The 115343-nt window shown below is 40.3% G+C and carries 94 protein-coding genes (1 of these 94 only partly in view); 33 read left to right on the top strand and 61 right to left on the bottom strand.

The window, feature by feature from the left end; all coding sequences use genetic code 11:
* The 6 genes in view from DFQ12_RS01020 to DFQ12_RS00995 are tightly spaced (at most 27 nt apart) and all read left to right on the top strand, a layout consistent with a single transcriptional unit that may run on beyond the window.
* Positions 1 to 398 carry the 3' end of a pyridoxal phosphate-dependent decarboxylase family protein gene (locus tag DFQ12_RS01020; RefSeq protein ID WP_120257173.1) on the top strand. It extends 1135 nt beyond the left edge of the window, so only the last 398 of its 1533 coding nucleotides appear in the window; its start codon lies off the left edge, out of view; the stop codon is at positions 396 to 398.
* On the top strand, positions 379 to 1833 hold the full coding sequence (locus DFQ12_RS01015) for a GNAT family N-acetyltransferase (RefSeq protein WP_120257172.1): 1455 nt from the start codon (positions 379 to 381) through the stop codon (positions 1831 to 1833). The genes DFQ12_RS01020 and DFQ12_RS01015 overlap by 20 nt, the downstream gene beginning before the upstream one ends.
* 27 nt (positions 1834 to 1860) lie before the next feature.
* A complete protein-coding gene (locus DFQ12_RS01010) occupies positions 1861 to 3225 on the top strand; it encodes a lysine N(6)-hydroxylase/L-ornithine N(5)-oxygenase family protein (RefSeq protein ID WP_120257171.1) in 1365 nt (454 codons plus the stop codon).
* Positions 3226 to 3236: 11 nt separating this feature from the next.
* A complete protein-coding gene (locus tag DFQ12_RS01005; protein WP_120257170.1) occupies positions 3237 to 4634 on the top strand; it encodes an MATE family efflux transporter in 1398 nt (465 codons plus the stop codon).
* A 6-nt stretch (positions 4635 to 4640) separates the two neighbouring features.
* The gene (locus DFQ12_RS01000) at positions 4641 to 4880 is read left to right on the top strand and encodes an acyl carrier protein (RefSeq protein WP_120257169.1); all 240 of its coding nucleotides are present in this window, start codon (positions 4641 to 4643) and stop codon (positions 4878 to 4880) included.
* Entirely contained in the window at positions 4867 to 6303 is a 1437-nt protein-coding gene (locus DFQ12_RS00995; RefSeq protein ID WP_208642407.1) for an AMP-binding protein, read from the top strand. Before DFQ12_RS01000 ends, DFQ12_RS00995 begins: the two co-directional genes overlap by 14 nt.
* 85 nt (positions 6304 to 6388) lie before the next feature.
* Here the strand turns inward: DFQ12_RS00995 and DFQ12_RS00990 are convergent, their stop codons facing one another.
* The 3 genes from DFQ12_RS00990 to DFQ12_RS00980 are packed head-to-tail and all read right to left on the bottom strand — an operon-like array spanning position 6389 to position 8952.
* The gene (locus DFQ12_RS00990; RefSeq protein WP_120257168.1) at positions 6389 to 7030 is read right to left on the bottom strand and encodes an NAD(P)H-dependent oxidoreductase; all 642 of its coding nucleotides are present in this window, start codon (positions 7028 to 7030) and stop codon (positions 6389 to 6391) included.
* Positions 7027 to 7992, bottom strand: coding sequence for an alpha/beta hydrolase (locus DFQ12_RS00985; RefSeq protein ID WP_120257167.1), 966 nt, complete (start codon positions 7990 to 7992; stop codon positions 7027 to 7029). Before DFQ12_RS00985 ends, DFQ12_RS00990 begins: the two co-directional genes overlap by 4 nt.
* Before the next feature lie 12 nt (positions 7993 to 8004).
* A complete protein-coding gene (locus DFQ12_RS00980) occupies positions 8005 to 8952 on the bottom strand; it encodes an NADP-dependent oxidoreductase (protein WP_120257166.1) in 948 nt (315 codons plus the stop codon).
* A gap of 88 nt (positions 8953 to 9040) precedes the next feature.
* On the opposite strand from DFQ12_RS00980, the gene DFQ12_RS00975 reads away from it, so the two are divergent.
* Complete coding sequence (locus DFQ12_RS00975; protein WP_208642406.1) at positions 9041 to 9883, top strand: AraC family transcriptional regulator; 843 nt, start codon at positions 9041 to 9043, stop codon at positions 9881 to 9883.
* Between the two features lie 152 nt (positions 9884 to 10035).
* Here DFQ12_RS00975 and DFQ12_RS28020 read toward each other — a convergent pair whose 3' ends face one another.
* The 6 genes from DFQ12_RS28020 to DFQ12_RS00945 all read right to left on the bottom strand — a co-directional run bounded on the left by DFQ12_RS28020 (position 10036) and on the right by DFQ12_RS00945 (position 13956).
* Positions 10036 to 10209, bottom strand: coding sequence for a hypothetical protein (locus tag DFQ12_RS28020; RefSeq protein ID WP_167457162.1), 174 nt, complete (start codon positions 10207 to 10209; stop codon positions 10036 to 10038).
* Positions 10196 to 10513, bottom strand: coding sequence for a hypothetical protein (locus DFQ12_RS00970; RefSeq protein WP_120257165.1), 318 nt, complete (start codon positions 10511 to 10513; stop codon positions 10196 to 10198). Before DFQ12_RS00970 ends, DFQ12_RS28020 begins: the two co-directional genes overlap by 14 nt.
* A gap of 368 nt (positions 10514 to 10881) precedes the next feature.
* Positions 10882 to 11286 (bottom strand): DUF5675 family protein, encoded by a 405-nt coding sequence (locus DFQ12_RS00965; protein ID WP_120257164.1) that lies wholly within the window; start codon positions 11284 to 11286, stop codon positions 10882 to 10884.
* Position 11287: 1 nt separating this feature from the next.
* Positions 11288 to 11932, bottom strand: a complete 645-nt coding sequence (locus tag DFQ12_RS00960) for a DUF6266 family protein (RefSeq protein ID WP_120257163.1) — start codon at positions 11930 to 11932, stop codon at positions 11288 to 11290.
* A gap of 613 nt (positions 11933 to 12545) precedes the next feature.
* On the bottom strand, positions 12546 to 12953 hold the full coding sequence (locus DFQ12_RS00950) for a helix-turn-helix transcriptional regulator (protein ID WP_167457160.1): 408 nt from the start codon (positions 12951 to 12953) through the stop codon (positions 12546 to 12548).
* A 1-nt stretch (position 12954) separates the two neighbouring features.
* Positions 12955 to 13956 carry a hypothetical protein gene (locus DFQ12_RS00945; protein WP_147420305.1) on the bottom strand — a complete coding sequence of 334 codons (1002 nt, stop codon included), beginning with the start codon at positions 13954 to 13956 and terminating at the stop codon, positions 12955 to 12957.
* A gap of 459 nt (positions 13957 to 14415) precedes the next feature.
* Here DFQ12_RS00945 and DFQ12_RS00940 point away from each other — a divergent pair, with 459 nt between their 5' ends.
* The 3 genes from DFQ12_RS00940 (at position 14416) to DFQ12_RS27895 (ending at position 16240) form a co-directional block, all read left to right on the top strand.
* Complete coding sequence (locus tag DFQ12_RS00940) at positions 14416 to 14817, top strand: hypothetical protein (RefSeq protein WP_120257159.1); 402 nt, start codon at positions 14416 to 14418, stop codon at positions 14815 to 14817.
* Positions 14818 to 14867: 50 nt separating this feature from the next.
* The gene (locus DFQ12_RS00935) at positions 14868 to 15878 is read left to right on the top strand and encodes a helix-turn-helix domain-containing protein (protein ID WP_120257158.1); all 1011 of its coding nucleotides are present in this window, start codon (positions 14868 to 14870) and stop codon (positions 15876 to 15878) included.
* 119 nt (positions 15879 to 15997) lie between these two features.
* Positions 15998 to 16240, top strand: coding sequence for a hypothetical protein (locus DFQ12_RS27895; protein WP_147420304.1), 243 nt, complete (start codon positions 15998 to 16000; stop codon positions 16238 to 16240).
* A gap of 405 nt (positions 16241 to 16645) precedes the next feature.
* Here the strand turns inward: DFQ12_RS27895 and DFQ12_RS00925 are convergent, their stop codons facing one another.
* From DFQ12_RS00925 to DFQ12_RS00910, 4 genes are read right to left on the bottom strand one after another with little or no spacing between them, the layout of a single operon-like run.
* Positions 16646 to 17908, bottom strand: coding sequence for a TlpA family protein disulfide reductase (locus DFQ12_RS00925; protein ID WP_120257156.1), 1263 nt, complete (start codon positions 17906 to 17908; stop codon positions 16646 to 16648).
* Between the two features lie 18 nt (positions 17909 to 17926).
* Positions 17927 to 19300 carry a RagB/SusD family nutrient uptake outer membrane protein gene (locus DFQ12_RS00920; protein WP_120257155.1) on the bottom strand — a complete coding sequence of 458 codons (1374 nt, stop codon included), beginning with the start codon at positions 19298 to 19300 and terminating at the stop codon, positions 17927 to 17929.
* A gap of 11 nt (positions 19301 to 19311) precedes the next feature.
* Positions 19312 to 22635 (bottom strand): SusC/RagA family TonB-linked outer membrane protein, encoded by a 3324-nt coding sequence (locus tag DFQ12_RS00915; protein ID WP_120257154.1) that lies wholly within the window; start codon positions 22633 to 22635, stop codon positions 19312 to 19314.
* 16 nt (positions 22636 to 22651) lie between these two features.
* Positions 22652 to 23026: a hypothetical protein gene (locus tag DFQ12_RS00910; RefSeq protein ID WP_120257153.1), complete on the bottom strand. Its 375-nt coding sequence runs from the start codon at positions 23024 to 23026 to the stop codon at positions 22652 to 22654.
* A gap of 1000 nt (positions 23027 to 24026) precedes the next feature.
* On the opposite strand from DFQ12_RS00910, the gene DFQ12_RS00905 reads away from it, so the two are divergent.
* From DFQ12_RS00905 to DFQ12_RS00865, 10 genes are all read left to right on the top strand, one after another.
* Positions 24027 to 24320: a hypothetical protein gene (locus DFQ12_RS00905; protein ID WP_120257152.1), complete on the top strand. Its 294-nt coding sequence runs from the start codon at positions 24027 to 24029 to the stop codon at positions 24318 to 24320.
* A 210-nt stretch (positions 24321 to 24530) separates the two neighbouring features.
* Positions 24531 to 24950 carry a nuclear transport factor 2 family protein gene (locus DFQ12_RS00900; RefSeq protein WP_120257151.1) on the top strand — a complete coding sequence of 140 codons (420 nt, stop codon included), beginning with the start codon at positions 24531 to 24533 and terminating at the stop codon, positions 24948 to 24950.
* A 28-nt stretch (positions 24951 to 24978) separates the two neighbouring features.
* Complete coding sequence (locus DFQ12_RS00895) at positions 24979 to 26172, top strand: PDDEXK nuclease domain-containing protein (protein WP_120257150.1); 1194 nt, start codon at positions 24979 to 24981, stop codon at positions 26170 to 26172.
* Between the two features lie 253 nt (positions 26173 to 26425).
* Positions 26426 to 26764, top strand: coding sequence for an avidin-fold protein (locus tag DFQ12_RS00890; RefSeq protein ID WP_120257149.1), 339 nt, complete (start codon positions 26426 to 26428; stop codon positions 26762 to 26764).
* 27 nt (positions 26765 to 26791) lie between these two features.
* On the top strand, positions 26792 to 26929 hold the full coding sequence (locus DFQ12_RS28010) for a hypothetical protein (protein WP_167457159.1): 138 nt from the start codon (positions 26792 to 26794) through the stop codon (positions 26927 to 26929).
* The gene (locus DFQ12_RS00885; protein WP_120257148.1) at positions 26919 to 27377 is read left to right on the top strand and encodes a hypothetical protein; all 459 of its coding nucleotides are present in this window, start codon (positions 26919 to 26921) and stop codon (positions 27375 to 27377) included. The genes DFQ12_RS28010 and DFQ12_RS00885 overlap by 11 nt, the downstream gene beginning before the upstream one ends.
* Positions 27378 to 27385: 8 nt before the next feature.
* Positions 27386 to 27739, top strand: a complete 354-nt coding sequence (locus DFQ12_RS00880) for a hypothetical protein (RefSeq protein ID WP_120257147.1) — start codon at positions 27386 to 27388, stop codon at positions 27737 to 27739.
* A gap of 4 nt (positions 27740 to 27743) precedes the next feature.
* On the top strand, positions 27744 to 28094 hold the full coding sequence (locus DFQ12_RS00875; protein ID WP_120257146.1) for a hypothetical protein: 351 nt from the start codon (positions 27744 to 27746) through the stop codon (positions 28092 to 28094).
* A 39-nt stretch (positions 28095 to 28133) separates the two neighbouring features.
* Positions 28134 to 29159 carry an HNH endonuclease family protein gene (locus DFQ12_RS00870; protein WP_120257145.1) on the top strand — a complete coding sequence of 342 codons (1026 nt, stop codon included), beginning with the start codon at positions 28134 to 28136 and terminating at the stop codon, positions 29157 to 29159.
* 2 nt (positions 29160 to 29161) lie between these two features.
* A complete protein-coding gene (locus DFQ12_RS00865) occupies positions 29162 to 29536 on the top strand; it encodes an HIT family protein (RefSeq protein ID WP_208642405.1) in 375 nt (124 codons plus the stop codon).
* A gap of 152 nt (positions 29537 to 29688) precedes the next feature.
* Here DFQ12_RS00865 and DFQ12_RS00860 read toward each other — a convergent pair whose 3' ends face one another.
* The 4 genes from DFQ12_RS00860 to DFQ12_RS00845 are packed head-to-tail and all read right to left on the bottom strand — an operon-like array spanning position 29689 to position 34613.
* Positions 29689 to 30645, bottom strand: coding sequence for an HFX_2341 family transcriptional regulator domain-containing protein (locus DFQ12_RS00860; RefSeq protein WP_120257144.1), 957 nt, complete (start codon positions 30643 to 30645; stop codon positions 29689 to 29691).
* Between the two features lie 5 nt (positions 30646 to 30650).
* Positions 30651 to 32420, bottom strand: coding sequence for an ORC-CDC6 family AAA ATPase (locus DFQ12_RS00855; protein ID WP_120257143.1), 1770 nt, complete (start codon positions 32418 to 32420; stop codon positions 30651 to 30653).
* A 3-nt stretch (positions 32421 to 32423) separates the two neighbouring features.
* Positions 32424 to 33461 carry an HD domain-containing protein gene (locus DFQ12_RS00850; protein ID WP_120257142.1) on the bottom strand — a complete coding sequence of 346 codons (1038 nt, stop codon included), beginning with the start codon at positions 33459 to 33461 and terminating at the stop codon, positions 32424 to 32426.
* A gap of 6 nt (positions 33462 to 33467) precedes the next feature.
* Entirely contained in the window at positions 33468 to 34613 is a 1146-nt protein-coding gene (locus tag DFQ12_RS00845) for a DNA cytosine methyltransferase (RefSeq protein WP_208642404.1), read from the bottom strand.
* A 224-nt stretch (positions 34614 to 34837) separates the two neighbouring features.
* Here DFQ12_RS00845 and DFQ12_RS00840 point away from each other — a divergent pair, with 224 nt between their 5' ends.
* Positions 34838 to 35743, top strand: coding sequence for a hypothetical protein (locus DFQ12_RS00840; protein ID WP_120257141.1), 906 nt, complete (start codon positions 34838 to 34840; stop codon positions 35741 to 35743).
* 197 nt (positions 35744 to 35940) lie between these two features.
* Here the strand turns inward: DFQ12_RS00840 and DFQ12_RS00835 are convergent, their stop codons facing one another.
* On the bottom strand, positions 35941 to 38352 hold the full coding sequence (locus tag DFQ12_RS00835; protein ID WP_120257140.1) for a hypothetical protein: 2412 nt from the start codon (positions 38350 to 38352) through the stop codon (positions 35941 to 35943).
* 173 nt (positions 38353 to 38525) lie between these two features.
* Here DFQ12_RS00835 and DFQ12_RS00830 point away from each other — a divergent pair, with 173 nt between their 5' ends.
* Complete coding sequence (locus DFQ12_RS00830; RefSeq protein WP_120257139.1) at positions 38526 to 38978, top strand: hypothetical protein; 453 nt, start codon at positions 38526 to 38528, stop codon at positions 38976 to 38978.
* Positions 38979 to 39040: 62 nt separating this feature from the next.
* On the top strand, positions 39041 to 39430 hold the full coding sequence (locus DFQ12_RS00825) for a hypothetical protein (RefSeq protein WP_120257138.1): 390 nt from the start codon (positions 39041 to 39043) through the stop codon (positions 39428 to 39430).
* A 247-nt stretch (positions 39431 to 39677) separates the two neighbouring features.
* On the opposite strand, the gene pgl is transcribed toward DFQ12_RS00825, so the two are convergent.
* The 10 genes from pgl to DFQ12_RS00775 all read right to left on the bottom strand — a co-directional run bounded on the left by pgl (position 39678) and on the right by DFQ12_RS00775 (position 55677).
* On the bottom strand, positions 39678 to 40388 hold the full coding sequence (pgl, locus tag DFQ12_RS00820) for a 6-phosphogluconolactonase (protein ID WP_120257137.1): 711 nt from the start codon (positions 40386 to 40388) through the stop codon (positions 39678 to 39680).
* Positions 40389 to 40405: 17 nt separating this feature from the next.
* Positions 40406 to 41887, bottom strand: a complete 1482-nt coding sequence (gene zwf / locus DFQ12_RS00815) for a glucose-6-phosphate dehydrogenase (RefSeq protein WP_120257136.1) — start codon at positions 41885 to 41887, stop codon at positions 40406 to 40408.
* 2 nt (positions 41888 to 41889) lie between these two features.
* The gene (gene gndA / locus DFQ12_RS00810) at positions 41890 to 43314 is read right to left on the bottom strand and encodes an NADP-dependent phosphogluconate dehydrogenase (RefSeq protein ID WP_120257135.1); all 1425 of its coding nucleotides are present in this window, start codon (positions 43312 to 43314) and stop codon (positions 41890 to 41892) included.
* Between the two features lie 247 nt (positions 43315 to 43561).
* Entirely contained in the window at positions 43562 to 45400 is a 1839-nt protein-coding gene (locus DFQ12_RS00805; protein WP_244211649.1) for a carbon starvation CstA family protein, read from the bottom strand.
* Positions 45401 to 45431: 31 nt separating this feature from the next.
* A complete protein-coding gene (locus DFQ12_RS00800) occupies positions 45432 to 47081 on the bottom strand; it encodes an FAD-dependent oxidoreductase (protein WP_120257134.1) in 1650 nt (549 codons plus the stop codon).
* Positions 47082 to 47087: 6 nt separating this feature from the next.
* Positions 47088 to 49094 carry an FAD-dependent oxidoreductase gene (locus tag DFQ12_RS00795; protein ID WP_244211648.1) on the bottom strand — a complete coding sequence of 669 codons (2007 nt, stop codon included), beginning with the start codon at positions 49092 to 49094 and terminating at the stop codon, positions 47088 to 47090.
* Between the two features lie 6 nt (positions 49095 to 49100).
* Positions 49101 to 50792: a RagB/SusD family nutrient uptake outer membrane protein gene (locus DFQ12_RS00790; protein WP_120257132.1), complete on the bottom strand. Its 1692-nt coding sequence runs from the start codon at positions 50790 to 50792 to the stop codon at positions 49101 to 49103.
* Between the two features lie 11 nt (positions 50793 to 50803).
* Positions 50804 to 53845, bottom strand: a complete 3042-nt coding sequence (locus DFQ12_RS00785) for a SusC/RagA family TonB-linked outer membrane protein (RefSeq protein ID WP_120257131.1) — start codon at positions 53843 to 53845, stop codon at positions 50804 to 50806.
* A 67-nt stretch (positions 53846 to 53912) separates the two neighbouring features.
* Positions 53913 to 54995 (bottom strand): FecR family protein, encoded by a 1083-nt coding sequence (locus DFQ12_RS00780; RefSeq protein ID WP_120257130.1) that lies wholly within the window; start codon positions 54993 to 54995, stop codon positions 53913 to 53915.
* Between the two features lie 88 nt (positions 54996 to 55083).
* Complete coding sequence (locus tag DFQ12_RS00775) at positions 55084 to 55677, bottom strand: RNA polymerase sigma factor (protein ID WP_120257129.1); 594 nt, start codon at positions 55675 to 55677, stop codon at positions 55084 to 55086.
* Positions 55678 to 56339: 662 nt separating this feature from the next.
* Between DFQ12_RS00775 and DFQ12_RS00770 the strand changes: the two genes are divergently transcribed.
* Positions 56340 to 56660: a hypothetical protein gene (locus tag DFQ12_RS00770; RefSeq protein WP_120257128.1), complete on the top strand. Its 321-nt coding sequence runs from the start codon at positions 56340 to 56342 to the stop codon at positions 56658 to 56660.
* An 88-nt stretch (positions 56661 to 56748) separates the two neighbouring features.
* Here the strand turns inward: DFQ12_RS00770 and DFQ12_RS00765 are convergent, their stop codons facing one another.
* The 18 genes from DFQ12_RS00765 to DFQ12_RS00680 all read right to left on the bottom strand — a co-directional run bounded on the left by DFQ12_RS00765 (position 56749) and on the right by DFQ12_RS00680 (position 83506).
* Positions 56749 to 58035: a hypothetical protein gene (locus DFQ12_RS00765; protein WP_120257127.1), complete on the bottom strand. Its 1287-nt coding sequence runs from the start codon at positions 58033 to 58035 to the stop codon at positions 56749 to 56751.
* Between the two features lie 210 nt (positions 58036 to 58245).
* Complete coding sequence (locus DFQ12_RS00760) at positions 58246 to 60741, bottom strand: hypothetical protein (protein ID WP_120257126.1); 2496 nt, start codon at positions 60739 to 60741, stop codon at positions 58246 to 58248.
* A gap of 203 nt (positions 60742 to 60944) precedes the next feature.
* Entirely contained in the window at positions 60945 to 62321 is a 1377-nt protein-coding gene (locus DFQ12_RS00755; protein WP_120257125.1) for a DUF3472 domain-containing protein, read from the bottom strand.
* A 12-nt stretch (positions 62322 to 62333) separates the two neighbouring features.
* The gene (locus tag DFQ12_RS00750) at positions 62334 to 63605 is read right to left on the bottom strand and encodes an RICIN domain-containing protein (RefSeq protein ID WP_120257124.1); all 1272 of its coding nucleotides are present in this window, start codon (positions 63603 to 63605) and stop codon (positions 62334 to 62336) included.
* 32 nt (positions 63606 to 63637) lie between these two features.
* Positions 63638 to 64519 carry a metallophosphoesterase gene (locus DFQ12_RS00745; RefSeq protein ID WP_120257123.1) on the bottom strand — a complete coding sequence of 294 codons (882 nt, stop codon included), beginning with the start codon at positions 64517 to 64519 and terminating at the stop codon, positions 63638 to 63640.
* Entirely contained in the window at positions 64510 to 66273 is a 1764-nt protein-coding gene (locus DFQ12_RS00740; RefSeq protein WP_120257122.1) for a RagB/SusD family nutrient uptake outer membrane protein, read from the bottom strand. The genes DFQ12_RS00745 and DFQ12_RS00740 overlap by 10 nt, the downstream gene beginning before the upstream one ends.
* A 72-nt stretch (positions 66274 to 66345) precedes the next feature.
* A complete protein-coding gene (locus DFQ12_RS00735; protein WP_120257121.1) occupies positions 66346 to 69810 on the bottom strand; it encodes a SusC/RagA family TonB-linked outer membrane protein in 3465 nt (1154 codons plus the stop codon).
* 116 nt (positions 69811 to 69926) lie between these two features.
* Positions 69927 to 70910: a FecR family protein gene (locus DFQ12_RS00730; protein ID WP_120257120.1), complete on the bottom strand. Its 984-nt coding sequence runs from the start codon at positions 70908 to 70910 to the stop codon at positions 69927 to 69929.
* A gap of 76 nt (positions 70911 to 70986) precedes the next feature.
* Positions 70987 to 71556: an RNA polymerase sigma factor gene (locus DFQ12_RS00725; RefSeq protein ID WP_120257119.1), complete on the bottom strand. Its 570-nt coding sequence runs from the start codon at positions 71554 to 71556 to the stop codon at positions 70987 to 70989.
* A gap of 430 nt (positions 71557 to 71986) precedes the next feature.
* Positions 71987 to 72589, bottom strand: a complete 603-nt coding sequence (locus DFQ12_RS00720; protein ID WP_120257118.1) for a hypothetical protein — start codon at positions 72587 to 72589, stop codon at positions 71987 to 71989.
* Between the two features lie 265 nt (positions 72590 to 72854).
* Positions 72855 to 74645, bottom strand: a complete 1791-nt coding sequence (locus DFQ12_RS00715) for a hypothetical protein (RefSeq protein ID WP_120257117.1) — start codon at positions 74643 to 74645, stop codon at positions 72855 to 72857.
* A gap of 228 nt (positions 74646 to 74873) precedes the next feature.
* Entirely contained in the window at positions 74874 to 75395 is a 522-nt protein-coding gene (locus tag DFQ12_RS00710; RefSeq protein WP_120257116.1) for a hypothetical protein, read from the bottom strand.
* A gap of 468 nt (positions 75396 to 75863) precedes the next feature.
* Positions 75864 to 78320 carry a hypothetical protein gene (locus tag DFQ12_RS00705; protein WP_120257115.1) on the bottom strand — a complete coding sequence of 819 codons (2457 nt, stop codon included), beginning with the start codon at positions 78318 to 78320 and terminating at the stop codon, positions 75864 to 75866.
* 212 nt (positions 78321 to 78532) lie between these two features.
* Positions 78533 to 79306: a leucine-rich repeat domain-containing protein gene (locus tag DFQ12_RS00700; RefSeq protein ID WP_120257114.1), complete on the bottom strand. Its 774-nt coding sequence runs from the start codon at positions 79304 to 79306 to the stop codon at positions 78533 to 78535.
* Between the two features lie 56 nt (positions 79307 to 79362).
* Positions 79363 to 80004, bottom strand: a complete 642-nt coding sequence (locus DFQ12_RS00695; RefSeq protein ID WP_120257113.1) for a prealbumin-like fold domain-containing protein — start codon at positions 80002 to 80004, stop codon at positions 79363 to 79365.
* A gap of 337 nt (positions 80005 to 80341) precedes the next feature.
* Positions 80342 to 81280: an Rpn family recombination-promoting nuclease/putative transposase gene (locus DFQ12_RS00690; RefSeq protein ID WP_120257112.1), complete on the bottom strand. Its 939-nt coding sequence runs from the start codon at positions 81278 to 81280 to the stop codon at positions 80342 to 80344.
* Positions 81281 to 81611: 331 nt separating this feature from the next.
* Positions 81612 to 82217, bottom strand: coding sequence for a DMP19 family protein (locus DFQ12_RS00685; RefSeq protein WP_120257111.1), 606 nt, complete (start codon positions 82215 to 82217; stop codon positions 81612 to 81614).
* 179 nt (positions 82218 to 82396) lie between these two features.
* Positions 82397 to 83506: a serine hydrolase domain-containing protein gene (locus DFQ12_RS00680; RefSeq protein ID WP_120257110.1), complete on the bottom strand. Its 1110-nt coding sequence runs from the start codon at positions 83504 to 83506 to the stop codon at positions 82397 to 82399.
* A gap of 461 nt (positions 83507 to 83967) precedes the next feature.
* Here DFQ12_RS00680 and DFQ12_RS00675 point away from each other — a divergent pair, with 461 nt between their 5' ends.
* On the top strand, positions 83968 to 84438 hold the full coding sequence (locus DFQ12_RS00675; RefSeq protein WP_120257109.1) for a DinB family protein: 471 nt from the start codon (positions 83968 to 83970) through the stop codon (positions 84436 to 84438).
* A gap of 83 nt (positions 84439 to 84521) precedes the next feature.
* Here DFQ12_RS00675 and DFQ12_RS00670 read toward each other — a convergent pair whose 3' ends face one another.
* Positions 84522 to 85736 carry a DUF3472 domain-containing protein gene (locus DFQ12_RS00670; protein ID WP_120257108.1) on the bottom strand — a complete coding sequence of 405 codons (1215 nt, stop codon included), beginning with the start codon at positions 85734 to 85736 and terminating at the stop codon, positions 84522 to 84524.
* 378 nt (positions 85737 to 86114) lie between these two features.
* Between DFQ12_RS00670 and DFQ12_RS00665 the strand changes: the two genes are divergently transcribed.
* Positions 86115 to 86708, top strand: a complete 594-nt coding sequence (locus DFQ12_RS00665) for a hypothetical protein (protein WP_120257107.1) — start codon at positions 86115 to 86117, stop codon at positions 86706 to 86708.
* A 7-nt stretch (positions 86709 to 86715) separates the two neighbouring features.
* Entirely contained in the window at positions 86716 to 87216 is a 501-nt protein-coding gene (locus tag DFQ12_RS00660; RefSeq protein ID WP_120257106.1) for a GNAT family N-acetyltransferase, read from the top strand.
* Here the strand turns inward: DFQ12_RS00660 and DFQ12_RS00655 are convergent.
* From DFQ12_RS00655 to DFQ12_RS00635, 5 genes are all read right to left on the bottom strand, one after another.
* Positions 87211 to 87519 (bottom strand): hypothetical protein, encoded by a 309-nt coding sequence (locus DFQ12_RS00655; RefSeq protein WP_147420303.1) that lies wholly within the window; start codon positions 87517 to 87519, stop codon positions 87211 to 87213. The two genes, DFQ12_RS00660 and DFQ12_RS00655, sit on opposite strands and share 6 nt — an antisense overlap.
* A gap of 155 nt (positions 87520 to 87674) precedes the next feature.
* Positions 87675 to 88565 carry an alpha/beta fold hydrolase gene (locus DFQ12_RS00650; RefSeq protein ID WP_120257104.1) on the bottom strand — a complete coding sequence of 297 codons (891 nt, stop codon included), beginning with the start codon at positions 88563 to 88565 and terminating at the stop codon, positions 87675 to 87677.
* A 7-nt stretch (positions 88566 to 88572) separates the two neighbouring features.
* Entirely contained in the window at positions 88573 to 89001 is a 429-nt protein-coding gene (locus tag DFQ12_RS00645) for a DUF1330 domain-containing protein (protein ID WP_120257103.1), read from the bottom strand.
* 9 nt (positions 89002 to 89010) lie between these two features.
* Positions 89011 to 89424 (bottom strand): MarR family winged helix-turn-helix transcriptional regulator, encoded by a 414-nt coding sequence (locus tag DFQ12_RS00640; RefSeq protein ID WP_120257102.1) that lies wholly within the window; start codon positions 89422 to 89424, stop codon positions 89011 to 89013.
* A 232-nt stretch (positions 89425 to 89656) separates the two neighbouring features.
* Positions 89657 to 90574 carry an endonuclease/exonuclease/phosphatase family protein gene (locus tag DFQ12_RS00635; RefSeq protein ID WP_120257101.1) on the bottom strand — a complete coding sequence of 306 codons (918 nt, stop codon included), beginning with the start codon at positions 90572 to 90574 and terminating at the stop codon, positions 89657 to 89659.
* Between the two features lie 579 nt (positions 90575 to 91153).
* Here DFQ12_RS00635 and DFQ12_RS00630 point away from each other — a divergent pair.
* Complete coding sequence (locus DFQ12_RS00630; protein WP_120257100.1) at positions 91154 to 92137, top strand: type I glyceraldehyde-3-phosphate dehydrogenase; 984 nt, start codon at positions 91154 to 91156, stop codon at positions 92135 to 92137.
* 104 nt (positions 92138 to 92241) lie between these two features.
* Here the strand turns inward: DFQ12_RS00630 and DFQ12_RS00625 are convergent, their stop codons facing one another.
* Positions 92242 to 92841 carry a hypothetical protein gene (locus DFQ12_RS00625; protein WP_120257099.1) on the bottom strand — a complete coding sequence of 200 codons (600 nt, stop codon included), beginning with the start codon at positions 92839 to 92841 and terminating at the stop codon, positions 92242 to 92244.
* 516 nt (positions 92842 to 93357) lie between these two features.
* On the opposite strand from DFQ12_RS00625, the gene DFQ12_RS00620 reads away from it, so the two are divergent.
* The 3 genes from DFQ12_RS00620 to DFQ12_RS00610 all read left to right on the top strand — a co-directional run bounded on the left by DFQ12_RS00620 (position 93358) and on the right by DFQ12_RS00610 (position 99709).
* Positions 93358 to 96408: a SusC/RagA family TonB-linked outer membrane protein gene (locus tag DFQ12_RS00620; RefSeq protein WP_120259167.1), complete on the top strand. Its 3051-nt coding sequence runs from the start codon at positions 93358 to 93360 to the stop codon at positions 96406 to 96408.
* 11 nt (positions 96409 to 96419) lie between these two features.
* On the top strand, positions 96420 to 98048 hold the full coding sequence (locus tag DFQ12_RS00615) for a SusD/RagB family nutrient-binding outer membrane lipoprotein (RefSeq protein ID WP_120257098.1): 1629 nt from the start codon (positions 96420 to 96422) through the stop codon (positions 98046 to 98048).
* Between the two features lie 119 nt (positions 98049 to 98167).
* Complete coding sequence (locus tag DFQ12_RS00610; protein WP_120257097.1) at positions 98168 to 99709, top strand: protein adenylyltransferase SelO; 1542 nt, start codon at positions 98168 to 98170, stop codon at positions 99707 to 99709.
* A gap of 337 nt (positions 99710 to 100046) precedes the next feature.
* On the opposite strand, the gene DFQ12_RS00600 is transcribed toward DFQ12_RS00610, so the two are convergent.
* The 5 genes from DFQ12_RS00600 to dinB all read right to left on the bottom strand — a co-directional run bounded on the left by DFQ12_RS00600 (position 100047) and on the right by dinB (position 107088).
* Complete coding sequence (locus tag DFQ12_RS00600) at positions 100047 to 100841, bottom strand: hypothetical protein (protein ID WP_120257095.1); 795 nt, start codon at positions 100839 to 100841, stop codon at positions 100047 to 100049.
* 3 nt (positions 100842 to 100844) lie between these two features.
* A complete protein-coding gene (locus tag DFQ12_RS00595) occupies positions 100845 to 101504 on the bottom strand; it encodes a SanA/YdcF family protein (protein ID WP_120257094.1) in 660 nt (219 codons plus the stop codon).
* Positions 101505 to 101591: 87 nt separating this feature from the next.
* On the bottom strand, positions 101592 to 102683 hold the full coding sequence (locus DFQ12_RS00590; RefSeq protein ID WP_147420302.1) for a hypothetical protein: 1092 nt from the start codon (positions 102681 to 102683) through the stop codon (positions 101592 to 101594).
* A gap of 243 nt (positions 102684 to 102926) precedes the next feature.
* Positions 102927 to 105863: a DNA polymerase III subunit alpha gene (locus DFQ12_RS00585; RefSeq protein ID WP_120257092.1), complete on the bottom strand. Its 2937-nt coding sequence runs from the start codon at positions 105861 to 105863 to the stop codon at positions 102927 to 102929.
* Positions 105844 to 107088, bottom strand: coding sequence for a DNA polymerase IV (dinB, locus tag DFQ12_RS00580; protein WP_244211647.1), 1245 nt, complete (start codon positions 107086 to 107088; stop codon positions 105844 to 105846). Before dinB ends, DFQ12_RS00585 begins: the two co-directional genes overlap by 20 nt.
* A gap of 259 nt (positions 107089 to 107347) precedes the next feature.
* Between dinB and DFQ12_RS00575 the strand changes: the two genes are divergently transcribed.
* Together DFQ12_RS00575 and DFQ12_RS00570 are read left to right on the top strand one after the other, a co-directional pair.
* Complete coding sequence (locus DFQ12_RS00575) at positions 107348 to 108274, top strand: SRPBCC family protein (protein WP_120257091.1); 927 nt, start codon at positions 107348 to 107350, stop codon at positions 108272 to 108274.
* 3 nt (positions 108275 to 108277) lie between these two features.
* The gene (locus DFQ12_RS00570; protein WP_120257090.1) at positions 108278 to 108697 is read left to right on the top strand and encodes a luciferase domain-containing protein; all 420 of its coding nucleotides are present in this window, start codon (positions 108278 to 108280) and stop codon (positions 108695 to 108697) included.
* 1098 nt (positions 108698 to 109795) lie between these two features.
* Here the strand turns inward: DFQ12_RS00570 and DFQ12_RS00560 are convergent.
* The 3 genes from DFQ12_RS00560 to DFQ12_RS00550 form a co-directional block, all read right to left on the bottom strand.
* Positions 109796 to 110998, bottom strand: coding sequence for a Ca2+-dependent phosphoinositide-specific phospholipase C (locus DFQ12_RS00560; RefSeq protein WP_120257088.1), 1203 nt, complete (start codon positions 110996 to 110998; stop codon positions 109796 to 109798).
* 12 nt (positions 110999 to 111010) lie between these two features.
* Positions 111011 to 113815, bottom strand: coding sequence for a TonB-dependent receptor (locus DFQ12_RS00555; protein WP_120257087.1), 2805 nt, complete (start codon positions 113813 to 113815; stop codon positions 111011 to 111013).
* 251 nt (positions 113816 to 114066) lie between these two features.
* Positions 114067 to 115239, bottom strand: a complete 1173-nt coding sequence (locus DFQ12_RS00550) for an AraC family transcriptional regulator (RefSeq protein WP_120257086.1) — start codon at positions 115237 to 115239, stop codon at positions 114067 to 114069.
* Positions 115240 to 115343: the final 104 nt, after the last annotated feature.

Genomic DNA, 115343 nt, shown 5'->3' with positions numbered 1-115343 from the left:
GTCGTTTTGATGCTCTTAAACTCTGGTTCACCCTTCGGCTGATGGGACGCAACAAGCTAGGTGAATACATCGAAACCTTGATCAGCCGCTGCAAGGAAGCCGCCGAGATTGTCAGGTTCGATCCGGACCTGGAGCTGCTAAGCGATTCGGATATCAGCATCCTGCTGTTCCGCTACGCCCCCGAAGGTCTGCCCGAGGAACAACGCTGTGCCGTCAACCAGCAGATCAAAAAACAACTGTTTCACAGTGGCGAAGTACTGCTCGCCAGCACGAAAGTCAATGGTAAGTTTTACCTCAAATTCACCATTTTCAACCCGCTATTGACGACTGCGGACCTCCACGATATCTTTCACAAAATCAAAGTAACGGGACAGCAGCATGGACAGCAATCAAATTAAATTCGAGGGACTGCTCAATGCCTACTGTCGGCAGTATGCCAATTGGACCCGTTATCGGGGGATTCCGCGATATGATGCCACGCTGGCCCATTATCTGGCGAAATCGACTACAGAAATGCATATACGGATCGATTTTCCGGAAACATCCACCGAGGTTTATATTCCCTTGGTCTATGATTCAGCCCTGGACCAACATCAGTTTCAGTTTCCGGCCTTTGAGCGCCAGCTGGCCAGTAAAACCATTACTGAATTGACCCTGGCCCGCTTCTGTACGCTCGCTGGCATAACAGCGGGCGCTTTGGCCTCTACCGACATGCCCGAGGAGCAGTTAGCCCCCATACTTCAGTATATCGAGCAATACAGCGCAAGCCGGCGGCTCCACCGCCGAGAAGCCGTGTTGCACTGGTTTCACCAGTACCTCCGGATTTTGGGCTACAAGCTACCGGACGCCGTCCTGACGGTCGATGAAAACGGATTTCCGGCAACAATCGAGGGGAAGGAAATATCCGGCGACGATCCCGCAGCCCGGGCCCAATGGATTGAACTCGTCCTTATTGGTCATCTGTTCCGACTAATCGGCTTGATCGGCCGGTATCGCTTACAGGATGAAGAAGCCCTGATCACATTGACATATCAGTATTATAAGCGGCGATCCCTTAAACAGCAAGATCCAGTAGCAGCCTTTCTGATTACGGCGCGTCATTTTAATATCCGGGACCGCTTCGCCAGGGATTCAGCACAGGTCAGCTGCAGCATGCCCAATCCACTGCAGGAGGTTTATTGGGATGCCACGCTGTTAAGACCCCAGGGACTTGAGCCCGTATTCTCCAAAACTTACCTCAACGAGCAGGTGACGGTCAGCATTCGGCCCTTCGACCTGGATCGCGATCTGGAGATGGTACACCGCTGGTTTCACCGGGATCATGCCAAAGCCATCTGGCAGATGAACTGGGATCTCCCCCGGCTGGAACAATTTTACCGTAGCCTGCTTGCCGACAAAGCTGGTCATGCGTACATCGGCGAGATCAATGGCATTCCGACCTTTAATATGGAGGTCTATTGGGCTACCCGCGATATCGTGGGCAACTATTTCGATGTGCTGCCAACAGATTATGGCACCCATCTTTTTATCGCCCCAACAGACAAGGAGAAAAAGTTCCCCTCGCTGACCATGCAGAGCATCCTGAGCTGGCTGTTCGCCCAGCCCAAAGTAGGCCGCCTGGTCGGCGAAGGCGCCATCGAATCCATGGCAGCCCTGATGAATAAAATTCATGTCGGGTTTAAGTTGCAGGGCGTTATTGAGATGCCCCATAAAAAGGCACATCTCAATTTCTGCTACCGGGAGTGGTACTGGGAGAAATTTCCGGCCAACAAACCCCAGGAGCTGGAACCCGAACTGAAGCAAACCTATCCGGAAGCAACTGAGATCTATTAAGGAAACGAACACTTAAAAAAACAAAAAATGGATAACAACACGAATTACACATATGATTTTATTGGCATTGGCATCGGTCCTTTTAACCTGGGTCTTGCGGCATTGACACAACCCATAGCCGACTGTAAAGCCATCTTCTTTGATCGCACCGAGCAGTTTAACTGGCATCTGGGCCTGATGCTCGACGATGCCACCTTACAGGTTCCCTTTATGGCGGACCTGGTGACCATGGCCGACCCCAGCAGTCCCTATTCCTTTCTCAACTACCTGAAACAGAGTGGGCGGATCTATAAGTTTTATATCCGCGAGAACTTTTTCATTTTGCGCCGCGAGTACAACCAATACTGCAAATGGGTTGCCGAGCAGCTGGAGCAATGTAAATTCGGCCACGAGGTATTGGATATCGTCTATCTTGATCCACACTACCAAGTGACGGTGCTGAATAAAAGTACCCAAGAGACTAAACAATACATCACCCGAAAAATCGTATTGGGCACAGGCACATCACCCTTTATGCCAGCTTTCATCAAGAACCGCAATTTGGCCAACGTGATCCATACCGCATCTTACCTCTATCACAAGGAGCAATTGTTACAGCAGCGTTCAGTCAGCATTGTCGGTTCGGGACAAAGTGCTGCCGAAATTGTCCGCGACCTGCTGCCCTATACCCGCAATGGTCTACAGCTCAACTGGGTGACACGTTCGGACCGCTTCTTCCCATTGGAAAATCATGCCCGGCTTACCCTGGAAATGACTTCGCCAGAGTACGTGGATTATTTTTATTCGCTGCCCGACCAGAAGCGCGACCAGCTCTTGAAAGAACAGAGCATCCTCTATAAAGGGATCAATTACGACTTGATCAATGAAATTTTCAATACACTTTATACCATGGAAACTGCCGATGGGCACGTCAACGTGAAACTGATTGCCAACAGCGAATTGCAGGATCTGCAGACCGCTGTCGACGGCAGCTATCAGCTCCATTTTGTACAGAAAGAGCAAGAAGACAGCTATGTGATCCCAACGGATTTTGTGATTATGGCCACGGGTTACAAATACCAGGAACCCGCTTTTCTGCGCAATATACAAGCGCGCATTGCACGGACATCCAAGGGGACGTTTCAGGTAGCGCGCAATTATGCCATTGACAAGCATCAGCAGGAGATCTTTGTGCAGAATGCCGAGCTCCAGACACATGGTATTGCCACACCCGACCTCGGTATGGGTGCCTACCGCAACTCCTATATCCTTCGGGAAATCCTCGGCCGCAGCGTCTATCCCGTGGAGCAGGCCATTGCCTTTCAGTCCTTCGGCACGACAGCCTCGTCAGCAGCGCTACAAAAAAAAGACAGCAGGGCTGTATTTGCAGATCCACAGATTGAAAAAGCTTAATACGATCAGGTATGCTACTCAAAATTAAAGCCTTTGTGCAGCTGTTCTGGATTGCCCTGCAGGGAACGGAGCAAAACTTCACACGGGGCAACGTCAATCGGGCAGCCTTCCTGCTGGCCATTCCAACAATGCTGGAGCTCAGCCTGGAGTCCCTTTTTGTCATTGTCGACCTACTCTTTGTGAGCAGCCTGGGGGAAAAGGCCATTACCATCGTGGGCATCAATAATTCGGTGCTGATCTTGATGCAGTCCGTCGCAACGGGGCTGGGTATTGCCGCCACGGCTATGATCTCGCGCCGTATCGGGCAGCAAAAACCGAAAGAAGCCGGTCTTATCGCCATACAGATCCTCTATACAGGACTCTTTATTGGCCTATGCTGCAGCCTGGCGGCCTACTTTTTCAGTACCGAGATTGTGCGCTTTTCCGGCGCGAACGAGCAGTTGATCGCCTATGGCTCACGCTACACCCAGGTGATGTTTGCTGGCGCATTTTTGATGATCTTACGGATTATTTTAAACGGTATCTTTCGTGGATCCGGCGATGCCGCCCGCGCCATGCGGGCGCTGTTGATCGCCAATGCGCTGAACCTGATCCTCTGTGCCACCTTGATTTATGGATTGGGCCCCTTTCCCGCTTTAGGAATTCTGGGCGCCGGGATCGCTATGGTGAGTGCCAACTTTATTGTGGTGCTCTATCAGCTCTGGCACCTGCTCTTCCGCAACCGGCGACTACGCATAGGCATACAGCAACTGCTTCTCGTCCCCGCACTGATCCAGCGTATCCTGAGATTAGCTTCCGCGGGCACCCTGCAGTACCTGATCCCCTCCTCCAGCCGTTTTCTGATGATTATGATTGTCGCCAAACTCGGGGAGAGCACCTTGGCCGGCTATATATTGGCCAACCGCATCATTATGTTTACGGTATTGCCCGCCTGGGGCATCGCCAATGCTGCAGGTGTACTCACCGGACAAAATCTGGGAGCCTCCCAGCCCGAGCGGGCGGAGGAATCCGTCTGGAAGACGGGCAAGGCCAATCTCTGTTACCTCGGTCTGATGGCTGCACTCTTACTTTTTTACGGCGAGTCTTTGGCGGCTATTTTCACCAAAGACCCCCTGATCCTGCAGACCACGGCTACCTACCTGAAATATATGGCCATTGCCTATTTTTTCTTTGGGTATACCATGGTGATTTCACGTTCGCTGAATGCCTCAGGAGCAGTCAACACCGTATCCCTATTAAATATCCTGATGTTTTACATTGTCCAGTTGCCCCTGGCCTATCTACTGGCGATCAGCCTGAACTGGCAGTCTACCGGCATTTTCGTCGCCATTACCCTGTCGGAGATCGTGCTGGCGACCGCCTGTGTGCTGGTTTTCAAAAAGGGAAACTGGAAGAAAATTAAAATTTAAAAAGAAATGAACAATACCGAAAAATTACATCAAGCTTTCGCGCAAGGGTTATCCATCCCGGCGAACGCCATTCATAGCGATCTAGCCTATCAAGGGATTACCGCCTGGGATTCCATGTCGCATCTTTTTCTGATTGCCGCGCTGGAAGAAACCTTCCAGATCCAGATTGAAACCGAAGATATCCTGGAGATGTCCAGTTATCAGCGTATCACCAGCGTCTTAAAAAAATACGATGTCAGCATCTAAATCCCTTAATGATATGATCAGCACTTCACCAAGCAATTTATACCAGTTGCTGAGCGACAACAAGTCACTCCGCTACCTGGATACCCATGGCGATCGTTATAGCCTCAGTGATCTAGCGACTTCCCTTGCGCTGCCCTGCAGCCGGGGACTCGCCTTTCTATACCTCGACAACTCGATTGAATCCGTCAGCCTCTTGCTCCATTTCTTCCGGGAAAACTGGGCCATTGCACTGTTGCCGCCCAATATGGCCGTTCCTTTCAAAGAGCGGCTTGAGCTGCGCTACCAGCCCAATCTGATCTACGACCCACAGCGTGGCAGTCTAAAAGGATATACCAAAGCACTTTGGCGTCACAAAGCCGGACTTTTTTATGCCGACAGGCAGCTTGAGCAGCAACTGCATCCAGATTTAAAGCTTCTGCTCAGCACATCGGGAACAACGGGTTCACCCAAATTTGTGAAGCTCTCGGAGCAAAATATGATTGCCAATGCCCTATCCATACTGGATTATTTACCGATCAGGCCCACGGATGTGACCCCCTTAAATCTCCCCCTCTACTATTCCTACGGACTGTCGGTCTTTACAAGTAACTCCATCGGAGGCGGTAAACTGGTCTGTACCAATAGTGAAGTCATGCAAAAGGAATTCTGGCGAGAAATGGAACGTTTCGGCTACACGAGCCTTGCCGGCGTCCCTTATGTCTATGAGCTACTTGCCCGGCTGGGATTTCTGAAGAAAGAACATCCCCATTTGCGTTACCTGACCCAGGCTGGAGGCAAACTCAACAAGGACTTACTGGCCCAATTTGCCCAGTATGCACAGGAGAAACAGCTTGACTTCTTTGTGATGTATGGACAGACCGAAGCTACGGCCCGGATGTCCTTTCTTCCGCCCGGGCAGTTGCTGGATAAACTGGGCGCGATTGGCAAACCCATTAAAAATGGCCAGTTTACAATCGATCCGGAGAGCTCCGAGCTTCATTATACGGGCCCTAATGTTTTTGGGGGCTATGCCGAGGGGCTGGCAGATCTTCAACATTTTGATCCGCCCAAGTCCTTAGCCACGGGCGACCTGGCCCGTCAGGACCAGGACGGCTACTATTATATTACCGGACGGCTCAAGCGGATTGTCAAACTTTTTGGTATCCGGATCAATCTGGATGAAGTAGAACAATTGCTGGCGGCTCAGTTTCCCGGCAAAGAACTGGTCTGTGTAGGCAGTTCGGATAAATACATCAGCATCTGTTATGTAGACCCAAACATTCAGCAGGAAACGATCAAAGAACTGCTGTTTAAGCGGGTGCATATCCTGCCCCAGGTGATTCGTTTTCAGCAGCTGACCTCGATATTACGGACCAGCAATGGAAAAATAGATTATCATGCCATGACAACGCTGTTGAGCGATTCCAACGCGTTAGTACATTGATGATAAGTCCGGCACGCTGTTTTCCGCGTGCTGGACTAATTTTGGCATCCGTCCATGAAAGAGCAGATTGTCCATTCCTATCAATTCATTGTACACCTTCTTCAGTATGCTCATGTGGATGAAATTTGTTATCATAATTAGCGATGAGATTTGTATCTGCTTGCGCAATTGCTTTCACATTGTCCAATATTTCTTGATAATCCCTCTCATTGAATTCGTGCACAGGACCTATAAAATTATGTTGAATGATCGTTAATCCACAATATTCCAAAATGCCTTTTTGTAACTGAACGAGTCCACTGGATTTATAAACATCTTGGTACACTTCCAACGACATATCGCCAGCCGTAGTGATGATATGTCCTGTTTTTCCTTTTAGCAAACCTTCGGTTGGTTGACTTTTATGCCTTCTAAAAGTAATTCCCGGAAGAAAAGCTCTATCAAAAAATCCTTTCATAATCGAAGGCATGCCCAGCCACCAAATGGGATGAATCCACACCTGATGATCGCTCCAGTGAATATCTTCTAAAGCCTTCAGCAGATCAGGTTCAAGTTCCATTCTTTGCCGATAACCAAATTGTAAATTGGGATTAAAATTTAATGCTCCGATATGAATATATCGGACTTCGGCTCCTAAATCCAGCGCTGTTTTTATGTACTTATCTGCAATGGCTGTATTGAAACTTTCTTTATCGGGATGTCCGTTTATAACGAGTATTTTCTTCATTTCAATGTATTTATGATATTCTTAAACAAGGCTATCTGTTGTTTGTAAAAGTGTTTTGTCAAAGTGCAATCAAAGAAATCAAAAGCATGAACAGCCCCTTTGATTTCCAATAAATGAACTGAAACGCCCGAGTTATTTAGTTTTTCAGCATACAATTTCCCTTCATCTTTCAGTGGATCAAATTCGCAAACAATGGTAGTAGCTGCTGGTAACCCGTCGAAATTTCTTTCTGAAAGTGGTATAGCATATTTTGGCACATTTTCTATGTTATCTTGCAAATAATGCTTCCACATCCACTTGGCTGCTGTTCGTGTTTGTACAGGTGCATTGGCCAATTCGCGCATAGAATCTGTCTGTAATTGATTACTCATGACCGGATAAAGCAGGTATTGATGTTGAATATGAACATCCTTCTTTTCTCTTGCCAAATGTGTAATGGAAGCGGCGATTGTCGCTCCGGCACTGCTTCCGCCAATAAGTATTTTATTCGAATCACCACCTATCTGGTTTGCTTGTTGGGATAACCATAACAAGATTTCGTAGCCATCTTCCATCGCAGCCGGAAAAGGATTTTCTGGAGCTAATCTATAATCCACTGAAACTATCAACATATTACTTTCTAAAGACAGCTGACAAAGTATACAATCGTACTGCTCTGGTGTACCGTAGATAAATGCTCCACCATGAAAAAACAGGTATATTGGCAAATCTTCTTTTCCTTTTGGGCGATAAAATCTACATCTGATTTTCCTTAATGCATCACTTGATAGGATGGCGATGTTGTCAACTTCTAATCGTTGATGAATATCAAGAGAAATCTCGTTTATGGACAAATCCTCTTCTTCTTTTCTGATGCGAATTGGATCATTGATCAGTAATCTTTCATAATCAATTGCATTATACGGACTATCCAATATAGCTTGTCCGAGTTCTTTATCTATGTTTTTTATGATGTGTGACATAAAGTTGAATTTTTATAAAGTGACAACCACTTTCCCTACAGTTCGTCCCGTTTCTATTTGCAAATGTGCCTGAGCCATTTCATCAAAATCGAACACATGCGAAACGTGTGGTTTTAATATACCTCGTTCCAAAAAAGAAGCTATAATATCAATATCTTTTTTACTGGAATATACCGCCATAAAATAGCAGGCATGAAGTTGCTTTTCCTTTGCTTTCTGTTCATCCTCGATTGTGTATCCTGAATTTAAGGCTACAATGGTTCCGAATGGCTTTAATACTTGCACGGATTTTTGAAAGTTAGCTCCGCCAATCGCTTCAACTACAAAATCAAGATCGTGTAGCACCTCTTCAAATGGCGTCAATCTGTAATCAAAACATTCATCAGCTCCTAATCCCAAAACAAAATCCCTGTTTGAGGCAGATGCAGTGCCAATCACATAGGCTCCCAAATATTTGGCAATCTGTACAGCAAAGTGACCAACACCACCTGAAGCAGCGTGAATTAATACCCTATCTGCTGATCTCAGTTTTCCATAACTATCAAAAGCTTGCCATGCCGTTAAGGCAGCCATTGTACTAGCCGCTGCTTCAATATGCGTGATGTTTTTGGGTTTCAGCGCTAAGTGATCAGCTGGAGCTGCCACGTATTCGGCGTAAGCTTTTCCATGACCTACAAAATTGACCATACCAAATACTTCTTCCCCAATTGTAAATTCGGTAACATCTGCTCCTATCTCCACAACTTCTCCCGAAATATCCCAGCCTAAAATTAAAGGGTCAAAATGTGCCAAATCTTCTGCCAATGGAGCTCGTCGATTTCTTACTTTACAATCTACTGGATTAATACTTATAGCTTTCACTTTGACCAAAACCTCATTAGCCAAAATTAAAGGCTTTTCAATCTCTTTGTAAAGGAGATTTTCTGTATCTCCAAACTCTTTTAAAACTATCGCTTTCATTTATACTTACGTTGAATTATACAAAATTAACCCTATATAGCACCGTTTAACAGGTATATATCGAGTACATTTGGGTATATTTGCATTTATGGCAAGGGAGAATATTTCTAAATCGCTGGAGGTGTATTATGAAAAAGTAAATTGTTGTCCACTTCGAGATCGACAGTTTAATTTTTTTGAATTTGTATATGTACTATCTGGGAATGGGGTACATGGCATCAATGGTAATGAACTTCCGTTTGAGCCCGGTGATCTTTTTCTCATCACGCCAAATGATTACCATTCATTTAATCTTGATCGTATTTGTGAATTTATGGTTATCCGTTTCGGAGAATACTATGTGCGAGAATATCAATGGAAAAGTATTGATCATATCGAATGTCTGTTATACAATGCGTCGGATTTATCTGGATCTGTGTTGATCAACCAAGAAGATAAGAAAATGGTTAGCTCATTGATTGAACACTTACAACAAACGCTCATCCAAGAATCTGTATATACAGAAGATCTGGTTCGGCATTTAGTCAATGCTTTGATTGTCATTGCTGCACGAAATATTGCCATTATTAAACCCAAAAATATAAGTCCACATGCAGACAATCGTATCTTGCAGATATTGGATTATATTCAAGAACATATTCGTTATCCAGCACGTTTGACAATCGCTGTCATAGCGGAAAGATTCGATCTTTCTCCCACTTATTTGGGCAGCTATTTTCGTAAACAATGCAATGAATCCCTTCAGCAATATATCTCCTCGTATCGCATCAGGCTTATCGAACATCGCTTACGTTTTAGCGATAAAAGAGTGCACGAAATAGCGGATGAATTTGGTTTTGCAGACGAAAGTCATATCAATAAGTTTTTCAAGCGACACCAAGGAATGAGTTTAAAGCAATACCGTGATTCAGCTATTAAAGTTGCTGATTGATACTTGGAGGTGCATTACCCAATGTTGTATCGACAAGTATGCGGCTGGCGTGTCCCAAGCGAATATCATAGACGGAATTGAAAGGCAAATTGGACTTAAACAAGTAAAGCGCACTGCAGGAGTGCGCTTTACTCAGTTAATACCATCAAGTATCATTTTCGTCTCCTATTGTTCCATCTACCGATCATGCGGCTTGTGGCAAAGCTGACAAGCGTACCCAGCGCAGCAGTCAGCACTGTTTGCAATATATCACCCAAAGAAATACTAGCCCAGATGGAACAGATAGTACCTCCGATGGCTGAGATCCGGATATCATTCCATTTCATCGGCTTCACTCCTTTCTCCGGTCCCAGCCCCGTTGGTCCTTACGTTTTGATCCGTACCATTCGGCTCTTTCGCTGGCGGATCAGCCTGCTGTTCGGGTGAGGATCCCTGCACTGACCTCGCCCCTTGATCAGCATCGTCAGAAACTTCCTCCGACGAGTCCTTCTCTTTTTCCAGGACCGTTTCCAGTATTCCCAGTCCCAGCGCAATGTACTTTAATATATTCCCCGCCTTTCCCGGTAGTTTGAGCGGCGCTGCGAGGACCACCTGCAGTACCTGCCCGATTTTGTTTAAGATTTTTTTCATACATATTAGTTTTTAAAGAGACTGGATGAACGGTCAAAGCCTTATATTCCGACTGCAAATTGATGAAGTACAATGGTGTTAAAAATGAATTCTTGTCTGAACGAAGTGAGTTTGAATTCATTTAGCCATTTTGCAAAAGCAATTGTACCAAGGAATATAGCGGTAGACCGTCATCCAACCATCCTCCTCTCTATTCGAGCAATATGAGAGGACAAAGAATTCAAAGCATAGCATTTCGACTGCCTATCGCTGACGCAATATGACGGTAGCATAAATCACTGTCTGAACGGAGTGAGTTTGATTTATGCCGTCAGATTGCTAAGGAGATGGCACAAAGGAATGCAGCGCAAATTCATGTCCTCCCATTGTTATCGAATATTCAAATACACCTCATCCCCCATATCCCACAGACTATACACCAGCGCTTTGAGCTTTGCCAAGGCCTTACCACTGTAATCACCAGTACCTTCACCTGTTAAGGTCGTCACCGGTGCGATACAGCCATGCAGTTCTTTCATCGCATTGTTAGCTGCATGGATCAGTATTGCTTCACGGCCCAGCACATTGGGGATACCGATCTGCTCCCCATGTTTGGGGTAACGCCGCTTTTCCAGCCTGTACCGACCGACAGGAATACAGCTGATCCGGGGGAGGTTGTTCAGATCTGGCAATTCAATCGTATGGCAGATATGCTCCCCCTGATAGCTGACGGTTCCATTGGTTCCCTGTGCTCCATACTTTCGTTGGAGCAGCAGGGTGTGTTGGACAGCCATGTTAGCTAATGGTCAGTTCGCCCAGGTGGAAACTCGGTGAAGTCTTGACGCCATCACGATGGCCTGTAAAGACCCAGCCTTCGAGCACATCACCTGAGTAGCTTGCTGGCAGCGTGAAATTCAGATTTGCTGCCGCCCTTGTCGAAGACTCCAGAATACTGAAGAAATTCTTATTCTTGTTGTACATCAACAGGATGACCGAATCATCAGCAAAGGAGTTGTATTTGTTGAGCTCCGGCGCCCATGTCAGCGCGATCTCCTGCGGAAAAGGTTCTGACCATTCGGGCGCCATCAGATTGGACAATGAGCCTTTGGCAATAACGATCTTTGAATAATCGATTTCCAGCGTTGGGTAAGTACCCGTCACTCCACCATTGTTCATCAGATATTGCAGCGCCTTGTTGTAACCCGTTGCTTTTCCCTGCAACTTGTCCGAATAGCCCAGGTTGAGCAGATCCATGATCGGCGACAGAAAGGCTACCGCCATCGCAAATTTAGCCCGTTGGGCGATCTGTCCTTCACTTGCTTTTTTGTTTGAGATCTTGGAGAGTGAGCGGACATAATCCACTCCTCGCCAACTGCTTCCTATTACACTACCCACTTTCCCAGAGTAGGCCCCGTGTATACCTTTTAAGAATCTTGCCATGATTATACATGTTTGATTTATAAATAATTACGACTGTCATGAGCAGTCTTTGTTTTGCTAGCAAGAGCTAAATTAGGAGGACTTTTGGCCTTAAACGAAGAATTACAGGGATTGATTTTAAATGATTGCTAGCACTGTCATTGCCTGTCAGATTACAGCAATAGATTGAGAGTTTGATAAGAGATTGGCGCAGCCATTCAGGGAATTTGGCATTAGGAAAGACCTGGAATTTACCATCCCACGAGGTCGATGGCCCGGCTACTATTGGGGTAATTATTGGCTGCCCTTCGGGCCCTGCTCGACTCGGGGTGCAGACAGGTTCGGCTCCGCCTCGGCTGCTGTTCGGGTACTGTTCGGCTGGAAGTCGAAGCCGAGCCGAAGAGCTCTCGAAGCCCACCCAAAGAAGACCCGAGCATGGGCCGAAGCTGTCCCGGAGCGGAGCCAAACGAGAGCCGGAGCGCTCTCGAAGGCGAGCTGGATATCGGCAGGAATGTGCCGGTAAATCCAGCACGTAACCCAGCGATTGAAAAAATAAAAATATATTTTATAAACCTGCATTGGCAAAATGCCCAATACTAAAAAGGGAGCCGAATGGCTCCCCCTAGAAAACAAGTTAAATCCGCCCCTTCCGCCTACTCTCTTCAAGCTGCTGATGCAGATCTGATGGGTAATAATAATGCCGTTTGCCAAGCTTCCTCGGCCTGAGCTTTCCCTCGCGGACCAGCCGATAATACTTTGATTCAGAGATACCCAATTTATCGAGTACATGAGCGATATCAAGCATATGTTCCAGTTCGGCAGGTATTTCCACTGTTCCCGCAGGAACTTTATTCATTTCCTCTGTTATATACTTCAAGATTGCTTGCAGCAAAGAAGATATGACCTCCAAAAGGTCACATATGCGGTTCATTAAATGTAACATAACCATGCAATTAGACATGCTGGTCGCCGAAACGAGCCGCTTCGCACAATGGGCATTGTACAGGGGCCCCATCACCACAGCGTTAAACAATACATCCATTTTAAGCCAGATTAAACTCTTTCTCCAATTTTGTCTCATCCAGCGATTTTAATATTCCCCAAAAATCTTTTAAGTTTTTGCTGAGGTCACGAGAGGGCGTGATCAACCTTTTGAGCTTGTCCTCCGGCAACCACCGTTCTAGTTTCTCCTTTATCTCAGCATTGATTTCCAACTTATTAGGCAGGTTTACAGGCACCCGAAAGTACAACATATTGACATACACCCGCGCCCGTATTTTTACCAGCCAGGGATTTTCCTGCAGCTCTTTTGTGGTCACGTCTATCCGGCAGAATTTGCCATCATGCGTATACACATCCGCCGTACGCTGTTCTTTATAGATGATCACAGCGTGCAGGCATTTTATCGTATTACTATCTATCAGCCCTTCACCCTCCCATTTGCGCAAGAGGTATACCATCAGTGCCAGGCGATCCCGATCGCGCTGCCATAGACTGAGCAGCGTAGCCTGGGATTCTGCTTTTGTCAAAGAGGGGAGATCCATCTCTGTCGTCTGGACATTAGCCCAAGAGAGCTGCCTTGGGCTCTTTTCCAGCTGATCATTCGCATGCTCACAGGCATCTTGATTTTCACAAGTTCCGGTTCCAATCTCTAATAAAAGTGGCGCTGGATGTCGATCGAGCTGAGGTTTCGACTCCGGTAGACGAATCGTCACCCGACCAAAAGATTGCCAGTCCAGCAATACCCATTTTGGAAACCGATGCACAAACAATATATACGCGGCCACGATCGGAAAGAAAAACCAAAAATCAGTCGCCAGATACCATCGCGAAAGCAAGATTAATCCTGGTCTGTCAGGTAGCAATACTTCCAGTACAACCCCGTGAATAGCGAGGACAACACAGGATGAGCAGAGCAGATAAATCATAAAATTCAGCTTGGCATTCCTACTAAACCTCTGCCGACCCACCAAGGCCGTATGCATATAGCTGATCAGCATAGCGTAGACCAGCAGCAGCAAAACCGTACCGATCCATACAGACATAAAGCGCTTGTTTTGGATACGGTCAACCAGCTTGCTACCAGCGGAACCCAGATTTATGATCAAAGCAATGATAAAGCAAAAGAAAATATATAGGGGATAAAAAAATATTCGGCCCCATCGGCCAGGAGCAATTTTTAATAAATACGAAAACAACCTTCTACTTTTATTTAATTTACCAGATCGCATAATGATTACAAATTGGTTAGGTAATTGGCTTTAAAACAAATAAACTGACATTTTCAGGTTGATTATCAGAATCCTATTTCATCATCGACTGTCCATCAACATCAGGTCTTAAAAAAATACTTACCTCAAATTTACAAAATTTCTTTTAAATAACACTTTATTGCTCTTTGAAACATTCCGTAAAAATATACGGAATCCTGTCATATCTGATCCAAACACTTGTTTTCCGTGGTTTTAGCCGATTTATTTGTGGTTTTACATAACAGAATAAATATGAAAAGAACATTTGACCAAGCAGATGTAAACGATCTGCAACAGAAAGTATTGGCCCTCCCTTATGTCGAGCGTCTTGTTATTATCGACTTTGTCATGAGCGATCTTGTCGGCTTTATGCTGAATTATTTTGAGCTACGCCTCAGCCAGATCCAATATCTGAATACGATGTCGCTCGCACTCAAAACCGAATTGAGCATCGGAATCGCCGAAAGCTGGAATAATGATCTAGCGGTCGATTTCCAAAAAGAAAGCAGCTCAGTCGATGAGGAGGAAGATACACCCAAGGACATCATCCTATCACGATACAATTCATCCAGTACCCCACCTGTCGCCAATAGCTTATTGCCGACCGGTTATTTTTCTATCCGCATTGTTTACCGGAATACAGCATACCGCTAATCCATGTTTCTCCGAAACAAACATGGAAATTCTCCAAAATCAACAGCTATATGCCATCCGAGTCATTCAAGTTGATAGAAGCAGAAATGGATTTTGTGAGCAAGAGTACGCTCACAAAATCCTTTATTCAACGGCTACCAGGTAGCCGAACAAGACTGCTTCGCAATGATCAAATCGAAATTTATGAAGAATATTTAAAAACAGGCAATCTCGAGAGTTACAGTTACCTCATCGAGGCCAGCGCCTCTACCCATATCAGTTTTGAGATCATAAGCCCACAGACCCACCTACTTTATCACTTGGAGGGGCGGCAGCCCGTGCACTATCATCAGCCCCAGGTTCAGGAAGAGTTTCACCTCCGTCCTTTTCATGGGGCATTTTTCTATGCCCCCATTACGATTATTACCTTGCATTTTGAGCCCGGCAAGTATCATCTCCAAGGTTTTACATTACCCCTGGAGCTACTTGACCTGAATGGATTGTCGGGCTTTGATTATCTGGATGAGATTGTGGGAGCCAATAGGCAGCAGCAACCTCAATATCGGGTAAGCCTCGACTTTGAAGCCATGGAGCATACCCGGCGTATCCTCGGCGAGCTAAGCACAGAACTGCTTAAAAAGCCCCTGATCCCGAAATTATGTATCCTAAAAAAAATTCAGGAGCTGCTTTATCTGAGCAAAGACAAAATGCTCAAAGCAAAGGGCTTATTGCGCCACCCCGATCTGATCGTACGTCTGGCACGGGAGCTGATCAGCACCCAGATTGCCGAAACTGACGGACCTGTGTTGATCAGCCATATTGCCGAAAGCCTATTTATTGAATCTCAGTATTTAAATTATCTCCACAAGGAGCGCTATGGGCTACCGATCAAAGCGTATAGTAGTCAGGAGCTATTGAAAAAAGCCAAACATTGTCTCGAGCAGCGTCTATCGATCAAAATAACCACCAGCCGATGCGGCTTTAGTGACCAGTCCAGCTTCTGCCATTTCTTTAAGGGACATACCGGCCTGACGCCGAGTGAATACATCAGATCGATATTGCCGCCCAAGGCTGGAGATTAATTATGGGTTTGACCAAATCAAAGTCTGTATTCAATCAAAAAACAGGACATTTTTGCCTCTATCTTAGGATTAATGAAATATATACCCCTAGGACTGGGTGAATTTATAATCAAAAAAGTATGACAGGGCAAGAGCATATACAGCGTACAGAACGAGTCAGGATGCATTCTTTACATGAGAAACCATTCGCCGCGGATTTGAGAACCTCATATCGGCAGTGGCCATCACAATTGTTGCACTTGAAGTATTCTGGTCCTTCAAAGATGAACCTCCTGCGACGGGCGACCTGCTGCTGTGCCGGCCCTGTACGTGACCGGCACGGACGTAGGTTTACAACATTCCCGCGAGGCGGTACGATATAGCATTTACTTAAAAAGGTGTGGCATCGTAAGGCGTTTCAGCCACATCCGGCAGTATACTGTGAAACCGGATACATCTTGGATATATCTGATTAATCAACAAGATTTGACTAATTAAAATTTTGCAACATGGCATTATTTCAATTAAACAGTGGTGGCGATCCGACGGATCCCCAAGATTACACGCCAAATGCATCTCCAATTTGTCCAAGTGGTACGAACCAAGTTTGTTCGATCACTGCGACAGATGATGGCACAGGGCATCCCGTAATCAACACTGCAGTTTTACAAGCAATGGTTAGAGCCTTGAACAGCAGGACTTCTAACCCACCTACAGTTACCCTAAAAGCTTAGGTAACCGAGAAAAGTGGTTTGAAAAAGGGCGCTCAATAAGCGCCCTTTCTGGTTTTATCGCTCTTTCACAACAAGTACTTCAATATCACGCAATTCTTCCTTAATCATCAATCCATAACCCAATAGATAGGGATTGAATTCCTTGTAGTCTTTGATTCCCTTGATAGATGGAAGTGTTAATGGGCCCTTATAATTTGCTTCGTCAATGGTCGGGTGAAATCTTCCGGAAAAATCCAACCCCAAAGCCAAAGCTCCACTTTCCTGAAAAACATTACTTTTTTGAGGTACGGCCCGTTCTCCCTTTTCCATATTTTTTATCACCAAACAGGGTTTCGTCCTAATTTCCCAACTCACTTCTATATCCAAAAACTCAGCTATATCACGCATAATGAGCCTTGCCCAGGTGCTGTCTGACAGTTTCCTTTTACTAACACGCTTGTAGCAGATTGCATTTTTCTCTGCCCACAGGCGGTAAGGATTAGTTTCCGACTCGAAATATTCATATGCTAACGAATCCTTCACATGCCATTCATAGCGATCTTTAATTAAAAAATAGGTTGGTTCTTTAATTACGGCTCGGGCGGAGGTGAATGCCCCTATTATACTGACATTATTGATATAAGCGGTCTGCAATCCGGTGATTGAGTCGTACTCAATTTTTAGACCATGCAGTGTAAGCTTCGGGTTATAAGCCGATAGCATTACCTGTCCAATCAAAGCAGTGTCTGTCGTATCTGTCAAACTACCGCTTCCCTGGATTTCAACGACTTCGAAATCATTTTTTACCGGAATCACCACCTCCTCGCCCTTTATTACTTTCTGTATATTTTCTTGGGTAACATGATCAGGATAGCTGATCGCTTTTACCTGATGATCAAAGATCCAAACCAGGTGAGATACCGAATTGTATGGAAACAGTTTAATCAATGAGGTATCAGAGACAATTGTCGGCAATTTGCACTTATGCTCCTTTAAATACTTATTGTTTTTATAAAACTGTTTCATTGTGGCTTTATCTTCATTCGTTACCATCACGACCTCGAGCTGACCATTCATTTCTTTCTGGAATCTTTCCAAACTTGGCATCTTGGCAATACAACTCGAACAGCCCGTATTAAAGAAATCCAGTAGAAGCAATTTTCCCTTACTCTTTGAATAGTCAAAGGTCTCCCCTTTATAATTGATGATTTGTGAAGTCGGCAAATCGGACAATGGATCTCCTATATTCAGTGCATGACTTAAATCCAGTTTAGCATTTTGCGCCCAAACCGACAGTGTTGAAACAGTAAGTATGATCAATATTAATAATTTTTTCATTTTTTTTGAATTTATATTTTAGCGTTTATTTTGTTCAATATGTGAAGCAGAGATTACATCAAGTGGAATCAACAGTGCATATCTGGTGCTACCAGGCTGCAATACATAGTTTTTTCCTTCAATTGTTCTTTTCACCGTGACCTGTGTATCTGTATGCTGATTTAATCGTTTGAAATCTGCCCATCTCAAGCCTCGGAAGACCAATTCCTTTCGGCGTTCGGTCAATATAAATCGTAACAATTCTTTCTGATCCGATAAGGTTACAGACTGATACAAATTAATCATATAGCGTTTTTCAAGTAAGCTATTGATCGCTGATCTGGCGACATCAAGCTTGTTCAGCCTCGCAGCTGCTTCCGCCTTGACCAAATACATCTCACTGGAAGTCATCCCTACAAAATTGCCTGACTGTGTATTATTATAAGATCCTTTAAAATCATAACTGATCTCCGGCAGATCATAGTTTTTCATGAAAAAGATCTTTTTACGGAGATCATTGTCCGAATAACTATTGTATAAGTCATAATCAATACGGGCATAGCCCTGCATTAAAGCATAACTAAATACTGTAGAAGCCGAAAAGAGCACTTCTGCATTAAAGGCAGGTATCGGTGCATTGGAATTTGCTTTCAACGTATTGTAATCTAACAATGACGCAGAAAGCATTAAGCTTGAATCGGCATACAACAATGACTTTTCGTAATCCTGCATTTCCAGATACAGTCTTGCCAATCCCGCAAAGGCCGCGGATCTACCCGGCCTTCCTTTTAATGGAGTCCCATTTTCAAGACAATTGGCAGCAATCTTATAATCGCTGATAATCTGCTTATAGCTATCTGCCATCGTAGAACGGGTGGAACTTGTTTCCAGATCTGGCTCCAGCTTTAAGGGAATCCCTAGCTCCTTGTCAGCTGTCGCCTGATCGTAAGGCAAGGCATAACTCGCCATCAACCGATGAAAAGTAAAAGCCCTAAAGAAATAAGCAGCCCCCTTGGTCTGATTGAACTTGATCTTGTTATCCTCAACGGGAGCGATATTATTCAAGACTGCAATAACCTGGTTGGCCGTATAGACTACCTTATACGCATTCGCCCATTGGATGGATAAAACCGGAGCATCATCCGACCAGAAATAATAATTTTTGTCATCCAATACAGGTATGGATTTCCAGGTATTATCCGGAAGAAAATAGTCATCCGCAGAGACATCAGCATTACTGGGATAGCTACAGTTCATGACTGTAAAGTCATTCAACAACAATTCACAATCCGCTAAGGTAGCCGGAACGACCATCTTTCCATCCGGCTTTACATCCAAAAAGCCGTTACATGAAAGCAATGATCCTATAGCCGCCCATGTAAGAAAATAGTATAGCAATTTGATTTTTTTCATAATCGTATTATTTAGAATTTACAATTGATACCCACTGAAAAAGACATCGGATCTGGATAGTTCTGACCATATTCAGGGTCTATCCCCCATTTATTGGCCCGCCATATGGTGGCCACATTATTCACGTAGCCATAGAGACGTAGACTCTTGATCCCCTTCCAGCTAAGGCCAGAAACAGTATACCCTATCTGGATGTCCCGCCACTTAACCTGGCTTGCAGGTTCTATTAAAGCTGTGGAATATTTGTAAAACTGGCTTTCGTTATTGTCAACAGGATATACAAAGGATGGAACGCTGGTATGCAGCTCATCTCCAGCTTTCTGCCACCTTAGTGCATAGTCCTTATGTCCTGATTCCGCATCATAAAACTGGAATGCATTGAAAGACTGTCTCCTAAATTTATGTCCCAATTGATAGCTTATATTAAAGGATAGTTCCCATGAGCGATAATTAAAGCTATTTCTGAAACTACCGAAATACACAGGTTGCATTGATCCCATGCTGATCAGGTCCTGCACTTTGGTACTGTTGTATATTTTATTATAGTCTTTGGATTCCTGACCGTTAAACAGCCCGATCGGCCTTCCGTTTTCAGGGTCTAAACCTTTCCAGTCATAGCCCAATGCCGCATACACATCCATCCCTTCTATGGGAGTCAGTATACGTGTTCCACTGACAAAATAGCGTCCGGCATCATTTGAAATATAGGATTTGGTCACCTTCGTCCTGTTATACGCAAAAACGAGGTTTGAATGCCACTTGAAATGTTCCCCTTTGATATTGACAGATTGCAGGCTTACATCCACCCCTTTGCCACGCATATCTGCGCTATTTATATTTAATGTCGTAAAGCCAGATGTGGGATCGATCTGCGCTGGTGCAATAAGGTCGGTGGAGTTTTTGACATAAAATTCAACAGAACCCGTCAGGCGATTGTTTTTTAAGCCAAAATCAAGTCCTAGATTGAGCATACCGACATTTTCCCAACGCAACAATGGATTGGGTGGTGTCGATATCGTACCATAGTTATTTCCGGTCACATAATCCGGATAAGGTGATACATCCATGATCGGATACGCTGACACCGTATTGTTCACATTGCCGTTATAGCCATACGTGGCCCGCAACTTTAGGAAATCTAGAACCTGTTGGCTCTTAAAGAAAGATTCATTGGATACCAACCAAGCGAGACCGAGCGACCAAAAAGGCTGCCCCTTGTCGTTGGTCTTCACCCCAAAAAGATTGGAAGCATCTTTGCGCAGACTACCACTAGCAATGTACCGGTTATTGTAAGTATAAGCTATATTGGTAAAATATGAGGTATAGCGGTTCGTCCGATTTTGCGATTCCTGGAGGCTATTGATCTTACTATACCCGATGATACCGTTTGCCCATGGAAATATGGAAACAAGATCCACAGGTTGCCAGGTCAGTTTTTCTTTATCATAACCCCAATAGTTCGTACTATTTGTGATGGTTTTCATATCCTTTATTTCGGCCCCCGCTATCGCTGAGATACTGCTTTTATCAGAAAATGTGCGGTTATATGACAGTTGGAACCGACCTTGATGCATGGTGCCGCGCGTATTTACCAAGTACATATTGTCACCCATGGGCAGATTATACTTTATCGGAGACTCATCCCACAGGGTGAAAGAATTGATCATATCACGCATTGCGTATGAAGACACACTCTTCCACAGCTCCTGATCCTGCTGTAGATTGCGGTAATTGTAGAGCACACTAGCATCCAATCCAAATGGAAACTTGTATTCTGCATTAAAATCCATCAGGATATCATGCATATTTACTTTACTGGTGGTCTTTCCCAATTCGTCCAAGGGTCGATATTGCCAATCCAACAATTTGTTATACGCGCTCAAGGTATCCAAGAAAAAAGGATTGACCGTTCCGGGCAAAGTTAGTGCATTACCATTTCCATCAGCTAGTAAGGTGTATGGATAATTAGAAGCTATTAGATTCCCATACTGCACACCGGATCCATTCGGTTCATCAAAAACAGAGCTGGTGTAAGTCAATCCCATGCCTAGGGAAAGATTCTTGACCGGAACCATCTGTGCAAAGCTTTTTAAGTTCACCCGGTCATAACCTGAGTTGACTATCTTTTCGAGATTTTTATCGTATCCAGCGGAGAAATTATAACGAACAGTGGCACTGCCACCCGAAAGCTGCGTATAGTACTGCTGCTTGCTCGCTTGACGATAGATATACTTTAAAAACTGGTCTCTACTATCCACTTTAGCCAAACGCGCTAGCTCCTGCTCCACCTCAGCCTCACTTAGCAATCCTTGCTTCTGTTGAAACAGGAGCCGTTGCACAGGCGACATCCTGGTAAACTCCCGTCCGAGCTTAAAATCATACGCTCCCTTGTCGAACAAGTATTTCTCAGCTTCGATATAATCTTTGCTGCTCATCTGTGGAAGTGCGTACAGATCCGGTCTGCCCTCTATGGATAGATTTGTATTAACGTCGACCTGGACCGGTTGATTATAACTTCCTTTCTTGGTTGTAATAACAATAACACCATTTCCCGCCTGCGCTCCCCATATAGAGGATGCTGCTGCATCCTTTAAAACGGTTATGCTCTCAATGTCATTGGGATTGATATTATTAAAATTGCCCCAGTATGACGTACCATTTACCCAATTTAAGTCACCTTGATAAGGCATTCCATCGACCACTATTAGTGGCCAGGCATAGGATCGCATGCTGCTCACACCGCGTACGTTAATGAAAGGCAATTTCCCACGATCGGCGGACTTCTCCCTGCTTATCCCCGGCACTACATCCTCCAGACGGCTAAGAATATCCGTTGACACCTTTCTATTGAGTAGTTTATTATCCACAAACTCAAAGCTGCCCGTCGCCCGCTCCTTTGGGATCTTTTGGTATCCCGTACTCACCACCTCCACCTCTTCCAATTGATTCTCCAGCGGTATCAGTTTAACAGACATTGATACTCCGGCAGTATATGAAGTTTCTAAACGCTTGAATCCCACATGCGAGAATGAAACTGTACCATTAGGATTGGCAACTCTCAATGAAAATGAGCCATCCTTATTAGACGAGGCTCTACCCTTTTCACCTTCGACTCGGATGGAGACACCTTGGATCGGCTTGCCGTCAACAGCTGATACAATGGTACCGCTGATGGACAACAACCCATCCGCCCCGCTGTCCTTGCGGGGCGTCTGAGCTGATAAACTAAACATAGAAATTAATAAAAACAGGATTACAAATAATGTAATCTGTATACATGGAATATTGACCACCTTATCCAATAAGGCAGTTAACGATTTTGATTGTTTCGTCATCTACTTATTGTTAAGGTTAGTCTTTTCTTAGACAGAAAAAATTATGGATTCTTTTACTGACGGCTAGTTCAGCCCGGCTTATCTGCGTAGTATCAGCATCGAAGATATCTACATCATTGATATTACTATTACTTGTGTGTATCGTAAAATAAGCGATCAATAAGCGGAATAGATCAGCTAAGAAGACCTTCTTATGGCAGATTACATAGAGTTCATCCATGTAATTGCTGTCAGTGTGGTTTTTCAATAGTAAATGCAATGTATTTTGGATACCGATGAGATCATACTTTTCCCAAAAGTCAGTGATCTTTTTGATGGGATCGTATTCCGCATCATGGATTTCATAGAGTGCAAACTCTAGGGCTAGCACATTTGAATATTTTTGATTCATTTTTAAGGTTCATAAAGATGACTTTGGCTATGTCCTATCGTTTGAATCGGACATACCTTCCCCTATTGCAAAAAATTTTGCATTCCAAAGAGGTGTCATTGCAGGGAATTCACAGTCCTTGCAGGTGTCACAAATTAAGAATAAACAAAATCCCGCAAAGCGCCTCAAAACGATTACAAAGCATTGATTAGGGGAATATTATGGCGCTTCCTGCCGGGACAGGTAAAAAACCGATCTGTATTTTATAGAAAAACTATACAATAATTCCTTTATTTATTTGGTACAATAAATATTAAATGCTAATTTTAAGTTATCGACGCTTGAATAAAGCAATTAACTTTCTTATTAACCAGATCAAAAAGGGATGTTGTATTACAGACAGATCGGAAAACCTCGGACAAGGGAGTACTTATTTGTATTCTATCGGCATGTTACAAACCTGCGATAGCAGCTCTCTCCTGTTTCGGTTTTTAGTGATTTAAATAATTTATCCAGGCGAACGAATTACGTTCTTTATGGGAATAGTGTGGGCATACCAGTGGACTACCTCCCGGAGGTAGCTTGGTTTGTTTTGATGGGTGTTTTCTGTTCGTCTCATAATCATTCATTTTGGTTATCAAACGATGAAACTCAGAAAGCTTGAGGAAGGGCGTATTGGTTGAAAACCAATAAGGTGAACCATCCTGCTCCTTGCCCAGGAAACCGCTAAGAAACCTGTCATCTAGTCTACACGAGACTTGAATCTTGAACCCAAGAAGACTTATAGACGGCTCACCCTACTGGTAATATATCGTAAAGATAGCATTTCCAGTAGAAAATGGCGAACCGCAGTCCTCTCGTGTTCAATTAGCGGTTTTCAGACGAGAGTAACATCGTTGTTGGCAGAACTAAAGTTATGCCCTACGTGTCGCTTTTTTAATAACTAATACAAATATAGGTAATTATATTCATTTGTCCGCTATAGCGGACAGTTTTTTTTCAATTTTTATTATCTAAAATAATGACAAAAACTAAAGACGAACAACAGGAACATTTAGAAAATGATTTATTGAGCTTTATTAACGTCAAATTTATTGCGCCAATTAAAATTAACGGTATTAAACCGACTATACGGCAGTATGAAGAAATTACTTCAATTGGCAGAACGACAATTGAAAAATTAATAAAAAGTCAAGGGTACGATATGCCAATTTCAACCATTTCCAAAATTTGCCAGTACGCAAATATATCTCTATTACAATTTTTTTCAATGTTTGAACAGTACCAAGAAAAAGAAGGTAAGGGAAAGAAATAAGTCTTGCTATGCTTCTTATATCTGGATATTATATACAAAAATTAAGAAAAATAAAAGAATAATTCGAAATAAAACCAAAAGAAAATTATGGAAAAAAAGCTTAATCCGAAATGGCAACGCGACGAGCTCATTCTCGCTCCGCATCTAGATTTTCAGATTTAGAATAGAAAAACGCATATAGAAAAAGTATATACATCAACTAGCAAGTAAATGGAAAATACTGTACAAAAACTTACGAGCGCATCCGTCTTAAATGACAGAACGGAAAAGATTTTCCGGTATGTCGAAGCATATAACAAGATGGATGTAGAAGATATGGTAGCAAATTTTGATGATGGAATCATTTTTCAGAACATAATGAATGATGAGAAAACTATGGAATTACAAGGAATCGAGGAATTCAAAAAACAAGCCATTGAAGCTCTCTCGTATTTTAGTGAAAGAGAGCAGACCATTGAGTCAATAACCCACACCCATAGTTCGACAGAAATCACGATCAATTACAGAGCTATTGCGGCGATCGATTTTCCAAATGGGCTGAAAAAAGGTGATGAAATAAACTTGAAGGGCAAATCAATTTTTGAGTTTTCGGCCCATGGGAAAATAGTTAGGTTGACAGATATAGCGTAGTGAAAAGAATAAAAAAGATCAGCAAGAAATGGAATTTGAAAAATTAGTCAGCAGTATTCAAAATACCCATGAAGAGCTACAGCTCTCAGCTATAAAAGCTGTAAACCAATCGCTCACTTTACGCAACTGGCTGATAGGCCTATACATCATCGAATTTGAGCAAAAAGGTAAAGAAAGAGCAAAATATGGTGAACAACTACTCCCCGAACTTGCAGCATCAATAAAAATAAAAGGATTATCTGTTACGAATCTAAGGTTATGCAGACAATTTTATATTGCATACCCTCATCTAATATCTGCTGTAAAAGACACACTGATCAACAGTAAATTAAAAGGAATTCAAATTGGTCCGTCGATGACTGACCAATTACAAAAAACTGGCTACGAGTCAAATACAATTCATCAGTCGACGACTGATGAATTGAACCAAGCGTTTCGACAACCTATAAAAAATGGCCCACTAACAGATCCTGTCGAAATTTTATCAAAGATTTCTTTTACTCACCTCGTACAACTCCTCCCAATTCAAAATTTAGAGAAGCGCACATTTTATGAGTTAGAATGTATTAGGCAAGCATGGAGCGTCGGCGAATTGAAAAGACAAATCAACACGCTATATTATGAGAGAAGTGGGATAAGCAAGAAACCCGATAAATTATCCAAGATTATCAATCAAAAAGCAGAACAGCTAACAGCCGATGATGTCATCAAATCACCTTTTACCTTTGAGTTCCTTGGGCTAAAGGCCAAAGATGTCGTTTATGAAAATGATCTTGAAAAATCACTCCTAGAACACTTGGAGGGCTTTCTGCTTGAAATGGGCCAAGGCTTTTGCTTCGAAGCCAAACAGAAACGCATATTGATAGGTGGAGAATACTTCTTCATTGATCTTGTTTTTTACCACAGGATATTAAAATGTCATGTCCTAGTAGAACTCAAAATCGACGAGGCCAAGCATGAACATATCGGGCAATTAAAAACCTACGTCAATTATTACAAAAAGGAAATGATGCAAAAGGACGACAACCCTCCGGTGGGGTTATTGCTCGTGACCAACCAAAACAAAGCCTTGGTAGAATACGCCATTGCCGACAGCGATCAACAATTGTTTGTCAGTAAGTATTTACTCGAATTGCCTTCGGAAGAAGAGCTTATAGCGGAAATAGAACGGGAGAAAAATATATTACGCGAGCAAGGTATCGTATATGGTAGAGAAAATTGAGAATCCTCTAACCTTGATTTTGGAGATCTCGGTCCAAAAACTGGAAAGATGAGGTAATGAAAGATTCCAACGGAAAAAGCGTAATCTCAAAAGCTAAGGTAATGAGCTAAGCTTAATTTTAAAGAATCATATTTAGAATGGATTTTCCAAATGGTGTTAAAAAGGGGGATGAAGTGAACTCAAAAGGCAGATCAGTACGCTGTAGTATGAACGAAATTATACATCCATCTCTCAAAAAATATAGTCTAAAAAAATGAATTATCACAATCGAACATTTAGAATAGTCAACAATTCAGACAATAGCGATACTTCCAGCGAAACCACATTTCATTACAAGCAAGAGGGAAATATACTCACCTCTTCGTATTCAGGCGGGAATATTGTCTCAGGTCATTTATTAGGTATTGTGGACGAAAATGGAAATATAAATATGCGATATCATCATGTTAATAAAGATGGGGAAATAATGACGGGTCTTTGTCGATCTACGCCTGAGATTCTTCAAGATGGAAGAATAAGACTTCACGAAGAATGGAGATGGACCAATGGTGATCAATCAAGTGGAAAATCTACTATTGAAGAAATTGTATAAACATGAACTACGTTGTCATAACTGAAAATGATGTTTCCCAATGGAAGAATAGCACAGGAAGAGATATTTAGCAAAAGGGACGACCTACAAGAAGAAGATGAATTTAATGCCTATTTGGCGAAAAAGAATAAACCAGATATACAAGTGTATCAACATGATATTTAAAGATTTTTCAGAAAATGAGCTCTACCTATTCATGAATGGTAAACTCATATACAAACGTTGGTTAGATACTGGCGCATCAAAGGTTTTCGATGTGATGGCATATGACAAATACACCCTTGCCAGTATAAAAGAGCTTAATCCCGGAGACGGGTTGTTTATAGTCAAGGCAAAAATACGACTAAAGCCTACTGAAGATGGTGGCCGAAAAACTGGTATCAGCTCAGGTTATCGTCCCAATCATGTGTTTGAATATAACTCGGAAGGTAAATTAAAGCAAACATATATAGGTGATATAAATTTTGAAGGTGAAAATTTAATGCCTGGTGAAGAAAGAATTGCTACAGTTCGCTTTCTCGCAATAAATGAGCTGGATAATTATTTAACAAAAGGTCGCAAATGGTGGCTACATGAAGGTCCTAATATTATTGGTGAAGCGGAAATTTTATAAAGATAACCATGGAAAAAAAACTAGGGCTTAAAATAGAACTCAACGGCAGTCCGGTCACAAATGCTGGATTGGACAAGGATGATTATGTATTAATTGCCAATCTAAACTTTGTGGAAAGAAAGAATGGCAGTAAGGAGTTCTCCTTTAATGTAAGTGGAATGGATGGTGAGCAGAACGACCATCTTTATTGGTACGGCACTGACCTTAAAGAGGGAGACACTATTACAATGGAGGTGATTGAGGCTCCTTTTGACGAGCCCAAAACTAGAACTAAAAGTGAGATTGATAAGAAAGCCGTATTAAAAGATAAACTGGATACTTATTATCATTTGAAAGAAAAACTTAAAGACCACATCAAATAAATATATGAATAATATTGGCGTTAAAATCAAAATAAACGACAAGCATGTTACCAAAGCGGGATTTGACAAAGCTCACTACGTATTGCATGCAATGGCGGTTTTTGCGCGTAGACAAGGTCGAAATGAATTTGGTTTTCTTGTTGGCGGTCTAGATTCTGATACGGATAAAAGCGTTGATTGGTTAAATACTACACTTAAACTTGGGGACGTGGTCACTTTAGAAATTATTAAAGGGCCATTCGATCCTTCAAAGCCACACCTACCGCCAGTCGTTTCAGAAGAAGAACAGCTGAAGTATGAGTTAGAATTATTTTATCGTATAAAAGAGGAATTGAAAGATCATATTGAGGAATAGGTCTATTATATCGGCGAAACTCCCAAAGCTTTGAACCAAATGTCCACAAAATTCCAGATCAACGATCCCAGTCTAGAATCGCAATGGCGAGCCATTATTTTGTTTGGCAAAAACTCGGCTACCTATAAGTTTGCATTTGCTAAAGCTATAATAGAACTCTTATCCCCTAACAGATCTTCCCTATCCCTTGAAGAGCTAGCGGTACCTTTTGCCAGAAATATTATTGAGCACCTTGGGAAAAGTGATAAGCAAGGTAGTTCTACATCAAGTAAATTTCTAAATGCCTGTCGTGATTTTGCTGCTGGTCGGATCAGTGAAGACCAGTTGATCCAAACGACAATCAAATTTGGTTTTGTCAACGTGGTCGATGCATTTCAGAATGTCAATGGTGATATAATCAAAGATCCATTCTATCAAAAGAATTACGGTGATGGCAAGAAGGAAATCATTCTAACGGACAATATCTTTAAATTAAGAGAAGCTCTTCAATTTATTAATTTGGAACAAGAGGTTGATGCCCGATGGAACCTGGTCGAAACAGCATGGAACTTACAGATCAATCCGAACCTGCTGGAAGTCAAACACGATGCTGTGAAGCAAGAATTGTTCATAGATTCATTTATGCGGAGGATTGAAATCACTTCGGTTAGGGATGCCTTAAATGGTTATCAAAAAGGCAAATGCTTCTATTCCTATCAAGATATCTTTGTCAATAAGGGATCGGAGAATATATGTGAAGTGGACCACTTCCTCCTCCATCTTAATAAGCGAGCACATACAGCCGAGGAAGCTAATATTAACGGCGTTTGGAATCTGGTGTTAGCTGACCCAAAGATCAATAGTGATAAAAGTGCAAGGGTACCGCATCGTCGTTACCTAGAACGGCTGTATAATCGAAATGAATTCTACATTGAGAGCAAGCACCCATTAGCCGAAACCATTATTAATCAAACCGGAAAAACAAAAGAAAAAAGACGTATCTTTCTACAGTCGCAATACAATCTAGCGCTCTCCCACTCGATCCATGAATGGCAGCCTTGGATTGAATTGCCGGGAAATTTTTAGCCATGAGCAGCATTAAAAACTTTTTAGAACTACCAACAGACAAACAAATCGGAGAAACCCACCATTTCTTCTTGATCCGAGACGGCTTTCCAGTTAGCCCAGGTCATACCTTAATTATAAGCAAAGCACTTCGCACCGATTATTTTGACCTCACTCCTGATGAAAAAGCTGACTTAGATAACGCGATCGGCCTGGCTAGATCCTTAGTAGAATCTGAGTTTACTCCTGACGGTTATAATATAGGCATGAACTGTGGTGAATCTGCCGGACAAACGGTTTTCCATTTTCACTGCCACCTGATTCCACGTTATTCTGGTGACATGGAGAATCCTAGAGGGGGTGTGAGGCATGTTATACCGAGTAAGGGAAGTTATTAGTACTTATAAAGAAAATATCGTATATTTTTCTCAAATCCGAATATTAATTACAATAAAGATTTATTGAACGCGGTTGTATTGTATTTAATTAAATAAACTCATACATTTTTCTAAGAAATCCTCAAAAATTTAAATAAAAAAAATCTTTAAAATCACAATTTCCCCAAATAAAAACAATCCTCAGATTTAGAATAACCTTCTGTATTGTAAATATTCGCTTGCATATAAAACAACTGGATATCAGTGTTTTCCATCGCAGCATAACCAACTCCTAAAGTGGAAATTTTATTATTCATTGGAGCAATTACTGTATTGTAATCGTCAAAGTCTTTGATGTAATTTAAAATTGTAGTTTTGACTTCCTGAGGATTAGTTAAAGAAACCTCCATTTTTTTTGCATGGGAATACATCGTTAATATCTGATCATATCTATGCTCATTAATTATCTGATTATTAATACTCATAGGATTATCACTAGATCCGATAATTAGAGTTACCATTTCAAATTCGAAGCTCTCTATTAATTTAATAACTCTTTCTACTTCAAACCCTACTAATATAATTAAATGATTTCTTCGGGTTGGGTCAAAATACCCAGGAAACCCAATGATAGATCTTAATTCTTTAACACCTTTTGTAAGCCATTTATCCGTATGTTCAGTTATATTATATGAATATTCCTGAACAGATGTATAGCTTACAAAGACTGTATCAGATTCCCTCTTATAATCTCGTATAACTCTAAATAAAATTAATAAATGTTCATGAGTAAAAGTGCTGATATCTAAAACCAAGAAAACTGGCTCATTCACAAATATATTAACACAATAGTTGACTATATTAATGAAAGAAAAAACGGGATCAGATATCTTCAGATCTATTTTTTGAACCTTATAATCCTGCAGAAGGTGACACATATGATTTCGAGATTCCTCAATTTCTTTCGCAAAATCTATTGTAGCAAAAATCCCTATATCATCTATTTCTTGACCAAGCATAACTTTTACTAGGGATGAAGATCTATCTTCAAAACTTGCGCAAGTTAAAAAATGGCTGACTTTACAACCTGCAAGTTGATGTTTTATATCCTTTAAGGTAATTTTCTCCATATTTTCTATGTAAATAATGTCAATTGATTGTCTTCAAAAGCGGAATTAACACCGCTTCGTTTTAATCGCCCAACAAAAGTATTTGGCTTTGTCATTGCTTCCAAAAGTATTTGGCAAGTAACAAATTTATATCCGGCAAAACTTGTCGGATCTAGTTTGAAATAAGGGGCTAACAATCTATTCAAAATATACAATTGAGCTTGACCAGTTCCCATCTTATTTCCAATTAAAGATTTCTGAAAATAACCTAATTCGACACCAAGTTTTAAAACCTTTCTTAGCTCTTCATTTGGATCATCTTGGAGTGCAAACGAAAAAACCCGTCTCTCTTTAGAATCAGAAATTAAAATCAAATGAAAAGTTTGACCTAAAGCTTCTAATAAATTACGAAGTAGTACAAAATCGTTAAGTTCTTCAGAGGAATTACTCGCATCTTCCTTTAACTTCGCAAAATTTTCTTCTAAAAACCATTTAGAATATTCTTTAATTTGTTCATCTTGAACTATTGGGGTAATAAATCTAATTTCTTCCTTTTCATTTTGTTTACTAAGCTGCATGGTAAACATCCTATGCGAAAAATCTATAAAATGTCTCATAACACCTGATGATATATTTACCAAATTATCAAATCCAGCATAACTGTAATGATTTCTATTTCCCTGTAGATTTTTTATAAAATCTGCTCTAGCGTATCTATAAGCAAAATCGTAACCTTTTTTTTCCCCTCCATTTTTTTTCTTATATTCTTCAAAAAGTTGATTTATCTTTTTTTCTTGATCTTTATCTGAAGGAAAATATTCATCAACACTTATATTACTTTTACTAGTGAATTTCCTAAGTCGCCTCTCGACAGCTTCTTTAATTCTTTCTCTATACAAACTTTTCTTCGTTGTATATATATCAGATATATTAATTTCCGAGTAATCATGAGGAGTATCAATTCTAGAATTATTTATAGTTTTATATGTCTTGTATCGCAATTGAGTAGAAATTTTTAAACTAACAATTTTAGAAATTCTTAATGAGACCCAAGTATTTAGAATTTTAGTCTGGATTATGTTTAAGTTGTCCGCATCATCGATCATAAGGTAAATAGGGCCTCTAGGAAAGAAAGGAAGTTCTTTCAAGCCTTCGAGAAAATTTAACATAAAACCATTAAAAAGACATAGCGGCCCCGAATAAGAGATATGTTTTCCTTCTGCTAAAAATATTTGTGAAATTAGAGTTCTTGTAAAATCTCTATTTATATCTTTACATATGTTACGTAAAAAAATAAAACATTGTTGAATAGTGCTAATCCCTTCTATTGAATAATCTTCATCCCAATAAGAGTCTTTTAATAAAGAAAAGAAAACATTTTCGATAAAAAAGCGACAACATTTCAGGTTTTCTTCCGATTCCTCAAAAGATATCCTACTTAAATTTTCAAATATTTTAATGGAAAAATTTATAACCATAAAATGTTCGTTAATTAAGTGTTCCCCATGCTTATTTTTAAGTAGTGATAAATCGGTTTTGTCCAATTGACCTTCCTTAATTGGTAAGTGCAGTGCCAAATAATCAAGGTTCTTGATTTCTTTTCCTTGAACTATTGATTGGCAATCAGGTTCCATATAACGAAAATACATACTCTTTCCAGAACCTCTGGGGCCATTTAAAAATGTATGCCCTAAATTTGGAACATTATAATATTCTCCTGAGTAAGGGACAAATAGATCTATTATGTCTTTTGCAGTAAGAGCTTCTGGCGATGTATATTCAAAAGGACTTTTCATTACCTAATTGTTTTGTTTTATTGATAAAGAATTGAAATATTCACCATCCAGTCTGGAGTTATTACGCGACAATTCAGGGCAAAGAATGTATATACTCGACGTATCAGATGGATATCCTCTATCTCTAATATCAAACACTAGTTTATCATGAATTTCGCAAATTTCCTCTTCACTATAAAATTGAATATGAACACGTATTCTATCTATATCAATGTTTTTTTTCATAAATCTCATGCAATAGCGTTTTTCGTAATACATTTTCATTAATCGTTCATATATTTCATCCATAAGAAAGACCTCCTCATCTAATTTACCAAATTTTCTACTCAAAAAGATATCAGGAACAGAAAATGTAACTTTTATTTGTGCGTCTGAATGTTCAAATTTAACGGATTGTAAACAATGTGCATATGCATGGAAAACTTCACTTTTTTTCGGTATTTTACCTGTCCTCAACAGAGTTGAACTAGCCCTAGTTTTATCGTCTGCCAGCTCATCGGCAAAGCGAAGTATACTCGCCAATAACCTCGGTCGAATATCACCATACATTGTATCTACTACTTTACTTAGAGAAGATATTTTATCTTTATTACCGTTTTCCAATTTCCCACCATGAGCCTCTGCTATTGATCTAATTGTCATTGCTTCTATAGTATCCCTACCACAAATTGCTCTTGCCTCTTTCATGATTTCCACAGAGTTTTTCTCATGATTATAACGCCCAAATATGTTTCCAATATCGTGAATTTGAATACAACAGAGTAAGAGATAAACTTCATATGGAGTTAAATTACAATCATCGGTTGCTACTAAATATGAAGCTCTAGATATAACCGTTTCGATGTGCTTTTCTCCATGATCATTTAGAAACATTTCTGGATCTTTTAAATTCGCTCCATGGACAACTTCCTCGTGAATTGGTTTCAAATGTTCTTTTAATTTTTTATAATGAGTATAATGATCCTCAATTTTGCCTTGAGGAAACATGTTGGGTTCTACATTTTTCAACCATTCTTCTAAATTCTTGTTCCCTAAATCCATTCAATCTTAACTTAAAATAATTTTCATAAAAATCTGCATAGCCAATAGAGGTGGAACTGCATTACCAATTTGCTGCTGTATCTCAACTAAACTTCCTTCAAAATAAAAATTGTCTGGAAAACTCTGTAACCTAGCAGCTTCTCGTACCGATAATCCTCTATCTTGGTATGGGTGAATAAGCATATTTTTTCTATAGTTCGATATTACTACTGATGGCTTATTTGGGTCCAGTCTACGATATATACCGCTATGGCATTTATTTCGATCCTTATAATTTTTCATCAATTCTTCCGGAATAGCTTTCCAATTTTGTCCAGGTTTTATATATCTATATCTTTCGATAACATAGTCTTTATTTTTTGAAACTAAATTTTGACAGCAATGAACTAGACCAGATCTCATTAATCTCGCGTATTCATTTTCTTTTGAAATCGTTTTTCCATAAGGTAACTTATCAATTAAATCTCCATTATTCAATAATGGTAGATCCTCAAAAGCTTGTTCAACAGTTATCTTTTGCTTATGTGGTTCTGGAAATATAAAATCTATTCCCATTAGATTACCAACCATTATAAAACGATTTCGATTTTGTGGTACCCCATAATCTGATGCACAAAGGATCTTCTCACTTGTCATATAACCTAATTCTTGAAATAAAGTCTTAATCTGCTTAACTGTATTCCCTTTATCAAAACTTGTTATCCCTTCAACATTTTCAAATAAAAACCATTTAGGTTTCAAATTTCGAACAAACCGGACAAACTCATGAAATAGATAATTATTAGGGTTGTCTAAATTTCTACTTTTCGTATTAGAAGATGAGAAACCTTGACAAGGAGGTCCTCCAAATAGAATAAAAGGTTCTTTAGGAGCTACCTCCATAGGATCAATATTTCTAATATCTTCTATAAGAACCATACTATTGGGGTGGTTTTTTTTAAAAGTTAATGCTGAACTTTTGTTTTTTTCGATAGCAACTTGTACTTTTATTCCAGCCATTTCGGCACCCAAGCTTAACCCACCCGCCCCACTAAATATGTCGACTGCAAATAACTCTTCCATGCGATCCTCAAAAACCACTTCCTTTTTTATTATTGAATTCTCCAATGTATTATTATAGAAATAAAAAATAAAGCTAATAATATGTGGCAAAATATGAATTTTTGTTGAAATAAAAAAAATTGGTTAATTGGGAAGTTAAAGGAAGAAGTGAGTTTGTGTTTAGACTTTGATCGTGAATGATTTAATATAAGGTCTGTTTGTTGGTTCCCTTGGTCGAGGGGAAACTAATTCCACATTTTGCTCATTTGTTTATAGCCCTTATAAGTATCAAACCATATATTTGCATTTTTATTACCCTAAAGTGCTTTAAATAAATGAGCTATTCCAAAAAAAAACATCCTAATCCTCAATCAAATTATTTAAATGTCGATAACTTAAAAGAAGTAGACTCAATAAAGATTCCTGAATTAATTACAATATTGACGATCGGATCAGGCTCTTGGTATGCTATTCTAACCTTTATTTTGGATATTTCTAATAATCCTGACAGTCCTACTATACTATTGGGATTAACTATAACTCATTTCATAAATACTATATTGATTGTTTGTTGTTTAATGGTTTTATATTACAGAACCGTATCTCTAACAGAAATTAAAAACCATAATCTTTCAAGATTAAATAAGATACATGGTCTTTGTATTAAAATTATTAAAATTTATTGGCTGCCTATCTTAATATTTTGTGTAATTGAATATCTGCTTTTAAGTTTTACAACTAATAACAGCAATGACTGGGTACTATCAATTTGTGTGATCTTGACATTATTAATCACTACTATTCTATTTTGCTATCTTTTTAAAATCACTCATAAAAAATTAGGAGTATTCATTTTGAATGAAATGGAATTAAGGTTTGCTCCTATTGTTATTATCGTTGCTTACTTACTTTTTTGTGTTGTAATGGTTTTAAGTTTTTCTAAAGTTGAATACAAATTTGAAAAAGAGTATTATTACAAAACTGAAACTCCAGTGCTATCATTAAGCCAGAAAGGATATTTACTTAAACCAATAATAAAGACAATTCAGTTTGAGAAAATAGATTCAGATACCGCATCTAATGATATTACGAAGTTTATTCAGATCAGCCCTGAGTCTATAAAAAAGAACAAAGATATTGTTCTAATAGCTTATGAAACCCCGATAGTTAGATTGCGAAAACAAATTTCAATTAAAGTGCCATATTTACAGAAGTTAGGGATTTCGACAATAACCGATTAATTAAAAATTGATTTGCCACATTCTTTTGTTTTATGTGTATAACAAAAGTATGGCAGCAACGGAGGAAAACAAGGTGTATGTAAGCGGTATATGGGAGATACCGAAAAGTCACGTATTTATCGTTGATATTCTAACTCAAATAAGAAATGCGACATTCTATTAGAAAGTCGCATTTGCATTTAAGTATCATGTCGGCATTAGGTCGCTAAAATCCCTGCTGTTCTCAACTTAGCCTTTAAATCCCGAAGCTCTAACAGTATGGACTGTACCTCCATCTGAGTATATGTAGTAGATGGATTACTTGCACTATCAGGAGAGACTGCAGCCTGACTTACTACTCCTTTTGAGCTAGCTGAAGCGTTTGGAGCCGCGGACCTGAAAACGAATCCATCCCAGATCATAAGTGTATTGGTGTCGGTGTTAAACCAGTCATAAGCACGTAGTGACCCCTGATCCAATGAAGGCATATTTGCTGTCCCACCTATATTCTGAAAATCATTGAGTGTATAATTTTTCAACTTTTTAAGATGATTCCCCATGCTAATACAATTGGTCCGATTGAGCGGTACCTGATAAAATATACCTGTTCCTCCCGAAAAATCACGGCCGTTGATGCTATTATTGCGGACAGTGATATCTGTGGCCGAGATTGTATTATTAATATATATTCCAGTCTGATTGATCGCTGACAAGATAATATCATTGTCTGCCACGACTACCAAATCATTTGCATGGAGAGGTGACAATAGAAGTATACCGCCATCAATTTCATTCTTTGTGATTCTCAAATTCTTACCGGAGGAAATTTGTAATGGCGATTTAAGCCTATTACCTGAAATAGTCCCTGTATAGGCAAAAGTTCCAGCAGTGTTGTTAATGGAATTAAACATTTTTAATGATACAATATCATTGTTCACGATCTCGACTTTGGAAAGTTCAGCGCCACTATTTTTATTAAACTCGTAACTTCCAACACCAGTGTTGTCTGCAAATATTAAATCGACCTGATGGACAAAACCCGAGAGCACATTTCCCCCATTAAAATGATTATTAGTTACTACAGATTTACCCAAATTTCTGGTCTGCAAAGAAGGAAGGATTTTATTTTGCTGGGAGCAATAGTTGTTGTTGAATACCAAATTGTTAAATCCTATTGATGTTTCAATGATGAAAGTAGAGCTATTACTTGCCGGATTAGTATTATGTAGGTAATTCGAGTCTATTTCCAGATCAGTGATACTATCACCGTTTTCAAAATTATGTACCAAACATCCATAGAAAGTCCCCTTTATTGTATTTCTGGTTATTCTTAAATTCCCATTAAATGAACTAAAATTTATACCAACTAGAGATCTGTTGTATGATATATTGTAAATCTGATTATTGTCAATAACAACATTACATTTTGACCTATCTGTCCGCGCGAATACTATGCCCTGACACACTAAATCTTCAGGAGAAGTCTGATACATGAAAGCTTTATTATCATAGATATATGCTTCATGACCATACTCAATCCAAAAAATTCCGCTCGGATTGGAACATCTTGTCTTAGGATGTTTTTTATAGATGGTATTGTTATATATGAACACTTTGCCATTTACATTCTTATTCGGGACGTCATAAACAACATTAAGTCGATTAACGTTTGTAAATATGCAGTTATAACAATGCCCCTCATGTCCTAAAAACATTACGCCATCGCCATTGTCAGTAAAATATTTAGATCCATCAACAAGTTGATCGTATAATATTTCGGTACCGTTTACTTTAAATTTATCCGGCAATATCCCTATGTCACCAAAATTACAGTTGCGGACAATAGTCTTGATTACCTCTCTATTGCTTTCTACTGCTGTTCTGGCTATATTTTCAAAGACACAATTGTCAATGGTAAGGAGATTCCCAGATAGACTATATATCCCCCATCCATGTATATTTTTAAAACTACATGTATTGATATTAGCCTCAGTATAGTTATTTACCCTTACAGGAATAGTATTTTGTGAGGTTCTAGCATTATTGGCAACATGGATTTGTACTTCCCTTTCATAGAAACTTTCATCATTATTTCTAGTTCCGTCGAAATTTATATCAGAAATATTGAGATTATGTCCTGAACAATTAAAGTCAAATATCACTACTCCTCCTGTGCCTAATTTTCTTTTTACTAGCACACCTGATCCATTTAATTCCAAATTTCTTTTGAGATTAAAAACTATGCTTCCGCTGATTTCAAAACTTGATAATCCTTTAAAAGTTAGACTGGAGACTAAAGTATTAGAACTAATGTATGCAGAAATCGCTATTAATTGGGTTTTAGCATCCACATTCGATTGAACACCAAAATATCTCGCATCAATTTCACCCACAAATTTATGTACGAGCTTAATACCGCCTACGTGGATAACGCTTCCACCATCATCTGGTCCAGGATCGGGAGTAAGTGGAGCTAGATAATAAATAATCGGCGCTGGGGTGTCCCCTTTCTGGTGATAGCCTAATAGTTGTACACCATCATAAGTTCCGGTCTGCAGTGCAGCGATTTCAGCGGTAGATAATGTTGTCATATCCGCCATTGTTTCCTTAATTAAAAATTGATTTGCCATATTCTTTTGTTTTTATGTGTATAGCAAAAGTATGGCTGCTACAGAGGCTATCCGAGGAAAACAAGGTTTATGTAAGCGGCATGGGAGACATACCGAAAAGTATGAGGTTTGAAATACAAAATACCACAGATTAATATATTCTTTTTAAATTGTAGAGGAAATTGCGAAAAACTATGAAATCAGTTTTCACCTTAAAATACATATTACATACTGGAGGCTGGGCCATTCTTGAAATTGGCAATATAGAAAAGACTGTCACAGTCAACATTTCCTTTTTTCACGATTCGTTGAAAGAATTGGCACAATCTGCCATTGAATTAAAAACTAAAGGTGAAAAATCAGTTGTTTTTATGGATGAACCTGGCGAGCATAAACTTATATTGAAAAAAAACGGTACTAGTATTTCCTATGAACTCCGGTGGTACAAAGATTGGGCTAGTTGGAACCTCATAAGTGGTGATAATTTTGAGACCATACTTTCGGGAGCTACTACCCTGCCGAAATACATTAATTTGGTACGGGAGAATCTGATAAGAATATGGAATGAAGAAGGGTTAGAAGGCTATAAGAAAAAATGGTGTAAACATGATTTCCCCCTCAGTGAATATGAACTTCTGAAGGGATAACCAGTTTTAATCTTATTATAGAGTATTAGTTCTAAAAAGACTCGGTAAACTAAAATCAAAGAATGGGCAACATAACAGTAGACCAAAGATTCCAAGAGTGGCTGGAAACTATAAATAAAATAGAAAAAATTGATAAATCGATAATTGCTTTCAATTTTGGACTTTTTGAATCAGAAGAGGGTTTCACAATGTATCTCAATGGTTCAAAAACCTTTGATGAGGATGATGAGGACTGGGCCACAAACATGGACTTTGAACCCAAACAGAAGTATTTTTCATTTGGAAGCGAATTTCTAAAGGATAAAAATTGGCAAGATATTTTAAATTATTCTGAACACCTCGTTCAAACATATGTTACTTCCGAGAATTTTAAAGCTTCTATTTTCGCCCATGCAAAAGCAATAGCAGTAGGATTTGATGATGGCAGTCTAACAATTATTAAATCTCAATAATTACGGAAATTATTAAAAAAAATGTTTAACGGATCATCATAAACGGAAAGGTCAATGGTCCGGTAGCCTTACCTGTTTTTCAGACAAATTAAAAATGTTAAATTAGTTTGTTATATATTATGAAAAAGAGCAAGTTTTCAGAACATCAAATCGTCAATATTTATAGTCTTGTATGCAATAAAAAAAACTCCCTTATTAATCGATAAGGGAGCCTTTTTGGCTAGATGTCCACTATAGTTAAATGATATTAAACTCCAGCTTCTTTATCGGTAAAAATCTGGACTCCTGCTTTCTTTTCAATTAACTGTAGCGGATATAGTTCAGGATTATATACACCATTAAGAACTTCATTCAAAGCGTTTTTCTTGGATTTACCAAACGTAACAATCAGAATATTTTCAGCTTTATTGATAATAGGTTCAGTCAAAGTAATTCTGAACATTGCCTGTGGCTTTAGATAGTAGGCATCAACCCATTTTTCTTTTTCTTGTAAAATCTTTTCACCTGGAAACAGAGAAGCTGTGTGGCCATCATCCCCCATTCCTAAAAGGATGAAATCAAAAATACCGTCATCTCCCAAAACATTTCTGATTTGAGTTTCGTATTCTTTAGCGTAATTTTCAGGCTCAATTCCCTCTTTATACATGGGGAAAATCTGATTTTTATTGACTGGAACCTTATTCAAAAGTACTTCCAAAGTCATCTTAAAATTACTTTTCTCATCTTCAAGAGGAACCCATCTTTCATCTACCCAAAAAAAATGGATTTTGTTCCAAATTATTTTATCTGCATACTCGGGAGTAGCTAATAAGCTAAAAATGGCTTTCGGTGAAGAGCCACCACTCAACGCGACCACAAATTTATCATGCTTCTGGATTGCTTTTTTAGAAAGCTCAACAAATGTATCTGCTGCTTTTTTATATAAAGCATCCAGGTTATCAAATATCGTAATATTCATTCTCTTTTCATTAGATTTTAAACCCACTGATGTCCCTGCCGCTCTACCAGTGCATCACTGTCATCAGGCCCCCAGTTTCCTGAAGCATAATTTGGGAAAGATGGATCTTTGGTTTTTTCCCAGGTTTCCTGAATCGTTTTTATCACATCCCAAGCTTCTTCTACCTGATCAGAGCGCATAAACAGTGTAAGGTCGCCCACAAGTGCTTCCAATAAAAGCGTTTCATAAGCTTCGGGCGTATCCGTCTGACAGGCAAAATTATCAAAAATCATTTCTACAGGTTTAAGCTGTAAAGACAAGCCCGGTTTTTTAGACATAAACTGCAATCTGATGTCCATTTGTGGCTGGATATTAATAATCAATCGGTTTGCTGACAGAAGCGAGCTGCTTTCTGAAAACGTAGAATTTGGAAGTGGCTTAAACTGAATCGTTATATAAGAATGCTTTTCTTTCATCTTCTTCCCGGTACGGACATAAAAAGGAACATCCTCCCATCTTTCATTATCCAGATAAAACTTAATAGCGACAAATGTTTCCGTATTGGAATCATGAGCAATTCCCTCTTCCTGGCGATAGCCATTTACTTTTAGCCCATTTACTTTGCCTCGTCCGTACTGTCCTCTTACCGCATAATGATCTACTTTGTCGGGAGAAATCCTACGGATGGATTTTAAAACATCAACTTTACGATCCCTGATCTCACCCGATTCAAGTGACGCCGGAGGTTCCATAGCAACCATACAAAGAATTTGCAAAAGATGGTTCTGAATCATATCGCGCAAAGCTCCTGTCTGCTCATAAAAACTGGCTCTTGTTTCCACGCCTACTTCTTCGGCAACCGTAATCTGCACCGATTCTATATGTCTGTGATTCCAAAGAGGTTCAAAAATTGAATTTCCGAACCTGAACGCTAAAATATTCTGAACGGTTTCTTTACCTAAATAATGATCGATACGATAAATCTGTTCTTCTTGAAAAGTTTGTGAAAGAAGATTATTTAGCTCAATGGCAGATGCTTTATTGTGACCAAAAGGTTTTTCGATAATAATTCGATCTGTTGTAGGATCAGATGCTATTGACGTATTTTTAAGATGATTTGAAATTACCGATACAAAGTTTGGTGCAATCGACAAATAGAAAAGTCTGTTTCCTCTCATTCCGTACACTTTATCAAAATTTTCCAGTTTCTGATATAAATTCTGATAAGAGCTTTCTTCATCAAGCTGATGCTGAAAATAGCTGATGTGAGCCTGAAAACCAGCCCAATCTTCCTTGATTACAGGCTTCCTGGAAAAACTCTCCAGATTTTCTTTAATATAAGCCCTGAATTTTTCATCCGTATTTTCGGCTCTTCCTAAAGCTAAAATATTAAACCCTTTGGGCATTCGGCCATCGATATATAAATTGTAGAAGGCAGGAAAAAGCTTTCTTTTTGCCAAATCCCCTGTTGCACCAAAAATAACGATGGTTGTTGGATGCAGGATTGTATTGTCACTCATTGTTAGATTCCGTTATTTGGGTTTTGCCATGACGTATGAAAGACTCCTGCTCTGTCAGTTCTTTGGTAAGTGTGTGCACCAAAATAATCACGCTGAGCCTGAAGCAGGTTTACAGGTAAAGATGCTGTGGTGTAAGCTTCGAAATATCCTAGAGCCGACTGAATTCCTAAACTTGGAATTCCGTTTGATACAGCAAAAGCAGCTGTTTTTCTTAATGGAGAAATTTTGTCTTTTACAATTTCTGCAATTTCCGGATCCAATAAAATATTAGATAAGTTCTCGTCTTTTGAATAAGCCAGATAAAATTTTTCCAATAAAACCGAACGGATGATACATCCACCCCTCCAGATTTTAACAACATCTTTTAACGGAATTTCAAACTGATATTCTTCAGAAGCTTTTACCAATAATGCCAAACCTTGCGCATAACTGATTAAAGTAGATAAATACAAAGCTTCCCCCACTTCTTTGATGAACAATTCTGTATTTTCAGGAGTTTTTACTTCTTCCTTAGCATATAATTGAGAAGCTTTCACGCGCTCATCTTTGTAAGCGGATAAAATTCTTGATGTTACTGCAATATCGATGGTTGGAATAGACACCCCAACTTCCATAGCCTCCTGGGAGGTCCATTTTCCGGTTCCTTTTGCTCCTGCTTTATCTAAAATCTTGTCGACAAGATAACCGTCTGTTACATCATCTTTTTGCTGGAAAATATCTCTTGTTATTTCAATAAGGAAAGAATTCATCTCGCCTTCATTCCATCTTTTGAAAACTTCATGCAATTGTTCATTGTTAAGATTAGCTCCTTTTCGCAGTAAATCGTATGCTTCACTGATCAATTGCATGATGGCATATTCAATACCGTTGTGAACCATTTTAACATAATTTCCTGCAGCTCCTTTGCCCATATAAGCGGTGCAGGGCTCCCCGTTTACTTTTGCTGAAATGACTTCCAGCATAGGCTTCACCAAATTGAAAACTTCCAAATCTCCACCCGGCATAATACTTGGTCCTCTTCTTGCGCCCTGCTCTCCTCCAGAAACTCCCATTCCCATAAAATGCAGGTTTTTAGAAGCTAAATCAGCTATACGTCTCTCGGTATCTTTGAAATAAGAATTTCCCGCATCAACGACAATATCTTTTGGACTCAGAAGTGGTGTTATGCTTTCAAGAACAGCATCAACCGGTTTGCCAGCAGGAACCATCAAAATAACTTTTCGCGGACTGTCTAAACTCAACACAAATTCCTCTAGAGAAACAGTTCCAACAACCTTTGTACCTGAAGCTACTCCTTTACGAAGTTCTACTACCTTTTCTTCATCTAAATCGAATCCTACGACAGAGAAACCATTATCGGCAATATTGTAAAGCAGATTTCTTCCCATTACACCCAGACCAATGACCCCGTAATTATACTTTTCCATTCTTACTTAAAGTTTATGTTATGCATCAAATTTACTGAAATGCATGCCAGTAAAAAAATTATCTAAAATTTTCTTTCAATTGTGACATTTTTATCATCAACTGGACATTTTGAGAAACTCCAGATAGCCAGTTACATTATTATGCGGATGAGATTCGAGCACTCTTTTAAGCTTTAAGATGGTAGCTTCAAATACAGGAACCACTTTACTTATCGTGCTATCACTATGTACGATACCGATAAGGCAGCTAGCGATCCACCAAAACTTTCACTGATTCGCCATTTTGGTCGATAAATGTAGTCTGCGTTTTAAATAATTGATACCACTTTCGGAACGTACCTATAAATACAAGCAGCATCAGGAGCATGGCCAATATCGCCAGTGAAGCTAATAGTAGTTGCCCTTTGGGTAAATAAATATCCACTACCTGCAGATAGCCTGCCCAAAAGGTGATACCGGCCATAAATACGCCTGGTATCGCCGTAAATAAAGCATATTTCTTCCTATTCATCCGAATAAGCATCGTCGTACAGACAATAAGGCCACAGGCAGCCAATAGCTGGTTGCTAATGCCAAATAAGGGCCAGATACTGCTTACATTGCCGGTAAAAACAAGATAGCCCCAGGAAAAAGTGAAAAGAGCACTGCATAGCCAAACGCCGGGTTTCCAATCTTTGTCTTTAAAAGCTGGAAAGACATTGCCCAGCATTTCCTGCAAAAAGAATCGTCCGACCCGCGTCCCGGCATCGATAGCCGTAAGGATAAACACGGCTTCAAACATAATGGCAAAATTGTACCAGTAAGCCATCACATCGTTCATAAAGGGAACTTTATCAAAGATATGGGCCATCCCCACGGCAAGGGAAACAGCTCCGCCTGTACGGCCATGGAGGTCTACTCCTATCCGATCTGAAAAATGCTGTAGATCCACGGCTTTTAATTCGGGATGCCTTGCCAGAAAATTTGCATAATCGCTGACTGGTGTGTTGATCGCAAAATAGTCGCCCGGTAACAGGGTGCATGCTGCGATCAAGGCCATTAAGGCCACAAATCCTTCCACCAACATCGCGCCGTAGCCTACAAAAAGTATCTCTTTTTCGGTGCCCAGCATCTTAGGTGTCGTGCCTGTGGCAATAATCGCATGGAAACCCGAAATTGCCCCACAGGCGATCACGATAAAAATAAATGGCAGCACAGGGCCGCCGATCACAGGGCCGCCGCCATGAATAAAATTGGTCAGCGCAGGCATTTGGATTATCGGATGCACAAAGACAATGCCCACGGCCAGCATCAGAATCGTGCCAATCTTGAGATAGGTGGAAAGGTAATCCCTTGGAACAAGAAGCAGCCAGATGGGTAGCACCGAAGCCAAAAACCCGTAAATAGCAATCGCAATCGAAATGGTCTTGACATCCCAATCAAAAAGGTTGTAAATGACCGGAATTTCCATCAAACGATGGCCTGCAATGATGCCCACGATCAATAATATTCCCCCTAATATACTGGCCAAGGTGACGGATCTGGCTCTATAGCGCATCAATAGTCCCATAAATATGGCAATCGGCATGGTCAGAATAATGGTAAATAAGGACCAAGGTGCCTCATGCATGGCGCTGATACAGGCAAGGGAAAGGCCTGCCAAGGTCAGGATCAGGATGAACAGAACGGCTATACCGGCTATACCGCCCACAACGGGACCGATCTCCTTAGACGCAATGGTAGCCAGGCTCTGCCCTTTGTGCCTTACCGAAGCAAATAGCACAACCATATCGTGCACCCCCCCGCCTAGGACACAACCAATCAAAATCCAGAGTGCACCGGGAAGATAGCCAAACTGGGCCGCAAGCACTGGCCCTACCAATGGCCCTGCAGCAGCTATAGCAGCAAAATGATGTCCAAACAACACCTTGCGGTCTGTCTTGACATAATCATGGCCATCAGCAAACTCGACTGCTGGCGTCGTGATGGCATCGTTGAGCCGGAGTACTTTCTGTGCCATAAAGACCCCGTAAAAACGGTAGGCGATTGCAAAAATTAAAATTGATGCAAAAACCAGTGTAAGGGCATTCATATGATCTAAATCCATCCTATATCCAGTATAATTCTATTTCAATATATTATTTTTTTTCCAATACTTGGCCCGACTCCAGCAGTTGTTTTTTTAACATGCCGTAATCCACGTGCTGCACAACCCCATCATTATCAAGCGCTAATACCGCAGCAACTCCTGCGCTCTGCCCCAATACCATAAATACGGGCTCCATACGGATAGAACCAAAGGCAATATGCGAACTGGAGAGGCAGACCGGAACGAGTAAATTGCTGCATTCATCGCTTCTTGGGATAATTGATCCATAGGAAATGGCGTAAGGTGCTGGCACATGGACACCAATATCGCCCTCATTCTGGACAAATCCTTCTTTGGTCACATAGCGTTGGGTATTGTGCGAATCCAAGGTATATGAGCCCATGCCAATCGGATCTTCTACTTTGCGCTTGCCCAAAATATTATGTTCGGTCGTCACATAGTGTCCTAGCATCCGCCTGGCTTCTCGTATATATAATTGCCAAGGCCAATTGTCATTATCTTCAAATTCATCTTTTGCCAGCCCCCATTCGGCCATCTTTGTCCTGATTGCTGTTGGGACGGAAGGATCATTGGCCATAAAATAATATAGGCCTTGTTGATACCGGCGATGGGCTTCGATAATGGACTTGCGTTCGGCATAGCTTGCTTCGGGATAATTATAATTCATCCCAATAAAATCTGTGCTGAACGGACCATGGTTATTGGCATCGGTCTTATGGTTGGGCACCAGATCAAATTTTTGAAAGGCTTCGTCCCAGCCCGCGCGAAATAAACGCTGTAACAAGACATAATGCTGCGGATCGTACGCAATAGGTTTGGCAAAGGGCTTCCGATTGCGAGCATCATTGGTCAGGCACATGCGGAAGCAATAGGCTTGCAGCTTCTGATCTGCTGCGCCATATTGCCCAGGATCTTGTGCTGAAACGCCGTATACCAGGCCGCTGCTCGGATCTCCCTCGCGCTTGTAGGGGCTGATCTGAGCGATAAAGTGGTGCCTGTGCTGAAAGACTCCGGTCTGAACACCATTCCACTGCTCCTCATAGGTGTGGTTGGCCTCCCGCCCGATCGTGTAACTGATTTTGGCCAGCGCCATCAGATCACCTTCATAAGTGGCATCAATAAATATCTTCGCTTCATAGATCTTTCCGTCTACCGTTTTAATGGTCTTGATGGTTGTGCCTTCTTTAACGATAGCACTTTCCTGCCGATCTAAATATGCTCCACGAACAACATCAATCTGATGATCCCGCACCCAAGAATCAAAAATGTCCTCGGCTACATGGGGTTCAAAAATCCACATCGTTCGATGCGCACTATCCATCGCGACGGTGCCCTGCCCACGATTGCCAAAGGAGGCCCGGGATTGCCAATTCCAGCTCGACTCCCTGGAGTAATGGTTATATACATCCTGGTAGAATTTTTTGGCCAGACCACCAATAACTGCTTTATTGCCAGAATCGGTATAACCAAGTCCGCCTGAACTCAGACCTCCCAAATGCTGATCTGGTGATAAGAGAAGCACAGATTTGCCGGCCTGTTTTACTTGCAATGCAGCGGTGATGGCTGCCGGTGTACCGCCGTAAACGACCACGTCTACCTTCGTGGTCGAATGCTGGGCCTCAACCTGCAGAAAAGCCAAGACAAACATTAATTTTAACCCTATTTTTATCTTTTGCATATGTACTTAATTTTGGTCTGAAACGGGAACCCACAAGATGGCATTTGCAGCCAATATGCCTTTTGCGTCCGAGGTAATCTCAACATAGGGCTTACTTCTTCCCTTTTCAAAAGCATATTCGCCGAGCGCTACCCAAGTACTTGTGGTCTGTCCGAGAATATTGACTTCCTTAAAATTTATTGTTTTTTCGATCCTTGTCTTCCCTGTATGGATAATGAATGTCCCGCTCTCGGTGCTTTCGGCAGTTCTAGGAAAATAGCTGTACAGCATATATTTTCCACCGGCAAAATCTTTACCGGGAGTAAAACGGGCCATGGCCCCGGGGCTGCTGTCGGCTTCCTGGTAACTCATGCCATAACCTTTTTTTGCGGATTTACGCCAAGTTCCTTTCAACATAACCTGATCTTTATCGTCTACATGAATGATATAATCGGCCCTACGGCCATCAGCCTTTGGGTTGTCACGCAATATTTTTTGCACGCGTCTTATATCAACATCCTGAACGGCAGTTTTGTTGTCAATTGCCTCGCAGGCTGCTACAGCAGCGGACTGCCCCAGCACCATAAATACAGGCTCCATGCGAATGGAACCAAAGGCGATATGACTTGCCGACAAGCACACCGGGACCAAAAGATTATTGATCTCTTCTTTTTTGGGGACGATCGCTCTGTAGGAAATCGGGAAGGGAGAAAATCCGCCAACCTCAACGTTACCTTCATTTTTGACCATACCATTGACGATCACTCGGTCACAATTGTGCGAATCCATGGTGTATGCGGCATAGCCTACCCCATCGGACACGACTTTTCGGCCCTGACAGTGGTCTTGGGTCATGACGACATCACCAATCATCCTTCTGGCTTCGCGGATATATAATTGCGGTGACCAATGTCCATTGTCAAGATATTCGTCTTTGGGATAACCCCATTTTTTGAATTCGCTTCGGATCGGCTCCGGCACCGAACGATCGTTTGCGACAAAATATAAAAGACCTTTGGTGTAATCTTCATGGGCCTGAATAATCTCTTTCCGTTCGAAAAAATCGGCTTCAGGGTAATGCCAGTTCATGCCAATCATATCTGTTGAAAATCCATTTCTATTATTGATATCAGTCTTTCCATTGGGCATAAGACTCCAGATAAATACGTCTTGGATACTCTTCCAGGGCTGTATCTCCTTTTGCCGCTTTAAGAGTTCATAGTTGGTTGCGTCGTAATTGTGGGGTTTGGTGATTGCTATTCTGTTTTCAGGGACATTGGTCAATGTGATCCGATAATTATAGGCTTGAACCTTGGCGTCTCCCGTTCCATTTTCTTTTAAAGGCCCCGTACTGATCCCCCATAAAACACCGCTCCCGGGATCACCTTTTATCCTATAAGGATCTACACCGTCCGGAAACTGATGACCATCAAGCAATTGCACACCGTTAATCGTTTCACCATAGGTACTATTCGACTCCCGCCCCACATGGTAGGACACGCCAGCTTTGGCCATAAGATCGCCCTCATAGCTACAGTCCATAAAGACGTTAGCCGTAACCGTTATATTTTTGCCTTCCCTGCTTTCACTCGGAAGCAGAGTTATGCTTTTGATGGAACGATGCGCAGTCTCTACGCCTATCAAACGAAGCCCCATCAGTGTTTGTATGCCAGCATGTGCTAGATAGTCCTTAAAAATAGATTCGGCAACCTTCGGTTCAAAAATCCATTGTTCAAAACTGCCATAGTGCTTGCCCATTTTGCGGTAAAAATCAAGGGCGAGCCCTGTGACGACATATTTATTCCCGATATCCGTCTGCCCCAATCCACCAGAACTGAGCCCACCTACCCGTGTGCCCGGATCAATCAGTAACACTGATTTTCCTGCCTGTGAAGCGGTGTAGGCAGCTATTACTCCGGCTGAAGTGGCACCATAGATACATAGATCTACCTTTCTGTCGGTCTGCCCTTTGACTAAATGCCAAAACATGGTCAAAAGGCCAATGGTCATTAAAAGTGTTTTTCTCATCATCATTGGAATTTAATAGCCTGGATTTTGTTCCAGGTTTTTATTGGTTACAATTTCAATATTCGGGATCGGCCAAAGGTAATTCTTGTTGGGATCGAACTTGCGTAACTCGATAACCCGCATGTCTTTCTGATTAGCAACATTTTTATAATTCACGTAACTATCTTCATCGATCGTCGGCGCATTGGCCAGCAAGCCTTTTGGAATGCGGCCATAGAATGTTGAATTCATGAATTTATCGGCCAGTTTCCAACGCCTCAAATCGACCAGACGAAAGCCCTCATTGGTCAATTCATAAAGTCTTTCTTTGCGTACGATCTCGCGCAGCTCAATTTGCGTTTTACCGCTGGATATTACTGGCATGTCAACGCTAGGACGCTGCCGAATACTGTTGATCGCATCATACACCGTTTGGTCGATCTTATTGCTTTCAATCATCGCCTCTGCATAAATCAACAAAACTTCAGCATATCGGCTCTGAATAATATTTAACTCCGATTCCATGGTAAAGTCCTTGTCTTTGATATCGACATATTTTTTCCAGCAATAACCAGAAAAGGTCGCATAGGCATTGATCGCGTCCTGATTTTGGATGCGTACTGCCGTAGAAGTATTGTAGGTGTAGTTCCAGCAGGTTATGCTATCCTTATGGGTCTCAAACTGAAAACCAAAAAACGTGCTGCCGGGAAGTGCAATGGTATAGCCCAGACGCGGATCCCGATTGGCAAATGGTTTTTTAGGATCAAATCTGGAAGATTTATCAATGGCAAATCCGTCGGTACAGAGATAACTATCAACAACGGATTGTGACGGAATTTTGTTGGAAGTTCCCTGTGCGTTGCGTGACAGAAATCCGCGCGTAGCACTGTGGGTCTTTGTTTTTTGTAATCGTAGATATTGAAAAGCAAAAATAATCTCCTTGGATGCCTCTCCATCATAGGTAAACAATTGGCCGAAGTCGGGGTGTAAGGCGTATACTTTCAGGTCCATGACTTCTTTGGCAGAACGCGCTGCTTCTTCCCACAGCCCATTATTGAGTGCTGCCCGAGCCCGTATGGCCAAAGCCGCTCCTTTGGTAGCGCGTCCTACATCAGCCGAGCCATAGCTCACCGGCAAGATAGCTGACGCTTCAGCAAGTTCTTTGAGGATGAATGCTGCAATTTCGGCCTTTGCTGTTTTGGGGACATTGGCCTCCACCAGGCTCAGGCCGCTCGTCACTAAAGGCACTCCACCGAAATAATCAATCAAATATTGGTAGACATAGGCCCGGATAAACTGTGTCTCTGCTTTATAACGCTTTTGAAGATTGGCATCCATCTTTCCATCCAACTTCTGGATATTGTCGAGTATAAAATTACATTTGCCAATGACCTTATAGGAATTGGTCCAGATATTCCGGATGTAACCATTGTTGCTGTCGTGATCACCTCTTCCCACAGCCTGTAAATCAGAGGTATTACGATCCCACCCAATATCGGTGGCATCATCAAGTGTGAGGTTGATAGGCATGTCGTCCGTGGGATGAAATGCCAGGGCACTGTACAAACCATTGACAACCAATGTCAGCTCATCCTGATTTTTGAAATAATTTTCGTCCGAAGGACCATCCAAGGGAGATCTGTCCAGGTATTTTTCGCATGCCCCCACCAAAAGGAGAACTGCAATCGATAGCGTATATAATACGAATTTATTTAGAGTTTTCATACATGCCAAGTTTATAATGTAATATCCAATCCAAAAGAATACACCTTTACCTGTGGGTAAAAGTTACCATAGCCTACAGGTGCTTCGACGTCATAACCGTCCCAAAACTTGTCTACGCTGAATAGGTTTGAGCCATTGACAAATACCCGGAACCTATTCAGTCCGATAGACTTTAGCAGGTCCGCCTGGAATGAATAGCCGAGCTGCAAATTCTTCAGCCGAAGGTAGGCGGCATTTTTCATCCAAAACTGGGAGGACTGCTGGTTGTTATTCTGTCCGAAAGCCAGGCGCGGATATTTAGCAGCAGTATGGTCAGGCGTCCATCGGTCTTTATTGTCCTCACGGATCGTCCCGCCAATTGCCCCCGTCGTTGTAAAAGGCTGTATACCTGCACCATAGAGGTAGCCATCGGCTTTTCCCACACCCTGCAACAGAAAACTGAGGTCGAATCCTTTGAAACTGAAGTTGGAATTGAGCGAATAGGTATATCGTGGAATCGTACTCCCGATAATGACCTTATCGGATTCATTAACTACGCCATCGCCATTTTGATCGCGATATTTGAGGTCTCCCGGAGCCAAGGTACCAAACTGTGTGGCATGTGCTTTCACTTCGTCGGTCGTCTGGAAAAAGCCTTCCGAAACATAGCCAAAGATCGAGTTAATGGGATAACCTTCCCGATTGACCGTTAGACCAGTCTGATTGATTCCCCGCATATCCAATACTTTGTTTCTGACATCAGAGAGGTTAAACGTAAAATTATATTTAAAGGCTTTGCCCGGATCACTCCGATAGCCCATGGAAAGTTCCCAACCTTTATTTTCGACCACGCCCGCATTTTGATAGGGCTTATTCAAACCAATGATGAGCGGGATGTCCAGCTGTAATAATATATCGCTGGTTTTTCTGTTGTATAGATCTGCGGTAATAGTCCATCGCTTAAATAGGGTAAGATCAATCCCGATATTTTTCTCCTCAGTAGACTCCCATGTAATATCAGGATTGGACATATCATTTAGCGCTGCCGTATTGACGATGCCATTGCCCAATGTATACGAACCTAGGTTTAAAGATGCCACGGCCGGATAGGTCCCGATATTCTGATTTCCCAGTTTACCCCATGATGCCCTGATTTTTCCCTCTGTAAGCCAGCCCTTGGATGCGGTTAGGAACTGCTCCTCAGAAAAACGCCATCCTGCAGATGCCGACGGAAAAAAACCATAACGATTACCTTTGGCAAACCTGGACGAACCATCGTAGCGTGCATTGAGTTCCAAAAGATAACGATCTTTGAAAACGTAATTGATCCGGGAAAATAAAGATTGTAACGCCCACTCGGAAGCACTTCCCGTAGCTGACTGATTCAGTGCCGACCCAGCATTGAGTACTTCATAGTCAGGGAGAACGTAGGTGTCCCTAAAACCCTGAGCGTAATCAATCTTGTAGTCTTCCCGCGAACCACCAATCAATGCTTTAAACTGATGTGGACCAAAATCCCTGTTTAGCGTAAGGGTCGCTCGCATATTATTAAAAAGTTCTTGGCTATTGTACTGGGTAAGTGCTGTACGCATAGGGACCGAGAAGCTCGGTGTACCATCTGGAAAATAGGACTGTACTGCTTTTCGGAAATTCTTATTTACCTGCGTCGCATATTTCGGTGCATAATTGACCTCGGCAGTCAACCATTCTTTGGGTCTGTAGATCACTGATGCGTTGATACTACCAAATGGACTTTTGTTGGTCGCAACACCGCCATCTGCAGCCGCCGAGACGGGATTATTACCATTCCAACCTAGTCCCCAGGTACCATTAGAATTTCTAAAGGATTGATTGGCGGGAATACTGCTCATCCACTGAAAAAGCTCTTCAATGCTCGCTGCGGGTGAGGTGACGATCGGATTGACGTATTGAAAGTCAAATTTAACGGCGAGCTTATCTGAGAATTTAACATCCACGTTGTTGCGGATAGTATAGCGCTTAAACGAACTATTCAGTGTCAACCCCTTCTGGTCGAAATAACCGACCGAAGTCAGCATTTTTACTTTATTTGTGCCTGCATTGACTGTCAGAAAATGGCTTTGCTGAAATCCATTCCCCTGCAACGATTCCTTTTGCCAATTGGTATTGGGATACTCGTCCGAACTACCATTGCCCTGATTTCGATAGGCGGCAATGATATCCTCTGGATATAATGGACTCGCACCAACATTGGTATACGCTTCATTAGTCAGCAGCATATGATCCAGGGCATTGACGATTTTGGGCATATTGGTCGCCGACTGCCAACCGAAATAATTATTGTAGGCAATAGCGACTTTATCAGAACTTCCCCTTTTGGTCGTGACCAAGATGACACCATTGGCAGCTCTCGAACCGTAGATCGATGCGGAGGCGGCATCTTTTAATATGGAAATATTCTCTATTAAATTGGGGTCGATATTATTGATAGAGCCCTCGATCCCATCAATCAGCACTAAAGGTGCTGCGTTGCCAAGTGTACCGATACCGCGGATACGGATATCCGCACCGTCCGCTCCCGGCTTGCCAGAACGCTGTGTGACGGTTACTCCCGAGGCCATGCCCTGAAGGGCCGAAGAGGTTTGCCCTGCGGGCCTATTATTCAGATCTTCTCCCGATACGGCGGAAACAGCGCCCGTCAAATTGACCTTTTTCTGCACACCATAACCGACGACAACAACTTCCTCTATCATTCCGGCGTTTGGTTTCAGACGGATAAGCACAGTGTTTTTGCTGGTAGCGGTTGCCACAAAATGCTTAACAGAATCGGTATCGTAGCCGAGATGGTGGGCATAGATCATATAATTTTCACCAGCAACAAGCGGGGTTAAAACAAACAATCCGTTGTTATCGGCCACAAAGTGGAGTTTTTTACTGCTCTTCTCGTGGACAAGATCAATAGTTGCGCCGGGTAATGTATTACCTTCGTTGTCTACTATTTTACCATTTACTTTCAGGTTTGATTGCGCAAATCCTACAGAAAAGTATGGAAATAGCAATCCCACGAGCATTAATTTGATTAGAATATGCTTCATAATTGTTTACAGTTGGTTACTCTGGTTTATATATTGGTTTATTTTTCCGCGTTGGGTTGATTCTATCCTACTGTACGTCCTCCTTTCTTCCCGAATTACTGATGTTGACAATACCATTTTTCACTTGGAATGTACAACCGTTCAATTGGCAGAAGCTGGTCAAGAAATTGACTAGCGATTCTTTGCTATTTAAACTTCCTGTAAATGAACTGTTGAGTAAATCAGGATTATCGCATATAATCGAAACATCATAAAGGCTTTCGATTACTCTTAGGAGTTGAACATTTTTGGTTTGATTAAATTTGACAGACTGATTGGTCCATTCTACATTGGCGGTTAGATGTGGAATGAGTTTTCTTAACTCCTTATCCACACGGGCAGGCTGAGATTTTGTCAATTCGGGCTCCGAAAACTTAATCATCTGCTGAAGTTTTAAGTTAACCAATACTTCTTCTTTTGGTTGGAGGTATATTAAATTTCGGCTATCGGCCGTAACTGATCCGACAGAGATTTTGCCCTCCATTAGTTTTATTAGTACATGATCGGCATCCTTGGGGTCTACGCTGAATATTGTGCCTAAGGCAGTGGTCAAATATCCTCTGTAATTGACTTGAAAAGGTGCATTTTTGTTTTTGTGCACCTTGTAAATAACCCGACCTTGCACCTGCTCTACATCGCGGTGGCCTTGGTCGTTGTAATCGAATCCGATTTTAGCCTGTGGATAAAGGATAACAGTCGTACTATCAGGAAGCTGAGCATAGATCGTATAGGCATTTTTATTTTCATACCAAGTGACCTGGTCCTTTATTGAGGTAGAGAAATTTTTCAAAAAGAGAACCGACAGTACACAGAGTAGAACGGCGGCACAGGAAGCCCAGACCCACGGGCTTATGCTCCGGATTAGTGTAGGCTTGGGCGGATCTACGGCATAGATATGATCGAGCACTTTTCGATGAACAATGCTTAAATCTGGTAAGTGAATCTGTTGTAATACTTGTCCTTCATCCTGATCCAGCATCTCAGCGATCCATAATTCCAGAATTGCAGCATCCATCTCGGCCATTTCGTCAAAAAATGACTCATAATACTGCACCTCCAAGCGGTTGTGGATATACGCCAACAATTGATCTTTAAAGGATTGCTCTTTCAAAATTTTCTATAATTAGTTCAATACATTGCTGTATTTGTTACTCTATACGTTTGGCAAAGAGAATCACACTATTGCTTTTTTATTTTTTTTATAGCTTAAATAAAAAGGCCGCAAAAAGACTGATTATATACTCATCTCGGTAATTTTCCTGAATATATTTTTTGATATCCTTGAGTGCGTGCACCAATTGATTGCTCACTGTAGATACTGAGATACCCAGTAAATCGGCTATTTCTTTATAACTTTTTTCCTCAAATTTATTGAGCATCAGAATCTCCTTTCGTTTGGGGCTCAGGGAGTCGATTGCATTGTTCAGCATCTGCTGTTTATCTTTGAAAAACAGCTTTTCTTCGGTATGATAATACAGTTCTATGGCTGAAGCCCATATTTCCAATTGAAGTGCCTTGTCTCTTTGCACTTTTCGAAAAAAATCCATGGCCAAATTATCCGAAATATGATTGAGAAATGAGACAAATCCTTTATTAGGGTCAATCTTTTCACGTTGGAGCCATATTTTGGTAAATACTTCCTGTAAGATTTCTTCCGCAATAGTTTGATCTTTGACCAGTTTGATCAATCTAATATAGATCTTTGGAGAATAATGGAAATAGATTTCATTAAACGAATTGAGGTCTCCATTTTTAAGTTTTTCCAGTATAGCAGCTTCTTTAGGAGATTTCATTTGGCAAATTCATATAATTGGTACGAACGACGATGAATATAATGATAAATTTACTAAATCAAAATCATTGGTACCATAAATAAAATTTTATATTTCCTATTGATTGGCTTGCTCCCTTTTAAAACATTGTTTTCGACTGCAGAAAGATTCCTCATGTCCTACTTTGTGTCTTTAATTAAGAATTGATTTGTCATGTCACTTTGATTTAGATGTATATCGCAAAAGTATCATGATAGTAATGTCTATCTAGGGCAAACAAGGTGAATCCGACATGAGATTCCTTCTTCACATCATTGAGATCGCAAATTAGCGTTTACAGGAGGAGTAAAAATCGAGACGAATAAAGTACTAAACATTCTGGGAGTACAAAAGAATACGATTCATAAAGATTTAATGATTATTTTTAAATATTTAACTGACAATTTGAAAATCCATAACCTACATTTTGTGGGCATGTGGAACTTGAAACATTTCTATGTAGGTATTTATTCAGGAGAGATTGAGGGATATCTACAATATTTTGATGTACACAAGCGATCGAAAAATACGGTAATCACTATTTTTTTTCGCATGGCCAACATCGCTTATGCCTAGCCAAGTTCATCGATACTCCAGTTGAGGTTGTAGATTTTCGTTTTAACAAGAAAAAATTCATACGGAAGATGAACCAGCAAAAATATATGGAAGAACTATCTTCCTATGGTTTCGATCCATTTGTTTTGCCTTCGGAAATTGAACAAGATACCATCACATTAAGAATAAATAATAAATCTATTATTATAAAAAAAGCGTTTATTCCAGAGATATTAAAAAACTATAAATCGATTGAAAATTCATCAATTAAAAGATTTTTGTTTTCTAAACTGAATTTAAAAAGAGACGATAACATTGCTCATGTTACCAATTATGACAATATAAAAAATCTTAATTATCATTTAGTTCTTCATCTCGTAAAAAAGAGAAACCAGATTACTCCTTTCTAACACAAAGAAGTAATCTGGTTTCTCTTTTTCCATACGAACAGGATATTGTTTATTTAACGCACGATTTCCTTTCAGTTGAAATTCCAAACTACTGTTTAGGCTTTATCGGAGGGTAACCGGTGGAAACGAAAATTGGGAAATGCACTGAGCTTACACCACATGGACCCGTCCCAGTAATTGTTAAAGTCACGTAATCACCTTGAGCAGCCTGATCAATGACTTTATAGGTTCTAGGTACGGAAATAAGTAAAGAGTTTGCACTTGGAGAACTGCTTGTAAGTTTAGAAGTGCTTAGGCTCCAACTCAAATTCGTATATCTTGAATCAATTAAAGTCCAGCTGTAGGATCTATTCGATTGTCCAACTTTTATGATACCTGGACCATTTATGTCTACAAAGGAATCTTTAGTTTCACAAGCATCAAATTTTTTGATGGCAATCTCGCCACATCCTGGCAAAATAGCAGAGATAGTACCTTTTAAAGGGCTAGTATTTGATTTCTTGGCTGTCAAGCTTGGACCAATAGAATCACCAACAATAGCAATATTTCCGGTAGTCCTCCATATAAATGGATGATCTAACAAAAATGAATTTGATTTAACTTTATAAACTGAATTGGTCGTTATATCTGATGGCCCTTCGATGGAAAAATTTTGCCCAGATCTCGTAATCTTAACATAAGAAATATGATGATTGTTTCTATATGCTCCATCCGGTGGCATAAAGTTGACCCAAAGATAATTGAAACATTCCGTCGCTGTAAGAGTCACAGTTTTGGTTGTATAGGTGGTCGTAAAATCACTTGATGTATAAGGATATTTTTGAATCGGCAGCTTCCCCATATTAGCATATGGAATTCCTAACAAAGCGAGATTGATTGATCCATTACATTGTGCTGGGAAATTTTGCGTATTAGCTAGCCCCATTTGCCAAGATGGATTTTTATCTTGACTAGCATGTGTTTTGCCCGCAGTACCATACGCCACATTCCCAATCATAATTTCAATCACATAGGTGCTCCCTTGAGCGAATTTGTACGGAATAGCAACACCAGCACCAGTTAAAGGTGCTGTTTCCGAACTCGAACTATTGACAGTAATATCACTTAGCGAACTTGCTGTATAGGGATAACTAGGACAGGTAATAGGGGTATTTAGTGCATTGACACTTGTACCTTGAACATTTACATTTGATTTAATTTTGGCGCCTGTCTTCTGCCCTATTAAATCAAATGCTTCTTCCAATGTTATCGTCTCTTTACTAATGGAGGCTAGATCATCAGCATTTTTTTGAATATCCTTTTTTACGCAGGAATAAAAAAATAATGCAGTTAATAGAATACTTCCAAGAAGTTTAATTTTGTTTTTAATTTTCATAATTTTATAATAAGTTTCTCTAATTTAGCAATAAATAGTAGTAAAATAGCTAGATATTTTCAATTAAATCCTACAATTTGCTCTTTCAAATATGTTTAAACAATAATTTTATAATAAATAAGTTAATTTAATATTATAGATTAATTCTTACCCTACAACAATATTTCATGGAACTACTGAGGGAAAGCTAACTAATCAATCAGCAAAAGATCAGATAGCAAGTATTCCGGCACTTCGCAGTTTAGTTTTTAGATCTCTTAATTCAGCCAATATAGCTTGAACTTCCGACGGCATATAAGTGTTACTGGGATCTGCTGCTGTGTCCGGCGAAGCGGCAGATTGTTTGCCATCTACCCAAGTAGAGCCATTCCACCATACTGGTCGATTCAATGTGATATCAAAATACTCTTGCCCCACAAGCGATGTAGTAGGCCGCTGTAATGTAGTTCCTTTAGGACTATAAGAGTCCGTTTGGTTGAATACATTGTAAACCCTCGTATTAGGCTGGCTACCCAGAAGTTCTACACTAAAAGGAGTAGCATTGCCCACAATTTCCGAAATGGTATTACCGCTGCTGCCTGAGCCCAAACTTACAACTGGATATGAACCTATCCCCCTAGAAAACACGTTACATATTTTACTATTGATAATCCGATTGGTTCTGACAACTGGATTATCTAAAGCGGTTTGTGTTAGATTAAAAACATCTGATATAAATATTCCGGTCTTCGCAGTATTACCTTCAAGTGTATTAACAAACATGCCCGACTCAGAGTCTAGTTTGATGTCTGTTATATGTAAAAAGCTACCTTCGAAAATAATAGCTGCTCTTAATGGTGCAGGCAGATGAGCAGCGTATTTATAAGTTACGTTTTGGACCTTTAATCTATCCCGATTAAAATTGACGAGCTCTTTTCTGTCATTTATACTTAAATCTGAGCCAACAACAGCAGCATCAAAGTAGCTCGCCGAAATACCTTGAATATCAATCGTAATATTTGTTGCCACCGGTGTCCTAGTAATCGATGCACTACTGGTAAAAATTGGGACACTGTCTCTATGTGATGAATTATCGCCCAAATCCAATATATGGTTAAATTTCCTCCAAGCCACATTTGCGGAATTGCCCAGCGGATTGGTAGAACCCAAAAAATTGGGATTATCAATTGTGATATGCAAACCATCGATATTAAACATTCCGCCATCAACTCTGACATCACAATTTTTGGTTCGGAAGTTCTTTATAAATACTTCATTTTCTTGCCAACCAAAGGCTGCGTTAAGTGCTTGTACGGAATTTCGGGCTGGATCCGCTTCCATATAAATATTTTCCAACACTATATTCCTAGCGATCTTGGCATAACCATTGTTTGACAAAATTCCTCTTCTAAATAGATTTTTAACAACGATATCTTTTATTAAGATATTGCGGATTTCGCTATCCGCTGACTGGAAAGAAGGATTAATCTCATAAAAAACTTCACATCCATCCACGATGACATCTTCCAATACGATATCTCCACCATCATCACTCTGAAAAGCTATTTGTAAGCTGGAACCATTTCCATAATACCGGACTCCTTTCACGCTGGTACCTTTGTTAATTTTAATAAGGGAAATCATTTGGTACTGGAGACCGTCAGCTTCAACGGATATATTATTCACTTTCACATTCCCCATATAACTTATCTTAATAGCCCTTTTTCCGACATTCTTAAAATAGCAATTATCTATATTTACATCGCAGTTTTGAGCTTTACCTCCCCCATAAAACCTGATTCCATCGGCATCGTTGTAAGAAGTGTATGCACTTTGGGATAACCCATCATCTAACTTGGTCATGATGTCGGAAAATCTACAATTTGAAATATTTCCTGTTACAAAATCAGTTTGCACTTTAGCATTGGGATGAGCCGCATCAACTCTAGGATCGCTAATGTAGATACCGCCACAAAATCCTTTTAAACTTCCTGCTTGAGTGCCTGTATTATCATTTTTAATATTGGAGAATAGGCACTGATCAATAAGAAAGTTACTAACCCCATAAGGACTAATCATTACTCCATATTGCTGATCATTACTCGTACCCGCTTTTATACCCAAAGCATTTTTGAAAATACAGTCAGTGATACTTGGATTTTTAATGTTGTCTGTTAAATGAATAAAGCAATCTTTCAATTGTTTATCCATCGCGTCAAATGTTGCGCCATGGACACTAAAGTTGTCAGCTTCTACGCTTATAAATTTAGAATCAAAATCTCCAATAAATTCAAATACCAGATCATCTCCAATAATTTTTGTCCCTAATTTTAATACGTTGAGTGTGGAAGAAACCTTATATCGGCCACTGAATTTAAAAGTTGTATTTTCCGCTTGCGTCATTAAAAGGCTTTTAATTTTATTTGTGTAATCGTCGGTCTTGTTTCCTATAATTCCAAAATAAGAAACATGAATAAATTTTTTGAAATCATGAAATAACTTAATACCTCCCGTTTCAATTACACTCCCTTCATCTTTTGGTCCTGGATCAGGGTCTGTTAATGGATTAAAATAGTAATAAATAATCGGTGCTGGGGTATCCCCTTTTTGATAATAGCCCAATAACTGGACGCCATCATAACTTCCGTTCTGTAATGCTGTAATTTCGGCAGCAGATAAACCCTGCATAGCCGTCATCGTCTCCTTAATTAAAAATTGATTTGCCATATTCTTTTGTTTTTATGTGTATAGCAAAAGTATGTCTGCTAAGGAGGCTATCCGAGGAAAACAAGCTGTATGTAAGCGGTATCGGGGAGATACCGAAAAGTCAGATATTTGATCGTCTATAATGTAGCTCTAATAAAAAAAGTGCAACGCCATGAAATAATCCATGCGTTGCACCAAATTGAACACCACTACCTACAAAATTGTTAATTCATGGGCAAATTATTAAGATCTATATTGGGAGCAGTACCATTAGCAGGTCTTGTAAAAACAGTATTTTCTGCCACGAAATCATTAAAAAATCCACCGTTTTGCAAAAAGAACTTACCGATCTCAACTCCACCTCTATAATCGCCACGCTGATTATTATCACCTGCACCGTCCACGCTAAATTTACAAGAAGTTGATTCGATCCATGTACCCGTTGTTGACCTAACCCAAAAATTTGAATAATATCCCTTTCGGCCCAAGTAGCCCATCGTATTATTGAAATTTTCAAGAAAAGAGTACGCACCTTTTATGTAGGTCGAAATAGCCGGCCTCTTAAAGGTGGCAATATATTTCCATGTTCCTAACTCTGGAGCATAAAACCAGGATGAATACAGTGTATTTCCTAACCCGTCCGGTCTTATTCTTGTCAGGAACTTATATGTCGTCCCGGTTGACCAGTCGTATGTCCAATTACTTTTTCCGCCTGTCCCCTCTCCACCGAAACCACTGACCACCACATCTGTACCACTACTCACTGCAGTAGTTTTACCGTCAGCCTCATTGCTTGGATCCCATACAGAAAATATAATTTTTCGTTGTGTAGCTGAATTGACCTGAAAGCCAAAATACCCTTGTCCAAATCCATTTGCCATGTAATAACTACCCACAGGATCCTGTCCAGCGGGAACAGTCACTTCATTATACATCCATTCATAGGAATTTCCAGTAGGAAGACTTGGTGTTAAATGTACCGAAGGGCCACGACGTGAAAAATAATAGCTTGCAGGTATGTTCGCATAGGTAAGACCGGAGGAAGCTGCCGTACCACCGATAAGAATATCGGTCATATTACCGATATAAGTCGAAGTTTTGCTTATTCCCTGCAGATCTACTTTTACATAACCAGGTGCTGCTATCTGCACTGCACCTGCATAATAGTCTTTTGCGGGTGCTCCACCGGTCATGGTCACATCGAAGCTCTGTCCATTGACGGTCAAACGGACCACGCTCGTGCCCGTGGTAACGTAGCCTCTTATCCCCAAATGTAAGGTACCCGATTGTGTTACCTTAAAATAGGTACTTACCAGAGCCGAAAGACTAGTCCAATTACGCAACCCGTAATTTGAATTATCAAAAATCTCTGCTCCACTGGATCCATTGGTCACAAATGCATTCCCGCCCATCGGAATCGCAAGCGTCAGATCATTGCTATCTCCCTGGATCAGACTCGAACCCTTTTTGCTAACTATTTCGGACGGAGTATGCTCGACGGCATGATCTCTTTCACATGAGAGAAGCAAAAAACCTGCAAAACTCAAAACCGTGAAAAATAGATATAGATATTTTATCTTTACCATTTCAGTTGTTGTCATGATAACAGTTTCTTATTGTTTAACCAACCTGAATTTCTGCGCGTTGCCTGTATGCGCTGAATAGATTTGTATCTGCGTATCGTTGGCGGTACTTGATCCATTTACATCAAGGTTTTTGCCTACGGCAGATGCTGGCTCAAGGTTATAATTGCCGCTTCCAACATAAGTAATCTTCCACCGTTGTGCCGAAGTATTAGCAAATGTGGCCACCTGAACAGGCGTGCTGTTTGCAGATCCACCGCCCCTTACTTCCAATACTTTAGTCGTATCAGCCACATTCTTCAAGGCATAATATCCACTTCCAACACTTCTCAATTTCCAGACCTGATTGGACGTTGTTGGATAATTATAAGTCCATAATGTCACATCTTCACCATTAACCGGAGGATTACCGTTAGCATCAACCAGCTTGCTCGGCTCTTTCGTTAATGCAGATACGATTTTGTAATTGGCACCATCTGTCAAAATACCTTGGGGCGAGTAAAATGTAATCAATAATATATCAAGATGTGAATACCCTGCCAGTTTGCTTGCGAGGTTTGCTTCTCCGTAATAACGTGATAATGCCCATGCATACATCTTCACACGTTCTGTGCCAACGGTTTTGGTCGGAAAGTAAGATTTCATCGCATTATCGACAGATGCATCGTAACTAATTCCATCCACTCCATAGGTAGTCAACTTGCTGTACATAGCGTCCATGACAACCTGTTGCTGCGCAGCTGTCTTGCCGCTCAAATCTGACCAATTACAATAATAGCTTACCTTCCAACCAAGCTGCTTAAAGCCTGTCAGATGCTCTGGATACATACTTTCTATCAACACTCTATTTTTAATAGAATAAAGGCTATCCATTTTCTTCAAGGTCTTTAAAAATAATTGTTCATTTGTGGCGCTATTCAAGTCTTTACAATCCAACCAAAGCGAAGTATAGCCCGGAAGCTTCTGATTTAGGTTGGCAAAATACTCTTCCAATGTCTGTCCTGTTGCTGTTCCGGCTTCATGACCGATCAGGCAGGTTGGTTGGCCGCCTTTATTGGCAACATAGATATCCACCTCAAGGCTATTAATCCCTTCGTTGATAATCTCATCAACCTTAATCAGATCATTGGCCCGATGCGCACTTACAAAGGTCGGACCAGCCAATGTCGTATTGACTTTGCCCATTTTTTTTGGCGCGTTTTCCTGAATTTGGGTAATATCTTTCTGACAGCCCACAAATAGATAAGTCATACAGGCAAACATACAGACTGCTTTGCCAAACATTAATGTTGTTTTTCTCATAATTTTTATATTTTAATATTAAGTTTCTTCGTTTAAAAATCAATTTTTCTGGCTGTCATCCGCCCTTCTCCATGAATATCCAGCTGATGATCATTGAGCTCCAAAACACCAAAAGCATTCTGGTCGGCGGTTTCGATCATCCCCTCCAGTGTAATCATCGGAATACCTTTATAGGTTGCAAAATTGCCGGGATGATGATGGCCTGAGATAACCGCCTTTACAACCGGATATTTTTCGATAAGGGCCAATATCTCTCGATTATTCAGTGCTTCAAGGCCATTCTCGGGATACAGGGGATGATGTGTGAAAACGATCACCTTTTTGGATGCTGACTGGGCTTTGTGAAGTTGCCTTTCCATCCATTTCAGCTGTTTTTCGCTTATGCCTCCGTTCCAGGGCTGATCATTGTTTCTTTTTGCTGTCTTCAGTATATCATTGAGTTTCTTCCAAGCCTCACGTTGGCCTGATCCCGCCTTAGTGGCATAATCGGCAAGTTCATTGGTATTGAGCAGTATAAACAGCCATTCACCCTTTTCTACGGTATAATAAGGATTCGGCATTTTATATAACTTATATAAATGGGCCCCGTCATCAACATCCACATAATCGTGGTTTCCCAAGATATTATAGACTGGTCTTTTGAGCTTGTTGAGTCGCTGAAGCGCCGGCTGCAGATCTTTTGGCCCTACATCAACCAAATCGCCAAGCATGACCGTAAAATCCACCCCTCGCCTGTTGATCGCTGTGACGGCCGAATCCAATTTGTCAAGTGAGTTTCGGTAAAAACGGCTCCCACGGGTATCCTTATCTGCGTACTGTGGATCGGCGATAAGACCGATCCTAATAACAGATTGAGCCTGAACCATGCTATAAAATAGGATGAACAGCAATGGCAAAAATACTTTTATTCCCATCCTGGATTTTGTTTTAAGTTATTGTTCAATGTGATTTCATTTAGCGGTATACATTCCAGATAATCGCGGTTTTCCTTAAATCCATAGCCATTCGGCAGCTGCGTTACAAAAGGATCCAGCAAACCGTCCGCATCAACTTTATAGTTGATTTTTGTGCCCGTCCAGTCCGAAGCCAAAAATGGATAACCTTTGGGGCGTTTCCCTTTCAGTAATTTATGGGCGGCCCATCGTCGGATATCGTCATAGCGAAATCCCTCGGCTCCAAGTTCGACGGTACGCTCGCGGCGGATTTCTTTTAATTGGTCTGATATATTATAACCATAGTCGGCATACCTGTCCTTATTTGGATCGTCGGTAATAGCAAAATCCGGCATACCTGATCTTTTGCGGAGCAGATTGATTGATTTGGTATAATCGACTGTTTCGCCAAGTTCAGCCTTCGCTTCAGCATAATTCAATAAGGCTTCGGCATAACGAAAGATGATGGCACCAGTTTCATCACTTGAGCTCCAGGAGACACCACCACCCGCTAGAGCCGATTTTGGATCATTTCCCTTCCGGATCTGAAAACCGGTATTATTCAAGGCCTCGCCGGATTTGTCCAGAAATGGCTTTTTAAAGGTGGCTTTACCAAAGGTATTATCCCACATCAAGGCTCCCGGCGTCCAGATCGTCTGGGACAGCCTTGGATCACAATCAGCCCGTATTTTTTCTAAAAAAGCATTGCCTTTCACAGTCTTACCAAGGGTAAAATAATCGTATGGCTGACCATTCCGGCCCAGATAATGCTGTACCTGTTCAAAAGTCATCGATATCCCCGCTGTGCGATCGGACACGTAGATCTGAAAAGAGTGTGACAGATCACGGTTGATCGAATAGGCTTTCCAGAGGATCACCTCTTTATTGGCAACCTGATCTTTCAGGGAAAATAGTTTACAGTAATCGTTTTCGGGGTCGTTGTTGCTATACAGCGACATCCCATATTTTGCATCCATCAACGTTTCGGCAGCCGCAGCAGCTTGCCGGAAGTACTTAGAGGGATCAGCGCCAGCTGTACCAAATGCTGTACCTTTGTGGTATTTCTGCCAGCTGCCTTCAAATAGGGCGACCCTGGATTTGAAAAGCAGGGCAGCCTGTTTAGAAAGCCGATTGTTTTTACCTTTTACTGTAGCCACAGGTTCCAGATATTCAATCGCTTTATCCAGGTGTGCCAAAATTGAGTCCACTACCGTTGTCCGTGGATCACGTGCTTTGAATAATTCTTCAGAGTCCATCTCCAATGGATCCGTATACCAAGGGACATCACCGTAGAGCCTGACTTTTTCGAAATAAAACCAAGCTTTAAAGAAATGGGCTTCTCCTAAAAACTGCTTATATTTTTCAAAAGGATCTTTGCATTTCGTATAATTCTTGAAAAAGATATTGACACTGCGGATATTACCCCAGCCCCAGTTTCCGCCGGATGAAACCGGCGATTCGGTACCGTTCCAGACTGTACTCGGCGAACTGGAAATCTGCACGTCAGATCCTCGGCTGCCATCCCAGCCAATCACACCGAGAAAACTGCCGACGGTATTAAAAGCGGGGAATACTGTATAGAATTGAACCGTATAATTCTCTAGGTCTTTGGCTGTTTTCCAATAGCTTTCGTTTTCAATCTGTGTCAATGGCGGCCTGTCCAAAAAATCTTCGGAACAGGAACCGACCAACAGTAAAATGACTGTCGTATATAGTAAGATTATTATTTTTTTCATTGGTTATTAATTGCTAGATATAATTTTCCTTCGCTACCTAAGTAGTTACCTTTACATTCAAATCAAATGATATTAAAGCGAAATATTTATCCCGAATGCCCAAATTGCCTGTGAAAACATGCCTTTGCCATTCCCAAATTCTCCCAGTATTGCTGTTTCAGGATCAAATGCGCTAGGGAGTTTGGATAAGGTATAGATATTCTCGCCGGAAAAATAAATACGTGCCCGTTTCAATCCGATTTTCTGGAGCATCAATGGAGGAATGGTATAGCCTATCTGTAGATTTTTAAGACGTGCATAGGCTCCATTCTGCAGGTAACGTGTCTGCATTTGCTTATTCTTGCTATCTTGGGTGGTATTACTGTAAGGCCGCGGAAAATAAGCTTCAGTATTTATACCAAGTCCGGAATAGCGATCACCTTCGGTATCCCGATAGTAATCCATGTGGTGCGGGAACAGGGAGGATTGATTCCAGGCCCTAAAACCCCAGAATACATTGCCATCCAACCATAGATCACGCTTTCCAGTACCTTGGATAAACACAGCGATATCAACATTTTTATAATTGGCGGTTAAATTAAGTCCGAACTGATAACGGCGTGTCGAATTACCAATGATTTTAAGGTCACCATGGTCATTTATGGTGTTTTTGCCCTTATTGATTACCCCATCTCCATTGAGATCTCGGTATTCAACATCCCCTGTCTGCCAGAGCTGCCCATTGATAAATTTTTGGTAACCAGATGCATTGATCTCGTCCGCGCGTTCCTTGGTTTTAATCAGGCCAACAGTTTCATAGCCCCAAATTTCACCAGCATCTTTGCCTACGTAATCCGTTGTCAGGATACCCGTTGGATTGGTGTACTTTGTAATTATATTTTTGTAATCAAAAACATTAGCCGCTACGGAATAATTAAAATCCGAACCTATTTTTCCATTCCAACGCAAGCTAAAATCCCAACCCTTGGTTTTGAGTTCCGAATTATTTTCTCTGGGAATATTCGCTCCCAATACCGCGGGGAGTGCCTGCGCGGGTCCGAGACGGTCATAGGTCAGCCGTTGATAGTATTCAAATTCAGCCTGCAAGCGGTTTTGAAAAAATCCCAGTTCGACCGCCGTATTCATTGAACGTGAGGACTCCCAGGTAAGAAAGCGGTTTACCAAGTTTGGTGCCGTGGTGTATGCCGGCCGCATGCCATCAATAAGCCAGCCTAGGTTACTTTGTACCCCCAATAATGCCAGATCCTGATAGGAGGCAACATTCTGATTACCCAGCTTCCCCCATGATGCCCTCAGTTTCATAAATGGTATATAATCCTGTAGAGGCTGCCAAAACAATTCTTTAGAAACCACCCATCCCGCGGATACGGAAGGAAATGACCCCCAGCGTCTGCCACGGGCAAATTTGGATGTACCATCATAACGGACATTTGCCTCGATCAAATATTTGTCTGCATAATTATAATTTAATCGTGCAAAATAGCCTAAAGTAGACCAATGTGTGAGACCATCGCCCACCTGCATTTCACCTGTTGCTGTTGTAAAAGATGGGATATCAGGAACGATAAGTTCCCTTCTTAAGCCATTCATCGAATCCAGTTTACTGATTTCATTCTGAAAACCAGCAAGTACCGTAAAATGGTGATCCTTTCCTAGATCTAAATTATAAGTTGTATAAATATTAAGTGCTTTGTAGGTGGTATTGGATTTTATCTTTTCGATATACGGAGGGACGGTAAGTGCTATTGGCACGAGCGTACCATCTACTTCATCTTCATAAGCCACTTGATTAACACCGGCATAATCAAAAATCTGATAATCTATCGAGTAGTCGGCATTTATTTTCCAGTTTTGGAGCGGACTGATTTCTGTGGCCAAGCGTTGTACCAGCGTATTATTTGTCAACTTCTGATAACCGGCTTGCATCTGCGGCACACGTGAAAGTTGCGAATAATATCCATTTGGTGATTTAAGAAAAACCTCAGGGTGCGTTCTCAAAATCTGGTGGATAATCATGCCATATTCACCCTCACCGTTATATATAGGCCTGTCACGTACGGCATTTGTGAGCCTTGTATTGGAGCTGATCTTCCACCAGTCTGTGATATTGGCATCGAGTTTAGCTTGAAAATTGTAGCGTTTATACTTATCATCGACCATTCTCAGTACCCCTTTTTCGGATGCATGTCCGAGAGACAAAAAATAGGCCATGTCCTTGGATCCGCCCTTAACAGATAGATTTTCCTGCATGCGGCGACCATTGCCATAATGGATATCTATCCAGTCATTATTACCATTTGAGAATTGATAGGTGGACCACTTACGTGGGTTGTTGGCATCAGGGACAGTTTCAGGAAGCGTAGGGTCATCAATATATGCAATAATCCGATCGATGGTGGATTCAGAAAACAACCTAGCAACGCCTTGGTTGTCATGCATTTCATTCATTGCACGGGCAAACGTGTAGGAATCAACCATCTTTGGTTTATTGATAATGGTTGTAGGTCCTCCATTCATGGAAAAATCAACTTGTGGTTTCTGATTAGCTTTTCCTGATTTGGTCGTAATCAGTAAGACCCCATAGGGTGCGCGGGCACCATAGATTGCCGAAGCGGCGGCATCTTTTAAGATAGAAACACTTTCTACCGTATTCGGATCGATGGTATTAATATCTCCGGCGGTGCCATCGATCAGGACATAAGGTTTACCTTGGCCCCTGATCTGTACCGACGGTGCAGCGCCAGGTTCAAAACCATTGTTACCATATGCGATGGTCAGACCGCTGACTGTCCCGTAAAGTGATTGTGAAACGTTGTTTACCGGTCTATCCTGTAAACGTTTTCCATCAACAACAGCAACAGATCCCGTAAGGTTAACTTTCTTTTGGACGCCATACCCCACCACCACGACTTCATCAAGTTCGCGTGCCTGGTCAGCGGCCAGCCGAATCACAAAATCTCCGGTGAGATCACTGTTAATTAAAGTATCTATTGGTTTAAATCCCATAAAATGCACGGATAAGGTATCCGAAGGAAAGATCGAATTTAGCAGAAACATCCCTTTGTCATCGGTTTTGAATTTTGTGTTGGTGCGCTTTAAATTTAAGGTAGCACCCGAAACCGGTGTACCGGAGGGATCGACCACTTTTCCGGAAATAGGTGTTACCTGGCGTTGTGCCTGTCGCGCCAAAACAAAGCCACTATCTGTCTTTTTTACCTGAATACCGTAAGGTGTCAATAACCTCCGTAAGACTTGTTCCAAAGATTCATTTTTTGTATCAAATTTGGCTATGTTAATATTTTTTAGCCCCAGGCTCTCCGTAAAAGAAATATCTGAGCCAGACCTCTTCTGTAGATCCAGGATAACATCCCGTAGCGTTGTTTTTTGGTAGTTCTGGTTATAGATCTTGGCATTCTCCTGTGCAAATGTACTGTTCCAGGGAAAAGTACCGGATAATAGCAGTAGCGCTCCACCAAGACCTAAAGAAAGGTATTTGTTGCTTCTTTTTTCTTTTATTATTAGTTTTTTGTTAATCATTTGTTAATTTTGTATTGATTAAAGGTTTTACATCCATGAAACCGATTATGGAATCGGGTCAGATAGATTCCATAATTTTCTGTAAAGGGTCTTACACTATGTGAGCCCTTTTATTTTTAGTATAGAATGATCTCTTTTCCCTCCTGCTTATTTTTGATACTGATTTTTTTTCCGGTCAATAACTGAATCTCTTCCAGTGCGGCTGTCATTGTTTTAGATTTTCGGAAATTAATATTATAACGATCCTTTAATAATTTCTCATCGGCTGTATGGAGTGAGAATCCGTAGAAATTCTTAAAATTTTGGTTTAATTCTTCAAAACTTGCCTGATCCAGCTTAACATGGTCCGATAGCCAAGAGGTCTCTAAAGAATATTCAGCATTGGTCAATTTAAAATTGCTTGATTTGCGATCGTAAGATATATTTTCATCGGGCAACAATGTGCGCAGATTTTTCTCGTTGTTGTCAACCTGAACTTTACCTGTGCGCACCGATACGGATGTATTACTGATATCGCGATAGGCCTTAACATTAAAACTGGTACCCAACACCTTGATATTTAATCCACCGCCATGTACCGTAAAGGGTCTGGACGGATCTCTCTTGACATCAAAGAAGGCTTCGCCATAGAGTTTCACATCGCGCAGGTGGTCATAATTGCCGACCGTTATGCCTGAGTTGGCATTCAGGATCACTTTCGTACCATCGTTCAGGATGACTGTGGTTCGTTCGGCAATACCAGTGGATATCGTTCCTCTATCTAGATATACTATTTTGATTGGCTTGATCAGACGGTCAATCTGCGATGGTGAAAAATACTGATGATATAAAACGGTTGAAAGCATAAACAGTGCGACGCTCGCAACAGCGACATATATAAAACGTCGTCGGTTAGTGGATCGCTTATCTACGTATTCAGAAGCAGCCCAAACAATCCGCTGTTTGAGATTTTTGCGGTCTGGAAGAAAATCTATTTCTGAATCTTCGGTTTTTTGCTGTCCCAAGGATTCATACCAATATTCCACAACAAATTTTTCCGCAGCACTCGCTGTACCTTCCTGGTACTTCTTGATTAGTTTTTTTAACTGGTTTTGATCCACTGGTAATCCTTTCTAGATGTGTTCTTTCTAGTAAGACAGCTGGTGACAATCAAAAGTATGTAAGGAATTAAAAAAATTATTTGACCAGCAAAAAAGAAAGCATTACTGTCAGGGAACGGGCGAATTCGGGATGACGCTCTATTAACATGGCTTTAATACGGCGATGCATTTCTGCACTGTATCCTTTGACGGTCTGTTCGGCCAATCCTAAAGCGACAGCAATCTCCTTGAGGGTAAAATCTTCATTTCGTAGTTTAAAAATCTTTTGCATGTGATCAGGTAACTCGCTCAAAATTTCCGAAAACAAAGTGTTTAGATCTTTTTCGATCAAAAGATTGACCAAGGAAAGATCTACGACTTCAAGGCTCACCGCAAGCTTATTCTTCACATCCTGGCGAAGCTTGGCCTTAGCAAAATAATTCATAATTTTATTCCGCAGGGATACATAGAGGTAATTGTAGACCGGACCATGTACAACAATGGACTCTCTTTTGATCCAGAGATTGATAAAGAGATCCTGTACAAGATCTTCTGCATCTTGCAGGTTTCCAATTTTTAAGAAAGCAGTCTGTGTCAGCTTGTCGGTATGCGTATTCACCAACATTTCAAAATCTGAAATATCTTTGATCAACAATTTTGATTTCATAATTTAATTGCTGGTTTAATTGCTTATAATATTGCTGTTCCTAATCAAACATACTGGATTTTTTTCGCATTAAAAGTCAAGCCTTTAAAACAAACGTTTGCGTAAATTTTCATTTTATCTCTTTCTGGATAGAGATGATCTAGAGGAACAAGCGAATTGTTTTCAGTCAATGCAAAGTCTAAACCCCATCTACCTATCAATTTATCACTTTGCGCAAACAATGGATAAGCGAATAGCAGTGAAACTAAAAAAACAAATATGGTCTTCATGTAAATTAAAATGGTATACGGCCTATGGCGTAATAAATTTACATCATGATAACGAAAAAGACAACGCTAAAATTGATGATCAGTACCAGCACAATGTAGACATGCTTGGCATATTAATTTGATGACAACTTATTATTCAGAATTAATAGCATTGCTCGTTATTACCAAACTGCAACCCAATAAATTATGTTCTTCTCCAATTTATTGACAGCGACACCATAAGTAATACCATGCTTCCAATTAGATGGCATTGATGCATTTTCACCAAGAATTTCATTTTTAAATTGTCTTTCCTTATTGTCAGTATGGATAATATAAAATTCATAATTAGGATCAGCGGGTATCCCATTTTTATAACTAATAAAATTTGGAACAGGAACATCGCCTTGTAAATTAGCGCTGTCAATCTTCGGAAATTCACTAAAGCCATCTATGATCTTTTCATTTCTATTGATGATTAAAAGATTTTTACCTCCCCCTCTATAATACTTAGTATCTATCAACCTATTAAGTAATTTATTGATATCTTTTTCACTTACGTTGCGTTCAACTAGGTATAGATTGAGATTATTATTTTCGATGCCTTCATTATAAATGATATCCACCTCACTTCCCAATTGCTGCGGGAAATGTACTGTAGACTCCTTTGGAAAATTCATCTTATGTTCAGCCAAAATCTGCGTATTCTTAGGATCAATATAATTCCGTCCATCGCAAGAACAGAGGAATAAAAATACAATAAGGCAGTTCAATATTTTCAGCATGCTTAATAATAATTTGAGGACTTTGTTAAATCAAAAAATACATCATATTTTGTACTTTTCCCTCTGTAATTACATGGTATCAATATACAATATATTTACCTTAACTTTAGTATGAATGCATCATGCAGTATTCTACCTGAATACTGCATGATTATTTTTACCTCAATTAGTCGAAACTCGATTGCCCAGACACCCGTATTCCTCAACTTTGTTTTTAGATCCGTTATCCTTGCGAATATTCCCTATCGCTAGCTGCTCAATATCGTTAACTTGCTTGTTGACCACTCGCTCGATCTGACTGTAACTTCGTATTTAGCTGAGCCTTCAACTCGTTAATCAAATCGACGGCCTGATTGTATTTGGATTTCAGGTCATTCACCAAGGCTACGGAAGTAGTTAAATCAGCAGCATCATTAAGAACTGATTTTGCACTGTTACTCGCGACTACATTGGCTACTACCACAGACTGTGAGACAATGCCTTTAACCGTGGTGGTTGCGAGATTATTGTCGTGAATAAGCCTACGCAAGGGCGACCAATCCGTTACCGCTCCAGTACCAAAAAGTTTTTTGGTAAAATATAGTTCATCCAGGGTGTTTGATTTAGAATATATCCGAAAAGAGCTGATTGAATTCGTATTATCGAAATTTCCTGTTCTATCAACTCCTAATGCTACACCTAAGGTCGGCCAGAATGGCCCAGCCTCCTTGACGATAATTGGAGAAAATCCTCCTACGGGATTAATGCTGTTAATTGGCGTAAGGATATCATTTTTTTCCTTTACCTTATATGAATCGCTAGCTACTGTCCCATCGATCTCGATATTTTGTTTTATAAATTCTTCTAAGTCAAAATCCTCTACATTAACAAAGGATGTATGCTTCCCTAAATCAAAAATTCCTTTTGCTCCATTTTTAAATCGGTTGTAAACGGAATTCTTGATTTCAATATATCGTGCACCATCTTGTATTTCAATCCGTCCGATCATCGCTCCGACAACAGAAATCTGCTTAGCTTTGCTGCCTATACGCAGGATATTCCCGAAATAGCAATTGGTATAGGTGCTATAACTCGAACTATCGGAAACATCGACAGGATTGGCCTCCAGTCCTACACCAATAAAGGTATTTACTTTACAATCCTTACCCACAACGATGCCATATACACTATTGGCTTCTGAGCTACCGCCGATAAAGGTATTTTCGTCAGCTTGGGACATCAATACCCCAATGCTCAAACCTTCAAAATAGTTTTGATAAAACGTGTTGTTAGTGCTGTTACCAGCAGTGATGCTACCACGCTGTCCCAATCCGATAAATATACCTGCATATGGGACGCTCGTCATCGGGGTGAGATACTTGCTACATCCACAGCCCAAAAATTGTGTCAGCTGTACGGAAGCGAGGTACCAGCCATATCCATCACTACTATTCTTGCCATCGCCTACCCACACATTGGAGAACTTACTCCGTGCAATGCCCCTAAGGTATAAGGTAATGGTGGTGTTGGCATTTCCGGAGAAGACGATATCACTGATGGTGATATTGTTGATAAACTGGGTCGTTTCGGTACCGCCTTTAAATGCATCAATCTCAAAAGCATTGTCTGCAGATCCAGTAAACTTTAATATGGTGCCTTTTCCCTGTCCTCTGAGTTTGGCACCTTCGAAAACAAAGTTTAGCGTCTGACTATAGGCGATCGTTCCGATAGGTAAAACACCTTCTAGCGCTTTGTTTTCCTTTAGATAGTCAAAAAACACAGCTAATCTGGCTGCATTATCAGTTAGTGAGGCACTGACACCGAAATAAAGTGCATTGACATGTTCGATAAATTGGTGTTCCAGTTTAACACCTCCCGTTTCGACAATACTCCCGCCGTTGTCTGCCAATAAAGTTGTACTCAGTGAGTAAATAATGGGTGCAGGGGTATCTCCTTTCTCATAATACCCTAATAGTTCCACTCCTGCACAGCATCCGCTCTGTAATGCCAGGATTTCACAAGCAGATAAGCCGCGCATATCCGCCATCGTGTCTTTAATTAAAAATTGATTTGCCATATTCTTTTGTTTTTATGTGTATAGCAAAAGTATGATTGACGAGGGTGCTATCTGAGGAAAATAAGGTATATGTAAGCGGTATCGGGGAGATACCGAAAAGTCTATTTCATTCTTTTAAAGCCTATGCAGATACTCTAAGTAAAAAAGCTTCCCTCTTTTAATTTGAGGGAAGCTGTCTTAAGCATTACATTTATAATAATGACTTATTGTATAAGTACTTCAATATGCTTAGCGAATGCGTATTTCATTAAACTTTTTAAGATTCTTATCAGTCCTAGGGATTAATGTTATCATGCACAGATCTTCTAAGTCACCTACAAACTTCATAGGAGAAACAGAAATCAGCATAATATTACTTTCATCAATTAGAACTTCCCTGGGATTATTTTGAACAAATCGGTCATCAATCTTAAATATTACTCGTTCAGATTTTACATTTGTATATTTTTTTACAATATCTGACAAACTCATTAAAACAGGTTTGTATTCAAGCGTCAATTCAATTATCACTACCCCTCTTTCTTTGTTAATATCTACTGACTTAACTCCTTCAGATTTTAAGGACCACATGGCATCGCCTAAGTAATTTTCCCCTCGCATCTCTATCTTAGGCAAAGGTCTTTCATTAAGATCTTTGTAAACAACTCTAGGCAAAGTATCAGTTTTGCTATATAAAGGTTTCAATTGCTGTCCATACGTTAAACTTAAACCCAAAAATGACAAAAGAGAGAATAAAAACGTTTTTTTCATTTTTAATTATTTTTATATTTATTACAATATACCACTGACTATGAGGTTATTTATTAAGCATTTATGGAAATAATAGTTATACATTGATCTTAATCAATTCCCAAAATAGTTTATACAACTTATCATAAACTTCGGTATCCTCTTGTTGACATCAGACCTTATGATAAAGTCACTTGAATTTCCCCATCAAGTTGTATAATATGCGCAAAATTTCCGAAATCCGGATAATTTTCCCATAACGGATTTATATCTATTTTTTCGTTAGCGAAGTCTCTATATATCCCCTCCTGATTTTCAATCACTTTTCTTCAAGAACTAATTCTCATTGAAGTGAAAGTCTATCACGGGTAGGCTTTAGCTTGTCATCTGTATTACCTTTAAATTCCCAAAATTGAACTTCTTTTAAGAATATTGAACACAAAATGCGGTACTTTTTAGAGTACCGCATTTTCTATGCTCACTACCTGACTAGGGCGCCAGGACACCTGCTGTTCGCAGCTTGGTCTTCAAATCCCGCAATTCAGTCAATATACCCTGCACTTCCGATTGCGTATAACTTGCTCCCGGCAATACGGCACTGTCGGGAGTAACAGCAGATTGATTGACCAAACCTCTCGCTAGATCTGAGGCATTACCCAATACATCTTCATTTTTATACCGGAATAGATGATTAATGGTATTGGCCTGTGCAATAGCATAGCCCGAATAGAGTACTGGAGCCACAATATTTTTATTTAGAGCCAACTGAAATACATTCATATTGATAAACAATCTAAAACCAGTTGCAAGTGTAGTACCCAATGCATTGATCGTATCCTCAACAGAAGCTCGTGTAAATACATTATTCACTATAAAATGAAATCCATGATTGCTCCTATTCACTCTAAAATAGTTATTGACATAACAGTCGATAAAAGAGTTGGATTCAATCACAAAAGTGGGTGTACTATTTCCTCCAAGCGTCTCAATAATCGGATAATTGACTTTACCAATATTCTTAAATATATTACGTAAAATATTGGCCCGTACCCCAGCTCCTGTATTCCGTATGGTAATAAGGCTATTATCTGACTGTTCGGCTATCGGCTCCAATCCGTTGAACGTATTTCCGACGATATTAGCCAGCTGACACCCTACGGGGACATTGATCAGCGATTCATTAACAACATTGGGTCTCGATCGCAAATCGAACGTATTATTGATATAATCCAACTTTTCCATTACAATGTTTTTTGAACCCAGATATCCCGCATAACCTCTAAAATAACAGTTTTCAAAGGCCAAAGACTTCAACTGGGTCACAGTATTTCCTGTTGCTACCGTACAAACACCAACATCGTAGACAGCAACATGATCAAGCTTGATATCAAGATCCGGACAAGCAAATGGAATATTAAGAAAGCTTAGTTTGACGCCATTCAATCCTCTCAATTCGGTGTTGTTGACCCAAAATCTTTTCATTAAAGATAAATCAGTAAAAGTATTGCTTAGATTGATTACATGTAAATTAGTTTGCCCAGTACTATAGCTCGCATCAGATTGGATATACGAGTTGTCCATCTGAAAAGACGCCGCACAAACGGAAACATCTCCTGAGTAGTTACCAATTTTTGTTGGATAAGATCGAAGTCCCGTAACGGTAACATTACCAGCTCTTGCTACTCCTAGATTGCTGATCAAATTATCACGCATTTCATTATTTTCGAGATAAATATGATCAATCCTAGATGTTTCTAGCGGAAATGGATTAAACATCGCCAATGCCTGATAATTATCGCTAAAGACCGAGTTAGTAATTTTCACATCGATAACCTTTCCGACCTTAATTTTGCCATCTTTATTTGGATTGGGCTCAAGGTCTATCCCTGCCATAGGAAGTGTCCCGTAGGTTTGAGAAAATAGACAATCGTCAACTTCAATCGTACTGCAGTTTATCAGGGATAACCCCTGTCTCCTATTGTCGATAAACTGAACGTTATGATATTTAACCATTTCACTCGGTTTGTTGTTGCCCTGATCTTCATCACCGCCCACAGCCGATCCGTCGCCCCAAAACTCGCGTAAAGTCAGGTCACTGATATGTACATTACTTGATGAATAAATATAGATACCATGTCCCCACTCGCCTAGTTTTTCTTCAATAAGCTCTAGCTTCATAAACTGGTTCTCTTCGGATGGTCCCGAAGGCATTCCTAGTAAAAATTTATCTCCGATTACTGAACTCGTGGTGACACTTGGATCCTTCTCCATGCGGCCAAGCTGTATTACTTTATAACCATAAGAATTTAGGGTAACATAGTCCCCCAATTGATAGTTACCATTAAACCGATTGAAATGTTGGTAATAAATAGTAAGGCCTGTCACAGGTCGCTTATGTTTATAGCCTATGAGCGTTCCCGTACCTTCAAAAGAAACGTTGGTGGCGTTTCGAACCAGAAACATACTGGCATTGCCATTTGTGCTCGGCCGATGCCGTATCATCCCGTTGATAATAACCTTGGTATTACTTACTACTTTAATTGTCCCGTCGTTCCAGCCAATTCCCATATCCATCGTAAAGTCTGTGTTATAATCAAACAGGATACTTTTGCCGGCATTATTGATGAAAATATTATTGACGAGCTGGGGATCATTAATGTAGGCCGCACCACTACGTAAGCCAAAATACCGTACATCAATCGCAGTATCAAAGGTGTGCAGCAACTTTGTTGTCCCAGCTGAGATTATGCTTCCGCCATCATCTGCTCTGGGATCGGGAGTCGTTGGAGCTAGATAATAAATAATCGGTGCCGGGGTATCGCCCTTTTCGTGATAGCCCAATAGTTGAACACCTTCATAAGTCCCGATCTCTAGTGCATCGATTTCTGCGGCAGATAATGCTTTCATAGCCGCCATAGTTTCTTTAACTAAAAATTGATTTGCCATATTCTTTTGTTTTTATGTGTATAGCAAAAGTATGGCTGCTGCGATGGGTATCTGAGGAAAATAAGGTTTATGTAAGCGGTATGTGGGAGATACCGAAAAGTCGAGGCTATTAAAAAATAAATCCACTAAGTACAATATCAGTAACCTCTATTTAAACGCGGTACTATTTTTAAGAACTTATTATTCTTCCGACTCCGGTGCCTCTGTTTGACTTACCATTTATACTCTTTTAAGTTTATAAGTCCACTCGTATTAAATTGGGTAATCGCACTTGGCCTAAAGATTGGTGGTTCAAAATAGAGTCTTTCCAATGCTGCAAGACCCGTCACATTGATCTTTTGCAGTGGGTTACCATTCAGATCAGCATCTTTAAGCTGGGAAAAAGGCCTCAGATCAATTTCGGTTATTTGATTATTAGAAAGGTCCAGCTCTTTAAGTTCAAGAGATCCCTCGGCTTTGAATGTCGTCAACTGATTTTTAAAAAGCTGTACATGCTCCAATTTAGTTTTTTTGCTCAGATCAATTGATGCCAGCTTATTTACATTGATCCGTATATCCCTTAACGCTGCGAGCCCAGAAAGGTCCAAGACAGGTAATTCATTTTGATCCATAAAAATCACCTCCAGGTTTGTACAGCCTTTCAATAGGAGTCGTTTAATCTTATTGTTGTTTCCATAAACATATTTAAGATTTTGCATCCCTTCAAGATCAACAGTGGTTAAATGGTTATTCAGGAATGCAAGCTCTTCAAGACTGATAAAATTTTTAATACCCTCTAATGACGAGATATCGGCATTATTTACGTGAAGCTTTTTAATTTGCGTAAGTTCTGATTTTTGGATTTTTCCATCTCCGTTGGCATCAATCCCCTGGGCAATTAGAGCTGCTTTGAATTGCTCATCCGGAAAGTTGATGCTTTGGGCTTTCAAATCAACAACGCCCAAGTAAAGGGACAGGTTTATGAGAAGTATTGCAATTGATTTCATCTGTTTAGTTTTTTAATTAGTTCCATAAAGAGTGATAGGCGTTGAGATTACCCGCTTTATTTCGCGATATTGATTACATTGGGCTTATGATCAGCATCTACCTCAATGTAGTCACCAACTTCTTCCTCATAGGCTCTTGATTCATAGCGCATTTCTGTGGGTACATAACCTCCCCCCATCTGTATTCCGAGCATATTATAGTTGGCTATGACTGGCCCAGATTGAATTTTGTTACCACGCACTTTTTCCCATATCACTAGACTCACCACATAGTATTTTCCAGGTTTCAGGTTGGTAAACACAAAATTTCCCTTGTCATCTATTGTCTTTGTTTCAATACGGGCCATGGCCGCTTCTTTTGTCATCGCTGCTTGCTTTTTCTTACTGTTGTATTTCTTTTTCAGTTCAATAAATTCGGTAAGATGAGCTGTTACAGGATATAATAAAACTTTGGACTGATAGCTTGGATAGTTGACATATCCCCTTTTTTTAAATGAGATAGTACCTGTTATGGTATTGCTTCCTTCATCAAGCATTGTATAAGCTTCCGTTGAATTAAAGGCTGCGTTAGGAAGTACATAGTCCACTTTTTGCTGTGCCGTTGCCCTAGACAAGGAACACAAAATAAGAACTATTTTAAAACAGACGGATAGCTTCTGTCTGTTTTGAAAATCGGGTATCAACTTAAACCTTTTCATATCCTTTTTTTTCAAAATTAGGATATTAGCGATCTTTTAAAGTGGTCATTTTGAGCAAAAAATGGTCATGTACACCCCTTTTTCGCAGGTACTCGACAAGAGGTTCTCCAGCAAATGGTAACACAAGGTTCTCGAGGATTCGACACAGTCGATGGAGAAAAAATTATATGGAGAAATTCAGTTGGAATACTAGCTTTTTAAAGGGGCCGATTTTCCCTGTCAATGAAAATCAAACCAGCATTGCGCAACTTCAAAGCAGAGAAACTTACCCTATAAAAAGAAAAAGGCCGCTTGAACAGTATCCAAGCGGCCGCAAAACCTTACATCGTTATATGCTTTATTTTCCTTTAGCTATCTCCGTCTGGACCTCATTTACAAATTCTACAGTGACGTTCGATAATTCGGCAATCTCCGAATTCGAAAACTTATTCGAAGACAAAAGGTTTTTTATTACCTCCGCTTTTGCCTTAGCTTCTCCTTCAGCTTCTCCCTCTGCTCTTCCTTCGGCCATTGCTTTTTCGCGTGCTCGTTTCAATTGCTCTTCCTGACTACTTCGGATACTCTCGGCATCCCATTTATTTCTTAAACTTGCATTGTACATCTCTCGTTCCTCCGGTTTTAGTTTGCTATACTCTGCTAACTGAAATAACTTTTCAAATATCGGCTTCCGCAGATATTTTGAAAGTCCCTTTAGCGAGGACATGTTTTTGAGTATATAAAGCCAACGATCCAAATCATTATCTAACTCTGCCTCAGCTGTAACAAAGTTAACCAATTCCACATATATAAAGCCCAGATCCTCGTAAAATATTTTACCGTGATCCCGATAACATAGACAAATATCGTGTAAAAAATACATCTCATCACCCGCATCAGGCATCGTAAAACCATCCATCAATACAATAATATAGACTTCACTAATTGCATAATTCCAAGCCCTTCGGTTGCCTTTGGGTGCCTGATCCGCTATCAATTTACTACTGTAGTAAAGCATGCGCTTTTTCAAATTATCTTGCGCCGTGCGCTGCACTTCAATAATAAACCGTTCGCCATTATCTGCCGTACAGGTCAGATCAAAAATAACGGTACCGACATCCTCTGTATCTCCGACATGCTCATTTTTGTTATAATATAAATCAGCAATGACCTTGCGCCCTCTAAAAAGCTCGTTTAAGAAAGCGATCAGAAGATCTTTATTGGTATCTGATCCGAAAACTTTTTTAAAGCCATAATCCGTCGTGATATCGATATATTTAGACTGCTTCAATTCACTCATAATATATTGTTTTTAAATTGGTTAACAATACAAATATAAGTAAACAAATACAGCTATGCTAATATTTTTAGCAAAAATAATATTATTTTATATTTCTGTTAAAACAATGTCTACGATGAATACGATCATATAGTCTTTCATCCATTTGTATGTTATTTGGGAATATAGCAAATGCTTATTCAACTAAACTTGCTTCATCTTTCAGATCTTCGCTATAATTGTTGTCTTTTAGCAGTATATGGAGGTAAAATAGTTTAAAGATAGACCGCTCAGGAAACAACTTTTGGTGACTTGTTCAAAGGGATTGTACAGCATGGGGCTAACTTAGGATTTAATCAGTAAACTCTTTCTTGTTCTTTCGGATGTAGTCAACCTGAATTTTTTGTAAGTTTTTGGTTTCATTAAGTTTGTAGAATTCCTCGTCAAATTTGTTCAACGGATTGTTTTCGTAGGATTTACTGAAACCTTCTACCGTGCCATCCTGATCTTTAGTTATTTTCGATTTCTCTTTTTCAAACGTGCGGTTTGCTCGCTCGGTCAGGTCAGCAAATTTAGTAGCGCCGACCAATTTCAACGCTTCTGGCAGTGCGGCAGCAAATTGACCGCTTGAATTGAAATAAAATTGATTATAACCTCCATTATTTACTTCTGTTTGTAATTGGCTGATCATATATATTGCTTGCCTAGATTTGTTCCAAGACAAGACAATTTCATATTCTTTATCATGTGTTGCCGATAACTTACGATAGAGATTATCATAAACGACGTCTAATAACAAATCATCTGAAGTCGTATCAATAATTTGCTCGGTTAGTGTATTCTGGATTGATGGCTTATTATTGTTTTGTTTAGTACGTTCAGAACAGCCAAACAAATTTAAAATCATTATTATTATAATTCCGATGGTAATAATTTGTGTTCTCATTGATTTTATCATCTTTAAACCTTTTTAGTACTCAAATATATACATTGATTTGCCATATTCCTGTGTTTTTATGTGTATAGCAAAAGTATGGTTGCCACGGAGGTTATCTGATGAAAACATCGTGTTTGTAAGTGGTATCCGAGAGCTACCGAAAAGTTTGTAACCGTATAAGTATTAGGCAGGAAAAAAAATTATTCTGTCTCTGCTTTATTAATCAATAACTTTTGAAATTCCTTTCCGATAACGGGATTAATGATATGTTGAAAGTTTTTTTGTAACGTAAAAACCGTAATTGTAGCATCAGATTCCGGAGAATAAATAACATCAGTCCCCCACCAACCGCCATGGTAGTAAGCATTGAATCCCATATCAAAGTGATAAAGTCCCAAACAGTATTTGGATTGATCTGAAGGCAAAACGTAGGTATGCATAGCTTCCAGGATCTGTTTGTCCTGAATGATTTTTCCATCAAATAGATATTGGAAAAACAGAGCTGATTCTTTGGCCGTCGCGGCAATTCCACCACCACCATACAAATCCCAGGAAGGATTAATAGCGTACGAATCCCATTTATACTCACTTGCATATTGATGAGCAAGTGCTAGGGTGTTGGCAGGATAATTTTCCAAATCAATAAACCAGGTTTTGGTTAGATTGAGTTCTTTGTATTTCAATAAATCCCGAATAGCTGCATAAAATGGCTGATGTGTTTTTTGCTCAATAATTTCGGTTAGGAGTAAGTAATTTATATCTCCGTAACTAAATTTTTCACCTACAGGCTCAGGATCTCCAATTTCAATCGATCTCTCGATTTGCTCCTCTTTTTTCCATTTGTATGTCGGATGCTGATTTACGAATTCAAAATAATCTTCGTCCACATAATCCTGAATTCCAGATGTATGAGACAATAAATGCTTTATCGTAATTGCGTCCAGATGATACCCATCTTTTTCAAATAATTGACGCGTTCTCTCCGATAATAAATTTTTGATCGGCTGATCGATGGATAAGCTGCCTTTTTCGACCAATCTCAGTATTGCTGCAGCGACATAAGGCTTGGTATTGCTCGCTATCAGAACAGGTTGTTGGTTATTTAGCGGCTTATTTGTTTTGCTATCTGCGATTCCAGTTGCATAGCTCCAAGAAATATTTTGCTTCGGTGCTTCGACATGTACAATAATTCCGATGGCATCCTTATTTCTTTCGTAAATCGAGTCTACTTTATTTTTAAAAACTACCTGTAATTGGGCTGACCCTATCAATGGAATCCACAGTGTATTTAATAATAATACTTTTCTCATCTGTTCTTTTGAATACTACCTGTAAAGCGATAATGAATTAATATAATGTCTGGATTTTTCATGCTCAGTCCTGCTATATATTACTTAAATAGGTCTCCATGGATAATTCAGACATATGACATGGCGACAGGTTAATATACAGTTAGTTTGAACCTGTCTTCACAACCAAATATAGACCTTTTATTTATCTTTTAAAATAAAAATTATTACTCCTATTTGACCGCTAATCGAAACAGATGACCTCCCCTGACTCACATTCTGGGAATTTATTGATCTGCCCTATTCTCTTGTTTTTATGTATAAAGCAAAAGTATAGCTATGGTTGTGATTATCTGAGAAAAACAAGCTATATGTGAGCCGTATGCGGGAGATACCGAAAAGTATGGTACGCCGCAGTTAGGAACCTTATTTTTAATAAAAAAAGCATTCTGCTTTCTTTATATTTGTTATAAATCAGTAATATGACTAAGGAATTATTTGAATTTGAAATTTTAAAAGCTAGCAGAACTAGGCTATTACAATTAATAGAAACAGTTGATAACAAAATATTATTTAAAATTCCAGAAAACTTTAACAATAATATAATTTGGCAAATTGGTCACTGTATCACATCTCAACAGAGGCATATGTATATGCGTAGTGGATTACCCATGTACATATCACAGGAGTTTATGGAAGCGTTCAAAATTGGAACTTCCCCACATACTTGGAAAAATATTCCAGACGTTGATGAAATAAAACATTTATTACTTTATACCGTAAATCAACTTAGTAAAGATCTAGAATCAGGCATATTTGTTAAATACCAACCCTTTAGCTTACCGATTGGTATCTTTATAAATAATCACATTCAAGCACTTCAAGCTGCTAACTTTCACGAAGCCGAGCACAGTGGAATAATATTAAACTACTTAAAACTTCTTATTAAATAAGATATATTTATGCCATATCTATTAGCATTTAGCATAAAAAAAGCCGTAGGATCCTACAGCTTTTCTGCTTTTAGCAAGTTGCACTATTTCAGCACGCGAACTGTTTTCGCAGTGGATTGCTTATTGAAAATGTCTGTAATGGTCAGACGAACATTGTAGTTACCTGTGGCTAAGGTATTATTCAACGTATCGGCACGTTTCTCTGGCCTAATCAATTCTTTATTTGCAAGTACCACCCCATTAGGATCGAGTAGTTCAATTTTATAACTTAGCTGTGGCGAACCGGTATCACTAACCGCCCAGGATACAATGACTTTATTACTTTGATATTTTGCGGATTCATTGCTGCTGTTAAGTGCCGTTAGCGTTGGAACGGTCCCCTGATTAGCTTGCTCCGGCAAATCTAAAGTACGTCCTGTCCCAAAAGCGGCATCTGGTGTTACGGAACCACCATGCTCCATAAAATGTGCATTTTCTGTCGCATCATATCCGGCATTAAAGGCGCGATCGAAATAACCATTACGACCGGCGTCATTGTCATTCGCTGAAAAATACCGACTCGTAGATTTCTCCCAAACGTTGTCTACACCTAAGTTCCAACAATCTTTAAAGAATGCTTTGCGATGAAATCTACCATCCCATGAAGGATTATCTCCTACCCAGTTTTCAAGAAACGCGCCATTGCCAACACCCAAAAATCCGGATTCTGCTTGTCGTCCAATCGTTGACGTATGAAACCACTTCCCTGTCGCTTCATTACGGATAAAGTTAGCAATGTAAATTTTTCCATTCTCCTTCCACGAACGCAGAACCACGTTATACCAGGTGTTTAATTCCCAGCCGTAAGGGTTGACGGTTTTCTGTCCATCCCCTTCTCCGCCAAAGCGACTTGCCACTGTTGTCGGTGCCTTGTAAGAATAAAAAGCATAGTTCGCAGCACTGGTATTGAGATCCCACAAAGATGCAATCAAGGTATAAGGTGTGGGTGTATTCTGATCGGGTGTATCTTGCAATCCAGCATAGCCCCCCTGATAATTGTGTACGGAAAAGTATTCGGTCTTGGCGGTATTGGTAATTTTAATCTTATGCATCTTCAAGACAGCGTCATTCTTAAACCTATAAACTAGGTGTTGCGAGGGTGCAGCATTACTTCCCGACAGGTTCAAATTGGGCAAGTCTTTGTCGCTTTGTGTTTGGCTGTTGTATTGTTTCAGTTTTAAATCGGGTCTGGTACTTTTAGAACAAGAACTGCTTAATAGAACACTCAATAAGATCGCACATTGTGAGGCTTTTATCATAATTACAAGTTTTATTAAAATTAGTTAACAAGTCTGACTGCTGTTAAAAAAGCGTCATTACAATAAATTATTTATAAAATCTGAGATTATAAAACTTCACCTAAACGAAATCGATTGCATAATCTTATGTGTAACAGAATGAATCTTTAAATCGGGTTCGGATTGCATCACGGAATGTTTATCCAACGTAAAGTGTCCAAAGATCCGATCAAGGATAAAATTACAGCAAGTTAGTTTAATAAATTTCTCTACCACATCAACCGCTCGCAAAATGCGATAAGTAAATAAAATTATATCTTTTAATCGCCAGTGATAGAATTGAAATGATTAATTTTAGTCAATGGGATATGATGAATTGTAAACCACTAAAAATAGCGTATGAAAAAAATATTTTTTGCTTCTGTCATGGCATTATCTATTCTCTCCTGCAGAGAAAATAAAGCTGATGATTCCCCTGCAGACAACGTAATAGATAATGCAGGCTCTTTAGTTTCCGGTTCCCTAAAAAGTTATCGGGGCGACGAAGTAACTGTAAACAGTATCTATTTTAAATTGATTAAAAATGATAAAAATCTGACGGCGCTCAATACCAAAATAGTAGACACCTTCGAGGAAACCGAAAAAACTTTGGCCGTCTATAGAAATATACTTAACACCTCTACCTCATATTATCAGGATGCTCATCAGCAGACAAAATCTATCACAGATTCATTAGTCAGGCAACAGGTAGAAAAGGAAATTACAGCCAGTTCTGACCAGTACGATCTTAAAGTAAAAAATATCAAGGAACGGATGGATCTGATCAACAAAAATAGTGAGACCTTGACAAGCCTCTATACCGCTTTTAAAATCAGAAAAACGCTCCCTGAAATTGAAAAATACCAACATGCACATCCTTTACAAAAAGATAGTCTGGATCATTTCATTAATAAACAAAACAAACTTCTGGAAGAATTAAAAAATTTAAAATAATACATTCATGACTTATACAACGAAATGGCTGACGGATAAAACACGTGTTGAAGAACTTGTAGATTTCTTTATCGCCCACAAAACAGATTCTTATATCTCACACAGTGAAATCATGTATGGCAGAGCCATCGATTCTAAGCATTGGAACCCTGATCTCAGAGCTGTATTTACAGAACAGCTTATGAACGATTATGATTATAGCGGGACTTCCCAACTTAAGATTCTGATTGTAGAAAACGAGCTTAGAAAAATTGTGGGCATGCTTGTTCTTACTGTGATCAGCAGCCCTTTTAAAAAATATGCGGTGTTAGAGGACATGCTTTTGGATGGATCTGTCAGAGGCCAGTCTCTTGGAAGCAAACTGTTGGAAGGCGTAATACAGGAATCCAAAAACTGGAATGTTAGTTTTATCATGCTGGAAAGTGGCGTCAATAATCATGGTGCGCATCATTTTTTCAGTAAGTATGGTTTTGAAAAAGTATCCGAAAGTTATATGTTAACATTATAAAAATTGATTGAAAACTAAGTAATCGTCCAATTCCTGATTTTCTTCATTTAGGATCAATGCATAATAGCCGACATTTGACTCTTTTGACAACAGATTCAACCGGATTTCGATGACATAGTTCTCACTACGCATATCGTTATATAAAAATTTTATCGAATCCCTTTCAAGTTGGACATCACTAGCAGATTTAGCTATTTCATTAAATAAACAAGAATTCTCTTCTAGTTCGATACAGCTGTGATAGGAATCGATCGCCCTTTTAAAATAATTCTCCAATATTTGATGATGTATATTTTTTATCAAAGCAACTTGTATTTTAAAGGCATTACATCTTCAATCCCTACGGTTAAAGTTACAATATTGCCCAGTATTCCGTTCGATAATAACAGGGGAAATACCGAAAAGTAGGATAATACTCCCATTTTGTGGGAAGAGGTCAATTCTTTACTGTTATTGAATTATTTAGTGATAAAAGCTGAAATATCCTCTATCAATGACGGAAACAATGCCTCTGGTATAGCGTGTCCCATTCCATTTTTTAGGATCAACTCGCAGTTAGGAATATTATTTCTTAAATCAACCGCATGTTCCGTACGAAATAGCGGATCTTGATCGCCGTGTATCACCAATGTCGGCACATGGAGACTATGTAGGACATCTGGGTCGTATTTATAGCTTACAAGGGCAATGATCTGACGAAAAGGTTTTATCAGAGATGACTTTCGGCACTCGTCCTCGATAATTAGCGCACACTCCTTTTCTTCATTAAAACTAAATTGGTTTCCATAGATAGCTTTCATAAAGTCGATTTTTTCCTTTATGAAAGTTGGTTTATTATCTTTAAAACTTGTGGTTGAGCTTGTCATTTTTCTTATCAAAGCATCATCTGCCTTCGGGAGAGCAGGATTAAAGGATGAGGACATTAATAAAATCAACGTCTTGGTCAATGCGGGGTATTTATATGCAAATAGCTGTGCTATGATTCCCCCCATTGATCGCCCGACAATATGTGCACGTTGAATGCCCAGTGAATGTAGTAGATCTCCGATGTCATCGGCCATATCCATTAAGGAATAAGGAGCAGTATGTTTTTCGGGATGCTGTAAAAAATCATTCAGAGAAAAGCTATGGATATCGTTGCTTCCATCGGTAGTAAAAGTACTTTTTCCACAGTCTCTGTTATCAAAGCAAATCACACGAAATCCTTCTTCTACAAGTTGATTACAAAATGAAAGTTCCCAACGTGTCATTTGGGTATTTAATCCACTGACCAGCACAATAGTTTCTCTATTTTTTTCGCCATATATTTCATAATAGATGGCGGCATTTTTCAGCTCAATATATCCCATAAATAATTTACAGTAATGCAATTTCCAAAGGTAAAAGTCTTGAATCCAAGATAGCGGCGGAACGATGTCCTACAATTTGCATATAACCCGGATTTTGCTCAAATGCGAAAAAGTCCGATACGCTTTTTTGCCTGATCAGCATGCATATATGCCATTGTTCGTCCTGAGGACCAATCAAAAAGTGGTCCCCTTTCCCGATGAAAAGTATTTCCCCGCCCCCCTGTTCTACAAATGGTTTGGCCAGTTGTATATATTGCATAAAAGCATCATATCCCGAAATTTTGCTGACAGGTGCAATCTTAGGAAAATCGGAATAATCTGCAATTTCCTTCAAACGTATCAGATTTAAATTTACAATTGATCCCTGAATATTTTTTAGCGCAAGATCCCGGCCGGCTTCGTAAGTGGGATGTAAATATTTTTTGTCGATATTCATAATTAATGTTTAGATATCACCGCCCAATGACTTCAGCTGGTTTGAGAAAATTTCCAGATCTTCTGCCGCCATTCCATCTAACAGTTTTTTGGAAATGTAATCTGCCGTAACGCTCGCCTCCTTATAAACTTTATCTCCGGCTGTACTGAGCTTAACATAGCTTACACGGGCATCCCTTTCATTACTGTCCTTTTCAACAAGCCCAATTTTTTCCAACGGTAAAATAATGCGCGTAATTCCCGATGCAGTTAAACCAGTATTTTCTGCTAGATCTATTCTTTTTAAACGATTGCCGGGGGCTTTGCTTAAAATATGCAAGATCATAAAGTCTGTAAGACTTATTCCATGCAGGCTCAAACCGTCAAACTTCTTGGTAAGGACAGATTGAATTTTTATGATGTTTAGAATTGTATTTATTTCCATGACTATGATATTTGCAATATACTTGACTAATCAAGTATATTGCAAATATATGTATTTTTTTTAATCAGCCACGCAATGATGTTTTTTCTATTATTTGATCTTGCCAAAACAGCCTTTAGGTATCGTCATTTCAATGGCTTTATTCCAACGATACTGTCTAAATGATAATAGCAAATTGAACAGGTATACGAATATATAATTGGGTTGTATTGCTGATGTGATTATGCCCCTTTTACCTTACTTTAAATGTTGTCACGACAAAACCATGATCAGAAGGGTATAAAATTTCTTTGCCATTCAGTTTTATGGTGTCATTAAAAAACGCTTGATAAGACTCGGATTTTATGGCTTTTAACTTCGGACTTTTGTAAAATATATAATCTATCCGATGGTCATCATTTTCTCCTTTGGTATGCCATGTTATACCCGGATGTGTGACGGGATTTGGGTTCAAGGTTCGATACGTATCCAGCAATCCGATATCTGCCAATACTTTTGTCGAATACCAGGGAACCACCAGATTATTGTGAATTTTCTTGGTATTCTTGCCCCAATCCAAATGAGAGGGTGTATTCAGGTCTCCCCCAAGGATCATGGGTATTGAATCTGCCTGTGCAGTATACTTTTTTAGATAGGGCAATACCTTTTGGATCATTTCGTATTTGGCGCCCGACCTTTCCCAAACAAGAAGTTCTTCGGCTGTTTTACCCAACTTTTCGGGCTCATTTTCCCATGGTAAATAATGAAACCAATTTGAGAAAAACCGGATCTTTTGATTTTGGATGATAACTTCTCTTCCGCCCAGAAAAAAAGGAAATTCAGTATCAATTCGTTCCCCAAAAGGATATCTTGATATAATTGACAAATTAACTTTCTTATCATTTAAGGCTGTTCCTTCTGGAGCAATTAAATGAAAATTGTAGCCTAAGGAATCGGCTATCTCTTTACCAGAACCGTAAGTTTCCACCATCAATATGACATCCGGATTTATTTCTCTTATAATCTGTACCGCATGGGCTTTGCCGTCTTTGCTATCATTGGCTCCGTGCAATATATTCCATGCCATCACCTTAAAGGTTTCGGGTTTCTTTTGAGCTTCGCAGTTAAAACAAATAAATGCGAATGTTAAAAAGAGCATAGTAAACTTCATTGTCTGTCTTTATTAATTTAAAAATTTTAGAAGATTCATAAATGTATTGTAGGGCCAAGATTAATCAAAAAATAAATATGTACAAACATATAAAATTCGAAAAAAGCACCATTTTATAACCAAAGTTGATATTAGCAGAAATAGAAATGGGAAACGGCTTACTATGTACAAACATAATTATTTAATAATGATCTGCAAATATCTTTTATGTCAATTCCATCTGTGGGCTTTATACATTTTCAAAGATGCGTCGAATTGCGGTTTTAGACTGTTTTTGTCAACTTTTGATAAAAAAATGATAAATGAAATCAGGTTTTACACCTTTATAATCAATATATTACATATATATTAAATAACTAATAGCAGCAGCTATCTTTGGTTTTTCCTGAACAGTGACTTTCCAATAATTCCATTACCCTAGCTATAAAACGATGGACAGTTTAATAATCAGTAAAAACTACTCAGTGACTTTAGCAAAGGGAATTTCTTGACCAATGTCAATCTTTTTTATCGGAAAATAGAAGAACTTAGACAATACATTAAATAGAAAAAAATATAAACAGAATTAAAAGGAATGTTATGAAAAAGATTGCTATTAATGGATTTGGCCGCATCGGACGCGCCGCTTTAAAAATAATAACAGAAACTGCCGACCTTGAGGTTGTCGGAATCAATGATCTGATGAGTATCGAAAACGCTGCCTACCTCCTCAAATATGACAGTAATTATGGTAAATATGAAAAAGATGTACGTATCGAGGGAGATACACTTGTAGTCGATGGAAAAGCTGTTAAATATACGAGCATAAGGGAAATTGAAAAATTACCCTGGAAAGATATTCAAGCCGATATCATCATCGAAAGTACAGGTATTTTCACGAACAAAGCCGATGCTGAAAAACATCTGACGTCCGGAGCAAAATTTGTAGTGATCTCGGGCCCAACCAAAGATACGCCCACTGTTGTCCATGGTGTAAATACCGAAGATGGAAAGGTTTCTGTTTTCTCATGTGCAAGCTGCACGACCAACAATATCAGTCCGATCATCGAAATATTAGGAAGAAGGATTGGAATCAAAAAAGCAATTCTGAATACCACACACGGTTATACTGCTTCGCAGGCACTTGTAGATGCTCCTTCAAAAAAAGAACCGCGTATGGGAAGGGCTGCAGGAATTAACCTCGCTCCTGCCGCTACCGGTGCTGCAATAGCAACTACAAAAGCACTTCCGCAATACGCTGGAAAGTTTGACGGCATAGCAGTTCGGGTGCCTGTTCCGGTGGGATCCATATCTGATATTACGTTTATTGCTGAAAGATCCACAACAATCGAAGAGATAAACCAAATTTTGATCGATGAATCCAAAACTGATCGCTATCAAAAGGTACTAACAGTAACAGATGAACCACTGGTATCTACCGATATCATCAAAAGTCCGTTTGCAGCGACAGTTGATCTGGAAATGACAAGAGTTGTCGATGGTGATCTTGTAAAAGTGATGGCCTGGTATGACAACGAATGGGGATTTACCAATCAAATGATTAGACAAATTCAAGCTATTTAGAGCAATAGCAATGAAAAGCTGAACATACAAGACCTTTCAATAATTTGGAAGGTCTTATCTTTTATAGTTAGGTGTTTTGAATTAGCTCAACTTTTACAATCAATCTACTCTAAATTATAAAAACAATCGCCTCCTATTGCACCACCACCATATTCTAACACAAGCTTGTCATTTACCATAATGTAACTGCAACCGTCATTGTAACTCGTTTTTAAGCTATCGGGAATTGGTTTGTCAAAAACATTGAAAGAATACCTTCCCATGCCACTTCTTTGAAAACTTATTTGACAAGGTTCTCCACTTGTAATACCAATACAATTTGCTTTATCCAATTTCTCTTTAAGAGTTTTTAAAGTTCTGGTCGTCCAACCCAGTTTTTGTAATAAGGTGTCTGCTTTACTCGAATTAATTTTTACGTCCCAATTACTTTCAAAATTATCGTCCACTTTTACGTGAAAAATACCTAAAGTATTGTTGTCCTCAAATTCTATCTCAACTAATTTGTCGGGCGGAATTATCTTGTTTATGTAATTTTTGAGTTCATAAATTTCTGCCTTCTTTTCCTCAAAGTTTTCTTTAAGTTCCGATACGGAATAATCTTTGTCAAAGCCACCAAAAGCGGCAATCATCATCCCCATAAAACCGACAAAAATTACAAAGCCAATCCCGCATAAAATTAAAAGTGCTTTTAGAAAAATATTCATTTGTTTGTTGTATATAGCTTTGCTAAGGTGTAGCCCACTCTCGAATTTACACAATTCTTCAGATATGATGTTTAATCCCCCTAGATAATTTCACCCGAATTGATTTTGACTATAATCTTGCTATGGCTATTCCGCATCGCTTCTCGCATTGCCCCTCCATTCATTTCGGTAAACGAAATAATTATGGGAATCTTGCCTAAGATATCGGCTGAAATAACTAAGGGCACTCCTTATTCTCAAACTAGTGCCGAACGACACCATTTTCACTCAAAAGTGGTTCCTCTTACTCCTAAGTATGCTCCGCAGATAGGTATTCTTAATGAAAATCCCTGCCCTATAAGATTGATTATCAATCGATTTTAATGCTTAAAAATTTTCAAAAAAAGTCTTTTTTATTATGTAACTTTTTCTTTACATTTATATAAACAATGCTAAAGTTGATTCAGCTTGTAGGCGTTTGCATCTTCATCTACTTAGGTCAAACACAATTTTTAACCAATTTCTAATTACATGATTATGAGTAAAATCTTGTCTTTTTTACTTTTATGGCTAGTGATCATCCCATTAGCCCATGGTCAACAACGGGTGCTAAAAGGAAGCCTTGTTGACCTCGCCACTAATGCACCCTTGGGAGGTGCAACGGTCCGCCTTGAATCTACCAACGTCGGAACCTCAACTGACGATCAAGGGAAATTTACGTTAAATGTACCGCAGGGTGCAGTCAAGCTGCTGGTTACACTGGTTGGTTATGAAGATACAAGGCGTACCATAACGGCACAAGAAAACGACATCAGCATCAAAATGACGAGCAAATCGTCTTCCTTGGAGACGGTCGTGGTCACGGCTTTAGGTATTCAGCGTAAGGCCAAAAGTCTAACCTATTCGACGCAGGTCGTAAAAGGTGACGAACTGACCAAAGTAAAGGATGTCAATCCCATGAATAACCTGACCGGTAAAGTCTCGGGGGTGCAGATCAACCGCAGTTCGTCAGGCATGGGTGGATCCGTGAATATTGTGCTGCGCGGATTTAAATCAAACCGCAACAACCAGCCTTTGTATGTCATTGATGGTCTCCCGATCACAAATACAAATGGTAGTGGCAACGATGGTGCCTTCGGCGGAGCTACGGACCGTGGTGATATCCTGAGTACCTTGAATGCGGATGATATCGCAAGTATCAATGTCCTAAAAGGTGCATCGGCCTCTGCATTATACGGCAGCCAGGGGGCAAATGGTGCGATTATGATCACCACAAAAAAGGGGGCTGAAGGAAACTTGAAAATTGATCTCTCCAGTGGTTTCACAGCTGACAAGGCGTTTTACCTCCCCAAATTGCAATACCGCTATGGGCAGACCACTCCTTCGAGCGAGGAAAGCTGGGGTGAAAAAGGTACCTTCGCTGACCCGGTAAAAGATTTCTACAATACCGGAACAACCTTTATCAATACCTTGGCACTGAGTGGCGGAACCAATCGTATACAGAATTATTTTTCATATGCGAATACAAGCAACAAGGGAATTTTGCCGACCAATACGTTTAAGCAGCACAGCGCCACCTTTCGAAATTCGATGAATTTCTTTGACGATAAACTCTTCTTTGATGGAAGTCTGATGTATTCGCGTCAGAATATTCATAACCGTCCTTCCTCAGGTCTATACTTCAGTCCGATAGCCGGCTTATACTTGTTTCCGAGAGGACAGGATTTTGATAAGTACAAAAATTTCGAATATTTCTCCGAAAGCCGCAACTTCTATTTGCAGGATTGGTGGAATATCAATGCAGACGCTAAACTGACCGGAACACATCATCAGCAAAATCCTTATTGGGTGCTCAATCGTATTCCTACGGATCAAAAAAGGGATAATATTATCGGGCAGGCTCAATTCCGTTATGTCTTGACAGACTGGCTGTCTGTAAGTGCCCGCGGAACCTTGAACAAGCGCTGGGATCATTGGGAACGCCGCATATATGCTGGAACACAGGGCGTATTGTCAGGTCTACCAATCGATGGTAAACTTGGCGACAATGGTCGTTACAATACCGATCGAAGCGAAAGCACGGCCTTATATGGAGATCTATTATTGACCGGTAATAAACAATGGGCCGAGCAGCTTGATTTAAATTTTACAGCGGGTACCTCAATCAATGATTTACGTTCAAATGGTACCGTTTTAGACCTGGCTAGGCTCGCCGTGGCCAATAAATTTCTGATGAGCAATATCTATCGTGATGCTCCTATGCAATCCGCGACTGAAACGATTTCACGTCGGCAGATCCAATCTTTATTTGCTTCGGCAAATTTGGGCTACCGCGAAAAAGTTTACCTCGATTTAACAGCAAGAAATGACTGGGCTTCTACACTGGCTAATACACCCAAGGAGCATAAGGGCTATTTTTATTGGTCGGCGGGTGTATCAACCGTACTGAATGAATTATTCAAATTGCCAAGCTTCATTACCTACAGTAAGCTCCGTTTATCCTTCGCACAAGTTGGGAACGATGTTGCCGCCTATAGCACAATCCCTGTAAACACCTTAAACACAGGTATTTTAACACCAAATGTATCAGGACCTTATAGAGGAATACCACTGAAACCAGAAATTAGCAAAAGTGTCGAATTAGGTTATGAAGGCCGCTTTTGGAAAGACCGTGTCAATCTGGATATCGCACTTTACAAAACCAATACCAGAGATCAGTATTTTGAGTATCAAGGACCCGTGGGTGTTGTTAACACGACCGTATTTTTAAATGCTGGAAATGTTGAAAATAAAGGTATTGAAGCGGCTTTAGGCGTGACTGCTATCAAAAAAGAGCATTTTAACTGGAACACGGGATTCAATTTTACCGCCAACCGCAATAAGATACTAAAATTAGCTCCCAATCTCGGAAATACCTACCCTCTGGGCGGAAATTTCAATGTCCTTCGCCTTGGCGGTTCCTTTGGTGATTTCTGGGCTCCTATGTTTAAGCGCGATCAAAACGGGACAATTATCGTTGATGACAATGGTCGGCCACAGATCGCTCCTGCGGGATATATCGGCAATAATACGCCTAAAGCCATTGTGGGATGGACCAATAATGTTACTTACAAAGATTTTGGTCTGAGCTTTACAATAGACGGCCGATTCGGCGGAAAAGTAATCAGTATCACTGACGGTTACCTCAATTCATTTGGTGTAAGCGAAGAAAGTGCAGCAGCAAGGGATCGCGGCGGTGTTGACATTGCAGCTGTAAAAATGGATGGCACAGCTTGGGAGGGCCTTCTTCCGGCACAGGCCTACTACAGTGCAGTAGGCAACCGTGATGGTATCATCGAAGGTCAGCTTTACAGCGCCACAAATATTCGGATGCGTGAAATTGCTTTAAGCTACAAGCTTCCTATTAAATGGCAAGGCATCAAGCAGCCATCCATATCACTGACAGGACGGAACTTATTTTTCTTTCGCAACGATGCCCCTTATGATCCTGAACTCAATACAACCACGGGTGTCGGAGGCCAGGGCTACGATAGCTTTGCCCTTCCAACCACCCGTAGTTATGGTTTAAATCTCAAGGTATCCTTTTAATAACGTAGATCATGGACAACACAATCAAATTTTTCCCTTATAGCAGATTGATCTGCATCTTGCTCGCTACCTGCTTGCTAACGGGCTGTACCAAAAACTTCACTGAATTAAACACGAATCCTGCAGGTGTAACGGACGAAGAAGCAAATGCTGACTATGCACTGGTCGCCTCATTTTTGGCGCAGGCACAACGTGACATTATCCCCGAAAACGTCGGTGAATATCAGTTGGCCAATAACCTCTGCAGTGACACCTATGCGGGATATCTTACTCCCCCAACTCCCTTCGTCGGAAACGCGAATAACGTTACCTATAGCCTAGTACCAGGCTGGTATCAGGCTATTTTTGTAGATCGCTACATCAAAGCCATGAACCCGCTTTTCCGTGTGGAACGCGACAGCCGTCAAGATAAACGGCTTCAGGATATTTTCGCTTTTGCCAAACTTTTAAAAGTATCGGCTATGCATCGAACCAGTGACAAAGTTGGCCCCATTATTTACAGCAAATATAATGTGCTAAATGAAAATGGACAGATCGATTACGATTCGCAGGAAAATGCATACAAAAACTTCTTTTTAGACCTGGATACGGCGACAACGATCTTAAAAGATATCCAGAATAATCCAAAATCCGCAGCAATGGCCAAGTCTGATATGGCTTATACAGCGGATAATTATAAGCGCTGGCTACGCTATGCAAATACGCTGCGTCTACGGCTGGCGATACGTATCGTTGCCATAGCACCCAATATTGCAAAAACGGAGGGTGAAAAAGCACTCAATCCTGCCAATGGTGGACTACTCGAGGTAAACGCCGACAACTGCATTATCGGGCTCAGTACGGATCACCCGCTAAATACCATCACTGGCGCATGGGGTGATACACGCATGAGTGCGCCCGTAGAATCCATACTCGGTGGCTATGATGATCCACGCATGGCAAAATTATTTGACCCGGCAGCGGATCCCCTGGTAGCTGGGCAGTATAAAGGAATACGCTCAGGTATAAATATAGATGGCAAAAGCCGTTATGAAAATTATTCGAAGCTCCGGGCTTTTCCGAATCAGATGCAATTAATGATCGCTGCTGAAAGCTGGTTTTTGAAAGCAGAAGCTGCGCTGCGTGGCTGGTCCAATGCAGGAACAGCAAAGACCAACTACGAAACCGGTATAGACCGTTCCTTCGAAATGTATGGGCTAAGCAGCCAGGTTACGGCTTATAAGAATAATAGCACGAGCAAACCCAAAGCGTATGTTGACCCAAAAGCTATTAAAGCTGGTGAAAATAACGTAGCTATTGGCTCTCCTTATTTGAGCACGATGACTATCCGCTGGGAGGACGGAGACTCGAATGATAGGAAACTTGAGCGGATCATAACACAAAAATGGATCGCTATGTTTCCCGATGGTGATGAAGCCTGGGCAGAATACCGTCGTACAGGTTATCCCATTCTGTTTCCTAACATTGTAAATTTCAGCGGGAACACCATACCTACAATTCCAGGTATCCGCCGCATGCCTTATCCGCAACGCGAGTATGATAGTAATAATCAGTCTGTCACAGCCGCTGTACAGCTTTTGAACGGTCCTGATAATGGTGGTACACGACTGTGGTGGGATGTGGTGAACAAGCATTTTTAGAAGAACTTTCTCATTCATTTTTTTAACATAATAGTCGGTGGATTACCGGCTGTTATGTTAAAAATTCACCTTTCAATAATTTGGAGGGTCTTATCTTTTATAATTAATATCTTTGGGGTATGAATATCGAAAACATCGGACAACCTTTCCTCAAAAAATTTCCCGGAGATTTTTCCAATAATCCCATGCAGAGAAACACGCCAAAAGTTTTATTTGCTACGATTAAACCTGCCGGGTTTGACCATCCCCAACTAATTGCTTTTAACGAGGCTCTATCTGAAGAAATAGGGCTGGGAAAATTTGAAGAAAAGGATCTTAATTTTCTGGTGGGATCTCAGCTTCCCGACAATATTCAGAGCTATGCCACTGCTTATGCCGGACATCAATTTGGCAACTGGGCAGGACAGCTGGGAGACGGAAGAGCGATTCTCGCTGGGGAAATTACCAATGCTACGGGTAAGAAAACAGAGATCCAGTGGAAAGGAGCCGGTGCAACTCCTTATTCAAGACGTGCAGACGGAAGGGCTGTATTGCGGTCTTCTGTACGCGAATACCTGATGAGTGAAGCGATGTATCACTTAGGCGTACCCACTACCAGAGCTTTGAGCCTGGCCTTTACTGGAGAAGATGTTATTCGGGATATCATGTATAACGGAAATCCACAATACGAAAAAGGGGCCGTAGTCATAAGAACGGCTGAAAGCTTCCTTCGTTTCGGACATTTTGAATTGATGTTTGCTCAAGGTGAACACAAGCTGTTACAGGATCTGCTTGATTTTACGATTGAAAATTACTTTTCCGAAATTATTACATCCGATCATCAGAAATATAAAGATTTTTTTGAAAAAGTATGTAGCAGGACGGCAGACTTAATGGTAGAATGGTTCAGAGTAGGTTTTGTTCATGGTGTAATGAACACAGATAATATGTCGATCTTAGGTTTAACGATTGATTATGGTCCCTATTCCATGATGGATGAGTATAATTTAAATTTCACTCCGAATACAACAGATCTTCCCGGCAGAAGATATGCATTTGGAAAACAGGGACAGATTGCACACTGGAACCTCTGGAAACTAGCGAATGCCCTTCAGCCAATAATCAATGATGAAAAATTCTTGGAAAGCACGCTAAATAATTTTGGCGTTTATTTTTGGGAGGCCCATGACAAAATGCTGTGCAAAAAATTTGGTTTTGATGGGCTCAGAAAAGAGGATGATGAGTTTTTCAGCAACTGGCAGGGCATCATGCAAGAATTGGAATTGGATCATACGTTATTCTTCAATCAATTAGAAAAAATAACTCCAGATACGGATTTAAACGAATATTTCAGCCCGGCAGCTTATACTGTTTTAAATGAAGAAAAGCTCAGAAAACTTGAAGACTTCATTGAAAAGTACCAATCTCGTCTGCATTCAAATACAATTTCAAGGGAAGAATCCCTGGAATTAATGAAAACGACAAATCCTAAATTCATACTGAGAAACTACCTGCTTTACCAGTGTATCGAAGAAATTAGTAACGGGAAAACAGAAATGCTAACTAAACTAACGCAGGCTTTAGAAAATCCATACCAAGAACTATTTCCGGAATTTTCTGTGAAGCGCCCTTCCAGCTATGATGACACCGCAGGATGCTCTACGCTTTCATGTAGCTCATAACAAAAGTTAATGAATTGTAGTCTTTTTATAAATTCGAGAGTCGCTCAGGACCTGTCCGTACAGTTATTTTTTTAATAAAATAAAGAAATAGCTAACTGTGGGGATGCATACAATTGATTTCAATCTATGGTTAATGACTTTTTGGCCAATTATCGGTCTTGTTGTAACTTTATTTTTCCTCTACTTGATTTATAGAGCTATAGTTTGGCTGATCAGGAAGTGTGGAAGAGAAGAGCTGGCTAAAACAGAAAAAATGCCCAAAACTTTTGATGTGAGCAAGTTGAAATAGTGTCATTCGCAAAGGTCTTTCAATAGCATTTTATTTTAATTGACCGCATTAAAATAAAATTTGGTACAACCCCAAACTAGGGGCAAAAAAGTACTGTTTGCCTTTTAAGGTTACGGTTTTGGGCACTGTCATATCATCGCACTTAAAGCGTTGTTTTTTCAGTTCGTAATATGCCAAATAATCCGGACTGGGCAGTTTGCCATTGCGCCAACCAATCAAAACATCGTCATCGAATTTAGGGATTTCAGTTTTTGCTATATCAAGCTCGCTTTTAAAAAGATCTGTTTGTCTAACGACCAAAGTCTGGTTGATCACTCGAAATACATCACAGCGCTCGGTATTTACGATCGTGTAGGGACAAGGTTTGAGCCCATATGGTTTCAACATTTCTACCTCGTATTTTTTTAAAGCGTCCATCTGCAAGCTATCATTCAGATCTTTCAATTCTTCCGATTTTTTGCGTAAACTATCGGCGACAACCACCGTTTTGAAATCTTCTTGTTTTCCATAATCCGGATAGAAAAACTTCTTACCGTTGAAATATAAATTCCCCTGTTTATCGATGTAAAATGGCTGTTCCCAGTTGTAAATCTTTTCAAAGAGTATGTTTTTATTTACATCAATAATCTTTAGGGGCGAATTGCTGTTGTCGGGTTTTAAAAGTATTCTGTCGTCGTTAAAAAAAACTAGACTACTTACTCCAGTCATATCAGTCACTTTTCTGAACTTGCTTTCATCTTTTAGCAATTCGATCAGTTGGGGCACATCTGGGTGTTTATCTTTTTGAGGGATAGGATTACAGCCTACAAACACGAGCAGTACAAAGAAAAGAAGGTATCTCATAAGCTATTCTTTTGTATAATTTGATTTTCCGTCTATATCAACTGGCTCACCTAGATACCTTGGTTTTCTGCCCCTTATAATATCCAAAACGGCTTTGGTGACGGATAGTTTTTCCCGAAATGCATAGTATTTATAACCTGGATAAACGCCCCTATCTGCGCTATAACCCAATGATTTTAAACCCAATTTATCACCTAGGTAAATACATCTATTCAGGTGGTATTTCTGAGATACCAAAATTGCTGTATCAACATGAAAAATATGTTTCGCACGGTACATGGTCGAATAGCTATCAAACCCAGCATAGTCGATGTAAATTTTTGTGGTATCGACGCCATTTTTCTGACAATATAATTTCATTACTGTAAGCTCATCGTATTCATCTCTTCCATTATCTCCCGACAGCAATATTTTATCCACTTTGTTATTTTTGTACAGTGAAATCCCAGCATCCAGCCGATCTTTTAGATACCTACTTGGTTGATCGCCGTTTATACCAGCGCCAAAAATGATGACTACCTTCGTTTTTGGCACATCTTTAAGTTCGGTGAGAATCGCCTTTTCGGTTTCGGCTGTTACGTTGCTGTTGGTTACCAAAACGACAGCTAGCGCTATTAGGCCTAGGATGATAACTGGTAAAAGGAACTTTTTAATCTTTTTCATGTGCTTGATTTTACAAGGATCTATAAAAATCGGTTTCTTTTATGTCTTCGGCAAAAGGAACAGATATTTTTTCATAAAATACTGTTATTAATTCCCAATATTTTTAATAATATACACGCCCTGCTTCTTGTTTTCGTGAAAATTGGTGCTATAATCGTAGGTCAAAAAACGCACATTACTTTTAGCAGCATATTTAGCCGGCAATTCGAATACATGCAGATAAGTTTCTATGTCGCCTCCAAAAGATGCTCTATTAGCCACGGTTTTAAAATTCAAAACCGTGTTTTCAATTGCTAAGTCATAATATGCTGTTCCATAAAATTCGTTGGGAATACCTGGATTCAAATACCCCTCAGTCGTGTAAGTTTCTTTTGCAAAAGCCTGTGTTTTTACCTTCCCTTTGTTGGTATAGTCCAATTTTTGGTCAGGGAAAAACGTATTGTCCGAATTAAAAGGTGTGATGTAAGCATCCGTATACCTGAGCTCATTTGAGTAGGTTGCGTTTTGCACATCTTTCAGAAAGTGCTCATACTGCCATTTCGGCAAAATTTGTTCCCTATTTATTTTACATTGTATTTTTGAACCTTCTGCATAAATAAATGATGAAGATTTAGGTGTATAAAGTTTTATCCATTTGCCATTCTGACGAAAATATACCGCCTCTCTACTGATCAGTTCGGTATGATAGCTGTACAATACAGCATCCGATGTGTTGTAAAATTTACCAAAAAAATCTTCAACCCAAACTTTGTCTGAAATAGTACTGTCTGTATTTAAGATCTCAGCAAAATGTTCTATATGGGGTTTTTCTGCCGAAAAATCGTAAATACCATCTTCTGTAGTTACATAGCAATTTATGGCGTCTAAAAACTTTAATTCTGGACTGTTTTCTAGTTCAAAAACCTTATTTCCAGTACGATCTATTTTTATAAAATAAGGAGAGCTCGCTATTAAGAAAAAATTCTTTTCGGGGAAATATCGAATGCTACCATTACTATTTTGAGTTACCCTATACATCAAAAAATTATCCCATTGCAATTTTTCCTGCAGCTCGGCAAACTTTTTATACTTGGCTCTATTCCACAATAAACTTGGTGATAAATTGATAACAGAACCGCTCTGTATGGCTGCATAGGCTACTAGAATTATTACGATAGAAATTACCATTTTTTTCATCATTTTATTTTTTGAAAAGCAAGTTCTTTTGTTCATCAATCCTGCGATTAAATTTTATCCTATAATTTCCATTTAGAAGCTTGCTATTTCTCTTTAAATAAGTTTTGCTTTAAGCTAACAGCCATTGTAATCGTTAAAGACTTGAACTTTATTTTACGCTTAAATTTAGCTGTAAAAACTCTAGGAAATTGGACGAATTATAATTCGCCGGAGATAAATTATCATTCGTAGGCGTTTGCCAAAAAACTACTCACTCCTCGGATCGGGTTTTAAAGGCATCTTCGCACAGCGGAGCACTTCAATGGATGGGCATCCGTATTCGACGATGACCTTGCCCTCGATCAGATAGATCCCCGCTCCTCTTAGGGGATATTTTACGAGTGTTTGTGGAAAATGTACGGTATCAAAGAAATGCCCCTCAGCGTCCAGGAAGGTTCCGAATTTCATCTGGTCTCTGCGCTTGGTTTTGACAAACTTCTCACAGATAAAATCGCCAACAACGCGTACAGTTTTACCCTCGTGAAGATGGAGTTCTTTGGATGGCATATCACCACGGTAATCGCTTTTGGCAAGATCAAAGAGTGTCCCTGTCACACAAAAACCGATCAGCTCCATCTCATCGTAATAGTCCTCCAAGATATCTTCTTCCAAAGGGGGAAGAATCGGCTTGCGGCTCTCCGTCTCAAACAGGACCATACCTACCACAGCGGGTTTGTGTCTGCTCATCAACAGGTGGGCCTCCCACAGCAATTCCTTCTTCCCTAGACCCGTAAACCGCAAAGCACCGACACGGATCAGAATAATGACCTGCTCAAGGCCCGCTTGCATCCTTTTGACAAAGTCCCCCATGCTCTGATAAGCTCCGTTGCGCTCACGCTCGGTGATAATCCGATGGGCTAATCTCCCTTCCAGATTCTGCAGACAATCGAATCCGAGATAGATATCCTTACCCTGGATCAAGGTATTGAAAATCGACTGGTTGACACAGGGAAGACAGATCGTTCCACCGGATACACGCGCTTCATTAACATAGACCTTACGATTGTAAAAACCGCCATAATTGTTGAGCACCGCAACCATAAATTCCAAGGGATAATAGGTCTTAAGAAACAGGCTCTGGTAACTCTCTACGGCATAGGATGCCGAGTGTGCCTTATTAAACGAGTATCCGGCAAAGCTTTCCATCTGCCGCCAGACCTCCCGGCTGATTTTTTCATCATAGCCTTTGGTTTTGCAGTTGGAAAAGAACTTGTCCTCGATCTCAATCAGATGATCTTTGCTGCGATATTTTCCCGACATCATACGTCGTAGCACATCGGCGTCGGCCATATCAAGGCCACCGTAGGCATTGGCGATTTTCATCACATCCTCCTGATACACCATCACCCCATAGGTCTCTTCGAGCTGCTCCTTAAATACGGGATGTGGATAGGCTACTGTGCTGGGATCGTGATGGCGACGGATGTATTCACCCATCATGCCTGAACTGGCTACACCCGGCCGGATAATGGATGAGGCCGCTACCAAGGTCAAGTAATCATCACAGCGGAGTTTGGTCAGGAGCTGTCGCATGGCCGGGCTTTCGACATAGAAGCAGCCGATGGTATTAGCGGATCTAAGTTGTGCGGCAATATTGTCATCCTCGAAAAAGCGCTTTGGATTGTCGGTGTCAATGACAACGCCTAGGTTCTCCCGAACGATGGTACGGCAATCTTTGATATGGCCGATGCCGCGCTGAGAAAGGATATCAAATTTTTCAAAACCGATATCCTCGGCAACATACATGTCAAACTGCATGGTGGGTAGTCCTTTGGGTGGATTGTCCATGGCGGAATAACATGTCAGTGGCTCCTCGGAAATCAGTACTCCACTAGCATGAATGGTTCGTTGATTGGGAAAATCGGCCATGCGATTATACACGCTCAAAATGGTGTTGGTCACTTCATTTTTATTGAGCATATGCTCGGGCTCGTGCACCAGTCGATCGATCTCTGCTTTGGGAAGACCGTATACTTTACCGAGTTCACGCAGGATACTACGCGACCGAAATGTACTCATGGCACCCATCAATGCGGTATGGCCGGTCTGATAACGGTTAAAAATATATGTATACATTTCGTCCCGCTCATTCCAGCTAAAGTCGACATCAAAATCGGGTGGACTTTTCCGCTTCGGATTGAGGAAACGCTCAAAAGGAAGGTTGAGGGCTATGGGATCAACATCCGTAATCCCGAGGCAATAGGCCACAGCAGAATTGGCTCCTGACCCACGACCTACATAATAAAAACTGCGGCTACGCGCATGCCGACAGATATCATCGGTAATAAGGAAATAACTCGAGAAACGCAGGTTTTCAATGATTTCAAGTTCGCGCTGTATTCGATCGGCAGCGATGCCATCATTCCGTCCATAACGTTTGGCAAAGCCCTCCATGCAATACTTGTGCAGCAATTCCTTATCGTCGTACCGATTGTCGGTAAAGGTCGCTTTATTCTTGACACTTGTAAAATCAAAACTGAAGGAACATTGCCCTATTATACGGTTGGTATTGGCCAGCAGTTGTGGTAACTCGGAAAATAATTGCATCAGCTTGACCTTAGCAACAAAAACTTCGTCTTCAGCAGCGACCTGCTCCCTTTCCAATTGGGATATCAGCAGATTGTTGTCAATAGCTCGCAGTTGCCGATGCAGGGTATAATCAGCTCGGCGGAAACTAACTGGTGCCAGGATGACACAGCGGTCAAGCAGCTTGCGCTCCAGCAGTTGCGCCCGCGTACGCTCGCTCGGGCGGATACCAATGTATTCAAAGTCCCGCAATTGAAATGTATTGATCCGGCTAAAGGGATAGATCACAAAGACCTGTTCAAACTCAGGTGCACGCGCGGGTGTGGCACGATTTTCCCTATTGAGTTTGGTTCGGTATTCGTTGATCTCCCGGAATCCCTGTTCATTCTTGGCGATGGTGACGAAACAAAGCTGATCGCCAGCACGGAATTCCATGCCCGCAAGGAGGTTGAGTCCAGCTTCACGTCCCATTTTAATAAAATCCAGCGACCCAGAACTGTTGTTGATATCGGTCAGCACTGCGGTATCATAACCGCCTGCCCGCATCCCCGAGATAAGATCCTGCAGACTCAGTGTACCAAAGCGTAAGCTAAAGTAACTATGTAGATTTAAGAGCATGCTCCCCTCCTTTCTCCGGTAGTGGTGCACAGATGCCTTTCATCAGAAATTCGGCACCATAACGTTTTCGGATCTTGTCCATCGCCTGCATCAGGTTGACCTCTTCGGCACTATCATCAAAGAGGTCGGTCTGATAGGAACCGTAGATTAGTCCGGAGAACTTGATCCCGATAAGGCGTATCAGCATCCTGCGGCTATAGAGTTTCTTAAAAAGTGAAAGTACAACCTCCGTTAACTTTCGGTCAGAATTGGTATAACCGACCTGCAGCTGTTGGGTATGGGTATCGAAATTGCTATAGCGGATCTTGAGGGTGACACAACTCGTTAGCTTCTGATCTTTCCGCAGATCGAAAGCCAGTGTATCGACCATGCTGATCAGGGTACGACGGAGTACATCCATATCGATGGTGTCCTGCTGAAAGGTGTTCTCCTTGGACATGGACTTCTGCTCACGAAAAGGTATGACCAGTGAATCGTCCAGACCATTGGCTTTACGCCAGATATTAATCCCATTCTCGCCGAGGACTTTCTGCATCGTGAATACTTCCATCTGCTGTAAGGTTCCGATCTTGGAGATCCCCATATTGCGCAGCAGGGTAAAAGATTTTTCACCGACCATGGGGATCTTGCGGATGGACAGTGGAGCTAGGAATCCTTTTTCGCTTCCGCCTTGAACTTGCTTTTCACCGCAAGGCTTGGCTGTGCCGGTCGCGATCTTAGAAACGGTCTTGTTGACGGATAGTCCAAAGCTGATAGGCAATCCTGTTTGTTTGATAATCCGCTGGCGAAGTTCCTGCGTCCATTTCCAACAGCCAAAAAAGCGGTCCATTCCGGAGACATCAAGGTAGTGCTCATCTATACTTGCTTTTTCAACAATGGGTGTCTCCTCTTCGATAATCTGCGTCACAATACTGGAATACTGACTGTACATATCATGATCACCCCGCACCACAATAGCTTCGGGACACATACGTAGCGCTAGCCGCATCGGCATAGCGGCATGTACGCCAAATTTACGGGCCTCATAGGAACAGGAAGCAACTACCCCACGGTCACTATTCCCCCCTATAAGCACAGGCACTCCGATTAGCTTGCTATTCTGCAAACGCTCGACAGATACAAAGAATGTATCTAGATCACAATGTACTATACTCCTTTCCATGTTTTTCAATTCGCTATCCAGCCGTTCCGCACGATTTTTATTTTCGGTGGTTGTTGTATTCAAAATTACTAATATTATTAGCAAATAATCAATACAGGAGATTGATTTAATTTTTATCACACTCAGGATCAACCACATAATTTATAAGGCATATTGATTTAAATAAGATTGTACGGTTGGTTTTTACGAAAAAATTATGGGTATCGTAATTTAAGATCATCAATCTCTTAAATTCTTACTAAATTGTAAAGGGATGCAGACAACGCTACAGTTTTAACTAAAGACCTCATTTTTAATAGACTAAAACCAACGATCGAATACAATGAATTTGAAAGAAACGTTATATAAAGTAGTAAATTCCAAAACAGTTCAAGGAATTTTGACAGCCAACATTTTCGCATTCCTAGTCATTGGCATCCAGTCTTCATTGATGCCCAAAGATCCAGGTATACTTGTTTTTTCAGAGTTTGTGATTATTCCAATGTTGATGGGTATTATCACTGCTTGGTTTTGGAAAGACACTAGGATAAGGGGAAAACAAATCACGGGACATTCTGTCGTGAACTGTCTTATTGCGATCTCAATGAGTTTTTTCTTCCTAGGTGAGGGCTTTATCTGTCTCCTAATTGTTTCGCCTCTTATTTTTAGCTTTATTATCGCGGGCGCCTTTATTGGAAGGGCAATGTTTAAAAAGAGAAATCAAAAATTGAATATAAGCATTGTGAGCCTATTACTTGGAGTTTTTATTGTTGACTCCCTAAGTGACCATTATCACGAAAATATGGTTTCTGATGAGATCTTGATTCATGCGACTCCAGCAGAGGTGTGGCAGCACGTGGTCGCCTTTGATCCGATCTACCAGAAGGAAAACTATTGGCTCTTTAAAATAGGGATGCCCAGCCCTATGGCGACAACGGTAAGTGAGCATAAACTGGGTGCAAACCGAAAATGCATTTTTAGCAATGGATATATCTTCGATGAAAAGATTGTAAAATTTGATATCAATAAAAACCTAATTTTTGATATCGTTGATCAACCCAAAGACCCTGAAATTATGGGACATATCGATATAAAAAGAGGTGAATTTATATTGAAGGACAATGGAAATGGCACCACCACCCTTGTGGGGAACAGTTGGTATAACCTTCATGTCTTCCCTACTTGGTACTATGATCTCTGGGCGGAAAGTATTACCAGGAATGTTCATTTTAGAGTAATGAAGCATATTAAATTATTAAGCGAGAGATAGTCTATGTTTTCTTTTGTAGTGAAAAAAGCTGGCTTTTTAAAGGATATCCCTTTAGTCGCCATTATATTTGATAGTCTCATGAGATTTTGGATGTTTGTTACCAAACCTGAATTACTGGATTGGATCGACGAACTGGAGGAAGATATGGCGCAGATGCCCGAAACTACGATTGGAATACATAAATATGGTGGGACTCAGTTTAATTATAAAGGAAAAGAGTTTGCACATGTACACAGTAATGGCTTATTGGATATCTTATTAAATAAAGAGCTAAAACAATCGCTGATATTTGAAGGGAAAATTAAGGATCATCATGTATTTAAAAATTCAGGATGGATAAGTTTTCAGCTTCACAATAAACAAGACGTAGGCTATGGATGTTATCTCTTGAACAAGGCTTACGACCGTGCCAAACAACAGTAGAATTTTGTATATCACCTAAAGTAATTGAAATAGGTTATAAAGTATGGACAACAACCCTCCAATCGTAAAAAAAATCCAATATTTTCGTAATGGACTATAACTGTCTTGAGAGGAATATTTAAGCATTATTCCCAAGAAAACTAGGCCAATCGCTGCGATATAACTTAACATAATTTATTATTAATTTGAACAAAACCCAATATTCAAAGGTAATCACATTTCTGGTCTTTAAAACTAGGTAGTCGTCCAATGTTTGATTTTCTTCATTTAGAATCAATGTATGGCAGCCGGCAATCACAAGATAAATATAATCGTTTAAAATCTTCTTTTTAATAAAGAAAGTAGAACACTTTGGTTATATGTATTATAAGTCAATAGAGTCCATTCCGCGTGAAAAAGAGGCTTCAAGAACGACATAGTCTTGAAATGGGCTATTCCAGAAATGTGAATACATAGGCTTTCGTTTGAATTGTTACAAAGATGACAAATACGTTTTTAAGGATAAATTGCTATCTTAGAAATAGTATAAAAAGCTAATCAAAAACCTATACAAGTAAGCGTCTATAGCGAGCAAAAACAAAACTAGATCAACAAACTTATTATGATTTATGGCTCAAATGAATCTATCAATAGAAATATTAAATTATGGACTCCAACTATCCATGGAATTTGGGAAAAATTGGTTAAAACCTATAAATGAAAGGCTGGAAATTAAATTTCCTAATCTAAATAAGCAACAACAGGAAGAATGCAATCTGATCTGCAAAAGGGTACATCAAATTGCACATAACTACGTGGCCGAGAATCCCATTCGCTCCGATTCAGGAGTTGAATTTGTAGCATTCTACCAATTCAAACAATTTATACTCACAAAATATTGCTGGCTTTCGACTGCAAATTTACAGCGTCTTTACAGTCAAAGTTGTTATTACGCCAGTAAATAAAAATTTAATCAATAGCGTTACTTGGTTATCCTGGAATCTGAAACAACGATGGGGCAATAATCTCTTGGGTTCACATCGTCAACCTAAGTACCGCTTCGCTATTGAAACGGTACTATTTTATTCTTTATTTTTATTGTTTCTGCGCATCTACGCTTCACTTTCTTCCATTGATAGGATTTGAACGAGCGGGGTTGCCATGAGGCAACTTCACATAATAGGATGTATGGTAACCATTACCTGGTCTAAAAAAATCGGTGGATATAATCTGGGCTCCGCTATTAAAAGCCGCATCTGCCCTCTTATAGTCATTGATCTTTGCTTCGTAGGTTTCGATATCTGAACGGCTACGAACAATATAACCTTGTTTTACAAGATTTTGAATTTCATTTTGACGAACTAGCGCATTGTCCAACAGGATAAAAGATGCAAAACTATCATTGGGTTCCGACTGTACAAACATGATACGTTTTTCAAGATTGGGTCTGTCTTTAACATAAGCAGATTCAAGGTTCATTCCAGCAGTGGCCGGAAGTAACAAGAAAACAAATTTTCCACGGGATGTTTTAATGGTCGGCCAGTTGCCCGAACGCACCGCCTCACGTAAGGTGGTATACTTTCCACGTACATCATCTGGGGTAATAAGCTTATCTTTTCCCAATATTTCGACAACTTCGGCATCCAGCTGATCGAATGCCTTTTCATCAAAAGGGAGAACCTCAGCGCTATTTGGAAAGATTGGTATGCTTTTGTCCTTTGCTTCGACCATAATAAAGATCGGAAGATGTCCGGGATGTCTGTCGGACCAATTTCTTAACGCTTTCAAGCCGCTTCGGAAAGTAGCATAATGTGATCGAAAATCAAAATCTGCAATATGGAGCATCTTGAAACCTGGCTTTTCCAAGTCTTCCTTTTGATAGGGCGCCAGATCCGAAACACCCATGTTATTTAATACCTCGTACCCAGCGGGCTTATTGAAACGATGTCCTGTGGGATCATAATAAACATCCATTTCTAAACTCCGAATACCACTGTCGAGCTGTACATCAAAAGATGGGTGATCATATTTCAACCCTTCGCTCATCGTCATCGGATTTGGATGAAACTCCTTAAATGACGCAAGCTTGTCCGCGGGGATTAATGTGGTCATCTTTTCCATCATTTTTGCAAAAATAGGGTCAGCATAGGCGGCAAGACGTGGATCCACAGGCCTAGCATAACTATTATGCGTACCAAGCACCTGAATCTGATTGATCTTTAATGCATTAAGCTGTGGAAGCTCGGATTGCTGAGCATGAATAACTCCAGTACCTAGTACCAGGGTGGACAACGTTGTTAGGATAATCTGTTTGAATTCCATATTTGTTATATTTTAAAAAAGTTTTGCACTGATCCCTACTTGACCACGGACAGAATACCATTCGGCTTGTTCGGCACGATCGTATACACCATGATAGTAGCGCACCGGGGCTCCAGTAATGTTATTTAACTCGACGAATAATCTGAATTTCGAGTTGATACTATAGGAAGAAGAAAAGTCTACCGAAAAATTGCTTGAATACCAACGGTAATGCTCAGGTCCAGCGACCTGACGAATGGCATCAAGATATTTACCTTTATAATTGCCGGCAATACGTGCCATAAACTTGCTATTCTCATAGATCAAGGAGACATTGAACAAGTGTTTTGCCTGCTTAGGAATCGCGCTTTCATCTTCTATCAATTTTCCTTTGTCAAAGCGCGGAACTTTCGCTTTTGAGTCTGTATAGGTATAGTTGGCATCTACTCCAAATCCTTTCCATATTCCTGGCAGCTCTGTAAATCGCTTGGATATGCCGGCTTCAAAACCTAACAGCCAGGCATTTTGAAGATTCTCGGGCTCATTTACATTGAATAAAACACCATCAATATCTTGTGTAGATTGATTGGAATAGATCAGGTTGGAAAGTTTTTTGTAAAATGCACCTGCCGAAACCATACCTATGCCGCCAAAGTAATGTTCGGCCATGAGATCAAAATTGCTAGCGAAAGTGGGTTTCAAGTTTGGGTTACCACGGGTGATGACACGGTTGATATCGTCTTGTGTCGTACCGGGATTAAGGCTACCAAAATCGGGACGGGTGAAACTTCGCGTAAATGCCAGCCGAATAATGTCATTCTTCGTCGCATTGATCTTTACATGCAACATTGGCAGAAAAGCATTATAGCTATTGTCCTGATTGATTGCTTCTACTTTAGTCGATTTGTCTGCGAGCGTTGATACTTTGTTGCCTGAAAAAGTAACTTTGTTGTACTCGTTTCGTATTCCTCCTATAATGGTGAGCTGCTCTGTCAATTTAAATTCAGCAGAACCATAAATTGCATATACATTTTCCTTTCCACTGTAGTAGTTGGCGGCGCCTGATGCGTTGCTAGCTGAATCGACGCGGAATGGGTACAACTTGTTTTCGGCAATACCCTCCGGTGATGCAAGTTGCCTCACTGATGCCATAGCTACCTGATCAATAAGCACATTGTTGTAGGGCGATCCTATTTCGGTCAAAAAACCACCCCGATAGGGATAGGGTTCAGTACCTAGGCTGGCTAATGTTGGAGCAGCTCCAGAGATACCGGCCACATAAATACTATAGGGGTTTTCTACCTGCTTATCCTTGTGGATAAACTTTCCACCAAATTTAACGATCAACGAATTGCTAGGTGTATATTTCAAGTTTACTCCAACACGCTTGTTGCGTTCTTGATTTTTGCTCCTGATATTGACAACTTGTGTTAATTTCATGGCTTCTGCGCTAATCGCTGTAGTGGAAGCAAGATGAGGTAGGATATGGTCAATATAGTCCCCTGTTCCATCTGGCGAATCCATCGCGAGGTATTTCTTTCCATCTGGAGCCAAGCCATCATAATCAACCTTTTGGGAAAAGGTTGCCATTGGATAGTAATCGGGGTCCTTAAATTTAAAAGCAGACTTATCCATGCTCAGTGCCCAATCTAATCCAAATCGTTCTGAAAAACTCGACTGCCCGCTAAGCTCTCCAGAGTAAAGGCTTGTATGGTAATCTGCGGCTCTGGTTGTTATGGTCGCTGTTTTGGTATTAAAATAGAAATAATTCTCACGGACACGCTGAGCGTCCATATATTCACTATAGAGTCCCTTAGCCATGATTTTGTGCCTTTCATTGAATGCATATTCAAGCCCACCATTAAATCCCAGTGTACGCCGGCGTGCAATATAATCCCGCAATTGTAGATCTGTGATGGAAAAAGCCTGCATAGCATTACTGTTCGAAAAATCATAGTTTAGGTTATATCGGTCCTGGGCAGCAGTTCTGTCCCAGATTACTGCCGAAAGGATATAACCCAATTTTCCCTGCGCAACAAGGTCGCCAAAGAGGATTGAACTGTTGTATGATCCGCGCTGAGATTGTCCGTTATAGCCGCCAGCCGCATTGATATGGAGTGTACGTTTTAAGGGTGCTGCTTTGGTAATAAAATTGATCGACCCTCCGATCGCATCTCCTTCCATATCCGGAGTGATTGCTTTTGATAGCTGCACATATTGAATCATCTCTGAAGGGAAAATATCCATCTGAATCCGTCGATCTGCATAGTCAAGACTAGCGGAAGGAAGCCGGTTCCCATTTAACAAAGACGCACTCCACTGTATGGGTGTGCCACGTACGGAAGCATATCGCCCCTCCCCTTGATCTCGTTCAATGGAAACCCCTTGAATGCGTTGTACCGCTTCGGCAGCATTGCGATCGGGTAATTTACCAATAGCATCCGCCGCCAATACTTCCATAATAGCATTTGCCGTTTTTTTGATGTTTAATGCCTTGAGCTGAGAACCAGCTGAAGAACCGACGACAACAACCTCGCCCAGGCTATTATTGGATGGCTGCAATTTGATTATTCCCAAATGAACTCCCTCGCCTGAAACAAGTGTATCTAACACGAATGCTTGATAACCGGTGTATAAAATAGCAAGTCGAGCAGGCCCCTTTTCCTTTAAAATCAGTGTAAACTTGCCATCGAGATTGGTTTGTGCAGTCAACTTCCCCACCTGTATTGTAGCACCAGGCAATACCTCGTCAGTCATTGAAGTGACAGTCCCTGTAATTTGTTGTGCCTGTAAAAAGAAGGGCATCAACGAAATCAAAAAGAGTAATGTTCTTTTCATATCATGTAATCAATTTTTGTTATTTGCTACGAAATTGATATTTCATGAGATGCCTGTCGTCTTTCTCGATAAAGAAGTACGATCAATTAACACAAAACACCACAAAGCACTCATTTAATGATATTTACAAACATTAACTTTGCATTAAGATTAGGTTACCGATAAATTGATACGCTGATCGCGACGTGGAAACACCGCTTTTAGGATTAATTAATACCCGCTTTTCCAGCCCGATGGACAAGCATATTCACTTAGGTATTCACTAGGTTATAATGTGGTTTTGCTTTGAGATAGGCCGAAGGTGTGCAGCCCTGAACCTTTTTGAAATATTGATTAAACGAGGATTTGGAATGGAATCCAGCCTGAAATGCCATCGCAAGTATATTGATGGTCTCTCCTTTGCTTTTGTACAGATCCATTAATGTAATAACCTCCTTAATTCGATACTCATTGACATACTGATAAAAGGACTTTTCCTGGTACTGATTTAACGTTTCGGAAAGATGGTGACGTGATACATCGACCTTTGTAGCAAGAATATCTAATGTGAGACTTGGATCTAAGAAGACTTTATGCTGGGACATCAGATTTTCTACCTTCGCCAAAATACCTACATAGTCTATGCCGGCATTCCTTTCATTTTCCTCAGCAAATGGGTATCGGGGTTTCCCCATCGAGCTGTCCAACCGATTTTCATGCTGATGGTCAAGAATATGCGGCTTTGCTTGCTCCTGCTGATATAAATGAACATATAGGAAGGAGCTTACTTTGACATAAATAATAGATATGCAGATAACCGCTAATATAGAATAGATAATCAGACGGAGCCACAGATGGATAAGATTAAAATAGACGGATATATCAGATAGTCGAGTCCAGATGCTGATGATTAAAAATGCGAGTCCAACAAACAGGAACAGGGAAGCGGCCAGTCTAACCATACGTTTTTCAAGTTTCCAAAATGTCGGTATCGTATGTGTCTTAGCCAAAATTTTTAACGGGTACACGATATATAATATCGTATATGCATAACCAGATATTGAATTGTATAGTTTGATGAATGGTGGTAATTCGCCAGAATGGTTGATCACATAGGCAGCAATCCAAAAGTAACCAATAGATGCACCTATCGATGGAAACATCGCCAAAAGAATATCGATGGGCTTTCCCTTATGTTCGAGAAAACGTATATAACACCATAACAAACCGGGATATGCCAATGCGATAAATGTATTGAATTGCTGATGGATTTTTGAATTGGGCCAAAAGACGTTCAATGCAAAACTGATTGCCAGGTGCAAAAAAATGGAGGCTAATAAATAAGAAAGGATATTATCATGCTGTCCATTATTTTTTTTGTCCTTCAATAAAACTCCCAAAGCCATTAAGGCTTGGGTTGCCCCTACGATAATAATATAATTCACGTTCTTAATCTAATTAAGCTGTTCTGCAAAGTTAATAATCAGGTATTATCAAATTGTTAAATGTACTTTCAGCAAGTTCTCTTGCCATTTCCTATGATGTGATT

Origin of the sequence: Sphingobacterium detergens (genome assembly GCF_003610355.1) — a bacterium.
Lineage (GTDB): Bacteria > Bacteroidota > Bacteroidia > Sphingobacteriales > Sphingobacteriaceae > Sphingobacterium > Sphingobacterium detergens.
The sequence above is the reverse complement of the archived record's forward strand: the minus strand, read 5'-3'. Positions and strand labels throughout refer to the sequence as shown.

What these genes read in the sequence shown, in the direction of transcription:
- DFQ12_RS01015 (WP_120257172.1), top strand. Translation starts at nt 379, where the DNA reads ATGGACAGCAATCAAATTAAATTCGAGGGACTGCTCAATGCCTACTGT.
- DFQ12_RS01010 (WP_120257171.1), top strand. Translation starts at nt 1,861, where the DNA reads ATGGATAACAACACGAATTACACATATGATTTTATTGGCATTGGCATC.
- DFQ12_RS01005 (WP_120257170.1), top strand. Translation starts at nt 3,237, where the DNA reads ATGCTACTCAAAATTAAAGCCTTTGTGCAGCTGTTCTGGATTGCCCTG.
- DFQ12_RS01000 (WP_120257169.1), top strand. Translation starts at nt 4,641, where the DNA reads ATGAACAATACCGAAAAATTACATCAAGCTTTCGCGCAAGGGTTATCC.
- DFQ12_RS00995 (WP_208642407.1), top strand. Translation starts at nt 4,867, where the DNA reads ATGTCAGCATCTAAATCCCTTAATGATATGATCAGCACTTCACCAAGC.
- DFQ12_RS00990 (WP_120257168.1), bottom strand. Translation starts at nt 7,030, where the DNA reads ATGAAGAAAATACTCGTTATAAACGGACATCCCGATAAAGAAAGTTTC.
- DFQ12_RS00985 (WP_120257167.1), bottom strand. Translation starts at nt 7,992, where the DNA reads ATGTCACACATCATAAAAAACATAGATAAAGAACTCGGACAAGCTATA.
- DFQ12_RS00980 (WP_120257166.1), bottom strand. Translation starts at nt 8,952, where the DNA reads ATGAAAGCGATAGTTTTAAAAGAGTTTGGAGATACAGAAAATCTCCTT.
- DFQ12_RS00975 (WP_208642406.1), top strand. Translation starts at nt 9,041, where the DNA reads ATGGCAAGGGAGAATATTTCTAAATCGCTGGAGGTGTATTATGAAAAA.
- DFQ12_RS28020 (WP_167457162.1), bottom strand. Translation starts at nt 10,209, where the DNA reads ATGAAATGGAATGATATCCGGATCTCAGCCATCGGAGGTACTATCTGT.
- DFQ12_RS00970 (WP_120257165.1), bottom strand. Translation starts at nt 10,513, where the DNA reads ATGAAAAAAATCTTAAACAAAATCGGGCAGGTACTGCAGGTGGTCCTC.
- DFQ12_RS00965 (WP_120257164.1), bottom strand. Translation starts at nt 11,286, where the DNA reads ATGGCTGTCCAACACACCCTGCTGCTCCAACGAAAGTATGGAGCACAG.
- DFQ12_RS00960 (WP_120257163.1), bottom strand. Translation starts at nt 11,932, where the DNA reads ATGGCAAGATTCTTAAAAGGTATACACGGGGCCTACTCTGGGAAAGTG.
- DFQ12_RS00950 (WP_167457160.1), bottom strand. Translation starts at nt 12,953, where the DNA reads ATGGATGTATTGTTTAACGCTGTGGTGATGGGGCCCCTGTACAATGCC.
- DFQ12_RS00945 (WP_147420305.1), bottom strand. Translation starts at nt 13,956, where the DNA reads ATGTCTGTATGGATCGGTACGGTTTTGCTGCTGCTGGTCTACGCTATG.
- DFQ12_RS00940 (WP_120257159.1), top strand. Translation starts at nt 14,416, where the DNA reads ATGAAAAGAACATTTGACCAAGCAGATGTAAACGATCTGCAACAGAAA.
- DFQ12_RS00935 (WP_120257158.1), top strand. Translation starts at nt 14,868, where the DNA reads ATGCCATCCGAGTCATTCAAGTTGATAGAAGCAGAAATGGATTTTGTG.
- DFQ12_RS27895 (WP_147420304.1), top strand. Translation starts at nt 15,998, where the DNA reads ATGACAGGGCAAGAGCATATACAGCGTACAGAACGAGTCAGGATGCAT.
- DFQ12_RS00925 (WP_120257156.1), bottom strand. Translation starts at nt 17,908, where the DNA reads ATGAAAAAATTATTAATATTGATCATACTTACTGTTTCAACACTGTCG.
- DFQ12_RS00920 (WP_120257155.1), bottom strand. Translation starts at nt 19,300, where the DNA reads ATGAAAAAAATCAAATTGCTATACTATTTTCTTACATGGGCGGCTATA.
- DFQ12_RS00915 (WP_120257154.1), bottom strand. Translation starts at nt 22,635, where the DNA reads ATGACGAAACAATCAAAATCGTTAACTGCCTTATTGGATAAGGTGGTC.
- DFQ12_RS00910 (WP_120257153.1), bottom strand. Translation starts at nt 23,026, where the DNA reads ATGAATCAAAAATATTCAAATGTGCTAGCCCTAGAGTTTGCACTCTAT.
- DFQ12_RS00905 (WP_120257152.1), top strand. Translation starts at nt 24,027, where the DNA reads ATGACAAAAACTAAAGACGAACAACAGGAACATTTAGAAAATGATTTA.
- DFQ12_RS00900 (WP_120257151.1), top strand. Translation starts at nt 24,531, where the DNA reads ATGGAAAATACTGTACAAAAACTTACGAGCGCATCCGTCTTAAATGAC.
- DFQ12_RS00895 (WP_120257150.1), top strand. Translation starts at nt 24,979, where the DNA reads ATGGAATTTGAAAAATTAGTCAGCAGTATTCAAAATACCCATGAAGAG.
- DFQ12_RS00890 (WP_120257149.1), top strand. Translation starts at nt 26,426, where the DNA reads ATGAATTATCACAATCGAACATTTAGAATAGTCAACAATTCAGACAAT.
- DFQ12_RS28010 (WP_167457159.1), top strand. Translation starts at nt 26,792, where the DNA reads ATGATGTTTCCCAATGGAAGAATAGCACAGGAAGAGATATTTAGCAAA.
- DFQ12_RS00885 (WP_120257148.1), top strand. Translation starts at nt 26,919, where the DNA reads ATGATATTTAAAGATTTTTCAGAAAATGAGCTCTACCTATTCATGAAT.
- DFQ12_RS00880 (WP_120257147.1), top strand. Translation starts at nt 27,386, where the DNA reads ATGGAAAAAAAACTAGGGCTTAAAATAGAACTCAACGGCAGTCCGGTC.
- DFQ12_RS00875 (WP_120257146.1), top strand. Translation starts at nt 27,744, where the DNA reads ATGAATAATATTGGCGTTAAAATCAAAATAAACGACAAGCATGTTACC.
- DFQ12_RS00870 (WP_120257145.1), top strand. Translation starts at nt 28,134, where the DNA reads ATGTCCACAAAATTCCAGATCAACGATCCCAGTCTAGAATCGCAATGG.
- DFQ12_RS00865 (WP_208642405.1), top strand. Translation starts at nt 29,162, where the DNA reads ATGAGCAGCATTAAAAACTTTTTAGAACTACCAACAGACAAACAAATC.
- DFQ12_RS00860 (WP_120257144.1), bottom strand. Translation starts at nt 30,645, where the DNA reads ATGGAGAAAATTACCTTAAAGGATATAAAACATCAACTTGCAGGTTGT.
- DFQ12_RS00855 (WP_120257143.1), bottom strand. Translation starts at nt 32,420, where the DNA reads ATGAAAAGTCCTTTTGAATATACATCGCCAGAAGCTCTTACTGCAAAA.
- DFQ12_RS00850 (WP_120257142.1), bottom strand. Translation starts at nt 33,461, where the DNA reads ATGGATTTAGGGAACAAGAATTTAGAAGAATGGTTGAAAAATGTAGAA.
- DFQ12_RS00840 (WP_120257141.1), top strand. Translation starts at nt 34,838, where the DNA reads ATGAGCTATTCCAAAAAAAAACATCCTAATCCTCAATCAAATTATTTA.
- DFQ12_RS00835 (WP_120257140.1), bottom strand. Translation starts at nt 38,352, where the DNA reads ATGGCAAATCAATTTTTAATTAAGGAAACAATGGCGGATATGACAACA.
- DFQ12_RS00830 (WP_120257139.1), top strand. Translation starts at nt 38,526, where the DNA reads ATGAAATCAGTTTTCACCTTAAAATACATATTACATACTGGAGGCTGG.
- DFQ12_RS00825 (WP_120257138.1), top strand. Translation starts at nt 39,041, where the DNA reads ATGGGCAACATAACAGTAGACCAAAGATTCCAAGAGTGGCTGGAAACT.
- pgl (WP_120257137.1), bottom strand. Translation starts at nt 40,388, where the DNA reads ATGAATATTACGATATTTGATAACCTGGATGCTTTATATAAAAAAGCA.
- zwf (WP_120257136.1), bottom strand. Translation starts at nt 41,887, where the DNA reads ATGAGTGACAATACAATCCTGCATCCAACAACCATCGTTATTTTTGGT.
- gndA (WP_120257135.1), bottom strand. Translation starts at nt 43,314, where the DNA reads ATGGAAAAGTATAATTACGGGGTCATTGGTCTGGGTGTAATGGGAAGA.
- DFQ12_RS00805 (WP_244211649.1), bottom strand. Translation starts at nt 45,400, where the DNA reads ATGGATTTAGATCATATGAATGCCCTTACACTGGTTTTTGCATCAATT.
- DFQ12_RS00800 (WP_120257134.1), bottom strand. Translation starts at nt 47,081, where the DNA reads ATGCAAAAGATAAAAATAGGGTTAAAATTAATGTTTGTCTTGGCTTTT.
- DFQ12_RS00795 (WP_244211648.1), bottom strand. Translation starts at nt 49,094, where the DNA reads ATGATGATGAGAAAAACACTTTTAATGACCATTGGCCTTTTGACCATG.
- DFQ12_RS00790 (WP_120257132.1), bottom strand. Translation starts at nt 50,792, where the DNA reads ATGAAAACTCTAAATAAATTCGTATTATATACGCTATCGATTGCAGTT.
- DFQ12_RS00785 (WP_120257131.1), bottom strand. Translation starts at nt 53,845, where the DNA reads ATGAAGCATATTCTAATCAAATTAATGCTCGTGGGATTGCTATTTCCA.
- DFQ12_RS00775 (WP_120257129.1), bottom strand. Translation starts at nt 55,677, where the DNA reads ATGAAATCTCCTAAAGAAGCTGCTATACTGGAAAAACTTAAAAATGGA.
- DFQ12_RS00770 (WP_120257128.1), top strand. Translation starts at nt 56,340, where the DNA reads ATGAACCAGCAAAAATATATGGAAGAACTATCTTCCTATGGTTTCGAT.
- DFQ12_RS00765 (WP_120257127.1), bottom strand. Translation starts at nt 58,035, where the DNA reads ATGAAAATTAAAAACAAAATTAAACTTCTTGGAAGTATTCTATTAACT.
- DFQ12_RS00760 (WP_120257126.1), bottom strand. Translation starts at nt 60,741, where the DNA reads ATGGCAAATCAATTTTTAATTAAGGAGACGATGACGGCTATGCAGGGT.
- DFQ12_RS00755 (WP_120257125.1), bottom strand. Translation starts at nt 62,321, where the DNA reads ATGACAACAACTGAAATGGTAAAGATAAAATATCTATATCTATTTTTC.
- DFQ12_RS00750 (WP_120257124.1), bottom strand. Translation starts at nt 63,605, where the DNA reads ATGAGAAAAACAACATTAATGTTTGGCAAAGCAGTCTGTATGTTTGCC.
- DFQ12_RS00745 (WP_120257123.1), bottom strand. Translation starts at nt 64,519, where the DNA reads ATGGGAATAAAAGTATTTTTGCCATTGCTGTTCATCCTATTTTATAGC.
- DFQ12_RS00740 (WP_120257122.1), bottom strand. Translation starts at nt 66,273, where the DNA reads ATGAAAAAAATAATAATCTTACTATATACGACAGTCATTTTACTGTTG.
- DFQ12_RS00735 (WP_120257121.1), bottom strand. Translation starts at nt 69,810, where the DNA reads ATGATTAACAAAAAACTAATAATAAAAGAAAAAAGAAGCAACAAATAC.
- DFQ12_RS00725 (WP_120257119.1), bottom strand. Translation starts at nt 71,556, where the DNA reads ATGAAATCAAAATTGTTGATCAAAGATATTTCAGATTTTGAAATGTTG.
- DFQ12_RS00720 (WP_120257118.1), bottom strand. Translation starts at nt 72,589, where the DNA reads ATGCTGAAAATATTGAACTGCCTTATTGTATTTTTATTCCTCTGTTCT.
- DFQ12_RS00715 (WP_120257117.1), bottom strand. Translation starts at nt 74,645, where the DNA reads ATGGCAAATCAATTTTTAATTAAAGACACGATGGCGGATATGCGCGGC.
- DFQ12_RS00710 (WP_120257116.1), bottom strand. Translation starts at nt 75,395, where the DNA reads ATGAAAAAAACGTTTTTATTCTCTCTTTTGTCATTTTTGGGTTTAAGT.
- DFQ12_RS00705 (WP_120257115.1), bottom strand. Translation starts at nt 78,320, where the DNA reads ATGGCAAATCAATTTTTAGTTAAAGAAACTATGGCGGCTATGAAAGCA.
- DFQ12_RS00700 (WP_120257114.1), bottom strand. Translation starts at nt 79,306, where the DNA reads ATGAAATCAATTGCAATACTTCTCATAAACCTGTCCCTTTACTTGGGC.
- DFQ12_RS00695 (WP_120257113.1), bottom strand. Translation starts at nt 80,004, where the DNA reads ATGAAAAGGTTTAAGTTGATACCCGATTTTCAAAACAGACAGAAGCTA.
- DFQ12_RS00690 (WP_120257112.1), bottom strand. Translation starts at nt 81,280, where the DNA reads ATGAGTGAATTGAAGCAGTCTAAATATATCGATATCACGACGGATTAT.
- DFQ12_RS00685 (WP_120257111.1), bottom strand. Translation starts at nt 82,217, where the DNA reads ATGATAAAATCAATGAGAACACAAATTATTACCATCGGAATTATAATA.
- DFQ12_RS00680 (WP_120257110.1), bottom strand. Translation starts at nt 83,506, where the DNA reads ATGAGAAAAGTATTATTATTAAATACACTGTGGATTCCATTGATAGGG.
- DFQ12_RS00675 (WP_120257109.1), top strand. Translation starts at nt 83,968, where the DNA reads ATGACTAAGGAATTATTTGAATTTGAAATTTTAAAAGCTAGCAGAACT.
- DFQ12_RS00670 (WP_120257108.1), bottom strand. Translation starts at nt 85,736, where the DNA reads ATGATAAAAGCCTCACAATGTGCGATCTTATTGAGTGTTCTATTAAGC.
- DFQ12_RS00665 (WP_120257107.1), top strand. Translation starts at nt 86,115, where the DNA reads ATGAAAAAAATATTTTTTGCTTCTGTCATGGCATTATCTATTCTCTCC.
- DFQ12_RS00660 (WP_120257106.1), top strand. Translation starts at nt 86,716, where the DNA reads ATGACTTATACAACGAAATGGCTGACGGATAAAACACGTGTTGAAGAA.
- DFQ12_RS00650 (WP_120257104.1), bottom strand. Translation starts at nt 88,565, where the DNA reads ATGGGATATATTGAGCTGAAAAATGCCGCCATCTATTATGAAATATAT.
- DFQ12_RS00645 (WP_120257103.1), bottom strand. Translation starts at nt 89,001, where the DNA reads ATGAATATCGACAAAAAATATTTACATCCCACTTACGAAGCCGGCCGG.
- DFQ12_RS00640 (WP_120257102.1), bottom strand. Translation starts at nt 89,424, where the DNA reads ATGGAAATAAATACAATTCTAAACATCATAAAAATTCAATCTGTCCTT.
- DFQ12_RS00635 (WP_120257101.1), bottom strand. Translation starts at nt 90,574, where the DNA reads ATGAAGTTTACTATGCTCTTTTTAACATTCGCATTTATTTGTTTTAAC.
- DFQ12_RS00630 (WP_120257100.1), top strand. Translation starts at nt 91,154, where the DNA reads ATGAAAAAGATTGCTATTAATGGATTTGGCCGCATCGGACGCGCCGCT.
- DFQ12_RS00625 (WP_120257099.1), bottom strand. Translation starts at nt 92,841, where the DNA reads ATGAATATTTTTCTAAAAGCACTTTTAATTTTATGCGGGATTGGCTTT.
- DFQ12_RS00620 (WP_120259167.1), top strand. Translation starts at nt 93,358, where the DNA reads ATGAGTAAAATCTTGTCTTTTTTACTTTTATGGCTAGTGATCATCCCA.
- DFQ12_RS00615 (WP_120257098.1), top strand. Translation starts at nt 96,420, where the DNA reads ATGGACAACACAATCAAATTTTTCCCTTATAGCAGATTGATCTGCATC.
- DFQ12_RS00610 (WP_120257097.1), top strand. Translation starts at nt 98,168, where the DNA reads ATGAATATCGAAAACATCGGACAACCTTTCCTCAAAAAATTTCCCGGA.
- DFQ12_RS00600 (WP_120257095.1), bottom strand. Translation starts at nt 100,841, where the DNA reads ATGAGATACCTTCTTTTCTTTGTACTGCTCGTGTTTGTAGGCTGTAAT.
- DFQ12_RS00595 (WP_120257094.1), bottom strand. Translation starts at nt 101,504, where the DNA reads ATGAAAAAGATTAAAAAGTTCCTTTTACCAGTTATCATCCTAGGCCTA.
- DFQ12_RS00590 (WP_147420302.1), bottom strand. Translation starts at nt 102,683, where the DNA reads ATGATGAAAAAAATGGTAATTTCTATCGTAATAATTCTAGTAGCCTAT.
- DFQ12_RS00585 (WP_120257092.1), bottom strand. Translation starts at nt 105,863, where the DNA reads ATGCTCTTAAATCTACATAGTTACTTTAGCTTACGCTTTGGTACACTG.
- DFQ12_RS00575 (WP_120257091.1), top strand. Translation starts at nt 107,348, where the DNA reads ATGAATTTGAAAGAAACGTTATATAAAGTAGTAAATTCCAAAACAGTT.
- DFQ12_RS00570 (WP_120257090.1), top strand. Translation starts at nt 108,278, where the DNA reads ATGTTTTCTTTTGTAGTGAAAAAAGCTGGCTTTTTAAAGGATATCCCT.
- DFQ12_RS00560 (WP_120257088.1), bottom strand. Translation starts at nt 110,998, where the DNA reads ATGGAATTCAAACAGATTATCCTAACAACGTTGTCCACCCTGGTACTA.
- DFQ12_RS00555 (WP_120257087.1), bottom strand. Translation starts at nt 113,815, where the DNA reads ATGAAAAGAACATTACTCTTTTTGATTTCGTTGATGCCCTTCTTTTTA.